The 99,797-nt window shown below is 72.7% G+C and carries 93 protein-coding genes, 3 tRNA genes and 1 pseudogene (1 of these 97 only partly in view); 37 read left to right on the top strand and 60 right to left on the bottom strand.

From position 1 onward, the window contains the following. Positions 1-125 precede the first annotated feature (125 nt). From ACFWP2_RS20635 to ACFWP2_RS20525, 23 genes are all read right to left on the bottom strand, one after another. A complete protein-coding gene (locus ACFWP2_RS20635; protein ID WP_380453301.1) occupies positions 126-1,358 on the bottom strand; it encodes a phage major capsid protein in 1,233 nt (410 codons plus the stop codon). 87 nt (positions 1,359-1,445) lie between these two features. Next, positions 1,446-2,132, bottom strand: coding sequence for an HK97 family phage prohead protease (locus ACFWP2_RS20630; RefSeq protein ID WP_380453299.1), 687 nt, complete (start codon positions 2,130-2,132; stop codon positions 1,446-1,448). After that, positions 2,132-3,325: a phage portal protein gene (locus ACFWP2_RS20625; RefSeq protein ID WP_380453297.1), complete on the bottom strand. Its 1,194-nt coding sequence runs from the start codon at positions 3,323-3,325 to the stop codon at positions 2,132-2,134. The genes ACFWP2_RS20630 and ACFWP2_RS20625 overlap by 1 nt, the downstream gene beginning before the upstream one ends. 14 nt (positions 3,326-3,339) lie before the next feature. After that, positions 3,340-4,797, bottom strand: a complete 1,458-nt coding sequence (locus ACFWP2_RS20620; RefSeq protein ID WP_380453295.1) for a terminase — start codon at positions 4,795-4,797, stop codon at positions 3,340-3,342. Continuing rightward, positions 4,757-5,032 (bottom strand): hypothetical protein, encoded by a 276-nt coding sequence (locus ACFWP2_RS20615; protein ID WP_380453293.1) that lies wholly within the window; start codon positions 5,030-5,032, stop codon positions 4,757-4,759. The genes ACFWP2_RS20620 and ACFWP2_RS20615 overlap by 41 nt, the downstream gene beginning before the upstream one ends. A gap of 107 nt (positions 5,033-5,139) precedes the next feature. Continuing rightward, complete coding sequence (locus ACFWP2_RS20610; RefSeq protein ID WP_380453291.1) at positions 5,140-5,421, bottom strand: HNH endonuclease; 282 nt, start codon at positions 5,419-5,421, stop codon at positions 5,140-5,142. Positions 5,422-5,504: 83 nt separating this feature from the next. Then, positions 5,505-5,747, bottom strand: a complete 243-nt coding sequence (locus ACFWP2_RS20605; RefSeq protein ID WP_380453289.1) for a hypothetical protein — start codon at positions 5,745-5,747, stop codon at positions 5,505-5,507. Between the two features lie 29 nt (positions 5,748-5,776). Continuing rightward, on the bottom strand, positions 5,777-6,070 hold the full coding sequence (locus ACFWP2_RS20600) for a hypothetical protein (protein ID WP_380453287.1): 294 nt from the start codon (positions 6,068-6,070) through the stop codon (positions 5,777-5,779). A 125-nt stretch (positions 6,071-6,195) separates the two neighbouring features. Further along, a complete protein-coding gene (locus tag ACFWP2_RS20595; RefSeq protein ID WP_380453285.1) occupies positions 6,196-6,408 on the bottom strand; it encodes a type IV toxin-antitoxin system AbiEi family antitoxin domain-containing protein in 213 nt (70 codons plus the stop codon). Further along, on the bottom strand, positions 6,405-6,878 hold the full coding sequence (locus ACFWP2_RS20590) for a DUF6221 family protein (protein ID WP_380453283.1): 474 nt from the start codon (positions 6,876-6,878) through the stop codon (positions 6,405-6,407). Before ACFWP2_RS20590 ends, ACFWP2_RS20595 begins: the two co-directional genes overlap by 4 nt. Then, positions 6,875-7,477, bottom strand: coding sequence for a hypothetical protein (locus ACFWP2_RS20585; RefSeq protein ID WP_380453281.1), 603 nt, complete (start codon positions 7,475-7,477; stop codon positions 6,875-6,877). Before ACFWP2_RS20585 ends, ACFWP2_RS20590 begins: the two co-directional genes overlap by 4 nt. 62 nt (positions 7,478-7,539) lie before the next feature. Beyond that, positions 7,540-8,262, bottom strand: a complete 723-nt coding sequence (locus tag ACFWP2_RS20580) for a hypothetical protein (RefSeq protein WP_380453279.1) — start codon at positions 8,260-8,262, stop codon at positions 7,540-7,542. Positions 8,263-8,285: 23 nt separating this feature from the next. Continuing rightward, positions 8,286-8,933 carry a hypothetical protein gene (locus tag ACFWP2_RS20575; RefSeq protein ID WP_380453277.1) on the bottom strand — a complete coding sequence of 216 codons (648 nt, stop codon included), beginning with the start codon at positions 8,931-8,933 and terminating at the stop codon, positions 8,286-8,288. Positions 8,934-8,992: 59 nt separating this feature from the next. Then, complete coding sequence (locus ACFWP2_RS20570) at positions 8,993-9,406, bottom strand: hypothetical protein (protein ID WP_380453275.1); 414 nt, start codon at positions 9,404-9,406, stop codon at positions 8,993-8,995. After that, on the bottom strand, positions 9,406-9,711 hold the full coding sequence (locus tag ACFWP2_RS20565; RefSeq protein ID WP_380453273.1) for a hypothetical protein: 306 nt from the start codon (positions 9,709-9,711) through the stop codon (positions 9,406-9,408). Before ACFWP2_RS20565 ends, ACFWP2_RS20570 begins: the two co-directional genes overlap by 1 nt. A gap of 10 nt (positions 9,712-9,721) precedes the next feature. Then, a complete protein-coding gene (locus tag ACFWP2_RS20560; RefSeq protein WP_380453271.1) occupies positions 9,722-9,955 on the bottom strand; it encodes a hypothetical protein in 234 nt (77 codons plus the stop codon). Positions 9,956-9,984: 29 nt separating this feature from the next. After that, positions 9,985-11,553, bottom strand: a complete 1,569-nt coding sequence (locus ACFWP2_RS20555) for a hypothetical protein (protein WP_380453269.1) — start codon at positions 11,551-11,553, stop codon at positions 9,985-9,987. An 85-nt stretch (positions 11,554-11,638) separates the two neighbouring features. Then, positions 11,639-12,121: a hypothetical protein gene (locus tag ACFWP2_RS20550; protein WP_380453267.1), complete on the bottom strand. Its 483-nt coding sequence runs from the start codon at positions 12,119-12,121 to the stop codon at positions 11,639-11,641. Positions 12,122-12,323: 202 nt separating this feature from the next. After that, complete coding sequence (locus ACFWP2_RS20545) at positions 12,324-12,479, bottom strand: hypothetical protein (protein WP_380453265.1); 156 nt, start codon at positions 12,477-12,479, stop codon at positions 12,324-12,326. After that, the gene (locus ACFWP2_RS20540) at positions 12,476-12,898 is read right to left on the bottom strand and encodes a hypothetical protein (RefSeq protein ID WP_380453263.1); all 423 of its coding nucleotides are present in this window, start codon (positions 12,896-12,898) and stop codon (positions 12,476-12,478) included. The genes ACFWP2_RS20545 and ACFWP2_RS20540 overlap by 4 nt, the downstream gene beginning before the upstream one ends. Further along, a complete protein-coding gene (locus ACFWP2_RS20535) occupies positions 12,895-13,254 on the bottom strand; it encodes a hypothetical protein (RefSeq protein ID WP_380453261.1) in 360 nt (119 codons plus the stop codon). The genes ACFWP2_RS20540 and ACFWP2_RS20535 overlap by 4 nt, the downstream gene beginning before the upstream one ends. Next, positions 13,251-13,889 carry a hypothetical protein gene (locus ACFWP2_RS20530; protein WP_380453259.1) on the bottom strand — a complete coding sequence of 213 codons (639 nt, stop codon included), beginning with the start codon at positions 13,887-13,889 and terminating at the stop codon, positions 13,251-13,253. Before ACFWP2_RS20530 ends, ACFWP2_RS20535 begins: the two co-directional genes overlap by 4 nt. A gap of 314 nt (positions 13,890-14,203) precedes the next feature. After that, positions 14,204-14,446 (bottom strand): DNA-binding protein, encoded by a 243-nt coding sequence (locus ACFWP2_RS20525; protein WP_380453257.1) that lies wholly within the window; start codon positions 14,444-14,446, stop codon positions 14,204-14,206. 284 nt (positions 14,447-14,730) lie between these two features. On the opposite strand from ACFWP2_RS20525, the gene ACFWP2_RS20520 reads away from it, so the two are divergent. Together ACFWP2_RS20520 and ACFWP2_RS20515 are read left to right on the top strand one after the other, a co-directional pair. After that, positions 14,731-15,162 (top strand): hypothetical protein, encoded by a 432-nt coding sequence (locus tag ACFWP2_RS20520; RefSeq protein WP_380453255.1) that lies wholly within the window; start codon positions 14,731-14,733, stop codon positions 15,160-15,162. Between the two features lie 123 nt (positions 15,163-15,285). Continuing rightward, positions 15,286-15,558: a hypothetical protein gene (locus ACFWP2_RS20515; protein ID WP_380453253.1), complete on the top strand. Its 273-nt coding sequence runs from the start codon at positions 15,286-15,288 to the stop codon at positions 15,556-15,558. A 55-nt stretch (positions 15,559-15,613) separates the two neighbouring features. Here the strand turns inward: ACFWP2_RS20515 and ACFWP2_RS20510 are convergent, their stop codons facing one another. From ACFWP2_RS20510 to dnaA, 15 genes are all read right to left on the bottom strand, one after another. Continuing rightward, positions 15,614-16,903 carry a tyrosine-type recombinase/integrase gene (locus tag ACFWP2_RS20510; RefSeq protein WP_380453251.1) on the bottom strand — a complete coding sequence of 430 codons (1,290 nt, stop codon included), beginning with the start codon at positions 16,901-16,903 and terminating at the stop codon, positions 15,614-15,616. Positions 16,904-17,007: 104 nt separating this feature from the next. Continuing rightward, positions 17,008-17,080, bottom strand: a tRNA-Ala gene (locus tag ACFWP2_RS20505). A gap of 186 nt (positions 17,081-17,266) precedes the next feature. After that, positions 17,267-17,395 (bottom strand): DLW-39 family protein, encoded by a 129-nt coding sequence (locus tag ACFWP2_RS20500; RefSeq protein ID WP_014137031.1) that lies wholly within the window; start codon positions 17,393-17,395, stop codon positions 17,267-17,269. A 259-nt stretch (positions 17,396-17,654) separates the two neighbouring features. Beyond that, positions 17,655-18,017 carry a DUF6191 domain-containing protein gene (locus ACFWP2_RS20495; RefSeq protein ID WP_380453249.1) on the bottom strand — a complete coding sequence of 121 codons (363 nt, stop codon included), beginning with the start codon at positions 18,015-18,017 and terminating at the stop codon, positions 17,655-17,657. A gap of 149 nt (positions 18,018-18,166) precedes the next feature. After that, positions 18,167-18,240, bottom strand: a tRNA-Ile gene (locus ACFWP2_RS20490). A gap of 104 nt (positions 18,241-18,344) precedes the next feature. After that, a tRNA-Ile gene (locus ACFWP2_RS20485) sits at positions 18,345-18,418 on the bottom strand. A gap of 16 nt (positions 18,419-18,434) precedes the next feature. Continuing rightward, positions 18,435-19,829 (bottom strand): class I SAM-dependent methyltransferase, encoded by a 1,395-nt coding sequence (locus ACFWP2_RS20480; RefSeq protein ID WP_380453247.1) that lies wholly within the window; start codon positions 19,827-19,829, stop codon positions 18,435-18,437. Between the two features lie 260 nt (positions 19,830-20,089). Continuing rightward, entirely contained in the window at positions 20,090-20,833 is a 744-nt protein-coding gene (locus ACFWP2_RS20475; RefSeq protein ID WP_380453245.1) for a DUF3566 domain-containing protein, read from the bottom strand. 150 nt (positions 20,834-20,983) lie between these two features. Next, complete coding sequence (gene gyrA / locus ACFWP2_RS20470; RefSeq protein WP_380453315.1) at positions 20,984-23,530, bottom strand: DNA gyrase subunit A; 2,547 nt, start codon at positions 23,528-23,530, stop codon at positions 20,984-20,986. 131 nt (positions 23,531-23,661) lie between these two features. Then, positions 23,662-25,677: a DNA topoisomerase (ATP-hydrolyzing) subunit B gene (gene gyrB, locus ACFWP2_RS20465; protein ID WP_380453243.1), complete on the bottom strand. Its 2,016-nt coding sequence runs from the start codon at positions 25,675-25,677 to the stop codon at positions 23,662-23,664. A gap of 268 nt (positions 25,678-25,945) precedes the next feature. Next, positions 25,946-26,515 (bottom strand): DUF721 domain-containing protein, encoded by a 570-nt coding sequence (locus tag ACFWP2_RS20460; RefSeq protein WP_380453241.1) that lies wholly within the window; start codon positions 26,513-26,515, stop codon positions 25,946-25,948. 217 nt (positions 26,516-26,732) lie between these two features. Further along, entirely contained in the window at positions 26,733-27,866 is a 1,134-nt protein-coding gene (recF, locus tag ACFWP2_RS20455) for a DNA replication/repair protein RecF (protein WP_380453239.1), read from the bottom strand. A gap of 41 nt (positions 27,867-27,907) precedes the next feature. Then, positions 27,908-28,783: a phosphogluconate dehydrogenase (NAD(+)-dependent, decarboxylating) gene (gene gnd / locus ACFWP2_RS20450; RefSeq protein WP_360356603.1), complete on the bottom strand. Its 876-nt coding sequence runs from the start codon at positions 28,781-28,783 to the stop codon at positions 27,908-27,910. Between the two features lie 205 nt (positions 28,784-28,988). After that, complete coding sequence (dnaN, locus tag ACFWP2_RS20445) at positions 28,989-30,119, bottom strand: DNA polymerase III subunit beta (protein WP_074001900.1); 1,131 nt, start codon at positions 30,117-30,119, stop codon at positions 28,989-28,991. Between the two features lie 998 nt (positions 30,120-31,117). After that, the gene (gene dnaA, locus ACFWP2_RS20440) at positions 31,118-32,971 is read right to left on the bottom strand and encodes a chromosomal replication initiator protein DnaA (RefSeq protein WP_380453236.1); all 1,854 of its coding nucleotides are present in this window, start codon (positions 32,969-32,971) and stop codon (positions 31,118-31,120) included. A gap of 354 nt (positions 32,972-33,325) precedes the next feature. Between dnaA and rpmH the strand changes: the two genes are divergently transcribed. From rpmH to ACFWP2_RS20395, 9 genes are all read left to right on the top strand, one after another. Continuing rightward, positions 33,326-33,463, top strand: coding sequence for a 50S ribosomal protein L34 (rpmH, locus tag ACFWP2_RS20435; RefSeq protein WP_030059672.1), 138 nt, complete (start codon positions 33,326-33,328; stop codon positions 33,461-33,463). 18 nt (positions 33,464-33,481) lie between these two features. Then, the gene (gene rnpA / locus ACFWP2_RS20430; protein ID WP_363388677.1) at positions 33,482-33,910 is read left to right on the top strand and encodes a ribonuclease P protein component; all 429 of its coding nucleotides are present in this window, start codon (positions 33,482-33,484) and stop codon (positions 33,908-33,910) included. Continuing rightward, the gene (gene yidD, locus ACFWP2_RS20425) at positions 33,907-34,278 is read left to right on the top strand and encodes a membrane protein insertion efficiency factor YidD (protein WP_380453233.1); all 372 of its coding nucleotides are present in this window, start codon (positions 33,907-33,909) and stop codon (positions 34,276-34,278) included. The genes rnpA and yidD overlap by 4 nt, the downstream gene beginning before the upstream one ends. Further along, complete coding sequence (gene yidC / locus ACFWP2_RS20420; RefSeq protein WP_380453231.1) at positions 34,275-35,450, top strand: membrane protein insertase YidC; 1,176 nt, start codon at positions 34,275-34,277, stop codon at positions 35,448-35,450. Before yidD ends, yidC begins: the two co-directional genes overlap by 4 nt. A gap of 82 nt (positions 35,451-35,532) precedes the next feature. Further along, positions 35,533-36,063 carry a protein jag gene (locus ACFWP2_RS20415; RefSeq protein ID WP_380453229.1) on the top strand — a complete coding sequence of 177 codons (531 nt, stop codon included), beginning with the start codon at positions 35,533-35,535 and terminating at the stop codon, positions 36,061-36,063. A 160-nt stretch (positions 36,064-36,223) separates the two neighbouring features. Further along, entirely contained in the window at positions 36,224-37,042 is an 819-nt protein-coding gene (rsmG, locus tag ACFWP2_RS20410; RefSeq protein WP_380453227.1) for a 16S rRNA (guanine(527)-N(7))-methyltransferase RsmG, read from the top strand. 274 nt (positions 37,043-37,316) lie between these two features. After that, complete coding sequence (locus tag ACFWP2_RS20405) at positions 37,317-38,264, top strand: ParA family protein (protein WP_380453313.1); 948 nt, start codon at positions 37,317-37,319, stop codon at positions 38,262-38,264. Beyond that, positions 38,261-39,301, top strand: coding sequence for a ParB/RepB/Spo0J family partition protein (locus ACFWP2_RS20400; protein WP_380453225.1), 1,041 nt, complete (start codon positions 38,261-38,263; stop codon positions 39,299-39,301). Before ACFWP2_RS20405 ends, ACFWP2_RS20400 begins: the two co-directional genes overlap by 4 nt. Positions 39,302-39,433: 132 nt before the next feature. Further along, positions 39,434-40,051 (top strand): GNAT family N-acetyltransferase, encoded by a 618-nt coding sequence (locus ACFWP2_RS20395; RefSeq protein WP_380453223.1) that lies wholly within the window; start codon positions 39,434-39,436, stop codon positions 40,049-40,051. Between the two features lie 139 nt (positions 40,052-40,190). Here the strand turns inward: ACFWP2_RS20395 and trxA are convergent, their stop codons facing one another. From trxA to ACFWP2_RS20360, 7 genes are all read right to left on the bottom strand, one after another. Further along, a complete protein-coding gene (gene trxA, locus ACFWP2_RS20390; protein ID WP_360357405.1) occupies positions 40,191-40,517 on the bottom strand; it encodes a thioredoxin in 327 nt (108 codons plus the stop codon). A 125-nt stretch (positions 40,518-40,642) separates the two neighbouring features. After that, positions 40,643-41,608 carry a thioredoxin-disulfide reductase gene (gene trxB, locus ACFWP2_RS20385; RefSeq protein ID WP_380453220.1) on the bottom strand — a complete coding sequence of 322 codons (966 nt, stop codon included), beginning with the start codon at positions 41,606-41,608 and terminating at the stop codon, positions 40,643-40,645. 173 nt (positions 41,609-41,781) lie between these two features. Then, positions 41,782-42,789, bottom strand: coding sequence for a hypothetical protein (locus ACFWP2_RS20380; protein ID WP_380453218.1), 1,008 nt, complete (start codon positions 42,787-42,789; stop codon positions 41,782-41,784). After that, positions 42,786-43,508 (bottom strand): RNA polymerase sigma factor SigM, encoded by a 723-nt coding sequence (gene sigM / locus ACFWP2_RS20375; protein ID WP_380453311.1) that lies wholly within the window; start codon positions 43,506-43,508, stop codon positions 42,786-42,788. The genes ACFWP2_RS20380 and sigM overlap by 4 nt, the downstream gene beginning before the upstream one ends. 54 nt (positions 43,509-43,562) lie before the next feature. Continuing rightward, a complete protein-coding gene (locus ACFWP2_RS20370; RefSeq protein ID WP_380453216.1) occupies positions 43,563-45,557 on the bottom strand; it encodes a serine/threonine protein kinase in 1,995 nt (664 codons plus the stop codon). Between the two features lie 336 nt (positions 45,558-45,893). Further along, on the bottom strand, positions 45,894-48,374 hold the full coding sequence (gene murJ / locus ACFWP2_RS20365; protein WP_380453214.1) for a murein biosynthesis integral membrane protein MurJ: 2,481 nt from the start codon (positions 48,372-48,374) through the stop codon (positions 45,894-45,896). A gap of 58 nt (positions 48,375-48,432) precedes the next feature. Beyond that, positions 48,433-50,994: a DUF6049 family protein gene (locus ACFWP2_RS20360; RefSeq protein ID WP_380453212.1), complete on the bottom strand. Its 2,562-nt coding sequence runs from the start codon at positions 50,992-50,994 to the stop codon at positions 48,433-48,435. A gap of 365 nt (positions 50,995-51,359) precedes the next feature. Between ACFWP2_RS20360 and ACFWP2_RS20355 the strand changes: the two genes are divergently transcribed. Further along, complete coding sequence (locus tag ACFWP2_RS20355; RefSeq protein ID WP_380453309.1) at positions 51,360-52,784, top strand: CCA tRNA nucleotidyltransferase; 1,425 nt, start codon at positions 51,360-51,362, stop codon at positions 52,782-52,784. Positions 52,785-52,859: 75 nt separating this feature from the next. Here ACFWP2_RS20355 and ACFWP2_RS20350 read toward each other — a convergent pair whose 3' ends face one another. The 5 genes from ACFWP2_RS20350 to ACFWP2_RS20330 form a co-directional block, all read right to left on the bottom strand. Beyond that, positions 52,860-53,915 carry a hypothetical protein gene (locus tag ACFWP2_RS20350; protein ID WP_380453210.1) on the bottom strand — a complete coding sequence of 352 codons (1,056 nt, stop codon included), beginning with the start codon at positions 53,913-53,915 and terminating at the stop codon, positions 52,860-52,862. 32 nt (positions 53,916-53,947) lie between these two features. Beyond that, positions 53,948-54,658 (bottom strand): hypothetical protein, encoded by a 711-nt coding sequence (locus ACFWP2_RS20345; protein ID WP_380453208.1) that lies wholly within the window; start codon positions 54,656-54,658, stop codon positions 53,948-53,950. A gap of 109 nt (positions 54,659-54,767) precedes the next feature. Then, a complete protein-coding gene (locus ACFWP2_RS20340) occupies positions 54,768-56,090 on the bottom strand; it encodes an MFS transporter (protein WP_380453206.1) in 1,323 nt (440 codons plus the stop codon). 206 nt (positions 56,091-56,296) lie between these two features. Next, positions 56,297-57,379, bottom strand: a complete 1,083-nt coding sequence (locus ACFWP2_RS20335) for an inositol-3-phosphate synthase (protein ID WP_380453203.1) — start codon at positions 57,377-57,379, stop codon at positions 56,297-56,299. Between the two features lie 127 nt (positions 57,380-57,506). Then, positions 57,507-58,205 (bottom strand): PadR family transcriptional regulator, encoded by a 699-nt coding sequence (locus tag ACFWP2_RS20330; protein WP_380453201.1) that lies wholly within the window; start codon positions 58,203-58,205, stop codon positions 57,507-57,509. A 518-nt stretch (positions 58,206-58,723) separates the two neighbouring features. Here ACFWP2_RS20330 and ACFWP2_RS20325 point away from each other — a divergent pair. Both ACFWP2_RS20325 and ACFWP2_RS20320 read left to right on the top strand, forming a co-directional pair. Next, positions 58,724-61,192: a transglycosylase domain-containing protein gene (locus ACFWP2_RS20325; protein ID WP_380453199.1), complete on the top strand. Its 2,469-nt coding sequence runs from the start codon at positions 58,724-58,726 to the stop codon at positions 61,190-61,192. A gap of 278 nt (positions 61,193-61,470) precedes the next feature. Continuing rightward, a complete protein-coding gene (locus tag ACFWP2_RS20320; RefSeq protein WP_380453197.1) occupies positions 61,471-63,048 on the top strand; it encodes a glycosyltransferase family 87 protein in 1,578 nt (525 codons plus the stop codon). 1 nt (position 63,049) lies between these two features. On the opposite strand, the gene ACFWP2_RS20315 is transcribed toward ACFWP2_RS20320, so the two are convergent. From ACFWP2_RS20315 to ACFWP2_RS20305, 3 genes are all read right to left on the bottom strand, one after another. Further along, the gene (locus ACFWP2_RS20315) at positions 63,050-64,084 is read right to left on the bottom strand and encodes an alanine racemase (RefSeq protein WP_380453195.1); all 1,035 of its coding nucleotides are present in this window, start codon (positions 64,082-64,084) and stop codon (positions 63,050-63,052) included. 13 nt (positions 64,085-64,097) lie between these two features. Beyond that, entirely contained in the window at positions 64,098-65,216 is a 1,119-nt protein-coding gene (locus tag ACFWP2_RS20310; RefSeq protein WP_380453193.1) for a lipid II:glycine glycyltransferase FemX, read from the bottom strand. Positions 65,217-65,436: 220 nt separating this feature from the next. Beyond that, positions 65,437-65,736 (bottom strand): hypothetical protein, encoded by a 300-nt coding sequence (locus ACFWP2_RS20305; protein WP_360349265.1) that lies wholly within the window; start codon positions 65,734-65,736, stop codon positions 65,437-65,439. A gap of 321 nt (positions 65,737-66,057) precedes the next feature. Between ACFWP2_RS20305 and rpsF the strand changes: the two genes are divergently transcribed. The 4 genes from rpsF to rplI all read left to right on the top strand — a co-directional run bounded on the left by rpsF (position 66,058) and on the right by rplI (position 67,836). Continuing rightward, entirely contained in the window at positions 66,058-66,348 is a 291-nt protein-coding gene (gene rpsF, locus ACFWP2_RS20300; protein ID WP_188298654.1) for a 30S ribosomal protein S6, read from the top strand. A gap of 96 nt (positions 66,349-66,444) precedes the next feature. Further along, positions 66,445-67,056 (top strand): single-stranded DNA-binding protein, encoded by a 612-nt coding sequence (locus ACFWP2_RS20295; RefSeq protein WP_380453190.1) that lies wholly within the window; start codon positions 66,445-66,447, stop codon positions 67,054-67,056. A 79-nt stretch (positions 67,057-67,135) separates the two neighbouring features. Next, complete coding sequence (gene rpsR, locus ACFWP2_RS20290) at positions 67,136-67,372, top strand: 30S ribosomal protein S18 (RefSeq protein WP_030059640.1); 237 nt, start codon at positions 67,136-67,138, stop codon at positions 67,370-67,372. Between the two features lie 17 nt (positions 67,373-67,389). Next, the gene (gene rplI, locus ACFWP2_RS20285; RefSeq protein ID WP_359822975.1) at positions 67,390-67,836 is read left to right on the top strand and encodes a 50S ribosomal protein L9; all 447 of its coding nucleotides are present in this window, start codon (positions 67,390-67,392) and stop codon (positions 67,834-67,836) included. Between the two features lie 112 nt (positions 67,837-67,948). On the opposite strand, the gene ACFWP2_RS20280 is transcribed toward rplI, so the two are convergent. After that, positions 67,949-69,289, bottom strand: a complete 1,341-nt coding sequence (locus ACFWP2_RS20280) for an MATE family efflux transporter (RefSeq protein ID WP_380453187.1) — start codon at positions 69,287-69,289, stop codon at positions 67,949-67,951. Positions 69,290-69,866: 577 nt separating this feature from the next. Here ACFWP2_RS20280 and dnaB point away from each other — a divergent pair. After that, positions 69,867-71,372, top strand: coding sequence for a replicative DNA helicase (gene dnaB, locus ACFWP2_RS20275; RefSeq protein ID WP_380453307.1), 1,506 nt, complete (start codon positions 69,867-69,869; stop codon positions 71,370-71,372). Positions 71,373-71,401: 29 nt separating this feature from the next. On the opposite strand, the gene manA is transcribed toward dnaB, so the two are convergent. After that, positions 71,402-72,640 carry a mannose-6-phosphate isomerase, class I gene (manA, locus tag ACFWP2_RS20270; RefSeq protein WP_380453185.1) on the bottom strand — a complete coding sequence of 413 codons (1,239 nt, stop codon included), beginning with the start codon at positions 72,638-72,640 and terminating at the stop codon, positions 71,402-71,404. A gap of 322 nt (positions 72,641-72,962) precedes the next feature. On the opposite strand from manA, the gene ACFWP2_RS20265 reads away from it, so the two are divergent. The 10 genes and pseudogenes from ACFWP2_RS20265 to ACFWP2_RS20220 all read left to right on the top strand — a co-directional run bounded on the left by ACFWP2_RS20265 (position 72,963) and on the right by ACFWP2_RS20220 (position 84,997). Further along, complete coding sequence (locus ACFWP2_RS20265) at positions 72,963-73,730, top strand: polyprenol monophosphomannose synthase (protein WP_380453183.1); 768 nt, start codon at positions 72,963-72,965, stop codon at positions 73,728-73,730. A 281-nt stretch (positions 73,731-74,011) separates the two neighbouring features. Next, a complete protein-coding gene (locus ACFWP2_RS20260) occupies positions 74,012-75,022 on the top strand; it encodes an MBL fold metallo-hydrolase (protein WP_380453181.1) in 1,011 nt (336 codons plus the stop codon). Positions 75,023-75,038: 16 nt separating this feature from the next. Beyond that, positions 75,039-75,980 (top strand): annotated as a pseudogene (locus ACFWP2_RS20255) (NTP transferase domain-containing protein). Then, positions 75,977-77,185, top strand: coding sequence for a molybdopterin molybdotransferase MoeA (locus ACFWP2_RS20250; RefSeq protein ID WP_380453178.1), 1,209 nt, complete (start codon positions 75,977-75,979; stop codon positions 77,183-77,185). Before ACFWP2_RS20255 ends, ACFWP2_RS20250 begins: the two are co-directional and overlap by 4 nt. Positions 77,186-77,237: 52 nt before the next feature. Continuing rightward, positions 77,238-78,299: a potassium channel family protein gene (locus ACFWP2_RS20245; protein ID WP_380453176.1), complete on the top strand. Its 1,062-nt coding sequence runs from the start codon at positions 77,238-77,240 to the stop codon at positions 78,297-78,299. 42 nt (positions 78,300-78,341) lie between these two features. Further along, the gene (locus ACFWP2_RS20240; protein ID WP_380453174.1) at positions 78,342-79,319 is read left to right on the top strand and encodes an NAD(P)H-quinone oxidoreductase; all 978 of its coding nucleotides are present in this window, start codon (positions 78,342-78,344) and stop codon (positions 79,317-79,319) included. A gap of 183 nt (positions 79,320-79,502) precedes the next feature. Next, complete coding sequence (locus ACFWP2_RS20235; RefSeq protein ID WP_380453169.1) at positions 79,503-80,258, top strand: hypothetical protein; 756 nt, start codon at positions 79,503-79,505, stop codon at positions 80,256-80,258. 448 nt (positions 80,259-80,706) lie between these two features. Further along, a complete protein-coding gene (locus ACFWP2_RS20230; RefSeq protein ID WP_380453305.1) occupies positions 80,707-81,309 on the top strand; it encodes a bacterial proteasome activator family protein in 603 nt (200 codons plus the stop codon). 324 nt (positions 81,310-81,633) lie between these two features. Next, positions 81,634-83,172 carry a protein kinase gene (locus tag ACFWP2_RS20225; RefSeq protein ID WP_380453167.1) on the top strand — a complete coding sequence of 513 codons (1,539 nt, stop codon included), beginning with the start codon at positions 81,634-81,636 and terminating at the stop codon, positions 83,170-83,172. Positions 83,173-83,284: 112 nt separating this feature from the next. Continuing rightward, a complete protein-coding gene (locus ACFWP2_RS20220; RefSeq protein WP_380453165.1) occupies positions 83,285-84,997 on the top strand; it encodes a protein kinase in 1,713 nt (570 codons plus the stop codon). 72 nt (positions 84,998-85,069) lie between these two features. Here ACFWP2_RS20220 and ACFWP2_RS20215 read toward each other — a convergent pair whose 3' ends face one another. Together ACFWP2_RS20215 and ACFWP2_RS20210 are read right to left on the bottom strand one after the other, a co-directional pair. Next, the gene (locus ACFWP2_RS20215; protein ID WP_380453163.1) at positions 85,070-86,170 is read right to left on the bottom strand and encodes a phosphotransferase; all 1,101 of its coding nucleotides are present in this window, start codon (positions 86,168-86,170) and stop codon (positions 85,070-85,072) included. A 65-nt stretch (positions 86,171-86,235) separates the two neighbouring features. Continuing rightward, positions 86,236-86,895, bottom strand: a complete 660-nt coding sequence (locus tag ACFWP2_RS20210; RefSeq protein WP_380453161.1) for a response regulator — start codon at positions 86,893-86,895, stop codon at positions 86,236-86,238. A 426-nt stretch (positions 86,896-87,321) separates the two neighbouring features. On the opposite strand from ACFWP2_RS20210, the gene pdhA reads away from it, so the two are divergent. Genes pdhA through ACFWP2_RS20195 form a run of 3 tightly spaced genes read left to right on the top strand, consistent with a single transcriptional unit; the run spans position 87,322 to position 90,962 of the window. Continuing rightward, a complete protein-coding gene (gene pdhA / locus ACFWP2_RS20205) occupies positions 87,322-88,488 on the top strand; it encodes a pyruvate dehydrogenase (acetyl-transferring) E1 component subunit alpha (RefSeq protein ID WP_380453159.1) in 1,167 nt (388 codons plus the stop codon). After that, on the top strand, positions 88,488-89,462 hold the full coding sequence (locus ACFWP2_RS20200; RefSeq protein WP_380453157.1) for an alpha-ketoacid dehydrogenase subunit beta: 975 nt from the start codon (positions 88,488-88,490) through the stop codon (positions 89,460-89,462). The genes pdhA and ACFWP2_RS20200 overlap by 1 nt, the downstream gene beginning before the upstream one ends. Positions 89,463-89,477: 15 nt before the next feature. Next, positions 89,478-90,962 (top strand): dihydrolipoamide acetyltransferase family protein, encoded by a 1,485-nt coding sequence (locus tag ACFWP2_RS20195; RefSeq protein WP_380453156.1) that lies wholly within the window; start codon positions 89,478-89,480, stop codon positions 90,960-90,962. A gap of 80 nt (positions 90,963-91,042) precedes the next feature. Here ACFWP2_RS20195 and ACFWP2_RS20190 read toward each other — a convergent pair whose 3' ends face one another. After that, complete coding sequence (locus ACFWP2_RS20190) at positions 91,043-91,990, bottom strand: LAETG motif-containing sortase-dependent surface protein (protein ID WP_380453154.1); 948 nt, start codon at positions 91,988-91,990, stop codon at positions 91,043-91,045. A gap of 363 nt (positions 91,991-92,353) precedes the next feature. Here ACFWP2_RS20190 and ACFWP2_RS20185 point away from each other — a divergent pair, with 363 nt between their 5' ends. After that, positions 92,354-93,586 (top strand): M64 family metallopeptidase, encoded by a 1,233-nt coding sequence (locus ACFWP2_RS20185; RefSeq protein WP_380453152.1) that lies wholly within the window; start codon positions 92,354-92,356, stop codon positions 93,584-93,586. Between the two features lie 160 nt (positions 93,587-93,746). Further along, positions 93,747-95,027: a nitrate/nitrite transporter gene (locus tag ACFWP2_RS20180; protein ID WP_380453150.1), complete on the top strand. Its 1,281-nt coding sequence runs from the start codon at positions 93,747-93,749 to the stop codon at positions 95,025-95,027. Between the two features lie 89 nt (positions 95,028-95,116). On the opposite strand, the gene ACFWP2_RS20175 is transcribed toward ACFWP2_RS20180, so the two are convergent. Together ACFWP2_RS20175 and ACFWP2_RS20170 are read right to left on the bottom strand one after the other, a co-directional pair. Continuing rightward, complete coding sequence (locus ACFWP2_RS20175) at positions 95,117-95,950, bottom strand: Bro-N domain-containing protein (RefSeq protein ID WP_380453148.1); 834 nt, start codon at positions 95,948-95,950, stop codon at positions 95,117-95,119. A 172-nt stretch (positions 95,951-96,122) separates the two neighbouring features. Next, entirely contained in the window at positions 96,123-96,944 is an 822-nt protein-coding gene (locus ACFWP2_RS20170; protein WP_380453146.1) for a maleylpyruvate isomerase family mycothiol-dependent enzyme, read from the bottom strand. Positions 96,945-97,117: 173 nt separating this feature from the next. Here ACFWP2_RS20170 and ACFWP2_RS20165 point away from each other — a divergent pair, with 173 nt between their 5' ends. The 3 genes from ACFWP2_RS20165 to ACFWP2_RS20155 form a co-directional block, all read left to right on the top strand. Beyond that, positions 97,118-97,915, top strand: coding sequence for a carbon-nitrogen family hydrolase (locus tag ACFWP2_RS20165; RefSeq protein ID WP_380453144.1), 798 nt, complete (start codon positions 97,118-97,120; stop codon positions 97,913-97,915). Positions 97,916-98,060: 145 nt separating this feature from the next. Further along, positions 98,061-99,101: a GntR family transcriptional regulator gene (locus ACFWP2_RS20160; RefSeq protein WP_380453142.1), complete on the top strand. Its 1,041-nt coding sequence runs from the start codon at positions 98,061-98,063 to the stop codon at positions 99,099-99,101. Positions 99,102-99,216: 115 nt separating this feature from the next. After that, on the top strand, positions 99,217-99,797 hold the 5' portion of the coding sequence (locus ACFWP2_RS20155; RefSeq protein ID WP_380453140.1) for a hypothetical protein. It continues 67 nt past the right edge of the window; the window shows 581 of its 648 coding nt (coding positions 1-581); it begins with the start codon at positions 99,217-99,219; its stop codon lies off the right edge, out of view.

Below are 99,797 nucleotides of genomic sequence, written 5' to 3'. Positions count from 1 at the left end.
CGGGCGGTGGGGGGTGCGGTTTTTCTGGCCGCGCTTGCGCCGGCCCCGGGGGGTCCCCTCGCGGTGGGGGGGGGGGTGGGGGGGCGCGGGCGCGCGGGGGCGCGCCGGCGCGGGCCGGACAGGGATCAGGTCGCGGCGCCGGCGTAGTACTTGATCGCGCCGGTGGTGTCGATCTGGTCGCCGTCGCCGCGCAGGATCGCGCGGTAGGTGATGAGGTCGCTGTTGAACGCGTAGTCGTCGCTCCGCTCGAAGCGGACCGCCTCGACCTGCCGCACGAAGTACGTCGAGAAGTCGCCGAACAGGATGGACTTCGCGGTGACGGCAGTGGCCGGCATGTTTGGGTCGGTGAACAGCGGCTTGCCGAGGATGCTGTCCGGCGAGCCGGACAGGCCCGGGGTCCACAGGTAGGCGCCGGTGGTGTCCTTGAGCTTGCGGACGGCGGCGACGGTGGAGTCGCGCATCATCCACCCGCACGACCCCGAGCCCCGGTACGGCGCGATGACGGAGTAGAACAGGTCGATCAGGTCGTCGGCGCTCGGAACGCCGGCGACGCCGGTCGCACCGGTCTTGCCGAGCGAGGCCGCGGTGAGCGCGCCGTTGGGCTGCGAGCTGCCGGTGCCGGTGATGAGGTGCGCGCCGAAGCCGTTGCCGAGCGCCCGGCCGGCCTGCTTGGCGAGGTAGCCGACGAGGTCGACGGCGGTGTCGTTGGCCAGCTCGTGCGAGACCTGGAGCAGGAACCCGTACTTGTAGGCGTCGAGCGGGACCTGGCCGAACGTGGGGTCGTTGGCGGCCAGCGTTCCGGCCTCGGCGACGATCGACGCGTTCGTGCTGTGCGCGGTCGTCTTCGGGACCTGCATCTGCTCGCCGGTCGTGGTGGTCAGGACCGTGGGCCCGGCGGCGAGGATGCCGGACACCTCGATCATGTGCTCGACGAGCCGGTTGTAGAAGCTGATCGGCACCGTGTTGGCGCCGGCGGCCGCGGTGAGCTTGGACAAGGTCCGCAGGTCCATCGGCATCGGGCCGTCGGGCCGGATCTCGAAGGCACGGGAACCGGACTGGCCGGTCAGCCAGGACCGGACCTCCTCGGCCTCGCCCTTGGCCTGCGGGGTGCCGCGCTCGGCGGGCCGCTTGAGGAGGTCGGCGAACGCGGCCTCCGCGTCGCGGGTGCGCTGCTCGGCCGCCTGCATGTCCTTGACGCGCTCGTCGATCCGGTCGAGGTCGGCGTTCAGGCGCTGGTAGGTCTGCTCCTCCTCGCCGGTCAGCTCCCGCTTGTCCGCCTCGGCGGTGTCCAGCAGGACCTTGGCCTGCTCCCAGATGTTCGCGCGGCGTTCCTGGAGCCGCTGGATGAAGTCGCTCAACGTGCCCTCCCTGGGCATGACGGTGTCGCCCGTCGGCCGGGCCGGGGGCGTGGTGGACGGGGATGTCGAGGTGGGGTTGGCCCTGCCTCAGGGGGTGCGGCGCCTCAGCAGTTCGGCGCGCCGCTGCCGCAGGCTCACGAGCGGGTGGGGGTCGCCCTGCCCGGTCGGAGCCATGTCGATGACGGTGGCCGCGGGGGCGCGGCCGAGGAAGCGGGCCAGGCCGTCGCCCGCGGCGGCGGCCCGGACCTCCTCGACGGTGGCGCCGGCGCGCTCGGCGAGCGAGCGCAGCCCGGTGTCGGTGTCGAGGTAGGCGGGGGAGTTGACGGGGGCGACGTCGACCAGCTGGCCGGACAGCAGGGTCCGCAGCGGGAAGCCCTGGTCCGTCATGGACCAGTCGTCTTCGAAGCAGAAGAACGCGAACGAGGACCGGGTGACGTCGCCGCGCTGGACGAGCTCGTAGACGTCCGCGCGGGTGGACGGGAGGTCGGCGGTGTAGTCCAGGCCGGTGCCGTCCACGACCAGGCGCAGCGTGCCGCCCGCGGTCGTGCCCAACAGGAAGTCGTCGTCGTGGTTGTAGCGGGCCATCGCCTCGGGCCAGCCGTCGCCCTCGGACTTGGCGAAGAACCCGGGGTCGATGCGCTCGACGAAGCCCCCCAGGTTCCGGCTGAGCGTGTTGAACTTGGCGGCGTACCCGCCGATGGTCATCTTGCCCGGGCCGGTGTCCGCGCGGACCTCGACCAGGCCGCGCGCCGTGCGGCGCTCTGCCGTGCTCATCAGGCCTCCAGGGCCGGGGGTTGGATGGTGGCGGCCGCGCGCTGCGGCCCGTACAGGTCGCCGCCCGCGCCCGGGGGCAGCGGGGAGAGGTTCTCCAGCGCGCGGATCTCGTCGAGGTTGCGCCAGCCCTGCTCCAGGGCCAGGCCGTGGGCCCGGTACCGCTCGATGATCGTGGTGCGCACCATGGCGTCGACGTTGAAGCGCACCGCCTCGCGGCCGGGCATCAGGGTGGACAGCTTGTTCTCCAGGCGGACCAGCCACGGGCGCAGCGTGAGGACGACCAACTCGTTGGCGGCGGCCTCGACGTTGGTGTAGGTCATGGAGCCGCCGGAGTCGCCGCCGACCATGGTCGGCGGGACGCCGTAGATCGCGGCGATCTGGCTCGCGTTGAGCCGCATCGTCTCGATGAACTGCGACTCCTCGGGCGAGACCTGGAGCGCGGTGAAGTCCCAGTCGGAGCCGAGGACCAACGGCTTGCGGGAGCGGATCCGGGCGGAGATCCGGTCGCTGATCTCCTCGGACTCGTCCCGGGTGATCGTCCGGGATCCGTTCTTCAGCACACCCGGCGGCGTGCCGCCGTTGGTGAACCACGACAGCCCGTAGTCGGTGGTCTCCAGGCCAACGCCGATGGTGCGGGCGAAGACCTGGACGGGCGACAAGCCCTTGACGTGCCCGGGGAGCACCATCCATGGGATGTGGACGATGTCGGCGTCGGGCACCTGGCGGCCCTGCCAGTAGAAGACGGGCCGGGTCGGGAACTCCTCGTCGACGAAGACGTCGTCGGGGTTGAGCCACTCGACCATCGTCGGGAAGCCGAGGTCGTCCCGGGCGGTCACCAACCCGTAGGCGTTGCCGCGCAGGCACATCGACAGCACGCACTTCTGGAGCCACGTGAAGAGGTCGTCCTGGGCAGCCGGCGCCCACAGCAACTGGGGTATGTAGCTGAGGGGTTCGCGGTTGGAGCCGTCGCGCCGGTACAGCTGGAGCGGCAGCGAGGCGACCTGTTCGGAGATCAGGCGCACGCACGCCCACAGCGGGATCAGGGCCAGTGCGCGCTCGGTGGACACCTGGGAGCGAGCGGGGCCGCCCGAGGCCCAGGGCAGCGAGGTGATTGCCCGCGACGTCGCACCGGCGATCCACCGGAACGGCGCCGCGAGCGCGCGGCCGAAGCGGCCCATGCGGGTGTCGGCCATCGGCGTCACCTCCTTCACAGGACGGAGTCGAGGACGTCGTAATCGGCGCCTTCGACGAGGTGGGCCCTGGTCTCCCAGGCCCAGCGGGCGAGGGTGAGGGCGACCAGGGGGGAGATGTCGACGGTGGAGATGCGCCGGCCCCAGGCCCAGGCGTCGCCGAGCGGGCGGGTCTTGGCGCCGCGGATCGCCTCGGCGACCTCGGGTTGGGCGGTGTGCCGCACGGTCCGCTGGGTGATCGCGTCGACCAGCTGGCCGCAGGCGGCAGCGACGTCCGGCGCGGCCGGGACGGCCAGGTCGCCGTGCGCGGGCCGCTCTGGGTCGTCGGGGCGGCCGATGCCGGCCTTGTCGAGGTCGACCAGCAGCGAGCCGGCCGGGCCCTTGGCGTCGAGGGCGATCGCCACCGGATCCCAGCGGTCGGCGAGTTGGACCAGGCGGTCGACGATCCACTCCGTCCCGGGACGGCGGTCGATCACCTCCAGGTGGCCGGTGCCGTCGGCCCGCAGCCCGTACGCGGCGATGCTCGCCCAGTCCCGCGAGGGGGTGACGTCGAGTGCAAACGCGACGTCGCCGACCAGCTGGGACTCCTCGTCGGCGAGGACGTCCCACACGGCCGGATCGATCACGCCGCCGCCCTCGGTGAGCCGGGGTAGCCACGCGCCGAGGCGCTCGATCATGAAGCGCTCGCCGAGGCCCGATGGCAGGGCCTCGCCCCTCACGAACTCCTCGGTCATGCGCCTGCCCATCGCCGGGTTGCAGGCGAGCCACAGGTCGACGTCCTGGGCGGCGCGGCGGCGGTGCTCGGGGTCGGTGGGGTCGAGGTCGGTGCCCCAGTCCATGTGCATCATGCGCGGGTCCGCACCGGACTCGCCATCCTCGCGCAGGCCGTAGCACCACGCGTCAGGGGTGAGCGGCGGCGTGCCGAAGAACCACAACTGCGGATCGGGCCTCGCGGACATGGTGGGCAGCTGGGCGGCCATCTGTTCCGGGACGATCTCCTGTGCCTCGTCCATCACGTTCTTGTCGCCGGAGAAGCCGCGGCCGGAGCCGCGCGAGCGGGCGATGAAGCGCAGCCGGCCGCCACCCGCCGAGCGGGTCAGCTCGATGCCCTGCTCGCCGTTGGCCTGCCAGTACCGGTTGACCCGCCGGTCCAGGTCCGGCGTGGACTGGACCAGCTCCTTGATCCGCAGGAACGCTTCCTGCGCGGTCTTGTACTCGTGCGCGCTGTGCAGGATCAACCGTTCACGGGTGAGGAACAGCCACCCCAGCTCCAGGGCCTCGATGATGCCACCCTTGCCGTTCTGCCGCGGCACCCACACGGAGTTCTTGAACGTCGCCCAAGACCCGTCGGCGCGCTCGCCCAGGCCGTGTGTCAGAACGAACTGCTGCCACGGGTCCAGGTGCAGGCCGGCCGAGGCGGCGAGGTCGATGAACTCAGGTGCCGCGCTCGACACCGCCGGCGGGAACGTTGCCACCCTGGGCGTCTGCGCGCCGCGCCGCACGGCGGGCGGAGAGGTCGTCAACGGGGCTCACCTCCCGGCCGCCCGGGAGCGACTCCAGCTCGGCGAGCGTCGCCCGCAACTCCTTGGACAGCACAGCGACGGCCGGGCCCTCGATGGACTCCAGCTCGGTGGCGAGCTTGTCCCGGACCGCTTCCAACGCGGCCCGCCGGTCACCCGATCCAGCCGCCGAGGACACCGGTCCGACCATGATCAACACCACCTCGAATGCGCGGGGAGAGACGCGGGCGACTGGGCGCGGGGCCGTCCGGCCAGCCCACCCAAAAACGGACATCACCCCAGGTCACGAATTTGTGGTCACCAGTCACGGGACGTGCGCACCGCCTTCGTGATGGGGCGGGCACCCCGCTCGGTGTTGCACAGCCGGAGGCAGGTTGGGCACGGCGCGTTGGCCCCGTGTGCCGGCCGCATGCCGTGCGGGTCGAGGGGCTGGCCGGGGTCGACGCTCACCGGGGTGAGGTGGTCCGCCTCGCCCGCGCCCTCGTGTCCGCAGATGTGGCAGACCGTTCCGTAGATCGCGAACATGGCGCGGCGTGCGCGCTGGTACGGGCGGCCGGACCGGTGTCGGGCACGGGACATGCTGCTCCTCTCCGGAAGGGGGGTGCCTGTTCGGAGGGAGGGGGGTGACTTTTCCCGGAGGGGGGCGGACTTCCGCCGGGGGCTCAGCTGTCCGCCGGGGCGCAGCCGGGCAGGTCCTCGGGGAACGGGATGTGCAGGCGGGCCGTGACGGCCTGGCCGTCGCCGTCGACGACGATGTTGCCCGAGGGGGAGCGGACGAAGACGGTGAGGAACGTGCCGGCCCGGACGTCGAAGCGTACCGAGGTGACCAGGGCGGGATCGAGGCCGAGGGCCTGGAGCGCGGCGACGTGCTGGTCGTGGGTGATGGCGGTGGGCAACGGTGTCATGCGGGCATGGGGCGCAGCGGGCTCGGTGGTCACGAGCGCGGGGGCCAGGTCCATGTGCCGGGCACGGTCCCCTCGACTCGGCTGGTGGCCCAGTGGGCGTCGACCCCGTCGAGGTGAACCTGGAGGTTGCAGGCGCCGGGGGTGCCGGGCCAGGTGCGGACGACGGTGGCCGGGTAGGTGTGGCCGGCCTCGGCGCGGTTGCCGAGGGTCTCGACGTCGATGCGGTCGCGGGTGGCGCGGCCGGCGCGGCGCCGGTTGATGGTGTTGGCGTCGTCCTGGGTGAGGGTGTAGTGGACGGTACGGCCGAGAGTGGGCTTCGGCATGGATCCTCCTGAACATGCCGAAGGCCCCGCAGCTGCTGTTCTGCTGCGGGGCCTTCTGGGTCTTTGTCACCCGGAAGCGGACACACGGGTGGTGCGAAGATCGTTGCACTGCATTGCGCCGCTGGTCAAGCGGGATCGCTGCCGCGTGGCTTCCACTGCGAGACCAGGGCCAGAGCGGCCTCGGCGTCGTACTCGGGGTAGTGGTCGGAACCGCCGACCCGGACGAGACGGCCGCGGTGGACCCAGCCGCGGACGGTTGCGGCCGGGACGCCGAGGCGCCCGAGGTCGGCCCTGGTCACCCGGCCGGTGGGTGGTACGCGGTCGCGGGGTCCGGTCATGCGTCGGCCGGTGCCCACTCGGGCTGGTAGTCGGGGTGGTCGCGGTAGGGCAGCGCCAGCAGGCGGAGGACCGGGCGCAGGTGTCGGGCGTCCTCGGCGCGGTTCTCGTCAAAGTAGCCGTCCGCGTCTTCGGCGGCGTCGGCGACGGCGGAGGTGTACCGGTCGATGATGCGCCGCTTGGCGGCGACATCGGCGAGTGCGCGGGCCGGGTCGTGGTGGGCGATGTGCACGGCGTCGGTGTGGGGCGTCATGGTGACACCGCACAGGGTGGCGCCGCCGTGACGGTTTCCGCCGATACCGAGGTACTCACCGCCGCCCGCGAGGTAGGCGCCGGGCTCGGGGTGCCAGAGTTCGCCGGTGCCTCGGTGTCGCCACTCCCAGGAACGGCCGCCGGCGTCGCGGGCGATCGTCTCGTCGTCGGCGATCCGGGCGCTGAGGAATTCGGCCAAGGCGTCCAAGTCGGTGTTCATGCAGTCACCTTGGCACGCTCGGCGTTCTCGGTGGGCTCGATGGCGCGGCACAGCTGTGTGACCCGGGTGGGGTCGACGCCGGCCGCGTCGGCGACGAGTTGGCGCGGGACGCCACCGGCGCGCAGCCGGCGGATGAGGTCGTCGCGGGTGTTCGCCGCGGCGGCGGCGCGCCTGAGCTGGGTGAGCGCGCTCACCCCCAACGCCGAGCCGTCGTCCGGGACCGGTATCCAGTCGCTCAGCGCTTTGTCGGCCTGCTCCAGGTGGAAGGGTGCGTCGTCGGCCGCGCGCCGGTCGAGGGCCGACCAGCCGATGGTGACCAGGGTCGGTCCCGGTTGCGGGGTGAGGGGGCTCACCATCTGGCGCCGGCCGTTGGTGAGGGTGCTCACCTCGCCTCGGGCGTAGGCGGTGTGGGTGGGCACGCGGCGGTAACTTGGCTGGTCAGCGAGTTGCACGGTCAGGATGGTGGCGCCGTCCGGGGTGGTCTCGACCCCCCAGACGGTCGCGGTGCCGGTGAGGACCCAGGCGCCGGCCAGGCCGTGCAGCTGCGCGGTGTGGACGGCGCCGATGGTCCATTCGGTGTCGGTGGTGAGCGGGCTCACGGGTGTCTCCGGTCAGGGTGAGTGGGCTCACCGGGGTGGGGTGAGCGCGGTGTGGTCGGGGTTCAGATGCCAAGGGCTGCGATGGCGCGGGCGTGTTGGGCGCGGGAGCGGCGGTCGTCCAGGTGCGCGCCGGTGAGGCAGCCGGGGTGGTCGCACGCGACGGTGACGTGGCCCTCGGGCGGGCGGCCGTAGTGCTGCACGAACACGACGCGGGCGGGGACGAGGTGGCGGCCGCGGTGGTTGAGCAGCGGCCGGCCGTCGGAGTCGTGCGGGCCGGTCCACTCCAGGTGGCCGCCGGGCGCGGAGCGGGTGAGGGCGGCCAGCTTCGCCTCGGCGCTGTCGTAGACCGTGCGCGGGGCGTGGACGACGCGGCGCTCGGCGGTGTCGATCTGGTGCTCGGGGGCGACGCAGCCGGGCCGCCCGCAGCCGGCCTTGGCGTAGCCCTCGGGGTCGGTGCCGTGGTGGATGCGGTAGGCGACGCGGTGGGCGCTGTAGGCGGTGCCGGAGTGCCGCATCACCCGGCCGCCGCCGCTGGTGTGCTCGCCGGTCCACGTCATGTGGCCGCCGCCGGTGCGGCGAGTGTGGCTGCGCCACTTCTCCTCGACGGTGCGCGTCTGCGGGGTACCGCCGGGTCGGGCGGGGATCCCGGCGTCGATGCGCAGCTGGCGGACGGAGCGGCGGTCCATGTGGAGGGCGGTGGCGACGGCGGCGGTCGAGTGGCCGGCGCGCAGCAGGCGGCGGGCCCGAGCGTGCTTGGCGGCCAGCTCGGCGCGGGACGGGGGCATGGGGGGTCTCCTTCGGGGTGTGGTCAGGCGGCCGGGCGAGCGGCGGCGGTACGGCCGTGCTCGATGCGGCGGCGCAGCTGGAGCCACTGGAGCGGGCCCCACTCGGCGCGGCACCGGGTGCAGCGAACGGTGTCCCCGCCGTGCGGCATCTCCAGGCGGCCGCCGCAGGCCTCGGCGGGGCCCTGTCCGGGGTCGGCGGGGTGGTGGCCGACGAGCGTGGGGCGGTCAGTCGGGGCGACGTGGCGGGCGGCGGCCTGGTGAAGCCGACCGATCTCGCGCGCGCAGTCCCCGGCGGCCGACCAGTCCAGCCGGATGTAGGTGAGGTGCCGGTGGAGACCGCGGGCGGCACGGCGGACGCGTCCGGCGAGGTCGCCCCACGGTGCGGGCCACGGGATGTCGGCGTCCTGGTGGAGGGCCTCGCGCCACGTCTCCAGGACGCTGACGATGCCGCCGGGGCCGATCAGGTCCAGAACGTCCTCGGCCACCGGCAGCGGGGCGTCCGGTCCGGCCGGCGTGGTGCCGAGGCGGTCTCGGGTCTGGGACGAGGGGCGCAGGTAGGCGCCGAGCGCGGTGTAGAGGTGCGGCAGGTCGACGAGGTGGCGGCCGAGGCGTTGGGCGCACGGGGTGCAGAGCCGGCCGGGGGCGGGGCGGGTGCAGAGCTGGCAGTCCATGTGGTGGTCCTGGTGGTACGGGCCGCCCGGCCGGGGCCGGGCGGCGGTGAGCGGCGGGGTCAGGTCTCGTGGCGCAGCGCGGGGCCGATCCGGTCCAGCTCGGTGGCGAGGTCGATGCCGGCGTCGGTGAGGGCTGCGCGCAGACGGGCCATGGCGGCGCCCTCGCCGGTGCCTACGGCGATCTGGTCGTTGGTCAGCTGTTCGGCCGGGCTCGCCTGGGTGTGGTCGGCGACGATCCGCAGGACCGTGGTCGCCGTCTTCGTCCGGTCGGCGGTACGACGGGCGGCGGCCCGGGCGCCGCCGGCGGTGCGCCGTTCCTGGGTGCGGTCGGAGCGGTCGTGCTCCCAGAGCCGCAGCAGGACACCGGCCTCGTCCGGGCCCAGGCGGCCGGCGGCCCGGCGGACCAGGTGATCGAGCCGGGTGCGCTCGGTGTCGGTGAGCGGGACGGGCGTAGGACGCTGGTGGCGAGTCATCAGCGAGTCCTCGGGGTGATCGGGCGGGGCGGGCCGTCGTGGCCGGCGCGGCGGTCGCGGCCGTACCGGTCCGTGTCCTCGCCGGCCGCGCACAGGTCGACGTCCACGACGCCCACGACGGCCAGGCGGCGCGGCACGCGGCCGGCGGACAGCTCGGCCCGTTCCTCGGGGGTGATGTGCGTGCAGGCCCGACGGCGAACGCTGTCCGCGAAGAACTCGCTGCGGCTGCTGTGGGAGGCGTACACGGGGGCGGGGCGGCCGTCGTGCGGCTCGGGGCACTGCCAGGTGATGGACGGGATGCTCATGGTGGTCTCCTCAGGCGGCCGCGGGCGCGGTCTGGACAGTGGTCTCGGAGGCGACCAGCCGAATGGTCCAGCCGCCCTCGATGGGCTCGACGGTGGCGACGTCGAGCAGCGGCGCGCACGGCCACAGCACCGGCTCGCCAAGGCTGGCCCAACAGCCGGCGCAGAGCACGTGGTCGTGGGAGTTGGTGGGGGTGAGCAGGGCGTGGTCGATGACGATCTGGTGGGCGGTGGTCGTGGTGCTCATCGGCGGTCCTCGAGTGTGGTGCGGGCGGGTCAGGCGGCGGAGGTCTCGGCTTCGCGGGCAAGGCGGCGGGCGGCGCGGGCCTCGCGGTACGCACGGCCGACGCTGCTGTCCGGTACAGGCGCCCAGGTGCGGGCGGTGTCGGCCGCACACATGCCGCACGGCAGTGCGACAGCGGGGTGGGCGGCGCAGACCCAGGTCCGGGGCCGGTCGGCGACCGGGGTGGGCTCGGGGTGCGGCTCGGGGGCGGGCGCGGGGTGGTGCTGCGCTCGGCGGGCGGCCGCGACGGCGCGGGCGTCCTCGATGCGGGTGGTGCAGGAGCGGCAGTTGTCCTCGCGGACCAGGTCCCAGCCGGACTCGCACTGCGGGAGCGAGCAGCCGCGGCGGGTCAGGCCCCGCTCGGCCAACCAGCCGTACGGACGCCGGACGTCGGCCGGGTTGGCGGTGGCGTAGCGGCTGCGCAGCCGGGTGGCGACCCGGCCGACGTCGCCGGCCTCCTCGATGGCGGCGCCGACGGCGCGGGCGGCGGCCCGCTGCTCCCAGCGGCTCATCCGGGCCACCAGGTCCGGGACCTCGGCGAGGACGCGGTAGGCGGCGGGGGTGATGAGCAGCGGGGGCAGGGCAGTTCGCTGTTCCGGCGCAGCCGAAGCGGGGGCGGGCCGGACGGCGCCGTCGCGGGTGCTCGTGTGCGCGCCCGTGTCGCGCGGTACGGGCGTATCGCCTACGGCGGCACCGCAACCACCCACAGGGCGGCGCCTGTTGGAGAGATCTTGTTCAAGGGATCTTGTTCGTCCGGTTGATCCGTTAGGGGTACTCGCGGCCGATCCGTGAGGGGTGGTGACGGCCGATCCGCGAGGGGCCTCGGCCAGGTCGGCGAGGTCGAACAGCTCCAGCTGGCCGTCGATCTCGCCGCGGTGGGCGGGTTCCGACGGGGCCGGCCGGGCGGCCTTGACACGGCGCGGCTGCGGGATGTCGAGGGTGAGCTGGGTGGCGCGGCCGGGCACCGGCGCGGGGTGGACGGTGTAGCGGGCAGCGCGGCCGCTGGCCTGCTGCCGGGTGATCCACCCGGCGGCGAGCAGCTCGGAGACGGCCGTCCGGGCGCGGGCCGGGCTGATGCCGGCCGCCCGGGCGATCTGGTCCATGCTGGTCGGCTCGTCCAAGTGCTGCCGCACACTGAGCGCGCAGTAGGCCAGGAACTCGTAGCCGGGCAGGACGTTGCGGGCGTAGGCGCTGACGCACACCCACAGGACGGTGTCGTCGTCGGCTTCGGGCAGGGCGAGGATGCGCGCCGAGGTGCCGCCGGGGCGGCGGACGGCGCGGACGATTCCGGCGGCCTCGGCGGCGCGCAGGCCTGCGCCGACGGTGTCGGGGTGCAGCTCCAGGCCGGCGGCGAGCGTACGGTCGGCGGCCCAGCAGTAGCCGTCGGCGCCCCGCGCGTAGTCGCCGACCAGGGTGGCGGCGCGCAGGTGGTCACCGGTGAGCGCCGGCATCCAGCTCGACGGGAAGCGGGTCCAGAACGGCGCCGCCGCAGCGGCACGCCGGGGCGGCCGCTGCCCGGCGTCGGTGTCGGGCACGGCGGCGGCGACGGCGGGCCGCTGCATCAGGGGTTCTCCAGTCTGGTCGGTGCTGGTGCCCGAGGGTGCGGGTCGGTGCGCGCCGCGCCCTCGGGCCGTACGGGGGCGCGGGCTACGGGCGGCGGTAGCCTGCGGAGTCGAGCGCGGCGGCCAGGCCGTCGACCTCGTCCGGGTCGACGCCGGCGCGGGCGAGCGTCGCGCGCAGACCGGCCTGCCGCGCCTCGACCGGAGCGTCGCCGAACAGCGGGTCCTGGCGCGGGTCGCGGCGGGACGGGTGGCCGTCCCGGTCGAGGTAGTACGTCGTCGCCGGGACCTGGCCCTTGGGCGCCCTGAGCACCGTGCTCATGGCGACGCTGAGCGGCCCGCCCTCGACGTGGCCCTGGGGCGGCTCGACGGTGATGAGCAGTTGGAGCGTGCCCTTCTTGCCGTGCCGGGCGACCGCGCCGAACAACTCGTGCAGCTCGGAGGACGCGGCGTCGTGGACGCGCCCGCCCATGAACTCGCGGACGATCTCGGAGAACGGCATGGGCTCGGGGTCGGTGTGCACGACACCGGTGGTGAGGTCGATGTGCGCGGTGGTGGGCGTGGTGCTCATGGGCGGTCCTTGGTGCGAAGAGGGCAGGTGGTGAGGTGGGCGGGCCCCGTGATCCGGACGAGCCGAATCACGGCGGCCTCGCCGAGGGCGGCGTCCCGGTGACCGCACGGACAGACGTAGTCGGCATACGGGGCGCGGGTCCGGGTCCCGAACACGACGTGCAGCCCGACGAGCGGCACGCACGGCGTGACCGGGCGGGGAGTCACCGCAGCGGATCCGGGATGGGCTGCGGCCGGCGGGTCGTGCCCGTGGGGATGGCGCGGGCCTCGCGCCGGTCGTGGTGAAGCTGCTCGGCCCAGGCGACGAGCCAGCACAGGGCCGCGATGATGCACAGCGCGAGGACGAGTCGAGTGCTCACAGGTCACCGCCCGTCGAAGCGGTGGCCGGGCGCAGCTCGGCCAGCGCGATGCCGACCGTGGCGCAGGGGCCCGAGCAGTACCACCGGCCGCACATGGCGGATCCGACCACCCGGATGAACACCCAGCCGTCCCCGCCGACACGCGGGTCGGTGCCGTCCTCGCCACAGCCCTCGGTGGGGCAGCGGGCGGACAGCGGCCGCGTGGCGATCACCGGGCGTTCGCCGGTGAGGCCGCGGTTCCACTCGTGTGCGGACCGGGGTGCCTGAGCCGCGGCCCGCTCCCGCTTGGACGCGTTGTAGGCCGCGCGGCACCCGCAGCCGTCGTTGGTGGGGATGCCAACCTTGCGGTAGCGGTGCTGGCGATAGCCCTTGATGGTGCCGTGCTCGATCGGGTCGAGCGTCTTCGTCTGGAGGCTCATGCGATCTCACCTGCCGTCAGTCGCACGGGCAGCGCGGTGACGTAGTACTCGGTGTTCTCGCCGTCCGCGGCCAGGTACTCCTCGGCGGGGTCCTCGTCGCGGACCGGGAGCCAGGCCAGCTGGGACTCGGGTCGCGCGACGGCGGCGTCCAGCAGGCAGCGCCCCTGGGCGGCGTCCCGGCTGGCGTACAGCCCGAGGGAGTCGGCGTCCCACGACGCCCGGTAGATCTCCAGTGGGGCGGTGCGCAGCAGGCCGGCGGCGGCGAGGGCCTGGACGATCGCGGCCGGAGTCGGGTCCGTGCCGAGCTTCGCCTGGACCACCAGCTCGGCGGCGCGGGTGATGTGCTGCTGCGTCACGACGCCACCGCCGTACGTCCCAGGTACACGGCGGCCGTGAGCGAGACCGGCACGCCGTCGACGCTGCACTCGCCGCGGCCCATCCGAGAGTTGCCGGTCGCGTAGTCCCGCCACTGGATCTCGGCGCCGAGCTCGACACCCCACGCCTCGATGGCGCCGGCGGCGTCCGCGTGGACCGTCACCCGCGGGGTGTCGTCGTAGGGGTAGCGGTCCACACTCACCGAGACGGGCGACGGGCTCAGCTGCTGCGACAGGCGCAGCGCCAGACCATGCGCCACGACCAGCGGGGACTCGTCCGGTACCGCGACCGCGCGCGTCTGCTCCAGCTCGGCGCGCAGCTGCTCCGCCTCGGCGCGGGCTGCGGACAGCTTGTCGTCAGTCGCGTAGGCCAGGCGGTCCATCGTGACGACCTCCGCCACCAGGTGACGCAGCATCGGCGCGGCCTGCCGGAGCAGACGTGCCGCATGGGCGCGGGTCGCGGAACGCCAGCGGCGGGCGGCCGGGACCAGGGTGTCGAGGTCCAGGTGGTGTACGGCGAGGAGCGCCTCGGCCGGCAGCGCGGGTACGTCGTCGGGGACCGCGGCGTCAAGCGCGGTCTCGGCCGCGGTCGGGCCGGTGTTGCTACGCTGATGCATGTGTTCCTGCTTCCGTCGTAGTAGCGGGGTGGGCAGGGTCGGGGCCGTCCAGGTGTGAGAGCCGGGGGACGGCCCGTCCCATGTCTGGGGTCAGACGGTGGTCTGCCGGACGGGCACTGGGCGGACCCGGATGTACTGGCGGATCTCGCCTGCGCGGTCGCCGTCGAGAGGGCGGGACACCCTGGTCACGTCCAGTCGGGGGTCGGAGCGAAGCGCCGCGAGTGCAGCGGCAGCGACCTCGGGGGATCCGGTGATGCGGATCTGGCCGGTGGCGGGAGCGCTACCCGGGGGAGTCGGGTTGGCCATTGGGGAGATCAGGCCGCGTGGCGGGCGCCGAGCGGGACCAGGGCCGCCGGCCCGGCCTTGGCGGACGTCGGAAGCGCGTCCGGCTGGACGGCGTGAAGCTGGCGAATCTCCGCCACGTGTTCCGACGAGAACCTCACCGCGCGGCCGTACTTCTCGTGCGGGAGCCGCTTGATGTGCCGGCGCAGCCAGCTCTCGTTGATGTCCAGCAGCTTGGCCAGGCCTGCGTAGTCGAGGAAGGGGGACGAGGACATCGGTGCTCCTTGGTGCCGGTCGATGCGACTCGATGCCAGTCGCTCGCGTTCGCGAACACGAAAATACACGTTCGCGTTCGCGAACGCGAGACCTTAAGGGATGATCAAGTTTTCGTCTTGGCTGCTCTTTGGCCGGTTCTTGACGTCAGGAGGTAACGACGGCGACACGGCCCCGCTGTTAGCCTCGTTCGCGAACGCGGGCACGCCAGTGCACCTGGGGCGCCCGCCCGCGAGTACCTCCCGGACCACCGCCGGGGAGGGAAGCATGCGAATGGAGGCGAGTCATGTCTGACTCGAACGGGCCCGCTGGGGGCACTGGGGGCGCGCTTACCGCGTTGGTGCGCGCGGTTCTCGACCAGCCCGGGATGTCGTTCCGACGCCTGGCCGAAGCCGCGGTCGACCCGGAGACGGGATACAGGATCGGCCAGACCTGGCTCCACAAGCTGACACGGGGCGAAGTGTCCCGTGCCCCCGAGCCTCAGGTTCTACGCGCGCTGGCCGCCGGCACGAGCCTCCCCCTGACTCGCGTGCAGCAGGCGGCCGCCGAGGAGTTCCTGGGCTACACGGCCAGCGAGCTTGCCGGCATGCCCGAGGACGCACTAGTGATTGTCGGACATCTGGCTGACATGGACCCTACAGACCTGCCGCAGGTCAGGGCCGTGATCGAGGCCCTCCTGTCCAAGGGTGACGAAAGTTCTGGCAAGCGGGAGGTTTAGTTCCGGATTGAACCAAACGGAGCCACTAACTCCTGGTCGCTGCCCGTGTTCGGGTGTACGTTCGATCCGGCCTCGCGAGGAGGACGGCCGGGCGCAACGCCGGCCGGGACTAGGGGGTTATGTGTGAACACCGTCACCCACGCTGCGGAACTGGATGCGGGCGCACCGCTCATCATCGCGGCCCGTACCGAGACGCTGATCATCGTGGGCGACCCCAGAGTCGTCCCGGCCTCCCGGCTGGCGCACATCGCGAGTACGGCGCAGCGCGTGATGGCTGACCGCGGCCTCGGACCGCGTGACACCGCCCAACTGCTCGCCCCCTACGTCGGTCAGCTGATCACCGGCACCGAGACCGAGACCGGCCTTCTCGCTGCGCCCGGTCGTTCCACCGTCTGACTCCGCCGCAACCGCGCCCCTGCTCGACGAGCAGGGGCGCGGCGTGGTTTCCGGGCTACGCCGCGACGAGCACGGCCGCCCGACTCAGCTCGACGGCCTGGCGGACGTCGTCCGGAATGACCGGGGAGAGTGCGGCCTCCATGGCGAAGGCGACGGCGGCGACCAGGTCGTCATCGAGGATCGCGAGAAGGTGGCCGTACTCGTCCACGGTGGTCTGGATCGACTCGTGCCCCAGGCGGGCCGAGATGGCCGGCAGAGGGATGTTGCGGGCGATCAGCCAGGCCGCGTGGGTGTGGCGGGTGTCGTGGAGCCTTGGGCGCTTCGTGAGGCCCTCGGCGGCCGCGGCCTCGATGGCGGGATTCCACCGGAGACGCCAGAAGCTCCCGGGCCACCAGGCGCCGCCCTCGGGCGCGGTGAAGAGCAAATCCCCGGGCTTCTTCCCCTTGGCCGCCCGGGCCAGGATCGACGCCAGAAGCGGCGTCAGGACGAGCACGCGGCGGCTCTTCTTGCTCTTCGGAGCGCCAGTGACCCTGGTCCCCTCCTCGTCGTACTTCCAGGTCCGGGAGACCCGCAGGATCGGCCGGCCGTTGAGGTGGTCGAGGTCACGCACCTGGAGGGCGGTGGCCTCGCCCCAACGCAGCCCAGTCCCGAACATCACCTGGATGAGGTCGAGGGCGTCGGCGGCGAGGCACCGCAAAACCAACCCTGCCTCCCAGTGCTCCAGGAACGTCTTCACCTCGCTGTCACCGTCGTCGGCTCGGGGCAGGGCCGTCTGGAGGCAGGGGTTGGAGCGACGTAGCGGGTCGTCCCCGGAGGCGGCGGCCTGGAGGATCGCCGAGAGCAGTCCGTGGTTGTCCCGGATGGTCTTGGCCTTGTACTTCCGGCGCTTGTGGCCGGGCGGGTCGTGCGGGGCCCGGTTACCGGCCGCGAGGTCGTTGACCCAGGCCTTAACCGCCTCGGTGGGGAGAACGAGCGGGCCGTCCGCGACGGCGTACTCCCGGAACCACGGGACCATGTTGCGGGCGATCAGCTTCCGGTACTTCGCCTTGGTGTCGCCCTGCACGCCTGTGAGGTGATTCACATAGTTCATGGCGTAGGCCTCGAACATGTGCGCCGGGTCGACCTCGGGCGCTTCGGGCTCCTCCTCGACGAATCCGCGGCCGCGGACCCACCCCGGGGGCCAGTGCTCGCCATGCCCCTCGACGAGCTTCCTGAACTGCTCGGCGCTGGTCTCGTCGCCGAACCGCTCGGACTCTTGCTTTGCGCCGCGGGCACCGCCGTCACGCCACGTGACCGTGTACGTAACCCCGCCCTGTTTGCGTTCGCGAACGCGAATGGATGCCATGAGAGGACCATACGCCCGGATGTGCTGACACGGTGCTGACGCGCACCGGAAATGCCAAAGGGCGGCCGACCTGTTTCACCAGGTCAGCCGCCCTTTGGCTGCTGTGGAGCATAGGAGACTCGAACTCCTGACATCTGCCTTGCAAAGGCAGCGCTCTACCAACTGAGCTAATGCCCCTCGACGGCACCGCGCGTGCCAACGGGCACTAGCGTACCGGTTTCCGGCGCGATTCCCAGCGCCGTCCCCTTGGAACGGTGCTGTTCCGTGGGGTCGGCCGGTCCGGTTCGTCGACCGGGCCGGCCGGCCCGGGAGGCGCCGAAGGGCGCCTCCGGAATTCGTCGATCGTCAGATCGCCGGGGGGGTTCAGCGACCGGCCGGAACCGGGTCGGTGGCCTCGGTCCACAGGTCCTGCTCGGCGCGGTCCGCCTGGACCTGACGGTAGACAAAGAAGCCGCCGAGGGCGACCAGGGCGACCAGGAGAAGCTTCTTCACCGCGGGACCTCGTCCTTCTTGCGTTGGTGGACTCAAGAGCCGGATCCGGCCGGACTGACCGGGCCGACGAGTCCAGTTGTGTTTCGAGCGCGAACGGGCGGCCGGGTGCCAGACTGCCCTTGCGGCCGATGATACACACCGGTGTCCCAATCGTGACCAGCCACCGGCACGGCCAACCCGGCGGTCCGGTCCCAGGATTGACGCCGCACCTCCTCGCGGGCGGTCCGGCGCCCCGGGACCCGTCCGGCGCGCCCGTGGATCAGGCCCGGTCCTCCGGGCCGTTCACCGGCCCCTCCGCGGGCTCCTTCGCGGGACGGTCCGGCACCACCACCACGGCCGTGCCGCCCGCCAGGTCCACCCTGGTCCGGGGCGGCGCCCCCTCGCCCTCCTCGTCGCGCAGCATCAGGGTGCTGCCGCGTTCGTCCAGCTCATGCTGCTTGCCCGCGGCGAACTGCGCGTGCAGCTGCTCGAACCCGGTGGCCGAGATCTGGCCCTCCCGGCCGGTCCCCCGCCAGGGCACCCAGCGGGCCCGGCCCGCCCGCAGCGCCAGCTGGTCGAGCGCCGCCAGCACCACCAGGGCGCAGACCAGTCCGGGGATGCTCATCGCCCACAACAACGCCATGCCGCCACCAACCCTCCACCGTCCCTCCCCGGGGAACCGCCGGGACGGGCGGGGAGTTCCGCGGGCGGACGGCGGGAGAGCGGCGAGAAGAGCAACGGGGAAGAACGCCGAAGGGCCCGGAGTGGATCACTCCGGGCCCTTCGTGGAGGTGGGCCTAACAGGACTTGAACCTGTGGCCTCTTCCTTATCAGGGAAGCGCTCTAACCGTCTGAGCTATAGGCCCTCACCGAACAGAGATCGTACCGGATTCCGGCCGCGGCACGGCCCCGCCCGATCTCGGAACTGTCGAAGGGCCCGGAGTGGATCACTCCGGGCCCTTCGCGGTTGTGGGCCTAACAGGACTTGAACCTGTGGCCTCTTCCTTATCAGGGAAGCGCTCTAACCGTCTGAGCTATAGGCCCTTGCCGCACTGAAAGATTAGCGGACCGACGGCCGATCTCCCAAATCCGGCTCGGCCGGGGCTGCGGCGGCACCCCCCGCGACCAGCTCCGGCGCACCGGCGGCCGGGCGCAGCAGCCACTCCTCGCGGGTCGGCGGCAGGCCCGCCGAGCCCTCCGCGGTGCTGCGGACGGCGAGGACCTGGTTGATCCCGATCCGGTTCTGCTCGAAGGCGAGCGCGGAGGCCGCCATGTACAGCCGCCAGACCCGGGCCCGGCCGCGGCCGACCAGCCGGACCGCCTCCGTCCAGTGCGCCTCCAGGTTGGCCACCCACTCGCGCAGGGTCAGCGCGTAGTGCTCGCGCAGCGACTCGACGTCCCGGACCTCGAAGCCGGCCTCCTCCAGCCGTGCCACGGTGGAACCGACGGGGGAGAGCTCGCCGTCCGGGAAGACGTAGCGGTCGATGAAGGGGCTGGTGCGGTGCTGCTCACCGGGGAGGTCGGGGCGGCGGGCGATCTGGTGGTTGAGCAGCCGGCCGCCGGGCACCAGCAGCCGGTACAGGCCCTCGGCGTAGACCCGGTACTGCTCGGAGCCGACGTGCTCGGCCATCCCGACGCTGGAGATCGCGTCGAAGGGCCCGTCGGTGATCTCCCGGTAGTCCTGGAGCCGGATCTCGACCCGGTCGGACAGTCCGGCCTCCTCGACCCGGGCGCGGGCCAGCGCGACCTGCTCCCGGGAGATGGAGACGCCGACCGCGGTGACCCCGTAGTGCTCCGCCGCGTGCAGCAGCAGCGAGCCCCAGCCGCAGCCGACGTCCAGCAGGCGCATCCCGGGGCGCAGGCCGAGCTTGCGGCAGATCAGGTCGAGCTTGGCCTCCTGGGCGGCCTCCAGGCTCTTCGCCTCCGGCGTCCAGTAGGCGCACGAGTAGACCATCGAGGAGCCCAGCACGAGCCGGTAGAAGTCGTTCCCGACGTCGTAGTGGTGGCTGATGGCCGCGCGGTCCCGGCTGCGGCTGTGCAGCCGTCCCGAGGCCCTGCGGACCTCCTCGCGGGGCGGCTCGGGTTCGGGGCCGACCGCGCCGGCCCGCAGCGCGGTGGCGAGCACCCGGCGGCCCTTGGCGCCGAGCACGTCCCGCGGCCCGAAAGCCAGGGTGCGGATCTCCGGCCGCTCGGCGAAGCGGGCGACGGCGGAGAGCGTCTCGTACAGGTCGGTGCCGGGGGCCAGTTCGAGGTCCCCCGCGACGTAGGCCCGGGCCAGGCCCAGCTCGTCCGGCTGCCAGATCAGCCGGCGCAGCGCCCGGCGGTTGCGCAGGACCACGGTGGGCGCGCCCGGCGGCCCGGCGACGCTGCCGTCCCAGGCCTGCACCCGCAGCGGTACCGGGACCCCCAACAGCCCTTCCAGGGCCTCCACCAACTGACCTGCGAGCTTCCCCACCGCGCGCCTCCGTCCGGTCGTCCTGCGGAACCTCAGCTGACCCGGTCGGGCTGACCGGGGGCGGCCTGCGACACTCCCAGGCACGGGACGGGCGGCACCCAGCTAATCCCACCGCGGCCGCCCGGTTTCCGGGTGGCACGCCGCGGGCAGCCGGCTGTCACCCGAAATGCCGACGGACCCCACCGGCTGGAACAGCCGATGGGGTCCGCACATTCCGTGCCAGGACGGAGAACTGACCGAGGGTCAGGATCTGACCGGAATCAGTCCTCCTCGGCCAGGGTGAGCTCGACGCCGCCGGTGAAGCCGGCCGCCGCGTTGTAGATGAACGCGGAGAGCGTGGACAGGGCGGTCAGCAGGACGACGTCGACCACGGCGATCAGCGTGGTGAAGGTCATCACCTTGCCGAACCCGACGTAGTCCATCAGGTTCAGGCCACCGCTGCTGTCCGAGCCGGTGACGTCCTTGAGGGTCTTGGTCAGCGAGTCGAAGACGCCGAGCGAGTCCAGCGTCATCCACAGCACGGCCGCGGCCACGATGATGATGATGCCGACGGCCAGCGACAGCAGGAAGCTGACCTTCATCACCGACCACGGGTCGACCTTGGTCACCCGCAGCCGGGCCTTGCGCGTCCGGCCGAGACCGGCGCCGCCGACCGCGGGGGCCGGGGCCGCGGCGGGGCGACGCGCCGCCCCGCCGGTGGGGGTGCCACCGGGCGGGGTGTGCCCCGCGGTCCGGGTGCCCCGGGCCGGGGTCGGCTGCCCCTTGGCGTACGTGGTCGGCTGCGAGAAGCCGCCCGGGCCGGCGGCCTGGCCGCCGCTCGCCGGGGCGGGCTGCTGGCCGCCGTAGGTCGCACCGCTCTGGCCCGCTCCGCCGGCCGGTGGCATCAGCGAGGTGGACGCGGCCGAGTGCTCGGTCGGCGGCTGCGGAACGCCGTACGACCCCCCGCCCTGCGCGCCCGGACGGCCGCCGGAGGTTCCTCCCGCAGCACCCGTGGCTCCACTCACCTGGTCCTCCCGCACTTCCCACCAGGACGGCGGTGCCGCCCTGCTTCGTCACTCGTCATCCAGCGCCCGGCGGGATTGCCCGGAACTGGTCGGCGCCCGGTGCCGCCGCGTCCGTTCAGTGGACGCGGCGGCACCGGTCTGCGGTTCGGTTCAGGCCTCGACGTCTCCGTCGACTGCCGTCCCCGCGCCCTCGGCCGTCTCGGTGGACTCGGTGGACTCGGTACCCGCCACCTCGTCCTCCGCCGTCTCCTCGTCCTCGGCCTCCGCGTTGCGAGCCATGCCCACGACCGCATCGCGCTTTCCGAGGTTGATCAGTTGGACGCCCATGGTGTCACGTCCGGTTTCACGAACCTCGGAAACCCTCGTGCGGATCACCCCACCCGAGAGGGTGATCGCCATGATCTCGTCGGATTCGTCGACCACCAGCGCGCCGACCAGCGAACCCCGGCCCTCGACGATCTTCGCCGCCTTGGTGCCGTAGCCGCCGCGTCCCTGGACACGGTACTCGTCCACACCGGTGCGCTTGGCGTACCCGCCGTCAGTGGCGGTGAAGACGTAGGTACCCGGACGGACGACGTTCATCGACAGCAGCTCGTCGTCCTCGCGGAACGCCATGCCCTTGACGCCGGAGGTGGCGCGGCCGGTGGGACGCAGGGCGTCGTCGGTCGCGGTGAACCGGATCGACTGGGCCTTCCTGGAGACCAGCAGCAGGTCGTCCTCGGCGGAGACCAGCTCGGCACCGATCAGCTCGTCGTCCCGGCCCTGCTCGTCCTGGCGCAGGTTGATCGCGATCAGGCCGCCGGAGCGCGGCGAGTCGTAGTCCTTGAGCGCGGACTTCTTCACCAGGCCGGCCCGGGTGGCGAGGACCAGGTACGGCTTGTCCTCGTAGGTGCGGACGGCCATCACCTGGGTGATGTGCTCCTCCGGCTGGAAGGCCAGCAGGTTGGCGACGTGCTGGCCGCGGGCGTCGCGCCCGGCGTCCGGCAGCTCGTAGCCCTTGGCCCGGTAGACCCGGCCCTTGTTGGTGAAGAACAGGATCCAGTTGTGGGTCGTCGTCACGAAGAAGTGGTCGACGATGTCGTCCTGCTTCAGCTGGGCGCCGCGCACGCCCTTGCCGCCGCGCTTCTGCGAGCGGTAGAGGTCGGAGCGGGTCCGCTTGACGTAGCCGCCACGGGTGATGGTGACGACGATGTCCTCCTCGGCGATGAGGTCCTCGATGGAGAGGTCGCCGTCGGAGGGGATGAGGGTGGAGCGCCGCTCGTCGCCGTACTTCTCGACGAGCGCGGTGAGCTCCTCGGAGATGATCTCCCGCTGGCGGGTCGGCGAGGCCAGGATCGCGTTGTACTCGTCGATCTTGCGCTGGAGCTCGTCGTGCTCGTCCATGATCCGCTGGCGCTCCAGGGCGGCCAGGCGGCGCAGCTGCATCTCCAGGATGGCGTTGGCCTGGAGCTCGTCGATGTCGAGCAGGCCCATCAGGCCGGTGCGGGCGGCATCGGCGCTGGCCGAGGCCCGGATCAGCGCGATGACGTCGTCGATCAGGTCCAGGGCCTTCAGCAGCGCGCGCAGGATGTGGGCGCGCTCCTCGGCCTTGCGCAGCCGGAAGGTGGTGCGCCGGACGATGACCTCGACCTGGTGGTTGACCCAGTGCCGGATGAAGGCGTCCAGCGACAGGGTGCGCGGCACTCCGTCGACCAGGGCCAGCATGTTGGCGCCGAAGTTGGTCTGCAGCTCGGTGTGCTTGTAGAGGTTGTTCAGCACGACCTTGGCGACCGCGTCGCGCTTGAGCACGACGACCAGGCGGGTGCCGGTGCGGGACGAGGACTCGTCGCGGACGTCGGCGATGCCGGCGATCTTGCCGTCCTTGACCAGGTCGGCGATCTTCAGCGCGAGGTTGTCCGGGTTGACCTGGAACGGCAGCTCGGTGATCACCAGGCACTGGCGGCCCTGGATCTCCTCGACCTCGACCACGGCCCGCATGGTGACCGAGCCGCGGCCGGTGCGGTAGTAGTCGTCGATCCCGCGGCGGCCGACGATCAGCGCGCCGGTGGGGAAGTCGGGGCCCTTGATCCGCTCGATCAGGGCCTCCAGCAGCTCCTCGGCGGAGGCCTCGGGGTTCTCCAGGTACCAGAGCGCGCCGGAGGCGACCTCGCGGAGGTTGTGCGGCGGGATGTTGGTGGCCATGCCGACCGCGATGCCGGTGGCGCCGTTGACCAGCAGGTTGGGGAAGCGGGCCGGGAGGACGGTCGGCTCCTGCGAGCGGCCGTCGTAGTTGGGCGCGAAGTCGACGGTCTCCTCGTCGATGTCGCGCATCATCTCCATGGCCAGCGGCATCATCTTGCACTCGGTGTAGCGCATGGCCGCGGCCGGGTCGTTGCCCGGGGAGCCGAAGTTGCCGTTGCCGTCCACCAGCGGCATCCGCATCGACCACGGCTGGGCCAGGCGGACCACGGTGTCGTAGATCGAGGTGTCACCGTGCGGGTGGTAGTTGCCCATGACGTCGCCGACGACGCGGGCGCACTTGTAGTAGCCCTTCTCGGGGCGGTACCCGCCGTCGTACATCGCGTAGAGCACGCGGCGGTGCACCGGCTTGAGGCCGTCGCGGACCTCGGGCAGCGCACGGCTGACGATCACGCTCATCGCGTAGTCGAGGTACGAGCGCTGCATCTCGGTCTCGAGCTCGACCGGCTCGATCCGCATCGTCGCCTGGGCGGTGGCCTCGGCGGCCTCGGGCGTCTCGGGCTGTTCGCCTTCGGGACGGTTGTCGTCGACCACTGGTGGTCAGTTTCCTTTCACGCGGACTGGAACGTGCGGGGCCTGGGGTGCAGGCGTCACACGTCCAGGAAGCGGACGTCCTTGGCGTTGCGCTGGATGAAGGAGCGGCGGGCCTCGACGTCCTCGCCCATCAGCACGGAGAACAGCTCGTCGGCACGGGCGGCGTCCTCCAGGGTGACCTGGAGCAGCAGGCGGTGCTCGGCGTCCATGGTGGTGACCCGGAGCTCCTCGGCGTTCATCTCGCCGAGACCCTTGAAGCGCTGGATCGCGTCGTCCTTGGGGAGCCGGCGCCCGGCCTCCACCCCGGCGGCGATCACCGCGTCGCGCTCGCGGTCGGAGTAGGCGTACTCGAAGTCGTCCTTGCCCCACTTGATCTTGTACAGCGGGGGCATGGCGAGGTAGACGTACCCGGACTCGACCAGCGGCCGCATGAAGCGGAACAGCAGGGTCAGCAGCAGGGTGCGGATGTGCTGTCCGTCGACGTCGGCGTCGGCCATCAGCACGATCTTGTGGTACCGCAGCTTGGACTCGTCGTAGTCCTCCTGGATGCCGCAGCCGAAGGCCGAGATGAGCGCCTGGACCTCGGTGTTCTGGAGGACCTTGTCGATCCGGGCCTTCTCGACGTTCAGGATCTTGCCGCGGATCGGCAGGATGGCCTGGGTGCGCGGGTCGCGGCCCTGCTTGGCCGAGCCGCCGGCGGAGTCACCCTCGACGATGAAGATCTCGCACTCGGACGGGTCCTTGGACTGGCAGTCCGAGAGCTTGCCCGGCAGCGAGGCGGACTCCAGCAGACCCTTGCGGCGCGTCAGGTCGCGGGCCTTGCGGGCGGCGACGCGCGCGGTGGCGGCCTGGATGGACTTGCGGATGATGTCCGAGGCCTCGTTGGGGTTGCGGTCCAGCCAGTCGTTGAGCTGCTCGTGGACGACCTTCTGGACGAAGGTCTTGGCCTCGGTGTTGCCGAGCTTGTCCTTGGTCTGGCCCTCGAACTGCGGCTCGCCGAGCTTGACCGAGATGATCGCGGTCAGACCCTCGCGGATGTCCTCGCCGGAGAGGTTGTCGTCCTTCTCGCGGAGCAGCTTCTTGTCCCGCGCGTAGCGGTTGACCAGGCCGGTCAGCGCCGCGCGGAAGCCCTCCTCGTGGGTGCCGCCGCCGTGGGTGTGGATGGTGTTGGCGAAGCTGTAGACCCCCTCGGTGTAGGAGGAGTTCCACTGCATCGCGATCTCCACCGAGATCGCCTTGTCCTTGTCCTCCGCCTCGAAGTCGATCACCGAGGGGTGGATGACCTCGCCCTTGCGGGAGTTCAGGTGGGCGACGAAGTCGGCGATGCCGCCGTCGTACTTGTACGTGACGGTGAGCGGCTTGCCCTCCTCGTCCACGTGCTCGGGGCGCTCGTCGGTCAGCGAGATCGACAGGCCCTTGTTGAGGAAGGCCATCTCCTGGAAGCGCCGGGAGAGCGTCTCGAAGGAGTAGACGGTGGTCTCGAAGATGTCCGCGTCGGCCCAGAAGGTCACCGTGGTACCGGTGCGGTCGGTCTCCGCGCCCTTGACCAGGGGAGCCGTGGGGGCGCCCATCTTGTAGTCCTGGGTCCAGACGTGGCCGTCCTTGTGGATCTCCACGGAGAGCCTGGTGGAGAGGGCGTTCACCACGGAGACGCCGACGCCGTGCAGACCGCCGGACACGGCGTAGCCGCCGCCGCCGAACTTGCCGCCCGCGTGCAGGACCGTCAGCACGACCTCGACGGCGGGCTTGTCCTGGCCGGGGACGATGTCCACCGGGATGCCGCGGCCGTTGTCGACGCAGCGGATCGCGCCGTCCGCCATGATCGTGACGTCGATGTGGGTGGCGTACCCGGCCATCGCCTCGTCGACGGAGTTGTCCACGACCTCCTGCACCAGGTGGTGCAGGCCGCGCTCGCCCGTCGAACCGATGTACATGCCAGGGCGCTTGCGGACGGCGTCGAGGCCTTCCAGCACCTGGATGTTGCTACCGGTGTAGGAAGCCTGGTCGGACTGGTCTGGGGTCTGGCTGGGGTTGCCGGAATCGGCCACGAAGCGCCCTCTCTGGCACAGCACGGGCCGCATGCCCACCCTGTGCGGGCGGGCGTGCGACCACAGCGTTTCGACTCGGTTGCCACTAGCAACAGTGTTTGGCTCTCAGTCTACCGGTACGACTGACATAGATGGGCGTTTGGCAGCCCTTGAGGGCAGATATGCCGCCCTGAATCCCCTCTGCACATGTCCCGATACTCGCCCGGGGGGCCCAGGGCGCCTGGAAGGGCTGTCAGGGGTTCCGGAAGATCGCCGTCCGATCCGGGCCCCCGCCGGCCGCCCGACTTCCCGGTCAGCCCCAGGTGTCGCCCGGCCCCTTGCTCCCCGGCGCGCGCAGCCGGCCGTAGCCGCGAGCGGGCGCCGCCGGTCCGAGCACCTTGATGGTCTTGACCGTCCCGTGCCCCAGCTCGTGGTTCAGACGGGCCACCAACTGCCGTGCGAGCCAGCGAAGTTGGGTGGCCCAGGCGGTGGAGTCGCACTGCACCGTGAGCACCGCGGCGGCCTCGTCGTAGGAGGAGGGGTGGCAGTGCGCGGCGATGTCCGGGCCGACGATCTGCGGCCAGCGGCCCATCACCCCGCCGACGGCGGCCGAGGACTCCCAGCCGCGCTCGGTCAGCAGCCGGTTGAGCGCCGCGCCCAGCGGAACGGGGTCGCGGCCGTCCGAGCGGGCCCCGCTGCGCAGGCCGTGGCGCTTCGCCTCGCGCTTCTCGCGAACCTGCTCGCCGCGCTGGCGGGCCTGGGCGCGGGCCGCCCGCAGCGCGGAGCGGGCGAGGTCGGCGCCGGTCGGCTCGGGGGCGCCGGGCTCGGCGGACCCGGGCTTGGGGGCGCCGGGCTTGGGGGAGTGCTCCGCCGGCTCGCTCACGGCGATCTCCTTTCCCCAGCCTGTGGACAACGGTCGCGGTCGCGCGGCCGCCGAGCCCTCCAGCCTACGGGAGCGGCCGGGCCCGGCGAGCCGGGGCGGGGGCGGGCGCCGCTCGGGAAGGCGCTGCTCGGGAAGGCGCTGCTCGGGAAGGCGCTGCTCGGGAAGGCACCGGTGAAGGCCGGTGGACGGGTGCCGGGGGAAGGGGGAAGGGCCGCGGTCAGAGGTCGATCCGGCGCACCGCGCCGTCGGAGACCGCGAACCGGGCGCCGGCCAGCGCCTTCGGAACGTCCTCGGCCACCGCCGCCGTCACCAGCACCTGCTCCCCGTCGGCCACCAGTTCGGCCAGCCGGTCCCGGCGGGCGGCGTCCAGCTCGGCGAACACGTCGTCCAGGATCAGCACCGGCTCGCCGCCGTCGGCGCGCAGCAGCTCGTACGAGGCCAGCCGCAGCGCCAGGGCGAACGACCAGGACTCGCCGTGGCTGGCGTAGCCCTTGGCGGGCAGCGGGCCGAGCTTGAGCACCAGCTCGTCGCGGTGCGGGCCGACCAGGGTGACGCCGCGCTCGACCTCCTGCTTGCGGACCGCCCGCAGCGCGTCCAGCAGCTGCTCCTCGGCCTGCTCGCGGCTGGTCGGCAGCTCGCCCTCGAAGGAGCTGCGGTACTCCAGGGCGGTCTCGCCGCCGCCGGGGGCCAGCTGCCCGTACGCGGCCGTCACCAGCGGCTGCAGGGCGGCCACCAGCTGGATCCGGAAGGCCGTCAACTCGGCTCCGGAGCGGGCCAGATGGCCGTCCCAGACCTCCAGGGTGGAGAGGTCGGCGCCCTTGCCTCCGCCGGCCCGGCGGGCCATCGCGGCGGTCTTCAGCAGGGCGTTGCGCTGCTTGAGCACCCGCTCGTAGTCCTGCCGCACCCCGGCCAGCCGGGGTGCCCGGGCGGTCAGCAGCTCGTCCAGGAAGCGCCGCCGCTCACCCGGGTCGCCCTTGACCAGGCTGAGGTCCTCGGGGGCGAACAGGACGGTGCGCAGCAGGCCCAGCACGTCGCGCGGGCGGACGTTGTCGGACCGGTTGATCCGGGCCCGGTTGGCCTTGCCCGGGGTGAGCTCCAGCTCGATCAGGGTGGAACGGCCGCGGTCCACCACCGAGGTGCGGACCACCGCCCGCTCGGCGCCCAGCCGGATCAGCGGGGCGTCGGTGGCGACCCGGTGGCTGCCCAGGGTGGCCACGTAGCCGATCGCCTCGACCAGGTTGGTCTTGCCCTGGCCGTTCGGACCGACGAAGGCGGTCACGCCCGGGTCGAGGGGAACCTCGGCCCGGGCGTACGACCGGAAGTCGGCGAGCGACAGATGCGCGACGTGCATGGCTGTGGACTGCGCCCGCCTTCTTGTGGAGAACCTGCTAGTTACTTGGACTCGACCGCGTGGCCGCCGAACTGGTTGCGCAGCGCGGCGATCATCTTCATCTGCGGCGAGTCCTCCTGACGGGAGGCGAAGCGGGCGAACAGCGAGGCGGTGATCGCCGGCAGCGGCACGGCGTGGTCGATCGCGGCCTCGACGGTCCAGCGGCCCTCGCCGGAGTCGGCGGCCCAGCCGCGCAGCTTGTCCAGGTGCTCGTCCTCGTCCAGGGCGTTGACGGCCAGGTCCAGCAGCCAGGAGCGGATGACGGTGCCCTCCTGCCAGCTGCGGAAGACCTCGCGCACGTCGGTGACCTCGGGGGCGGCCTCCAGCAGCTCCCAGCCCTCGGCGAAGGCCTGCATCATCGCGTACTCGATGCCGTTGTGGACCATCTTGGCGAAGTGGCCGGCGCCCACCGCGCCCGCGTGCACGTTGCCGAAGTCGCCCTCGGGCTTGAGCGCCTGGAAGATCGGCTGGACCTTGGCGACGTGCTCGGCGTCGCCGCCGTACATCAGCGCGTAGCCGTTCTCCAGGCCCCAGACACCGCCGGAGACACCGCAGTCCACGAAGCCGATGCCCTTGGCGGCCAGCGCCTCGGCGTGCTTGATGTCGTCGGTCCAGCGGGAGTTGCCGCCGTCGACCACCACGTCGCCGGGGGAGAGCAGCTCGGCGAGCTCGTCGACGGTCGCCTGGGTGGCGGCGCCCGCCGGGACCATGACCCAGACCACGCGCGGGCCCTGGAGCTTGGTGACGAGCTCCTGGAGGCTGTCGACGTCGGAGATGTCCGGGTTGCGGTCGTAACCGATGACGGTGTGGCCGGCGCGGCGGATCCGCTCGCGCATGTTGCCGCCCATCTTGCCGAGACCGATGAGGCCGAGCTCCATGACCAAGTCCTTACCTGTGGTGACGTGCCTGCCGGCGGCGCCGTTGCCGCACTCCTTGAGCCTACGCGCTGGAGCGGCCCCGGCCGGTCTGCGGTCAGGTCGGTCCGCAGTGGTCCGCGGTCGGTCCGCGGTCGGTCCGGGTGAGACGTCCACAGGCTGTGCACAGCGGGTGTGCACAGCCTGTGGACGGTCGGACGTGGCGGGATCAGCCGGAGAGGCGGACCGGCATGATCAGGTACTGGTAGGCCTTGTCCTCCTCGGCGTCCACCGAGACCTTGCCGCTGAGCAGCGCGGGCTTGGTCGGGGTGGTGAAGCTGAGCTGGGCGAAGGGGGAGTCGATGGCCTTGAGGCCCTCCTCCAGGTAGCCCGGGTTGAAGGCGATCGAGATGGCGTCGCCCTCCAGGGAGGCCTCGATCCGCTCGGTGGCCTGGGCGTCGTCGCCCGAGCCGGCCTCCAGCGTCAGCACGCCCTCCTCGAAGTTGAGGCGGACCGGGGTGTTGCGCTCGGCGACCAGCGAGACGCGCTTGAGCGCCTCCAGGAAGGGCTGGGTCTGGATCGCGGCGATCGCGTTGAACTCGGTCGGGAACAGGCTGCGGAACTTGGGGAACTCACCCTCCAGCAGCCGGGTGGTGGTCCGGCGGCCGGCGCCCTCGAAACCGATCAGACCCTCGCCCGCGCCGCCCGACGAGAGCGCGATGGAGACGTTGTCGCCGCTGCCCAGGGACTTGGCGATGTCCTGGAGGGTCTTGGCGGGGACCAGCGCGACGGCGGAGATGTCCGACTGCTCGGGCTTCCACAGCAGCTCGCGGACGGCGAAGCGGTAGCGGTCGGTGGCGGCCAGGGTGATCCGGTCGCCCTCGATCTCGACCCGGACACCGGTGAGCACCGGGAGGGTGTCGTCCCGGCCGGCGGCGACCGCGGCCTGGCTGACGGCCGAGGCGAAGACGTCGCCGGAGACGGTGCCGGTGGCGGTGGGCATCTGGGGGAGCGCGGGGTACTCGTCCACCGGGAGGGTGGGGAGGGTGAAGCGGGAGCTGCCGCAGACCACGCTGACCCGCTGGCCGTCGGTGGAGATCTCCACCGGCCGGTTGGGGAGGTTGCGGGAGATGTCGTTCAGCAGCCGGCCGGAGACCAGGACGGTGCCGGCCTCCTCGACGTCGGCCTCCAGCTCGACCCGGGCCGAGACCTCGTAGTCGAAACCGGACAGCGCCAGACTGCCCTCCTGCGCGGTCAGCAGCAGGCCGGCCAGCACCGGCACCGGCGGCCGTGCCGGGAGGCTGCGGGCAGCCCAGGCCACCGCCTCCGCGAGGACGTCACGCTCCACCCGGAACTTCACCGGTAACCGCCTCCTGGATCGAGCGCTCCCGCTCGCACTCTGGTTCGTCTGATCTTGATCGTCGGTTCGGCTGTCCACCGAGCTCGGTCACTCCGCTTCCAGTCGCAAGGACAGTCTGACGTACTCCGCCGACAGACGGGGCAGACGGGCGGAAGCAACCCGAACAGTTGTCGGAGACCGGTTGTCCACAGATTCGGGGCCCACCCACTTTGAAAGCAAGTCCGGGGTCTAAATGTGTAGTGGTAGTAGTAGGGCCTGTGGAAACCGTGGATAACCCCGTTTCCGCAGGTCAGAGCCCGAATTTTGTCCACAGCGGGTGTGGACGGCGGCTGTGGACGGACAGGCCGCGCTGTGGACAGCCGAGCGTTACCCACAGGCCACGCTCGGTATCCACAGGTTATCCCCAGGGCTGTCCCCAGATCCGGGCCCGGTTATCCACGGGCGCCGGTCAACTTTTCGTGACGCCTTTCACACCAGGGTATGAACGCCAGCCCACGGTTGTCGAACTGTGGACGCCGCTGTGGACAACCTGGGGATAACCGCCCCTCCCCTGGGGACAACCGGTGGATAACCCGGACGGCCCAGTGGTGGGGCGTCAATTGTCCACACCCTGTGGATAACCGTTGTGCACAAGTCCACAGGCACCTGACCTGCGCGGAAGAGCGTAGCGGCGACGGGCCTGTGGACGAATTCTGGATAACTCCGCACGCCCCACCCTGTGGACGGTGGAGAAGGGGCCGGTCCTGTGGACAACGGCCTTGCGCGCCCTCGGTTTTCGAATCACCGGTCAGTTGTTCGGCGCGGGCTGCGGACTGGCGGAACGTCCGTCGACGGGATCCCTGCCCAGCAGGCGCGCACCGCACACCTGTGGACGCGCGAAAGGGCGTCAGGATTCGCTCCTGACGCCCTGGGGACGTGCGTGCGGCGTCGCCCTGCGGCGTGCCGTGCCGTGCCGTGTTGTACCGCGTCACGTCACGTCGTGAAGTGCGGTGCGGCGGCTAGCTCTTGATGCGGTTGGTGAGTTCGGTGACCTGGTTGTAGATCGAGCGCCGCTCGGCCATCAGCGAGCGGATCTTGCGGTCCGCGTGCATCACCGTGGTGTGGTCGCGGCCGCCGAACTGCGCGCCGATCTTCGGCAGCGAGAGGTCGGTGAGCTCGCGGCAGAGGTACATCGCGATCTGCCGGGCCGTCACCAGCACCCGGCTGCGCGAGGAACCGCAGAGGTCGTCCACCCCCAGCCCGAAGTACGCGGCGGTCTGCTGCATGATGACCTGCGCGGTGATCTCCGGGCCGGCGTCCTCGTCCCCGCCGGGGATCAGGTCCTTGAGGACGATCCCGGCCAACTCCAGGTCCACCGGGGCCCGGTTGAGGTTGGCGAAGGCGGTGACCCGGATCAGGGCGCCCTCCAGCTCCCGGATGTTCCGGGTGATCCGGGACGCGATGAACTCCAACACGTCGGCGGGAGCGTTGAGTTGTTCCTGGATCGCCTTCTTGCGCAGGATCGCGATCCGGGTCTCCAGCTCCGGCGGGGTGACGTCGGTGATCAGACCCCACTCGAAGCGGTTGCGCAGCCGGTCCTCCAGCGTGGTCAGCAGCTTGGGCGGCCGGTCCGAGGAGAGGACGATCTGCTTGTTCGCGTTGTGCAGGGTGTTGAAGGTGTGGAAGAACTCCTCCTGCGTGGACTCCTTGCTCGCGAGGAACTGGACGTCGTCCACGAGCAGGATGTCCATGTCCCGGTAGCGGCGGCGGAAGGTGTCCGCCTTGCCGTCCCGGATCGAGTTGATGAACTCGTTGGTGAACTCCTCCGAGGACACGTAGCGCACCCGGGTGCCCGGGAAGAGGCTGCGCGAGTAGTGCCCGATGGCATGCAGCAGGTGGGTCTTGCCCAGCCCGGACTCGCCGTAGATGAAGAGCGGGTTGTACGCCTTGGCCGGGGCCTCGGCGACCGCCACCGCCGCCGCGTGCGCGAAGCGGTTGCTGGCGCCGATGACGAAGGTGTCGAACAGGTACTTGGGGTTCAGCCGGGCGGCCGGCTCGTCCTTGCGGGAACCGCCGGCCGGGGGAGCGCCGGGCGGGGCGGGGACGCCGGGGACGCCGGGACGTTCGGCGCGCTCCGGGGAGGCCTTCTCCGCCGGGCGGCCGCCGGTGGGGCGGGAACCGCCGGCCCGGCGGCCGGCGCCGGCGCGCGGCTGCTCGTTCGGACCGGGGCCGTAGGCGCCGCCGAAGAGGTCGCCCTGGGTGGTCGCGGGCGGTCCGGGGACGGGCCGCGGCGCCTGGCGGGGCGCGGGCTCCTCCGGATCGCGGTAGGCGGGCGGCTGCTCCTGGTAGCCCTGCCAGCCCTGGCCGCCGCCGGGGCCGCCGTACGGGGCCTGGCGCGGGTCGTAGCCGCCGGTGTCGTAGCGGGGGCGCTCGTAGTCCTGCTCGTACGGCTGGCCCTGCTCGTACGGCTGCCCCTGCTCGTAGGGCTGGCCGTGCTCGTACGACTGCTGGTAGCCCTGGCCGCCGTAGTCGGGGGCGTCCTCCTCGGCCGGGCCCGGGTAGGGCTCGGCGGGGGCCTGGGGGGCTGCCGCGGGGGTGGTCGGCACCGCGTTGGCGTCGACCATCACGGCGATCCGCACCGGGCGGCTGAGCTCACGGCTGAGGGCCTCGGTCAGCTGCGGCAGCAGCCGGCCCTCCAGCACCTGCTTGGCCCGCTCGTTCGGGGCCGCCAGCAGGGCGGTGTCGTGCATCATCCACATCGGTTGGGTGCGCTGCACCCACTGCTTGTCCATCTCCGCGACATCGGGGTCGCTGACCAGCCGCTCGACGACCCTGGCCCAGACCGGGACGAGGTCGCTGTTGACATCAGCCACTGGTGCACGCTTTCCAAGAACAAACCAGACAAGTTCTGCAACGGTAGTCAGCGAACAGGGCCGGATCAAGTCGTTGTCCACAGGCTGTGGGTAAGACGGGCTCCGGCGGGCTGGTTTGACCCTCGTGCCCCGTCCCGCGTACCGTAACCAGGTCGAGTTGTCGATGGCCGCTGCCGCATGTCCGCGGGTCCACCCGCTCCAAAAGGCGCGCAGCACGGGCGCCGTGGATTGCCTCAGACCCCAGCCGAACTGGGGCGATGGGCCGGATTTCCGAATTCAGGGGAGATCACGCGGACGCACGGTGACGGCCAAGCGACCTCCCGTCATCCTACGATTCACCTCAGGAGCCCCCGAGTGAGCAAGCGCACCTTCCAGCCGAACAACCGTCGTCGCGCGAAGACCCACGGCTTCCGGCTGCGTATGCGTACCCGCGCCGGCCGCGCCATCCTGGCCGCCCGCCGTGGCAAGGGCCGCGCCAGCCTGTCCGCCTGATCCGCGCCAGAGTCTGTTGTGCTGCCCTCCGAGAATCGGCTGCGGCGGCGCCAGGACTTCGCGACCGCGGTGAAACGCGGTCGCCGGGCCGGCCGGCCCCTTCTGGTCGTCCATCTCAGCAGAGAGGGTGACCCGCAGGGGCAGACCGACCGGACCAGCGACTCCCGCCCGCACGTCGCCGAGGGGACTCCTTCGGCGCGTGCGGGTTTCGTCGTGAGCAAGGCCGTCGGCCCGGCGGTCGTCCGCAACCTGGTCAAGCGCCGGTTGCGCCACCTCGTTCGTGATCGTCTGTCCAGGCTGCCCGCCGGTAGCCTGATAGTGGTGCGTGCGCTGCCCCAGGCCGCGACCGCCTCGTACCAGGACCTCGAACGTGACCTGGACGCGGCACTCAAGCGGTTGCTGAGGACGGAGCCCGCCGCCACGGCGCCGACGGGAGCAGGGCGATGAAGTACCTGCTGATGGGTCTGATCAGGGTCTACCAGTGGACCATCAGCCCACTGCTCGGTCCGGTCTGCCGCTATTACCCCTCCTGCTCGCACTACGGCTACGAGGCCGTGAAGGTGCACGGAGCGGTCAAGGGCGGCGGGCTGACCGCCTGGCGCATCCTGCGCTGCAATCCGTGGACGCCCGGCGGGGTCGATCACGTCCCGCCGCGCAAGCATCCGGTGTGGCACCGGCGGTTGCGAGACTGGCTGAAGAGCCGGTCCGCCACCGGAGACCCGGTGACCGCCACCCCCGCCGGTCCGGACCCCGAGGGCCCGGCGACCATTGGTCCCGTGGGGCCAATCCACCTGTCCAAGGAGCCTGACCGGTGACCTTCTCCTTCCTGAATCCCCTGTACACAGCGGTGTCCTGGATCATCGTCCAGTTCCACTCGCTGTACAGCCACGTCTTCGACCCGGACGGTGGCTGGGCCTGGGGTCTCGCCATCGCCTCGATGGTGGTCGTCATCCGGATCTGCCTGATCCCGCTCTTCGTGAAGCAGATCAAGGCGACCCGGGCCATGCAGGCGATCCAGCCGAAGATGAAGGCCATCCAGGAGCGCTACAAGAACGACCGGCAGCGCCAGTCCGAAGAGATGATGAAGCTGTACAAGGAGGCGGGTACCAACCCGTTCTCCAGCTGCCTTCCCATCATCGTTCAGGCGCCGTTCTTCACCGCTCTCTACGGTGTGCTCGCCAAGGTCGCCAAGGGCCAGGACATCGGCGTCATCCACGGTGACCTGCTGGTGAGCGCCGGCAAGGCGCACATCTTCGGCGCTCCGCTCTCCGCGACCTTCGTCGGCAGCACCGAGACCAGCGTCAAGATCGTCACCGCCGTGATGATCATCCTGATGTCGCTGTCGCAGTTCATCACCCAGCGCCAGCTGATGACCAAGAACGTCGACCTCACGGTGAAGACGCCGTTCATGCAGCAGCAGAAGATGCTGATGTACGTCTTCCCGATCATGTTCGCCGTGATGGGCATCAACTTCCCGGTCGGTGTCCTGGTCTACTGGCTGACCACCAACGTCTGGTCGATGGGCCAGCAGCTGATCGTCATCCACAACAACCCGACCCCGGGCAGCAAGGCCTTCCAGGAGCGCCAGGAGCGCCTGAAGAAGGCCGGTCGGCTGCGTCCGGACGGTACGGAGATCAAGGGCGCGCTCTGGGGCATGCTGCCCCCGTCCAAGGCGGCCGTCAGCGAGGCGGCCAGCGCCGCCGCCGCGGTGGTGGAGGAGTCGGCGCAGGCACGCCGCCAGCAGCCCCGTCGGCAGAGCAAGGCCCAGCGCCAGCACGGCGGTGCCGGACAGCCGAGCGCGGAGCTGAGCAAGGAGACCCCGGCCGAGGAGCCCGCCGACGCCGCTCCGGCCGACGCCTCCCCGGCCGAATCCGCTGAGAAGCCGGCGGCCGCCAAGCAGAGCGCGGCCAAGCCGGCCGGTACCAAGCAGGGCACCAGGCAGCAGCCGAAGCGCGGTGGCGGCCAGCGGCCGAAGAAGAAGTCCTGACCGGCCCCCAGCCTGTTGTGACAGCCGCGAAGAGCTTCGTTCCCGGCCCGGCAGACGGGCCCATCTCCGAAGGAGTCCATCAGTGACGGAAGGCACCACCTCCGCCGTCGAGGCCGAGGCCGCCGCCAGTTCCGACGAGAGCCTCGTCTCCCGCCTGGAGCAGGAGGGCGACATCGCGGCGGACTACCTGGAGGGTCTGCTCGACATCGCCGACCTCGACGGTGACATCGACATGGACGTCGAGGGCGACCGTGCCCTGGTCTCCATCGTCAGCGACGGCAACGACCGCGCGCTGCAGCGCCTGGTCGGCCAGGACGGCGAGGTGCTGGAGGCCCTCCAGGAGCTGACCCGGTTGGCTGTCCACCGGGAGACCGGCGAGCGCAGCCGCCTCATGCTGGACATTGCCGGCTTCCGGGCCCGCAAGCGCGAGGAGCTGGCGGTGCTCGGTGCCAAGGCCGCCGAGCAGGCCAAGAGTAGCGGCGAGCAGGTCAAGCTGCGGCCGATGACTCCCTTCGAGCGCAAGGTCGTCCACGACGCGGTCGCCGCGGCCGGCCTGCGCAGCGAGTCCGAGGGCGAAGAGCCCCAGCGGTGCGTGGTCGTGCTGCCGGTCTGAGGCCGACAGGTCGACGACCGGCCGCCACAGCGGCCGGAGAAGCTTCACCGGACGTGACCCCGTCCGCCTCGTGCGGGCGGGGTCGTCGTCCCTTCTGGGATGTTTCACGTGAAACAGTGCGTTGAGCGGGTCGGTGGATCCGGGGATCGGAGAGGTCGAGATGGACACGGAGAACGCGGCTGCCGGCCGGCCGGGGGCGGACGTGGACCCGGCCGCTGAGGGGCGGGCCACCGAGCTGGAGCAGCTGTCCGAGGCGCCGGCCGTGGCCAGGGAGGTCTTCGGGGAACGCTATGACGCCGCGGTCCGCTACACGGAGCTGCTGGCCACCGCGGGCGTGCAGCGCGGGCTGATCGGGCCCCGCGAGGTGCCCCGGCTCTGGGACCGCCACGTCCTGAACTGCGCGGTGCTGGCCGAGCTGCTGCCCGCCGGCACCACCCTGTGCGACGTCGGCTCCGGGGCCGGTCTGCCGGGCATCCCGGTGGCGCTGGCCCGTCCGGACGTCTCGGTGACGCTGCTGGAGCCGCTGCTGCGCCGCACCACCTTCCTGGAGGAGGTCGTCCGGGAGCTGGGCCTGGACAACGTCACGGTGCTGCGCGGCCGCGCGGAGGAGATGGTCGGCAAGCTCGCGGTGGACGTGGTGACCGCCCGGGCGGTGGCACCGCTGGACCGGCTGGCCGGCTGGGGCATGCCGCTGCTGCGCCCGCACGGGCAGATGCTGGCGCTCAAGGGCGACAGCGCGGAGCAGGAGCTGGCCGACTCGCGGGCCGGTCTGGCGAAGCTGGGCGCGGTCGAGTGGAGCGTCATCGCGGTCGGCGAGGGCACCCTGGAGACCTCGACCCGGGTGGTCCAGGTGAAGGCGGGGGAGAGCCCCGGCGGGGTGAAGGCGGCCACCCGGCGCGCCAAGGCGGCCCGGGCGGGTCGCACCGCGAGCGTCCGGAACGGCGAGCGCGGCCGGGGCGGGCGGCGCCGCGGCCGCTGATCCGGCGTGACGCCGGACACGTACCGACCACGGGCGGACGGGCCTCCTGCGAGGGAGGAGCGTCCGCCCGTGGTCGTTCAGGTGACGGACCGGTCGACGGTGGGACACCGGAGTGTCGCAACGTCAGATTTCCGGCATAGCGGGCATGGTGTTTCACGTGAAACGTCGCTCCTTGCTCTCGGGCATCCTCCGCCGTGACCGGGCGGCGACTGTTGCCGCTCCGGTTTCACGTGAAACACTGACCCCCATGCAGGACTCGGAGACCGTCGACCAGATCGATGACACGCCCATCGCACGGGCTGCCCAGGCTGCGGTTCAGGCGATCGGCCGAGCGGGCGAGGGACTGCCCCGGCCCGCCGCCACCCGGGTGATCGTGGTCGCCAACCAGAAGGGTGGGGTGGGCAAGACCACCACCACCGTGAACATGGCCGCCTCGCTCGCCATGCACGGCCTGCGCGTGCTGGTCGTCGACCTCGACCCGCAGGGCAACGCCTCCACGGCGCTCGGCATCGACCACCACGCCGAGGTGCCGTCCATCTACGACGTCCTGGTGGAGGGCAAGCCGCTGGCCGACGTGGTGCAGCCGGTGCGTGACGTCGAGGGGCTGTTCTGCGTCCCCGCCACCATCGACCTGGCCGGCGCCGAGATCGAGCTGGTCTCCCTGGTGGCCCGGGAGAGCCGGCTCCAGCGGGCCATCGCCGCCTACGAGCAGCCGCTCGACTACATCCTGATCGACTGTCCGCCCTCGCTGGGTCTGCTGACGGTCAACGCCCTGGTCGCCGGCCAGGAGGTGATGATCCCGATCCAGTGCGAGTACTACGCGTTGGAGGGCCTCGGCCAGCTGCTGCGCAACGTCGAGCTGGTGCGCGCGCACCTCAACCCCGCACTGCACGTGTCGACCATCCTCCTCACCATGTACGACGCCCGGACCAGGCTGGCCGCCCAGGTCGCCGAGGAGGTCCGGACCCACTTCCACCAAGAGGTGCTGAGCACGGCGATCCCGCGCTCGGTGCGCATCTCGGAGGCGCCCAGCTACGGGCAGACGGTGCTCACCTACGACCCGGGCTCGACCGGGGCGCTCTCCTACCTGGAGGCCGCCCGCGAGCTCGCGCTGCGTGCGGTGGTGGGCCAGGGCGGCTCGCTGGTGGGTCAGCAGCGGGACGGCCAGCAGGGGCACGGCGCCCCGGTGGCACAGTACGGCACGACGGAGGGTCATCAGTGAGTGCTCGCAGGGTTGGTCTGGGTCGAGGGCTGGAGGCGTTGATCCGCCCCGCCGCGCCGGTGGACGGCGGGGCGGAGGCGAAGCCTGCGGCAGCCACGCCCGGGCCGGCCCCGGTGACGCCGCTGCCGAGCGGACGCGGCACGGTGGCGGCCCGGGCGGCCGCGGAGAAGCGGGCCGAGCAGGCGCAGCCGGCCGGTGCCTACTTCGCCGAGCTGCCGCTGGACGCGATCACCCCCAACCCGCGCCAGCCGCGCGACGTCTTCGACGAGGACAAGCTGGCCGAGCTGGTCACCTCCATCAAGGAGGTCGGGCTGCTCCAGCCGATCGTGGTGCGCCAGGCCGGTGCCGACGGCTTCGAGCTGATCATGGGCGAGCGCCGCTGGCGCGCCTCCCGGGAGGCCGGGCTGGAGCGGATCCCGGCGATCGTCCGGGCCACCGAGGACGACAAGCTGCTGCTGGACGCCCTCCTGGAGAACCTGCACCGCGCCGAGCTGAACCCGGTGGAGGAGGCGGCCGCCTACGACCAGCTGCTGCGGGACTTCTCCTGCACCCATGAGCAGCTGGCCGACCGGATCGGCCGCTCCCGCACCCACGTCTCCAACACCCTGCGGCTGATGAAGCTCCCGGCCTCGGTCCAGACCCGGCTGATGGCGGGGACGCTGACGGCCGGGCACGCCCGGGCGCTGCTCGGTCTGTCGGACCCCGAGCAGCAGGAGCGGCTGGCCGCTCGGGTCATCGCCGAGGGCCTCACGGTGCGCAACGTCGAGGAGATCGTCGTGCTGATGCGCTCGGAGGAGCCGGAGAAGCCCAGGCGCCAGGCGCCGAAGGCGGGCAAGCTGAACTCCCCGGCCTTCAACGACCTGGCGAGCCGGCTGTCCGACCGGTTCGACACCCGGGTCAAGGTCGAGGTGTCGCAGCGCGGCGGCAAGCTGGGCAAGGGCAAGGTGGTGCTGGAGTTCGGCTCGGTGGAGGACCTGAACCGGATCCTGGACAGCATGGCCCCGGGTGAGGACGGTCTGCGGCTGTCGCAGGGCTGAGCCGGACCGGCCGGCCGAGGGCAACGACCCGATGGGTGCGTGTTCCACGTGAGCGCTGTTTCACGTGAAACATGCACCCATCGGCGTTCGCGGGGGAATGCTCGACCGTGAGAGGGAGGAGGAGGTGCGGCCATGGGACGGCGGATCGCTCCGCTGACGTTGGACAACCTCGGGGACCTGCCGACCGGCTGTCGCTCCTGTGTGTTCTGGGAGCTGGACCCGGTCAGGGCGAAGGAGGCGGTGGAGTCGGGCAAGCCGGAACTGGAGAAGGAGGGGTGGATCTCCACGGTGCTGCTGGAGTGGGGCTCCTGCGGCCGGATCGTCTACGTGGACGACCGGCCCGCCGGGTTCGTGCTCTACGCACCCCCCGCCTACGTCCCCCGCTCGCAGTCCTTCCCGACCAGTCCGGTCTCGCCGGACGCCGTTCAGCTGATGGTCAGTCGGGTGCTGCCGGGCTACCAGCGTCAGGGGCTCGGCCGGGTGCTGGTGCAGACCGCGGCCAAGGACCTGATCGGGCGGGGAGTGCGGGCGATCGAGGCCTTCGGCTCGTCCGGGCGGGTGCCGACCAGTTGCGTGCTGCCGGCCGACCACCTGCTCGCGGTCGGCTTCAAGACCGTCCGCCCGCACCCGCGCTACCCGCGGCTGCGGCTGGAGGCGCGGACGACGCTCTCCTGGCGGGGCGACGTGGAGGGGGCGCTGGAGCGGCTGCTGGGCGGCGGGCGCAAGGAGCCCGCGCTGCGGCCGTTCTAGCGGGCGGCCCCTGATGGCGTTCCCGGGAAGGCGTCCCGGGCGGGCACCCCGGGCGGGCTTCCCGGGGAGCCCGGAAACGACGGTGGCGGGGCTCCCCCCGAGGGGAGCCCCGCCACCGTGCGGTCGACGACCGGAAGGCCTAGATGAACTCGGCCAGCTCGCGCAGCAGCGCGGCCTTCGGACGGGCACCGGTGATGGACTTCACCGGCTCGCCGTCCTTGTAGACGATCAGGGTCGGGATCGAGATGACGCCGTACTTGGCGGCCGTCGCCTGGTTGGCGTCGACGTCCAGCTTGGCGATGGTCAGCTTGTCGCCGTGCTCGGACGCGATGTCGTCCAGGACCGGGGCGACCTGGCGGCACGGGCCGCACCAGGTGGCCCAGAAGTCGACCAGTACGGGCTTCTCGCTCTTCAGGACGTCCTGCTCGAACGTCGCGTCGGTGACGGTGGTGGTGGCGCCGGCCACGGGAACTCCTCGGGTTCGGACGGAGGGGGCTGCTGCCAGGAGAACAACGGGTGGGCCCGTTCTGTTTCTGCCCGGCCGGGGCGGGGGTGTGTCACGTGGAACACCCCCGCGGGGCGGAGAGGGGCTCAGACCGCGACGGCGGCGGCCTTGGCCTCCAGGTCGTCCAGCGCGGCCAGGTAGCGCTCGGCGTCCAGGGCGGAGGAGCAGCCGGTGCCCGCGGCGGTGATGGCCTGGCGGTAGGTGTGGTCCACGACGTCGCCGGCGCCGAACACACCGGGGATGTTGGTCCGGGTCGAGGGGGCGTCGACCTTGAGGTAGCCCTCGGCGTCCAGGTCCAGCTGGCCCTTGAAGAGCTCGGTGCGGGGGTCGTGGCCGATCGCGATGAACAGGCCGGTGACGGCCAGCTCGCGGGTCTCGCCGGTGGTGGTGTCGCGCAGGGTGACGCCGCTCAGCTTCGGGTCGCCGTGGATGGCCTCGACCGCGCTGTCCCACTCGAAGCGGATCTTCGGGTCGGCGAAGGCGCGCTCCTGCATCGCCTTGGAGGCGCGCAGGGTGTCCCGGCGGTGGATGATCGTGACGCTCTTGGCGAAGCGGGAGAGGAAGGTCGCCTCCTCCAGGGCGGTGTCACCGCCGCCGACCACCGCGATGTCCTGGTCGCGGAAGAAGAAGCCGTCGCAGGTGGCGCACCAGGAGACGCCACGGCCGGAGAGCTTGTCCTCGTTCGGCAGGTCGAGCTTGCGGTGCTGGGAGCCGGTGGTGACGATCACGGCGCGCGCCTTGTGCACGTTGCCCTCGGAGTCGGTGACGGTCTTGACGTCACCGGTGAGGTCGACCGCGACGATGTCGTCGGGGACCAGCTCGGCACCGAACTTCTCGGCCTGGGCGCGCATGTTGTCCATCAGCTCGGGGCCCATGACGCCGTCCCGGAAGCCCGGGAAGTTCTCGACCTCGGTGGTGTTCATGAGCGCACCACCGGCGGTGACGGCCCCCTCGAAGACCAGCGGCTTGAGGGAGGCACGGGCCGTGTAGAGCGCAGCCGTGTACCCGGCCGGGCCGGAACCGATGATGATCACGTTACGGACGTCGCTCACTGCTTCTCCTGGTTCGCATCGCGACCCGCGTTTGCTGCGGGGAGGGCGGTCCTGCTCCGCCGCCCGGGACAACGACTGACCAGTGTCTCGCATTCCCAGGCGGATCAGTACCAGGCGCCCGGAGTACGGAAGCGGCGTGCCGCCGTCGGCGTGGATCGCATGGGAACCGCCGGTCAGCGGCTGGGAACGGCCTGGTGCAGGACGACCGGGCCGCAGTCGGGGGAGCGCAGGTAGACGTCGACGAGACCGGGGCGGCCGGGGAGCGGGTAGACCAGGACGTCGACCGGGGCGCCGCGGTAGCTGCCCCGGTCGGTGGCCAGCGGGGTGCCTGAGGCGGGAGCCGGGCAGCCCGAGCCGGTGGGGGAGGGCGAGTCGGGCTCCGGGCGGGCGCCGTCGGCGGGCGGGGCGCCCTCGGACTTGGCGGGCTCGGTGGGGCGCAGCCCCGGGACGTTCTCCGAGCGGGCCAGCAGCTGCTGGACCTGGGCGGCGAGTTCGTCCTCGCGGTAGTCGGTGCCGGCGCCCGCCGTGTGCGGGGCACGGGCACCGTGGCCGTCGGCGGTGGCGCTCGGGGCGATGCCCGCGGTGGCCGCCACGGAGCCCGACCCGTCGTCGGGGTGCAGCAGCAGCGCCCCGCCGAGCCCGAGGGCGGCCAGGGCGGCGGCCGTGCCGAGCAGCAGGGCGAACCGGCGCCGGCGGGGTCGGGCGCGGCCGGGCCCGGTGGCCGTGCCGGACCGGCCGGCGGGTCGGTCGCCGACGGCGCCCGCGGGCCGGGAGGGAGCGGCGGAGGAGGGCGTGGCGGGTGCTGTAGCGGCACGCGCGGACCGGGCCGGGGTCTGGGCCCGGCGGTCCGCTGCGTCGTCCTCCTGGGGCCGCTCGAAGGCCTCGCGGTCGCTCCCGGCGGCTTCGGCCGCTTCGGCCGCTTCGGCGGCGGCCGCGGCCAGCGCCGCGTCCAGCCGGGCGGCGACGTCGGCCGGCATCGGCGGGGTTTCGACGTCGCCGAGCAGCGCCTGGACCTCGGCGAGGGCGTCGACGGTCTCCCGGCACTCCGGGCAGCCGTCCAGGTGCCGGCGCAGCGCCCCGACGGTGTCCGGGGAGTCGATCAGGCCCTCGGCGAGGTCGGCCAGCCGCTCGACCGGGGGGTGGTCGTCGGCGGGGTCGGGGAAGGAGGGGTGGGCGTTCATCGGGTGCTCGCGTCTCCTTCCAGAACCGTCCGGCCGGTGCTCGGGCCCGTCCCTGTGACGGTGCCGGGGAGCTTCGGGTTCCCCGGGGTGCCGCGGCGCGGCGGGGCCGAGCCGCGGGCGGGCGGTGTTTCACGTGAAACATCCGGCTCGCGCAGGTGCCGGACCAGGGGGAGGAGCCGGGCCCGGCCGCGCGCGCAGCGGCTCTTCACCGTGCCCACCGGAACGCCCAGCAGTTCGGCCGCCTCGGCCACCGGGTAGCCCTGCATGTCGACCAGCACCAGCGCGGCCCGCTGCTCGGCGGGCAGCTCGGCGAGCGCCGCGGTCAGCTCGCGGTGCAGCTCGGCCCGGACCACCGGGAAGTCGGCCGGCTCGGCGGCGCCGACCAGGGTGTCCAGCCGCTGGGGGTCGTCGTCGAGCGGGGTGGTGCGGCGGGTGGCGCCGCGCCGGGCGCGGTCCAGGCAGGCGTTGACCACGATCCGGTGCAGCCAGGTGGTGACCGCCGAGCGGCCCTGGAAGCCGGCGGCGGCGCGGAAGGCGGAGACCAGGGCGTCCTGGAGGGCGTCGGCGGCCTCCTCGCGGTCGCCCAGGGTGCGCAGGGCGACCGCCCAGAGCCGGTCGCGGTGGCGGTCCACCAGCAGGCCGAAGGCCGCCGGGTCGCCGGCGACGTGCCGGGCGAGCAGCGCCGCGTCGTCGTCCGTCCGGTCCGCGCCGTCCGTCACTGTCACCCCTCCCTCCCGGCCGCCGGTCCGTCCCGCGCCACCGCGGCCGTCGGATCAGCCGGAGACCTTCACCTCGGCGACGTGGCCGCGGTACTTGCCGTCGGGATCCTTCGTCAGACCGGTCAGCCAGATCAAGACGTAGCGGGTGGTGACCGGGTTGTCCAGGGTGAAGTCCGCCGCGTTGCCGCTCTTCTTGCCGACCACGGTGTAGTCGGTGAGGGGGGCGTGGGTCGGATTGGCCGCGGCCGAGGCGTTCGGCACCCGGAGCTCCGCCGCGTGGCCGCCCCCGGCGAACTGGACGTTCACCGAGCTGACGGGCTGCGGCGAGCCGAGGTCGAGGAGCAGACCGGTGCCCGCCTTGTAGAGGCTGGGGGAGAACTGGTCCTCGTACCACTGGGTGGTCCACTGGGTCTCGGTCTTGCCGTCGATGGCGTTGGCCAGGCTGTCCTTGCCTTCGAGGCCCTCGCCCAGCGGGTTGTACGACAGCGCTTCCTTGACGGTGAGCTGCACCGGGTTGTGGGTGCTGGCCTGCGGGCTCGGCGCGGTGCTGCTGGCCGAGGGGACCGGGGAGGCGGTGGCCGACCCGGTGTGGCGCAGGCTGTCGACGAACTGCCAGGAGGCGACGCCGATCGCCCCCAGCGCGACCGTCCAGGCCGTGGCCTTGACCACCCGGCGCAGCCGCCGCCTGGCGCGCCGGGAGGACGTCGGGCGGGAGGAGGCCGGCAGCGGGGCGACGGTGGTGTCGGCGACCCGGGTCGGGTTGGGCGCGGTGGGCAGCGCGTGGGTGTTGTGCCGGGGCGGGGCCGGGAAGGCGGGCAGCTCCGGCTCGGGCTGGCGGATCCGGGGCATCTGCGCGATCGCCCGGACCAGCTCCTCCGGGGTGGTGATCGGCTGGGCGTGGTGCGGCGGCTGGTCGAACAGGGCCCGCGCGGCGAGCTCGGACAGGCCCTTGTGGACCCCGGCGCGGACCTGGTCCGGTGCGGCGTTCTGGAGGCCCTTGGGCAGGCCCTGGAGGTCGTAGCGGTCCTCCGGGTACGGCCAGCGGTGGGTGAGCGCGGCGAACAGCAGTGCGCCGATCGCGCGGGTGTCCGCCCGCTGGGCGTCCTCGGCGCCCTCGGCGGGCAGCCCGCGCAGGGCGGCGTCCACCGCGATGCCGTTGATCCGGTACTGGCCGCTGTCGGTGCGCAGCACGCAGCGCGGGGTGAGCCGCAGGTGGGCCTGGCCGCGCCGGTGGGCGGCCGCGACGGCGTCGGCGACCTGGCGGACCATCTGGTACGCCTCGTGCGGCTCCATCGGGCCGTTCGCGAGCAGCTTGGCCAGGTCGGAGGAGTGCGGCAGCCACTCCCGGACGACGTAGACCAGCTCGCCCTCGTGGACGGCGTCCAGCACCTGGACGAAGCGCGGGTCGCCGAGCAGGGCGGCGGACTTGGCGGCCGCCACCACCTTGCGGGCCCGCTGGTGGCCGGAGGCCATCAGGTGGACGCCGACGGCCCGGCGCAGCTTCTCGTCGACGGCGCGCCAGCTGCTGAAGGTCTCGGTCTGGGAGATGCACTCCTCCAGCCGGTACCGGTGGCCGATCATGTCGCCGCTGCGGCGCTGCGGGGCGGGCAGGGTGCGCGGGAGGGTGGCGGTGTCGCGCGGGTCGACGGTGGGCTGCGGGTCGGTGGGGCGGCGCGCGGGCCGGGCGGGTTCGTCGGCGGGCTTCTTCCGGGGGGAGCCGGCGGCCAGTTCGGCGCGGAGCTCCTGCACGGAGAGCGGGGCGGTGATCTCCGAGGTCTCCTCGCTGACGGCGGAGCCCGACTCGGCGGCCGGTGCGTCGTCCGGGTCCGTGTCCGTGTCCGCGTCCTTGTTCTCGTCCCTGTCCTCGTCCGCGTCGGTGCGCCCGGGGGCGGCGGCAGCGGTGGTGGCGCCCTCGCGGGTGTCCGCGGAGGTGCTCTCGCCGGCGTCCTCCGAGCCCGCGAGCCCGTCGATCGCCGCGGCCAGCGCGGCCTCGTCCGTCGCCGCGTCAGCTGCTGACGTGTCGACGACCGCCTTGGTGCCATCAGCCACCGTGGTCCTGCCTCCCCTTGTGTCGCCCCGGCCTGAGAGAGTCGCTGGAGCCCGAGGGTCGGCGGCCCTGTGCTCCAGGACAATTGTGCCCACTCTTCTCCACCGGGTACGACCGCTGAGACGTCCGCTCGGTTGCACGGGGGTGGAGAGATGTGGTGCAGATCCGACACCTGGTCGCCATCCGGCGGTCGGGCGGACCCGAACCAACCGGTGCCCAAGCACTCGGCCGGACGAGCGGAGGAGCCTCTCGCTCCGGTTGACGCCCGGTCAGGGCGCCCGCTCGTCCGGCCGGTGATCGGACGGTGATCAGACCGTTCTGGGACCGTGGTCGGACGGTCAGCGGCCCAGCCGGCCGCGGACCATGCCCAGCATGGCGTTCAGCTCCTCGATCCGCAGGCGCTTCGCGATGAGCACGAAGACCGCCAGCTGGAGGCCGCCGGCCACGACCAGGGACGCCACGCTGCCCGGCCAGCCGCCGAGCACCTGCTGCACCCCCAGGCTCGCGCCGAGGCCGACCAGGGCGGCCGGGACGCCGGCGGCGGCCAGTCGGCTGTACGTCCGGCCGATCCGCTTGGTGTCCAGTCCGCCGATCCGCTTCTTCAACTTCGGCAGCGCGACCATCACCCCGACGGCGTAGGCGAGGCCGTAGCCGAAGGCGAGGCCGACCACCGTCCACTCGGCGGGCAGCACCAGCCAGCACAGCAGGGCGAAGCCGGCCTGGCAGGCCGCCACCCAGACGGTGTTGGAGAACGGGGTGCGGGTGTCCTCGTAGGCGTAGAAGCCGCGCAGCATCACGTACTGGGCGGAGTACGGGATCAGGCCCAGGGCGAAGGCGGAGAGCATCAGACCGACGTTGGTGGCGTCGTTCAGGACGGTGTCGTTGCCGCCGACCGCGTAGATCGACCGGCCGATCACCGGGCCGAGCGACAGGAACAGGAAGGCCGCCGGGACGACCGCCACCGCGGTGGTCCGCAGACCGTAGGAGATGTCGTCGCGCACGGCGCCGGCGTCCTCGTCGGCCGCCGCCCGGGAGAGCCGGGGAAGCACCGCGCTCATGATCGACACGGTGATCACGGCCTGCGGGAGCTGCCAGATCAGCAGCGCGTTGGAGAACGCGGCCAGGCCGACGCCGTTGTGGCCGGCCGCCGCCGCGGCGGCGCCCGCCTTGGTGGACAGCTGGGTGATCACCAGGTAGCCGGCCTGGTTGGCGAGCACGAAGAAGAACGTCCACTTGGCCAGCCGGGCGGCCTTGCCCAGGCCGTGGCCGCGCCAGTCGAAGCGGGGCCGGAAGCGGAACTCGGCGGCCCGCAGGTACGGGATCATCGCCAGCGACTGGACGCCCAGACCGATCAGGGTGCCGAGGCCCAGCAGCCGCACGCCCTCCGGGGAGATGCCCTCCGGGGTGACGTGGGTGGTGCCGAATCCGCCGTAGACCCAGATGTAGGCGGAGAAGGTGAAGATCACCACGATGTTGTTCAGGACCGGGGTCCACATCATCGCGCCGAAGCGGCCGCGGGCGTTGAGGATCTGCCCCATCACCACGTGGATGCCCATGAAGAAGATGGTCGGCAGGCAGTAGCGGGCCATCGCCACCGTGGTGTCGGCGAGCTCCGGGGTGGCCATCATCGGGTGGGCGATCAGCTGCACCAGCACGGGCGCCCCGAGCACGGCCAGGAAGACCACGCCGCCGAGCCCGACCATCACCAGGGTGAGCAGCCGGCTGGCGTACGCGGTGCCGCCGTCCTCGTCGTTCTTCATGCTGCGCACCAGCTGCGGCACGAAGACCGCGTTCAGCGCGCCGCCGCCGATCAGGATGTACAGCAGGGTCGGCAGGGTGTTCGCCGCGTTGTACGAGTCACCCATCACGCCGACGCCGATGGCCGCGGTGATCACCATGGTCCGGACGAAGCCGGTGCCGCGGGAGACCAGCGTGCCGGCCGCCATGATCGCGCTGGAGTTCAGCAGGCCGGCGACCTTGCCGCCACCGGGCGCCTTGTCGGGCGCGGCGGCGGGCGCCTGCCGGGCGGTCTGCTGGGCCGCCTGCTCCTCGGCGCGGACGTCGGCCAGCGGTTCGACCGCCGGGGGCACCGCGACGGCGGCCACCTGCATGGTGGCCTCCTCCTCGGAGAGCGGCGGGTCGAACTCGATCGGCGGCACGAAGTGGTGCTGACCGCCCGGAGCGCCGCCGTGCTGCGGCTGCCCCGGGTAGCCGCCCATCGGCGGGTACGGCGCGGGGCCGGCCGGCGGGGCGGTCGGCTGGACCGGCTGCGGGGCCGGGGAGGGCTGCGGGACCGGCGGCTGGGCCGCGGCCTGCGCCGGGCGGCCGCCGAACAGGGCGTCCACCCCGACGTACTCGGTGGTCTCGGTGTCCCAGGCGGAGTGCGCCGGGCCCGGCTCCCACTGCTGCCGGGGCTGCTCGACGCCGCCCCAGTGACCGCCCGCGGCCTGCGCCGGGGCGGGCTCCTGCGGCCAGGCGGCCTGCGACGGGGCGTCCCAGCCGGGCTGCACCGGCGGCACCGGGGCCGAGAACTGCTCGGTGGCCTGGTACGGGGTCGGCGGCACCGGCGTCGGGTAGCCGCCGACCTGCGGCGGCAGCTGCGGCGGCACGTCGTACGCGGCGGCCGGCGGCTGGGCGGCGGCGGGCCGACCGGCCCGCAGACCGTACGGGTCCTGGCCGTCCTGCGGGTGCCCGTACGCGTCCGCCGCGTACGGGTCCTGGGCGTAGGTGTCGGCCACGTACCAGTCGCCGGACGGCGACTCGGCGCCCGGCCGGCTCTCACCGCGGCCCGGCGGCCGCTCCTCGCTGCGCCCGGTCATGTCACCTCTTCGCTGTCGTGGGGGGAGGCCGGCCCGGCGGTGCGGGGGATCGGCGGTATCAAGGACCAACCTTCTCATCACTGGCGGCCCGATCCCGGCCATCCGGGCTGCTGCCGCGCGGTGTCTGCGCGGGACCGTCACCCGGGGTGCCGTCCGTCCCGCCCGCCCCGTCCGGTGCCGGGGCCCCGTCGGGATCCGCGGCCGGGGCCGGGGCGGCGTCCTCGGCCGGGTCCTGCGCGGTGTCCTGCGCGGTGTCCTCGGCCGGGTCCTGCGCACCGCCGGTGCCGCCCGCCGCCGGGGCGTCCCCGACCGGCTGGTCGCCGTCCTCGTGCGGCTGCCCGCCGCGCCGCTTGCGCTGGCGCACGAAGCGCAGCGCCGCCAGCAGCAGCAGGACGCCGGCGCCCGCGAAGATGTACAGCACCCCGTTGGTCACCGAGGTGACCTCGACCCTGAACTGCTGCGGCTCGCCGTACGGCCGGGAGTCGGGGCCGGTGGTCCACAGCTGGGCGGTCATCGCGACCGACCCGTTGTTGTGCGCCTCGGCGTTGAACCGCAGGGTCACGCTCTGCGAGGGCGGGAGGACCAGCTCCTCCTCCTTGCTCACCCGCAGCCTGTTCGGCTGGGCCGAGGTGAGCACCAGCTTCAGGTTGGTGACCGTCTGGGTCAGGTCGTTGCGGACGCTGACCTGGAGCAGGCCGGTGTCGCCGGCCAGGGTGACGACGTTCTTCTTCGGCACCTGGACGGCGCCGGTCAGCTCCTTCAGGTACTTCGTGACGCCGGTGCGGTAGGTGCTCCCGGCCGGCGGCTGGCCGCGCCACTCGGTGGACAGCGAGCGGACCATCGCGGCGCTGAACGGGCCGCGCACCCGCTGCGGCAGGGTGAGCACCCGCATCAGGGTGTCCAGGTCGTGCTGGATGTCGTCGGTACGGCTCAGGTCGGCCGCCGGCAGCTCCGAGGCGCGGGCCTGGGTGGGGTAGTCGGTGGGCGCGGGGACGGCGGTGTTGGCCTTCGGGTCGGCCGGGGCCTGGGCCACCGCGTCCAGCTTGACCGAGGAGATCCACTTGCCGTCCGCCGTCTGCAGGGCACTGGCCAGGGCCTTGGCTCCGCCCACGCTCAGCTCGCGCGGGGGCAGGACCAGCAGTCCGCGCTGGTTCTGCGGCTGCTCGTGGGTGATCGCGAAGGTCTCGGCGAGGAAGCGCTGGGTGGTGTCGGTCTGCACCTGCGGGCTGCTGAGGTCCCGGTCGAACAGCGCGGAGACGGTCTCGTCCGCCACCACGGCGCTCTGCCCGCCGCCGATCGGGCGGACCGCGGTCGGGGTGTAGTTGAGCGCGTCCGCCTCCGGCATGCTCGCGCCGTTGACCAGCACCAGCCCGCTGCCCGACTGCTGGGCGAGGGAGGCGATCTGCTGGTCGAGGTAGCCCTGGTACGGCCAGGCGACGTCCGAGCGGGTGTCCACCGCGAGCCGTCCCTCGACGGTCAGCCGGCCGGCGGTGGCCGCCTTGTTCAGCGCGGTGGTCATCCCGGTCAGGTCGGAGCCGTTGTGGGCGATCGAGGCGAGGTCCGGGTCGGCGTACGGCAGCGAGACCACCTGGGAGCCCGGCTTGGCGACGGCGGCCCGCAGCTTGTCCAGCCAGGCGACGGCCGCGGCCGAGGCGGGGACCTGGACGGTGTTCTCGTCCTTGGCCGACTTGCCCGACTCCTCGGTGCCCGGCTTCTGCACCCGGTAGGGCTTGGTCATCGCGAGCGCGGCGTCCAGCAGGTCCGGGTCGATCACCCAGGTCAGCCCGTTCAGCTTGGCGCCGGTGTCGACCAGCTCGTACAGCCGGCCGCCCGGGGCGAACTCGGCGGCCAGGCTGTCGTCGCGCAGCACCGAGACGGGCTGGTCGTTGCTGTCGGTGGTGGTCTGGGCGGCCAGCACCGGCGCGTGCACCAGCGGCCAGATCGTGGCGACCTTCGTCGGCTGGGCCTCGGCGCCGCCCGGGTTGTACGGCAGGAAGGTCCGGGCGATGCCCAGGGCGCGGTCGCGCGGGTTGTCGGCGGTCCCGCCCCAGGCGTCCACCGCGAGCTCGTACGCGCCGCTCGCGGAGAGTCCGAGATCGCTCACGGCGACGCTCAGGGTGTACGGCTGGCTCTGCCCCGGGTTCAGCTCCGGCAGGGCGTACTGCGGGCTGTCCAGCTCCACGCCGTCCTTGCCGTCCGGCGTGGAGCGGGCGGCCACGTTGGCCAGGTCGCTGCGCCGGTCCAGCGGCTTGCCGTAGTTCGGCTTGCGGACGGCCGCGTGGGCGCCCTTGACCGCCGAGGCGCCGGCGTTGGTGACGCGTCCGGTGATCGTCACGATGCCGCCCGGGGTGGCCACCTGCGGGCTCAGCGTGTCGATGGTCATCACCACCGGGTACTCGGCCGTGGCGGAGGAGTCCCCGGCCGGCCGGACGTTGCCGCCCGCGGGCAGCGCACCGGCCGGAGTGGCCGTGAAGAAGGTCAGGGCTGCCGCGCAGGCGGCGGCCAGGCGCGCACCCGCACGGCGCGCCCGGCGGGCCGGGTGACGCCCCTCGGCGGGGCGCTCGGCCCGTCCAGGCTGTCGGTGCGCCCCCAGGCCCGAGTGCCGTGCCGGCTCACTCACTCGCTTCGCCCTCGCCGTTCTCGATCGTTCGCTGCTGATGCTGTCCGTCCGGCGGTCCGCCCGACGCTCTTCGCTTGACTCGTGGAACTCTTCGCCCGCCTCCGTCGCCGCACCGCTGCCGCGGGGATCCCGCGGGTGGCGGCGGCGCGCGCGACACCGCATCCCCTGTCCGGTGTCCGAGACTCGTCCACCGGCATGGTAACGATGCTGGCTGCGGTGCAGTGTTGCGGGCTGTGGGGTGAGACGCCCAGAACGCGCGGGCGGTTGACCCGTCGGGGCACGTACCCTTGTGAGCCGTGTCCACTGCCAATGAGCCCACCGCGCACACCGACCGTTCCAGCACCGCCGTCCAGGTCGTACCAGGCCTGAGCGAGGCCCAGACCCTCGGCCTCCAAGAGCTGCTGCGGGTGTCGCCGGTCGCCGACGAGATCGCCCGCCGGTTCGAGGCGGCCGGTCACCGGCTGGCGCTGGTCGGCGGGTCCGTCCGGGACGCGCTGCTCGGCCGGCTCGGCAACGACCTGGACTTCACCACCGACGCCCGCCCGCAGCAGGTGCTCAAGCTGGTCAAGGGCTGGGCGGACGCGGTCTGGGACGTCGGCATCGCCTTCGGCACGGTCGGCGCCCGCAAGGACACCCCCGAGGGCTCCTTCCTGATCGAGATCACCACCTACCGCTCCGAGGCGTACGACCGCACCTCGCGCAAGCCCGAGGTCAGCTACGGCGACACCATCGAGGAGGACCTGGTCCGCCGGGACTTCACGGTCAACGCGATGGCCGTCGACCTGCCCGGCCGCGGCTTCGTCGACCCGCACCAGGGCCTGGAGGACCTGGAGGCCCGGGTGCTGCGCACCCCCGCCACCCCCGAGGAGTCCTTCTCCGACGACCCGCTGCGGATGATGCGGGCCGCCCGCTTCGCCGCCCAGCTGGACTTCGACCCGGCGCCCGAGGTGGTCGCCGCGATGACCGCGATGGCCGAGCGGCTCACCATCGTCTCCGCCGAGCGGATCCAGGCCGAGCTGAACAAGCTGCTGCTGGCCAAGCACCCGGTGAAGGGCCTGCGGCTGCTGGTCGACACCGGCCTGGCCGGGTACGTGCTGCCCGAGCTGCCCGCGCTGCGGCTGGAGCGGGACGAGCACCACCGGCACAAGGACGTCTACGAGCACTCGCTGACCGTCCTGGAGCAGGCCATCGACCTGGAGCAGGACGGCCCGGACCTCACCCTGCGGCTCGCCGCGCTGTTGCACGACATCGGCAAGCCGCGCACCCGCCGCTTCGAGTCGGACGGCCGGGTCTCCTTCCACCACCACGAGGTGGTCGGCGCCAAGATGACCCGCAAGCGGATGCGGGAGCTCAAGTACTCCAAGGAGCTCACCGAGGACGTCTCGCAGCTGGTCGAGCTGCACCTGCGCTTCCACGGCTACGGCGGCGGCGAGTGGACCGACTCGGCGGTGCGCCGCTACGTCACCGACGCCGGGCCGCTGCTGGAGCGCCTGCACAAGCTGACCCGCTCGGACTGCACCACCCGCAACAAGAAGAAGGCGGCCGCGCTCTCCCGCACCTACGACGGTCTGGAGACCAGGATCGGTGAGCTGAAGGCGCAGGAGGAGCTGGACTCCATCCGCCCGGCGCTGGACGGCAACCAGATCATGGAGCTGCTCGGCCTCAAGCCCGGCCCGCAGGTCGGCAAGGCGTACAAGCACATGCTCGAACTCCGGCTGGAGCACGGCCCGATGGAGCACGACGAGGCGGTCGGGGCACTGCGGGCCTGGTGGGCCGAGCAGCAGGGCTGAGCAGCAGGGCTGAGCAAGGCGAAGGGGGGTGGCCCGAGACCGGGCCACCCCCCTTTTTCTCCTCCGTACGGCGCCTCAGCCGACCGCCCGCAGGCACAGGACGTAGTCCAGGGACGGGAGCAGGGGGTGCTTGACCCAGTACGTGCTGGTCGTCTTCGGCTGCTTGCTGCAGGACTCCTTGTCGGACGTGCCGGTGTACTTGTAGATCACCTTGTACTGGGCCTTGGCGTCCGTGCAGGGCACCACCGCCATCTTCGGGTCGGTGTCGCTCCCGTCGTTGCGCAGGCAGTCCCCGGCCTTGGCGGCGTCGGCCGGGTCGGCCGGCGGGGTGTAGGACGGCAGGGTGAAGGTCGGGGTGGGAACGGGCGGCGGGGTGTAGGGCGGCAGGGTGAAGGTGGGGCTGGGCAGCGGCGCGATGGTGTACCGGGTCGGGCTCGGCGTCGGGTCGGCGACCGGGTCGTCCTTCTTCGGGCCGAGCACCCCGGTCGCGGCCAGGGTCACGGTGACCGCCAGCGAGACCGGCACCAGCAGCATCGCGAGGTGCGGCCGGCTGGTCAGCGGGACGCCCGGGTTCAGCTGGGGGCCGTGGCTGCCCGGGACGGGCGGCGGCAGCTGCTTGAACTTGTTGTGCGGGCCGAGGTTCAGCAGCAGCGTGATCGGGGTCAGCAGCCAGGACACCAGGCTCCACCAGCCCTGGACCAGCGTCCGGGCCGACATGTCGCGCACCGTCGCCGTTCCGCAGGTGCGGCAGAACGGGCCGGTCATCCGCAGCATCCGGTAGGCGATGATCAGGCCCTGGTGGCCGCGGACGGTGGCGTCCACCGCCGGGTAGCCGCCGCAGAACCGGCAGGTGGTCCCGTCCGTCGGCGCCGGCGGGTACCCGTAGCCGTAGCCGCCCGCCGGGGGCTGGGCGCCGTACGGGTGCTCGGGCGGCGGGGCGCTCGGGTAGCCGTAGCCGGGTGCCGGCGGGGTGCTCGGGTAGCCGTACCCGGGCGGCGGCGGGGTGCTCGGGTGGCCGTAGCCGGGCGGCGGCGGTGGGGGCGGTGCGCCGTAGGAGCCGCCGGAGGCGTACGGGTTGCCGTCGCCCGGTGGCGGGCCGTACGGCATCTGGGGCGGAGGCGGAGCGGACAAGGAGGTCCCCCGGGAAGGTCAGGCGGAAGAGTTCAGGACTTCTTCACCGGCGGGATGCCGGTGGTGGCGGGCGCCAGCGGGCCGAGGCAGAGCACGTACCGCTTCTTGTTCCAGCGGCGGCCGCTCTTGCCCGAGACCACGCTCGTGGTCTGCGGCGTCTGCTTGCAGCGGGTCATGTCCGTGGTGCCCTCGAACTTCGCGAGCACGCGGTAATTCGCCTTGCTGTCAGTGCACTTGACGATCTCGACGTCGCGGGATCCGCTCGCCTTCACGCAGTCGCCCGGCTTGGCGCTGCTGACGCTCGGCCCGGCCACGAAGTAGCCCACGGCCAGCGCCAGGCAGCCGCCGACCACTCCGACGATCCGCAGCTTGGAGCGGATGCCGCGCTTGGCGGCCGGCGCGGGCGGCGCCGCCGGGGCGGGCTGGGGCGGGCCGTAGGGGCCGGCGGGCGGCTGCTGCCCGTACGGCCCGGGGGCCGGCTGTCCGTACGGTTGCTGTCCGTAGGGCTGCTGTCCGTACGGCTGTTGGCCGGGCGGCTGCTGACCGTACGGCTGCTGTCCGTAGGGGGGCTGCTGGCCGTACCCGGGCGGCGGGCCGTAGCCGGGCGGGGCCGGCGGCGCGGGCTGCCCGTAGGCCGGCGGCGGTCCGTAGGGCGCGGCCGGCGGGGGCACGGGGGCCCCGTACGGCGGCGCGACGGGCGGCCCTACCGGGGCCTGGCCGTACGGATTCGGCGGTGTGCTCATCAGTTCGTCCCCCGAGACAGAGTTCTGTCGATCCGACAGGTCCGAGTACCTTAGCGAGTCCGTCGGACGCCTTCGGCCGCGAGCCCCGGAGGCGGCCCAGGAGGCCTGGTCACCGGGGGAGCGGGCTCCGGCGGGCGGCACGCAGGTAGAGGACCGCCGTCAGTGCGTATACCCCGGCGACCCCCAGAACCACCGCGACCGAGCGGCCGGACAGCGGCAGCACCAGCGCCGTGACCAGGGCGGCGGCCACGAAGGCGACGTTGAACAGCACGTCGTAGATGGCGAAGACCCGGCCGCGGTACTCGTCCTCGACCGACTCCTGCACCACCGTGTCGGCACAGATCTTGGTGCCCTGGGTGACCACCCCGAGCAGCAGGGCGGCGAGCAGGCAGGGCACCAGCGTGAAGCTCAGGCCCAGGGCGGGGACGAAGACCACCGGGGCGACCAGACAGGCCGTCATCCACCCGGCCAGGCCCAGCCGGCGGGTGCACCAGGGGCTGACCAGCGCGGCGACGAAGAACCCGGCGGCGGACAGGCCCACCGCCTGGCCGAGGGTGACCAGCCCGGCCGCGCTGTCGGTCGGGTCGTTGAAGGTGTACCGGGCGAGCATCACCACCACCACGATCAGCACGCCGTAGCAGAACCGGGCGGCGGTGACGGCGGCCAGCGCGTGCACGGCGGGCCGGCAGTCCCGCACCAGGTGGCGCACCGCGGCGCCGAGTTCGACGGCGGCCCGGACCAGCGCCTGGCCGATCCCCGGGCGGTCCTCGTGCTGCTCCGGGCCGAGCAGGTCGCGGTCCATCCGCCGGGCGGCCAGCGCGGCCGACAGGTAGAGCAGCGCGGCCACCGTGACCAGGGCGGCGTCGGCCGCCGGGCCGGGAGCCATCAGCTGGTGCAGCGCGAAGCCGATGCCCCCGCCCGAGGCGGCGGCGACCGTCCCGAGGGTGGGGGAGAGGGCGTTGGCGGTGACCAGCTGGTCCTGCTCCACCACCCGGGGCAGGGCGGCGGACAGCCCGGCCAGGATGAACCGGTTGAGCGCGGTGACCAGCAGGGCCGAGGCGAAGAACAGCCAGGTCGGCGCCTGCGCCAGCAGCAGCGCGCCGGTGCCCAGGCCCAGCACGAAGCGGGCCAGGTTGCCGAAGTAGAGCACCTGGCGGCGGCGCCAGCGGTCCAGCAGCACGCCGGCGAACGGGCCGATCACCGAGAACGGCAGCAGCATCACGGCCAGCACCGAGGCGATGTCGGCGGGGGAGGACTGCTTCTCGGGGGAGAACACCACGTACGCGGCGAGCGAGACCTGGAAGACGCCGTCCGAGAGCTGGGAGAGCACCCGGGCGGTCAGCAGCCGCCGGAAGTCGCGGCCCTTCAGCAGGTCCAGGAGCGTGGCGCGGTGCGCGGACTGGTGGGTGCTGCCGTTATCGGTGATCGCCACCCGCCCAGAGTGCCATGGAACCGGGCACCGTTTCACGTGAAACATTGGCCGCGAGAAAGTGAAGGGCCCACGATCCGTAGACCGTGGGCCCTTCCTACCGGCCGTGCGAGCCCCGGGCGGTCAGGCGCTCAGCGCCCGGTACTCGACAGTCGCGAACCTCGCTGCGCTCAGCGCTCGGTACTCGACAGTCGCGAACCTCGCTGCGCTCAGCGCTCGACCTCGCCGCGGATGAACTTCTCGACGTTCTCGCGGGCCTCGTCGTCGAAGTACTGCACCGGCGGGGACTTCATGAAGTACGAGGAGGCCGACAGGATCGGGCCACCGATGCCGCGGTCCTTGGCGATCTTCGCGGCGCGCACGGCGTCGATGATGACACCGGCGGAGTTCGGGGAGTCCCAGACCTCCAGCTTGTACTCCAGGTTCAGCGGGACGTCGCCGAAGGCCTTGCCCTCCAGGCGGACGTAGGCCCACTTGCGGTCGTCCAGCCAGGCCACGTAGTCCGAGGGGCCGATGTGGACGTTCTTGGCGCCCAGCTCGCGGTCGCGGATCTGCGAGGTGACGGCCTGGGTCTTGGAGATCTTCTTGGACTCCAGGCGCTCGCGCTCGAGCATGTTCTTGAAGTCCATGTTGCCGCCGACGTTCAGCTGCATGGTGCGCTCGAGGATGACACCGCGGTCCTCGAACAGCTTGGCCATCACACGGTGCGTGATGGTCGCGCCGACCTGGGACTTGATGTCGTCACCGACGATCGGCACGCCGGCCTCGGTGAACTTGTCCGCCCACTCCTTGGTGCCCGCGATGAACACCGGCAGGGCGTTCACGAAGGCGACCTTGGCGTCGATGGCGCACTGGGCGTAGAACTTGGCCGCGTCCTCGGAACCGACGGGCAGGTAGCAGACCAGGACGTCGACCTGCTGGTCCTTGAGGACCTGGACGACGTCGACCGGCGCCTCGTCGGACTCCTCGATGGTCTCCAGGTAGTACTTGCCCAGGCCGTCGAGGGTGTGGCCGCGCTGGACGGTCACGCCGGTCGGCGGCACGTCGCAGATCTTGATGGTGTTGTTCTCGCTGTTGCCGATGGCGTCGGCCAGGTCGAAGCCGACCTTCTTGGCGTCGACGTCGAAGGCGGCGACGAACTCCACGTCACGGACGTGGTAGTCACCGAACTGGACGTGCATCAGCCCGGGGACCTTGCCGGCCGGGTCGGCGTCCTTGTAGTACTCGACACCCTGCACCAGCGACGCGGCGCAGTTGCCCACGCCGACGATGGCTACGCGAACCGAACCCATTCCGGTTGCTCCCTGTGATCTCATGAGGACCGCCGGGGTCGGCGGAACTCGTCCTGCTTCTTTCGATGACTGCATGTACGGGCGCGAGGCGCCCGATCCTGCCGCGCGGCACAGGGCTGGCGCGGTGTCAGCGCTCCTGGGCGGAGCGCCCCGGGCGGTCGTACGGTGGCCCGGAGGGGTCCTGGGACCCGGTCTCCTGGCCACGGCCGTCCGAAGTCTTGGGGGGGCCGGCGGTGTCGCCGCCGGTGTCGGGGCCGGATCGGCCGGTGCGGTTGGACCGCTCGGTCTCGATCAGCTCGTTGAGCCAGCGGACCTCGCGCTCCACGGACTCCAGTCCGTGCCGCTGGAGTTCGACGGTGTAGTCGTCGAACCGCTCGCGGGCGCGGGCCAGCGAGTTGCGCATCTTCTCCAGCCGCTCCTCCAGCCGGCTGCGGCGCCCCTCCAGGACGCGCATCCGCACGGCCCGGTCGGTCTGGCCGAAGAAGGCGAAGTGCACGCCGAAGTGCTCGTCCTCCCAGGCGTCCGGGCCGGAGTCGGCGAGCAGCTCCTCGAAGCGCTGCTTCCCCTCGGCGGAGAGCCGGTAGACGATCTTGGACCGCTTGCCGTTGAGCGCGGTGGCCGGGACGTACTCGACGTCGGGGTTGTCCTCGACCAGGAAGCCCTGGGCGACCAGGCTCTTCAGGCAGGGGTAGAGCGTTCCGTAGGAGAGCGCCCGGAACGTGCCGAGCAGGATGTTCAGCCGCTTGCGCAGCTCGTAACCGTGCATCGGGGCGTCGTGGAGCAGCCCGAGGACGGCGAACTCCAGCACTCCTGAGCGTCTGCCCATGGCTGTCGTCCTCCTCCCTCTCGGTGTCCGGCCGGCCGCTGCATCCGGCGGTATTCCGCTTCGATGTATCGGCTCGATATATCGAGAACAGTAAACCCGGCCCTCGGAAGGGGCAAGGGGGGCACGCGTGAATGTGATCACAAGCCGACGCGCGGGTGAGCTTGGCAACGGGCGTGTAATGATCTGTTGCCGTTTTGCGGGCATTGGCAACTGATGTCCGATTAGTTGTATTTCCGTGCTGCGTACGCTGTCGCGTGTGCACGAGGACCACCTCCGGGATCAGGGCGGTTGGCGGGCATCGGACGTGAACCCTGCCTTCAGGCTGGAAACGCCTGGCGAGGAGTGGCTGGAAGATGAGCGAACGACGGCGAAGGACGCCCGACCCGGGCGGTGACGGGCAGCAGCCCCCGGGAGGCGGCGGCCGTCGGGGCGGTGGGCCGGGGCCCGATGAGCTGCGCTCGGACGGCGTCGGCCGACGCCGTCCCCCGGGTGTCAGGGAGACCGCACAGCAGCCCCGGATGACCCGTGCGGAGATGCGCAAGGCCGCCCAGAAGAAGGGCAAGGGGGGCGGTCGGCGCGGTGACGCCGCGGCCGCTGCGGCGGCGGCCGGCCCGGGCAAGAAGCGGTTCATCGACTACCCGCGGTTCGGCAAGACCGGCGTCCGGCGCTGGCTGCCGTCCTGGAAGCAGTGGCTGAGCGGCTTCCTGCTGGTCTTCGGCTGCTTCGTGGGCCTGGTGTTCTACCTGTACCAGACCACCAAGGTCCCGGAGCTGAACGACCTGGTGAAGGACCAGAACACGATCTACTACTGGGCCGACAGCACGGAGATGACCCGCAAGGGCCAGACCAACCGTCAGATCGTCGAGCTCAAGGACATCAGCCCGAACCTCCAGAACGCCGTCATCGCCGCGGAGAACAAGACGTTCAAGACCGACAGCGGCATCGACCCCAAGGGCATGCTCCGCGCGGTCTACAACATGGCCAAGGGGGGTGAGACCCAGGGCGCCTCGACGATCACCCAGCAGTACGTGAAGAACGCCTACCTGAGCCAGGAACAGACCCTCAGCCGCAAGGTGAAGGAGTTCTTCATCACGCTGAAGATCAACCAGGACAAGGAGAAGGGCGAGATCCTCACCGGCTACCTGAACACCAGCTGGTTCGGCCGCGGTGCGAACGGTGCCCAGGCCGCCGCCCAGGCGTACTACGGGGTGGACGCCAAGGACCTGAACGTCTGCCAGAGCGCCATGCTGGCCGGTCTGCTCAAGGGCGCGACGTACTACGACCCCACCAACCCGGCCAACAAGGAACGGGCGCAGGGCCGGTGGAACTGGATCCTGGACCAGATGGTGGACACCAAGGCCATCACCCCGGACGAGCGCGCCAAGTGCAACGTGTTCCCGGACCCGGTCCCGCAGAAGCCCAGCTCCAACATGAACGGTGAGATCAGCTACCTGGTCGACACCGCCAACAAGTACGTGATGGCCACCGACAAGACGATCACCCAGCAGATGATCGACCGGGGCGGCCTGAAGATCTACACCACCTTCGAGAAGGACAAGGTCGACGCCCTGAAGAAGGCCGTCGACGACGTCAAGTCGGAGAACCTCAACCCGCAGAAGCGGCCGGACAACGACACCAACATCCAGTTCGGCTCCGCCAGCATCCGCCCCGGCGACGGCGCGATCGTCGCCCTCTACGGCGGCGACGGCGTGGAGAACGGCCACTTCGACAACAACGCCGACGCCACCGGCGTCCAGGTCGGCTCGACCTTCAAGCCCTTCGTGCTGGCCACCGCGATGCAGGTCGGCGTGCAGACCGCGAAGGACGACAAGGGCAAGCCGAAGCGGATCAACGCCGACAGCCGCTACCTGGCCGACGACATGTCCGAGATCCGCAAGCCGGACGGCTCGCTGGTGATCGGCGACGACGGCAAGCCGTACCGGCAGAAGAACGAGGACTCCGGCAAGCGCGGCTACGTCTCGCTGCGGCAGTCGATGCAGTTCTCGTACAACGTGCCCTTCGTCCAGCTCAACCAGGACGTCGGCGGGCAGAACGTGGCCGACATCGCGGTGCAGATGGGCGTCAAGAAGGAGAGCCTCGCCGACCCGAAGACGGCGACCTTCCCGCTCGGCACCTCCACCATCAGCCCGATCCGGATGGCCACCGCCTACGGCACCCTGGCGGCCAGCGGCAAGGAGGCCGAGCCGTACTCGGTCACCAAGGTCGAGGTGAGCGGCGTGGAGCGCCCGGGCTTCGGCAAGAAGGAGCCCAAGGTCGCCCTGGAGCCGGCCGTCGCCGACAACGTCACCGACGTGCTGGTGAACGTGGCCGTGAACGGTACCGGCAAGAAGACGAAGGACCTGGGCCGTCCGGTGGCCGGCAAGACCGGTACCACCGACCAGAACAAGTCGGCCTGGTGGGTCGGCTACACCCCGCAGCTGGTGACCAGCGTCGCGATGTGGCGCGAGGACCCGTCCAAGCACGAGCGGCAGTCGCTGAACGGCACCGGCGGCAAGGAGTCCATCCACGGTGGTGACATCCCGACCGACGTCTTCACCCGGTACATGAGGGCCGCGCTGGCCAACGAGAAGAAGATGGACTTCCCGACCCCGCAGCCGGTCGGCACCGAGGTGGACTCCTCCGGTGCGCCGTCCACGGCCACCGCGACGGCCACCCCGACCATGACCGACACCCCGACGGCCCCGGCGCAGCCCCAGTCGCAGGCGCCGCAGCCGCCGGTGCAGCCGCAGCCCACCCAGACCTGCGTGCCCGGTGTGGACTGCCCCGGTGACCAGCCCACCCCGTCGAACACCAAGAACCCGCACCCGGGCAACACCTGTCTGCCGTTGATCAACTGCCCGACGCAGCCGGGACCGACGGACAGCTCGACGCCGGGTGGCGGCGGCAGGCCGGGCGGGGGCGGCGGCAAGCCGACGCCGAGCAGCACCGGCGGTGGCGGCCAGCAGGGCGTCACGGCCGGGCAGTAGCCCGGACCGGGCTCGACCGGGCTCGACCCGGCTCGACCCGGCTCGGCCCGGCGGAAAACGGAACGGCGGTGGCGGTCCTCCTCGGAGGGCCGCCACCGCCGTTTCCGTGATCCGCCACCGCCGTTTCCGTCGGCCGCCACCGCCGCTTTCGTCCGGATCACCGCCGTTTCCGGCAGGGCCGTCCCACCGCGGCCGGACCTCCGACCGGCGCGCGGGGGCGGGGACCCGTTGCGGGGTCCTCCTCGTCCCGGCGGGACCGGTGCGGCAGGATGTCCGGCATGACGTCGAGCGATCGTGACGAAACCGCCGGCCCGGTCGGGTCCGGCGCCGCCGCAGGGCCCCTCCCGGCAGCCGTCGCCACGGCCGCGCCAGCGGTCAACACCGTGGTCGTCCCGGCCGACGAGGACCCGGTGGCGGCGGCCGGCAGCGAGGTGTTCGGCGGGCCCCCGGGCCGCCGGGCGCTGCTCGGCGTCTCCTGGTGGATCCCGGCGCGCTTCCTGGCGCTCGCGGTGATCGTGGTGTCGGTGCTCGGCATGGTGCAGAAGCTGCCCTGCTACGAGCAGGCCTGGTTCCAGCCGGGCTCGCCGCAGTACATCCACGCCTGCTACAGCGACATCCCGCACCTGTTCTCCGGGCGCGGCTTCGCGGCCGGGCTGCACCCGTACGTGGACCGCGTCCCCGGTTCCTCGGGCGACCTCCAGTACCTGGAGTACCCGGTGCTGACCGGCCTGTTCATGCAGGTCGCGGCCTGGCTGACGCCCGGCGGCGGGGACCAGCAGAGCCAGGAGCAGTGGTTCTGGGCGATCAACGCCGGGATGCTGATGGCCTGCGCGGTGGTCGCCGCGGTGGCGCTCTCGCGCACCCACCGGCGCCGTCCCTGGGACGCGCTGCTGTTCGCGCTCGCCCCGGTCCTGCTGCTCAACGGCACCGTCAACTGGGACCTGCTCGCGGTCGCCCTGGCCGCCGTGGCGATGGCCTGGTGGGCCGGTGCCCGGCCGGGCTGGGCCGGCGTCTTCATCGGCCTGGCCACCGCGGCCAAGCTCTATCCGCTGCTGCTGATCGGCCCGCTGCTGGTGCTCTGCTGGCGGGCCGGCCGGTGGCGCGAGTTCCGGGTGATGCTGGGCGGCGCGGTCGGTGCCTGGCTGGTGGTCAACCTGCCGATCATGCTGGCCAACTGGCGGGGCTGGTCGACCTTCTACGTGTTCAGCAAGCACCGCGGCGAGGACTACGGCTCGTTCTGGCTGATCCTGATGCAGCGCCGCGGCGCCGGACTGGCCGCCCTCGACGTCTACATCGGCGTGCTGATGGTGCTGGGCTGCCTGGCCATAGCGTGGCTCGGCTTCTCCGCGCCGCGCCGGCCGCGCTTCGCCCAGCTGGCCTTCCTGGTGGTCGCGCTGTTCGTGCTGGTCAACAAGGTGTACTCGCCGCAGTACGCGCTCTGGCTGCTGCCGCTCGCGGTGCTGGCCAGGCCGCGCTGGCGGGACTTCCTGATCTGGCAGGCCTGCGAGGTGCTCTACGCCCTGGGCATCTGGTCCCACCTGGCCCTGGTCACCGGCTCCAAGCAGCATGGGATCGGCGAGGGCTGGTACCACTTCGCGATCGGGCTGCACCTGCTGGGCACGCTCTACCTGGTCGTCCTGGTGGTCCGCGACGTCCTCCACCCGGACCACGACCCGGTCCGCTGGGACGGCAGCGACGACCCCTCCGGCGGGGTGCTGGACCACGCCCCGGACGTGTCCGTGCTGGGCACCGCCCGCCGGCTGCGCGAGGAGGAGAGCTACGCCGCGTACGCGCCGGCCGGCCCCGGGCAGTGGCTCGACGAGCGCGAACTGCCGGAGCCGGCCGAGAGGCCGTAGCTCAGCGGTCCACCACGCGGTCGAAGTGCGTGGTGGTGTGCCGGACCTGGAGACCGAGCTCCTCGCCGATCGCCGGGGGCTTGGTCTCCCCGTCCAGGAACAGCAGCGAGACCTGCATGTGCGGCGGCTCGGCGAACCACAGCTGCTTGCCGGCCCAGTGGAACGGCGACTTGGTCTTGTTGACGGTCGCCAGGCCGGCCCGGGCGATGCCCTTGGCCCGCGCGCCCATGCTCTGGAGGTACTTGGGCGCCTCCAGGCCGATGCCGTGCGCGGTGCCGCCGGCGACCACCAGGATGTGGCCGTCGGCGGGCGCCGGGTGCTGGCGGTAGCCGTAGCGCTCGCCCTTCTGCAGCGGGGTCACGTCCAGGACGGTGGCCCGGACCTCCAGCGCGGCGTGGTCGCCCAGCCAGAGCCGGGTGCCGATCCGGGCCCGGAAGACCGTCTGCGGGTAGCGCTGGGCCAGCTGGTCCATGCCGGCCGCGCCGAGGTGGCTGACGAACACGGTGTGCACCGGGATGCCGGCGGCCCGGGCGGTGTCCACCCAGTACGCGACCTCCTCGACCGGGCTGGAGCCGTCCGGCCGGTCCATCGGCAGGTGCAGTGCCAGGCCCTCGAAGGAGACGCCCTCCAGCTCGGCGGCGACGGTGCTCAGGTCGGCCGCGCTCACGCCGTGCCGGCGCATGGTGGTCATGCACTCCAGCACCACCCGGGCGCCGTGCAGCGTCCGCAGCGCCTCCACGCTGGCCACCGTCCGGATCACCCGGGCGTGCGGCAGCGGCAGCACCTCCTCGCCGACCCGGTACGGGGTGAGCACCAGCAGCTCGCCGCCGTACCACTCGGCGGCGTCGGCCGCCTCGTACGCGGTACCGACGGCGAGCACCCCGGTGCCCAGCAGCGTCGCCTCCTCGGCCAGCCGGTGGTTGCCCAGGCCGTAGCCGTTCCCCTTGGCGACCGGCACCAGGCCGGGGAACTCGGCGAGGACGGAGCGCTGGTGGGTGCGCCAGCGTTCGGTGTCGAGGTAGAGCGACAGCGTCATCGGGTCAGCCTCCTCAGCGGCGGGACATGTAGAGGTCGAGGGCCTTGTGCAGCAGCTTGTTGAGCGGGAAGTCCCACTCGCCGAGGTACTCGGCCGCCTGGCCGCCGGTGCCGACCTTGAACTGGATCAGACCGAACAGGTGGTCATCCTCGTCCAGGGTGTCACTGATGCCGCGCAGGTCGTACACCCCGCCGCCGAGGGCGTAGGAGTCGCGCATCATCCGCCACTGGATGGCGTTGGACGGCTTGACCTCGCGCTTGTGGTTGGCCGAGGCGCCGTAGGAGTACCAGACGTGCTCGCCGACCACCAGCATCGTGGTGGCGGCCAGCGGCTCGCCCTCGTGGTAGGCGATGTAGAGCCGCATGCGGTTCGGGTCCTCGGCCACGAGGGCCTTCCACATCCGCTGGAAGTAGGCCAGCGGGCGCGGGGTGAACTTGTCGCGCTCGGCGGTGACCAGGTAGAGCTGGTGGAAGATCGGCAGGTCGTCGTAGCCGCCCTGGACGACCTCGACGCCGCTCTTCTCGGCCTTCTTGATGTTGCGGCGCCAGAGCTGGTTGAAGCCCTTCTGGATGTCGTCCAGCGAGCGGTTGGCCAGCGGCACCTGGAAGACGTAGCGGGGCTGGACGTCGCCGAAGCCCGCGCCGCCGTCCTCGCCCTGGAGCCAGCCGGCCTTGCGCAGCCGGTCGGCCACCTCGAAGGCGCGCGCCTCGTACCAGTCGGCCTCGACGTCGCGCAGCCGCTTGGCCTGCTTGGCGGCGATGGCCTCCTTGATGGTGGGGGCGTTCCAGCGGCGGATGACCACCGGCGGGCCCATCTTCACCGAGAACGCGCCCTGCGACTTGAGGTGCGCCAGCATCGGGGAGAGCCAGCGGTCGAGGTCGCGGTCGAACCAGTCGATGACCGGGCCCTCGGGCAGGTAGGCGAGGTAGCGCTTGAGCTTGGGCAGCTGGCGGTAGAGGACCAGGCCGGCGCCGACGAGCTGGTTGGCCTCGTCGAACCAGCCGATCGACTCGGACCGCCACTCGGCCTTCACGTCGCCCCACGACGGCACCTGCATGTGGCTGGCCGAGGCGCGGCTCCTGATGAAGGCGAGGTGCTCCTCGCGGGTGATCGTCCTCAGGCGCAGGCTCATTGCTCGGTGCTCCTCGTCGGTCGGGCTGCGGTGGCCCCAGGTTCTCGGGCTGACCTTATCGTCCGGGGCTCGGGCGGCCGTCGTGGTGGGCACGACGGCGCCCCCGCCGGGTACCTGTCTCCTCTGCAGATACGCGACGGGGGCGGCGAGGGTTCCGGGCGGGCCCTGTGGGCTCGGTCCCAGCGGGGGCGGGCGCGGGGGAGGCGGCGGGTGCGGGGGTTCAGCCCCAGAGGCCGCCGCGGGCGATGCCGAGGTAGAAGCCGAGCGCGGCGGCGCCCAGCGAGACCATCAGGACGAAGCGCTCGGCCGTGGTGACCGAGACGAACATGCCCCACAGGCCGGTGACGATGCCGAACAGGCCGGTCCACGAGGTCAGCAGGTGCAGGTTGTGGAAGAACGAGGTGGTGAACGCGATCACGCCCAGCAGGGCGGTGATGCCCACCAGGGTGTTCTCGCGGGGGTGCGGGTGGCCGTCGGTGTTCAGCGTGAGGGCGGGCATGCGGTGGACGGACTGGGCCATGGGTCCCACCTCCTGGCGTGGAGACGAACGGGCAGGGATCCCGTTCCGTCCAGATTGCGGTGCTTGGGGCGCTCTCACAACCCCTATGCGTTTTGTTCGGCCGTCCGGGTGCAGGTAGGCTGTGCCGTCTGCACTGGTGTAGTTGTGCCCCCTTTGCGCCCTCTTCCGGGCGACACCCGCTTCCGGGCGGAGCGGGGGCCGACTGTCCGACCCGGCCGCTACGGTGGGCCGGAGTCGTCACTGCTCCGGTGCCGACGCTACGCACAACCCTCCTGCCACGGAGAGACCGTGGCCGCTGAGTCCAAAGGAGGTGGGTTACTCATGCGTCACTACGAGCTGATGGTCATCCTCGACCCCTCGGTCGAGGAGCGCGCTGTCTCCCCCCTGATCGAGAGCTTCCTCGCTGTCGTCCGCAACGCGGGTGGCAAGGTGGAGAAGGTCGACACCTGGGGTCGCCGCCGTCTGGCTTACGAGATCAACAAGCAGTCCGAGGGCATCTACTCGGTCATCGACCTCAAGGCCACGCCTGAGGTCGTCAAGGAGCTCGACCGCCAGCTGGGCCTGAGCGAGTCGGTTCTGCGGACCAAGGTCCTGCGCCCGGACACCCACTGAGCCACCTCTGAGGCCTTCGGGTCTCGGGTAGCTCGCGACCGTTGTTTCACGTGAAACAGCGGTGAACGGACATCTTCCCGAGAGGTCATCACCACCATGGCAGGCGAGACCGTCATCACCCTCGTCGGCAATCTCGTCGACGACCCCGAGCTGCGCTTCACCCCGTCGGGTGCGGCGGTCGCGAAGTTCCGCATCGCGTCCACCCCCCGCACCTTCGACCGTCAGACGAACGAGTGGAAGGACGGCGAGAGCCTCTTCCTCACGTGCAACGTCTGGCGTCAGCCGGCGGAGAACGTGGCCGAGTCGCTGCAGCGCGGCATGCGCGTCATCGTGCAGGGCCGACTGCGCCAGCGGTCTTACGAGACCAAGGAAGGCGAGAAGCGGACGGTCTTCGAGGTCGAGGTCGACGAGGTCGGTCCGAGCCTGCGCTCGGCGACCGCCAAGGTCACCCGGGCCAACCGGTCCGGCGGCCCCGGTGGCGGCTTCGGCGGCCAGCAGGGCGGCGGCCAGGGCGGTGGCGGCTGGGGCGGCGGCGGTGGCGGCCAGCAGGGTGGCGGCAGCTGGGGTGGAAACTCCGGCGGCGGCCAGTCCGGCCCCTCCGACGACCCCTGGGCCTCCAGCGCCCCGTCCGGTGGAAACCAGGGCGGCGGCTGGGGTGCCCCGTCCGGTGGTGGTGGCGGCGGTTTCTCGGAAGAGCCCCCGTTCTAAGAGCTGACAGATTTCGTGCGGCCCGGCCGCCGGCGTCCCCGGACGCCCGCCGGGCCGTGAACCCCAAATGGAGCACACAATGGCGAAGCCGCCTGCTCGCAAGCCGAAGAAGAAGGTTTGCGTCTTCTGCAAGGACAAGGTCAACTACGTTGACTACAAGGACACGAACCTGCTGCGGAAGTACATCTCCGACCGCGGCAAGATCCGTGCCCGCCGGGTGACCGGCAACTGCACCCAGCACCAGCGTGACGTCGCCACGGCCGTGAAGAACAGCCGTGAGATGGCGCTGCTGCCCTACACCAGCACCGCGCGCTAAGAGAGGGTGACCAAGTAATGAAGATCATCCTCACGCACGAGGTGCCGGGTCTCGGCTCCGCCGGCGAGGTCGTCGAGGTCAAGGACGGCTACGCCCGCAACTACCTGGTCCCGCGTGGCTACGCCATCCGCTGGACCAAGGGCGGTCAGAAGGACGTCGACGCCATCCGTCGCGCCCGGAAGATCCACGCGATCCAGACCCTTGAGGCCGCCAACGAGGTCAAGGGTCAGCTCGAGGGCGTCCAGGTCAAGCTGGCCGTCCGCTCGGGCGACGCCGGCCGTCTGTTCGGCTCGGTGACCCAGGCCGACGTCGTCGAGGCCATCAAGGCCGCCGGCGGCCCGGCGGTGGACAAGCGCGCCGTCGCGATCGCCTCGCCGATCAAGACCGTGGGCTCCCACAAGGTCTCGGTCAAGCTGCACTCGGACGTCGTGGCCAACCTCGACGTCGCCGTCGTGGCTGCCTGAGCTCCGTAGCGAAGGCCCGAGGGCCGGACTCCTCCGGGAGTCCGGCCCTCGGTCTTTTCCGGGGCGGGTGCCGGGCGGAGCTCCCGGCGGCGGCGCCACGCCACGAAACGTTTCAGCCGCGCACCGCTCCGGTGACCAGCCACTTGCCGCCGCGGGCGCGCCAGGCCAGGAAGCCGGCCCGCAGCAGCATGAACAGGTTCATCGCCCACCAGAGCCCGGCCAGTCCGGTACCGGTGGCCGGGACGGCCAGGGCCACCGGGACGAACACCGCCAGGGTGGCGAGTCCGGCCCAGGCCAGGTAGGGGCCGTCACCGGCGCCCATCAGCACGCCGTCCAGCACGAAGACCAGGCCGGCCACCGGCTGGGTGAGCGCGAGCAGCAGCAGGGCGGTGTCCAGCTGGGCCCGGACGGCCGGATCGGGCGTGAACAGCGGGACGTACAGCGGGCGGGCGATCACCACCAGCAGGCCGAGCACCAGGCCGGAGACGATGCCCCACTCGACCATCCGCCGGGTGGCGGCCCGGGCGCCGGGGGCGTCCGAGGCGCCCAGGTAGCGGCCGATGATGGCCTGGCCGGCGATCGCGATGGCGTCCAGCGCGAAGGCCAGGAAGTTGAACAGCGCCATGGTGATCTGGTGGGCGGCCACCTGGTCGTCGCCGAGCCGGGCGGCCACCGCGGTGGCGGTCATCAGCACCGCGCGCAGGCTGACCGTCCGGACCAGCAGCGGGCCGCCGGCCCTGGCACTGGCCCGGATGCCCGCCGTGTCCGGCCGCAGCGAGGCCCCCTCCCGGCGGGCACCGCGGACCACCACGACCAGGTAGGCGGCGGCCATCCCGGTCTGGGCGAGCACGGTGCCCCAGGCCGAACCGGCCACCCCGAGCCCGGCGCCGTACACCAGGCCGGCGTTCAGGCCGATGTTGGCGGCGAAGCCCGCGACGGCCACCACCAGCGGCGTGCGGGTGTCCTGGAGGCCGCGCAGCACCCCGGTGGCGGCCAGCACCATGAGCATCGCCGGGATGCCCAGGGAGCTGATCCGCAGGTAGGTCACGGCGTGCGGTGCGGCGGTCGCCGAGGCGCCCAGCGCGTCGGCCGCCCAGGGGGCCAGCAGCAGGGTGAGGAGGACCACCGGGACGGCCAGGCCCAGGGCGAGCCAGATGCCGTCGATGCCCTGCTGCACGGCGCCCCGGCGGTCCCCGGCGCCGATCCGGCGGGCGACGGCCGCGGTGGTGGCGTAGGCGAGGAAGACGAACACGCCGGTCGCGGTGGACAGCGCGGCGGAGGCGACGCCCACCCCGGCCAGCTGGGGGGTGCCGAGGTGCCCGACGATCGCCGAGTCGGCCATCAGGAAGAGCGGTTCGGCGACGAGCGCGCCGAAGGCCGGGACGGCCAGGGCGAGGATCTCCCGGTCGTGCCGGCGTCGCGAGGGGGCCGGGGTCGGGGGCGAAGCGGTCATGGGCTCCAGGCTACTCATCCACAGGTAATGGATGTAAGTGCCTGGTGACCATTACTCGAAATCTTGAGCGGCGCGGTTCGCCCGCTCTGTGCCCACAGCCGTTCGGAGGTGTGTGAAGAATTTCTCATGCACAGGCCCGGGATGAGGTAATCCCAGGTCAGCAGGTTGACGGTGGATAGATCGTCCGGTTATCCACAGGGACGTCCACAGGGGTGTCCACAGCTTTGCGGTAGTTCTCCACAGGAGAGGGCCCGTCATCCACACCCCCTGTGGATAACCGCCTTGGCGCAAGGGCGTCCGGCGCTTTAGCGTGGGCCCTCCGCCCGACACTCCCGCCGCCCAGGCGTCCGATTTGTCGGAGCCGTGGCGTACAAAGAGGAGCGGATCCCGCTCCACCCAGCCACCGGCAAGCCCGCTCCACTTCGCACCACTCGCTGATCGGGGAACACGCGTGACCGGCCCCCAGTACGACGACCACGACGCCCCGCCGCCGGAGGAGGACTGGCCGACCGCCGAGGACCCCTTCCCGGTCGGCGCCTACGACGACGCGCCCTTCCCGGACGGCCCGGGGGACCGGCTGCCGGTCTCGCGCGGCCGCGGCGAGGGGCGTCAGGGCGGTGGCCGCGACGGCTTTCAGAAGGGTGGCTTCCAGAAGGGCGGCTTCCAGAAGGACGGCTTCCAGAAGGACGGCAAGGGCGGGCGGCCGGAGGGCGGCTGGCAGCGCCGGGACGAGGGCGACGGCGGCGGCGGGGCGGAGGGCTTCGAGCGCGTCCCCCCGCAGGACCTGGACGCCGAGAAGTCCGTCCTGGGCGGCATGCTGCTCTCCAAGGACGCCATCGCCGACGTGGTCGAGGTGCTCAAGCCGGCCGACTACTACCGGCCCGCGCACGAGATGATCCACGGCGCGATCCTCGACCTCTACGCCCGCGGCGAGCCGGCCGACCCGATCACCGTGGCCGGCGAGCTGACCAAGCGCGGCGAGCTCCAGCGCGTCGGCGGCGCCTCCTACCTGCACACCCTGGTCAACTCCGTCCCGACCGCCGCCAACGCCGAGTACTACGCCCAGATCGTCAACGAGCGCGCCGTCCTGCGCCGGCTGGTCGAGGCGGGCACCAGGATCGCCGGCATGGGCTACGCGGCCGAGGGCGACGTGGACGAGATCGTCAACGCCGCCCAGGCGCAGATCTACGCCGTCACCGAGCAGCGCACCAACGAGGACTACGCCCCGCTCGCCGACATCATGGAGGGCGCCCTCGACGAGATCGAGGCGATCGGCTCCCGCCAGGGCCAGATGTCCGGCGTGCCGACCGGCTTCGCCGACTTCGACCAGCTCACCAACGGGCTGCACCCGGGCCAGATGATCGTCATCGCGGCCCGCCCCGCGATGGGCAAGTCCACCCTCGCGCTGGACTTCGCGCGGGCCTGCTCGATCCACCACAAGCTGCCGAGCGTGATCTTCTCGCTCGAAATGGGCCGCAACGAGATCGCCATGCGCCTGCTCTCCGCCGAGGCCCGGGTGGCGCTGCACCACATGCGCTCCGGGAACATGACGGACGACGACTGGACGCGCGTCGCCCGCCGGATGCCCGACGTCAGCGAGGCGCCGCTGTTCATCGACGACTCGCCGAACCTGTCGATGATGGAGATCCGCGCCAAGTGCCGCCGGCTGAAGCAGCGCAACGACATCAAGCTGATCGTCATCGACTACCTCCAGCTGATGCAGTCCGGCGGCTCCCGGCGGGCCGAGAACCGTCAGCAGGAGGTCTCGGACATGTCCCGTAACCTCAAGCTGCTGGCCAAGGAGCTGGAAGTCCCGGTCATCGCGCTGTCCCAGCTGAACCGTGGCCCCGAGCAGCGCACCGACAAGCGGCCGATGGTCTCGGACCTCCGTGAGTCCGGCTCGATCGAGCAGGACGCCGACATGGTCATCCTGCTGCACCGCGAGGACGCCTACGAGAAGGAGTCCCCGCGCGCGGGCGAGGCCGACCTGATCGTCGCCAAGCACCGTAACGGTCCGACCGCGACCATCACCGTGGCCTTCCAGGGCCACTACTCGCGCTTCGTCGACATGACCCGGGACTGAGCCCCGGGCGGGGTGGTCGGACGGCGGCGTCAGACGGTGACGGTGGCGCGGAAGAGTGTGCTGCCGGTGCCGGTGCCGATGCCGGAGAGGCGGGTCGGGGCGCCGGTGGCGGGGAGGAAGGCGGACTGGCCGCGGGCCAGGTCCAGGACGGTGCCGTCGGCGGCGGTCAGGCGGGCGCCGCCCTCGGTGCAGAGCAGGATCTGCGGGGTGCGGCCGTCGATCTCGTGCCCGTCGCCGTCGGCACCCACGCCGTCGCCGTTCAGGACGAAGCGGGAGAGCCGGAACTCGTCGATCGGGACGGGGTAGAGCTCCTCGCCCGGGGTGCCCGGGACGGGGGCCGGTTCCAGCAGCTCGGGGGCGCCGGCCTCGAAGACGACGACCTCCAGCAGCTCCGGCACGTCGATGTGCTTGGGGGTGAGGCCGGCCCGCAGCACGTTGTCGGAGTTGGCCTGGAGCTCGACGCAGACGCCGGACAGGTAGGCGTGCGGCACCCCGGCGCCCAGGTAGAGCGCCTGGCCGGCCCGCAGCCGGACGTGGTTGAGCAGCATGCCGGCGATCACGCCGCGGTCGTCCGGGAAGTCCTTCGCGATCCGCGCGTACGGGGCGTACTCCCCGTCCGGGTCGGTCGTCGCCAGCACCTCGACGGTCCGCCGGACGGTCTCCCCGTCCAGGGCGAGGGCGGCGGTCAGGGCGCCGCGCAGCGCCTCGGACTCTCCCCCGGACTTCGGCCGGGAGGTGCCCCCACCGGCGGTCAGCCGCTCGATCACGGGGGCGAGCCCGGGCACCGCGAGCCCGGTCAGCAGCCGGGCCGCCCCGGCGGGCCGGCGGAAGCCGCACAGGCCCTCGAAATCGCCCAGCGCGCAGACCATTTCGGGCTTGTGGTTGGCGTCCCGGTAGTTGCGCTCGGGGGCGTCCAGGGGGATCCCGAGGGCGTTCTCGGCGGCGAAGCCGGCCCGGGCCTGGTCGAGGGTGGGGTGGGCCTGGATGGACAGCGGGATGCCCGCGGCCAGGATCTTGAAGAGGAACGGCAGGGTCGGGCCGAACCTGGCGACGCTCGCGGCGCCCAGTTCGCCCTCGGGGTCGGCCGCGATCAGCTCGTCCAGCCGGCGCGGGCCCTCGCCGCGGTCGGCGCGCGACGGGGCGCCGGGGTGGGCGCCCATCCACAGCTCGGCCTGCGGTTCGCCGGTCGGCCGCTGCCCGAGGAGCTCGGGCAGGGCGGTGTGCGACCCCCAGGCGTACGGGCGGACGGTGTTGACGAGCCTGTCCATGCGCGCGGTCCTACTCCTTCGCTGTCTGGCGGCTGTGCCGGATCGCCGGGGCGGGCCCGGCGGAGCGGGCGGTCCGGGCACGGGCAAGGGAAACGACCCTAGCCGACCGGTGTCACCCACGGGGAAACGGCGGGCACCGGGTGGGAGTGCCACGGTCGGACCGGCGGTTCCCGCGCGGTAGTAGGATGCCAGGACGCAGTAGCCTCCGCCCTGCGCGCAGTTCGCCACCGGGGTCCTCCCCGGCGGGTTGCCGGCGGAGCCGCGTTCCAGAGTGCGGGCGCCGGTGTTCCGAGACCCCCGCCATCGGCCGAGAGGTTTGTACGTGACCGTGAACCAGCAGAGTTTTGCTGATCTCGGCAAGGTCCTGGTGATCATCCCGACCTACAACGAGGCGGAGAACGTCGAGCGGATCGTCGGCCGGGTCCGTGCCGCCGTGCCCGAGGCGCACGTGCTGGTCGCCGACGACAACAGCCCCGACGGCACCGGCGAGCTGGCCGACAAGCTGGCCGTCGAGGACGAGCACGTGCACGTCATGCACCGCAAGGGCAAGGAGGGCCTCGGCGCCGCCTACCTCGCGGGCTTCCGCTGGGGCATCGACAACGGCTACGACGTCCTGGTCGAGATGGACGCGGACGGCTCGCACCAGCCCGAGGAGCTGGACCGGCTGCTGGGCGCGCTGCGCGGCGCCGACCTGGTGCTGGGCTCGCGCTGGGTGCCGGGCGGCCGGGTCGTGAACTGGCCGAAGTCGCGGCTGCTGCTCTCGCGCGGCGGCTCGACCTACTCGCGGCTGATGCTGGGCGTGCCGATCCGGGACGTCACCGGCGGCTACCGGGCGTTCCGCAAGGAGACCCTGCTGGGCCTGGGCATGGACGAGGTCGCCTCGGCCGGGTACTGCTTCCAGGTCGACCTGGCCTGGCGCACGGTGAAGGCCGGGTTCAAGGTCGCCGAGGTGCCGATCACCTTCGTCGAGCGCGAGCTCGGGGCGTCCAAGATGAGCCGCAACATCGTGGTCGAGGCGCTGTGGCGGGTGACCACCTGGGGCCTCACCGACCGGCTGGCCCGGCTGAGCGGCGGCGCCTCGAAGCGCTGACCGACCTCCCCCCCTCCTGCCGAAGGGCCCGTCCGCCGCAGCCGGTGGGCGGGCCCTTCCGCATGTCCGGGGGACAGGTCCCTCCGCACGGCCGGGGGACGTCGGGTCGATCAGGGCGCCGGCGCGGGCCGCCCGAGGGGCCCGGGAACAGGCCTCCCGGAGCGCGGTGTGACGTGGAGCCGAGGCGCGCCCCGCCGGGCGCGCCTTCCGCGCATTCGGCCGCCGGTGCTCCCATGCTGTAGGGCGCAGGACATCCGACCGCCGACCAGAGGGAGCAGCCCGTGACGACGTCCCCGCCCGAGGAGAGCCCCGGCGCGGAGCGTGCCCAGGCCGGGCCGGCCCCCTCCGGTGGGCCCGCCGGGGCCCCCGGGCCGGCCGCGGGTGCCGAGCCGCCGGAGCCCGGGCAGCCGGCCCGGCCGCTGGAGGTCGCCGTCTTCACCGGCCCCGAGTCGGCCTTCTTCGCCACCTCCACGCTGATCCTCGGCGAGCGGACCGCGATCCTGGTGGACGCCCAGCTGACCCGCAGTGCCGGGCGGGAGCTGGCCGAGTGGGTCGCCGGCAAGGGCAGACGGCTGCTCGCCGTCGTGGTCACCCACCGGCACCCGGACCACTACTTCGGCGCCGAGGAGGTGCTGCGGCTCTTCCCCGACGCCCAGCTGCTGGCCGCCCCGGCCGTGGTCGAGGGCATCCGGCGCACCGTCGCCGCCAAGGTCGCGCAGTGGAAGCCGGTGTACGGCGACGACATCCCGGACCACCCGCTGATCCCCGCCCCGTTGCTGCCGCAGCCGCTGATGCTGGACCGCCAGGTGATCCCCGTGCTGCTGCTCGGCCAGGCCGACTGCGGGGACTCCACGGTCGTCCACGTGCCGAGCATCCGCACCGTGATCGCCGGGGACTTCGTCCACAACGGCACCCACGTCTGGACCGCCGACACCACCCCGGCCCAGCGCACCACCTGGGGGCACAACCTGGGCCGGATCGCCGACCTCGGCGCGGACCGGGTGATCGCCGGCCACCGGGCCCCGGACCAGGGCGACGACGCCGCCCGGGTGCTGGCCTTCACCGGCGAGTACCTCCAGGACTTCGACCGGCTGCTGGCCGAGCACCCGGACGACCCGGAGGCGCTGGTCACGGCGATGAACGAGCGGTACGGGGAGCTGACCCTGCCGTCCTTCCTGGAGCTGGGCGCGGCGGCCAACACCGCCCGCGCGGAGCCGGAGGAGGAGCCGGAGCGGCTGGAGGGGCCGGAGCGGTCGGAGCAGTCGGAGGGCGGCGCGCCCGCGGCGGAGTAGGGCGGATACTGGCCGCATGACGCCGTACGACGTGATCGTTCCGGCGGGCGGAGCCGCCCGGCGCCTCGGCGGGGCCGACAAACCCGGGCTGACGGTGGGCGAGACCACCCTGCTGGACCGGGTGCTCGCCGCCTGCGCGGGCGCCCGTACCGCCGTCGTGGTCGGCCCGGCCCGGCCGACCGCCCTCGGCGGCGTCCACTGGACCAGGGAGCGGCCGCCCGGCGGCGGGCCGGTGGCCGCCGTCGCGGCCGGGCTGGACCTGGTCACCGCGGACGTCGTGCTGCTGCTCGCCGCCGACCTGCCCTTCCTGGACCGGCGGACGGTGGAACGGCTGGCCGCCGCCCTCGACGAGGCCGGCCCGTCCGCGGAGGCCGCCGTGCTGGTCGACGCGGGCGGCCGCGACCAGCCGCTCGCCGCCGCCTACCGCACCGGCCCGCTGCGCGCCGCGCTGGCCGCCCTCGGCGATCCGGCCGGCCGGCCGCTGCGCCGCCTGGTCGGCGGGCTGGCCCGGCTGCGGGTCGCCGACACCGACAACGTCGCCTACGACTGCGACACCTGGGAGGACCTGGAGCAGGCCCGGGAGCGCGACCGGGGCTGACCCGCACCGGATCCGTCACCGGCGTGTGAGCGAAACGACGCGCCCCGCACACGGGGCGAACACGTCGGCGAACCACGGATCGGGCAGCATGGGCGCATGGAGCGCACGCTGGATGACTGGATCGCCGAGGTCAAGGCCGACCTGGGCATCGACCTGGACGTCGACGTCCGTGGTCTGCTCGACACGGCCCGGGTGGTCGCGCACGGAGTGGCCCGGCCGGCCGCGCCGCTGACCGCCTTCCTGATCGGCTACGCGGCCGCCCAGCGGGGCGGCGGGGCGGAGGCCGTCACGGAGGCGTCCCGGCGGACCGAGGCGCTCGCCGAGGGCTGGGGCACCGCCGACCGTCCGGGCGAGCCGTGAACGCGGTCGGACGCACCACCGTGGCCGCACCGTCCACCGGCCCCGGCGTGCTGAGCTGGCCCCGGGCCCGCGAGACCGCGCGCCGGGCCGGACGGGCACCGCTGCCCGGGGTCCCGGTTCCGCTGGCCGAGGCGCTCGGCCGCACCCTCGCCGAGCCGCTCGGCGCGCTGACCGACCTGCCCGCCTTCGACACCTCCGCGATGGACGGCTGGGCGGTCGCCGGTCCCGGCCCGTGGCGGGTCGCCGGCCGGGTGCTGGCCGGACGGACCGAACCGGCCCCGCTGGCCGACGGCACCGCCGTGGAGATCGCCACCGGCGCCCAACTCCCGCCCGGCGCCACCGCCGTACTGCGCCGTGAGCACGGGCGGACAGACGGCGCGCTGCTGCACGACCGCGGCCCGCAGCCGCTGACCACCGGACAGGACGTCCGCCCGCGCGGCCAGGAGTGCCGCCGCGGCGAGGAGTTGCTGCCGTCCGGCGTCCCGGCCGGGCCGGCCGTGCTCGGCCTGGCCGCCGCCTGCGGCCACGACCGGCTGCTGGTCCACCGCCGCCCTGAAGTCCAACTGCTCGTCCTGGGTGATGAGTTGCTCACCACCGGGGTGCCCGGGCCGGGCCTGGTCCGGGACGCGCTCGGGCCGCTGCTGCCGCCCTGGCTGCGGGCCTCCGGCGCGGATCCGGCCGAAGTCGGCTACGTCCGCGACGACTTCGGGCTGCTCCGGGACGCGCTGCGGCACTCCACCGCCGACCTCGTGGTCACCACCGGCGGAACGGCCGCCGGGCCGGTCGACTTCCTGCACCGGGCGCTCGCCGACGTCGGCGCCCGGCTGCTGGTGGACGGCGTCGCCGTCCGGCCGGGCCACCCCATGCTGCTGGCCGAACTCCCCGGCGGCCGCCACCTGGTGGGCCTGCCGGGCAACCCGCTGGCCGCCATCGCCGGGATGGTCACGCTCGCCCTGCCGCTGCTGCACGCCCGCGGCGGCCGGACCGCCGGCGCCCCCGCCCTCGCCCCGGCCGCGGCCGCCCTGCCCGGGCACCGGACGGACACCCGGCTCCAGCCGGTCCGGCGGACCGCCGAGGGTGTCCTGCCGCTGGCCTTCGACGGGCCGGCGATGCTGCGCGGGCTGGCCCGGGCCGAGGCGCTGGCCGTGGTGCCGCCCGGCGGGCTGGCGGCGGGGGAGACGGCCGAACTCCTGGAGGTGCCGTGAGCGGGCGGAGCGCAGGAACGACCGAGAACCGCACATTCGGCGAGGCGGGCGCATGAGCAGGATTCGACGCAACCTGGCCCCGGGGACGGAACCGTGGGCGGACGCCGGGATCGTGCTGCCCGCCCGCCGGGCCGCGCCCGCCGTCCGGCAGGTCGGCTCCCGGCTACTGCTGGCGCTCGCCGTCCTGGTCGCCACCTCGTTCATCGTCTACCTCGACCGGGCCGGCTACCACGACAACGCCGGCGGCGAGCTCAGCTTCCTGGACGCGGCGTACTACGCCACGGTGACGCTCTCCACCACCGGGTACGGCGACATCACCCCGTTCAGCGACAGCGCCCGGCTCACCAACATCTTCGTGATCACCCCGCTGCGCGTGGTGTTCCTGATCATCCTGGTCGGCACCACCCTGGAGGTGCTCACCGAACGGACCCGCCTGCAATGGCGGTTGAACCGCTGGAGGTCCACCGTGCGCGAGCACACCGTCGTCATCGGCTACGGGACGAAGGGCCGCAGCGCCGTCGACACCCTGCTCGGACAGGGGGTGAAGAAGGAGGAGATCGTCGTCGTCGACCCGCAGCGCAAGGTGATCGACCACGCCGCCCAGCACGGCCTGGTCGGGGTGGTCGGCGACGCCACCCGCACCGACACCCTGGTGCGCGCCGGGCTGCCCACCGCCGCCCGGGTGGTGGTCGCACCGGAGCGGGACGACACCGCCGTGCTGATCACGCTGACGGCCCGGCAGCTGAACAAGGCCGCCACCGTGGTCGCCGCCGTCCGGGAGGACGAGAACGCGCCGCTGCTGCGGCAGAGCGGCGCCGACGTCGTGGTGACCAGCTCCAGTTCGGCCGGCCGGCTGCTCGGGCTGTCGATGCTCAGTCCGCACGCCGGGGCGGTGATGGAGGACCTGCTGACGTACGGCAACGGGCTGGACGTGGTGGAGCGGCCGGTCACCCGGGCCGAGGCCGGGCACAGTCCGCGCGAGTGCGCGGACCTGGTGGTCGCGGTGGTCCGGGGCCGACGGGTGCTCAACTACACCGAGCCGGAGGCCGCCGTGCTCCAGCTCACCGACCGGGTGATCGTCATCAAGTCCAGCGAAGTCGCGCCGACCGGCTGAGTTACGGCGTGGAACCGCCGGGGGCCGCAGTAGGTTCGGGACATGCATGCGATGACGATTCCCGAACCCGGTGGTCCCGAGGCGCTGGTCTGGGCCGAGGTGCCCGATCCGGTGCCCGCCGAGGGCGAGGTCCTGGTCGAGGTGGCGGCCACCGCCGTCAACCGTGCCGACCTGCTCCAGCGGCAGGGCTTCTACAACCCGCCGCCCGGCGCCTCGCCCTACCCGGGGCTGGAGTGCGCCGGGCGGATCGTCGCGCTCGGGCCCGGGGTGGCCGGCTGGGCGGTCGGCGACGGGGTGTGCGCGCTGCTGGCCGGCGGCGGCTACGCCCAGCGGGTCGCGGTGCCCACCGGGCAGCTGCTGCCGCTGCCCGCGGGGCTGTCCGTCGAGCAGGCCGCGGCGTTGCCGGAGGTCGCCTGCACGGTGTGGTCCAACGTCTTCCTCACCGCGCACCTGCGGCCCGGCGAGACGGTGCTGCTGCACGGCGGCGCGAGCGGGATCGGGACCATGGCGATCCAGCTGGCCAAGGCGATCGGCGCGCGGGTCGCGGTCACCGCGGGCAGCCCGGAGAAGCTGGCGCGCTGCGCCGAGCTGGGCGCGGACATCCTGATCGACTACCGCGAGCAGGACTTCGTCGAGGCGCTCCGGGAGGCCACCGACGGGGCCGGGGCGGACGTGATCCTGGACATCATGGGCGCCAAGTACCTCCAGCGGAACGTGGACGCGCTGGCGGTCAACGGGCGGCTGGTGATCATCGGACTCCAGGGCGGGGTGAAGGGCGAGCTCGACCTCAACGCGCTGCTGCGCAAGCGCGGCGCGGTGATCGCCACCAACCTGCGCGGGCGGCCGCTGGCGGAGAAGGCGGCGATCGTGGCGGCGGTGCGGGAGCACGTGTGGCCGCTGGTCGAGTCCGGGGTGGTGAAGCCGGTGGTGGACCGGGTGCTGCCGCTGGCCGACGTGGCCGAGGCGCACCGGGTGCTGGAGCGCGGGGAGCAGGTCGGGAAGGTCGTGCTGCGGGCCTGAGACGGGGCGGCGACCCGGCGGCGGGGAGGCGGTCGGGGACGGTGGGGAGGCGGTCGGGGGCGGCGGGGAGGGTGAGGAATTGCCCGAAATGCCGTAGCGGTCGGCGCGTGCGAATCTGGTCCGGAGCAGTCCCGCCGCCGATCCCGCCCCCGGGCGCCGTCGGCCGTCGGAAGGACTCCGACCGTGGCCGCATCACCGCACGCATCCCTCGGGCCGCTGCCCGTGGCGCCGCACCACCGTCGTACTTCCCGCCGCTTCCGCCGTTCCCCGGGCCGTGCCCAGCGGCTGCTGGCGGGGGTCGTGCTGGGGCTCACGCTCCCACTGGCCGCCGCCTCGGCGGCGGTGGCGCTGCCCTCGTCGGCGGCGCTGCCCTCGCTGGAGGCGCTGCCCTCGCTGGAGGCCGCGCCCGCACCGGAGGTGATGGCGAGCGCCGGGCAGGGCGACGAACCGGGCACCTCCGGGCCGGCGGCCGGGCTTCGGCGGCGTCCGGTGCCGCGCCCGCATCCGGACGGTGACGTTCCGTGGGCCCACCGGCACCACCCGGCCTCGCTGCCCGAGCGTTCCGACGCCGGCGTGGAGCAGGCCCCCGAGCAGAAGCCCGAGCAGGCGCCGGAGCGGACCACCGACCAGGCCGTCGAGCAGGCTCCGGAGGAGGCCCCCGACCAGGCCGTCGAGCGGGCCCCGGAGCAGGGCGCGGAGGCCGAGCTGTCGCAGGCCGACGGGGAGGCCGCGGACGGCGGGGCCCCCGGTGATGCGGCCGCCACGGACCCGGCCGCCACGGCGGCCGCCGCCCGGCCGGTCGCGGCCGTCGCCGCCGTGCCCGCGATCTTCCCCGCCCACTGGCAGGACGCCTCCACCACCCAGCTGCCGCTGGGCGTCGGCCTGGGACTGATCGGCTGCGGCCTGGGGCTGGTCGGCCTGCGGCTGCGCAAGGGCTGAGGCGCGCATCCCGCGAGGCGGGCGCCGCGGTTCGGGTGCCGCGGTTCGGGGGCCGGGGCGCGGGGGGCCGCCGCCGGGCGTGCGGGTTCCGGGCCGCTTCCGGGCGCGGCGCGCTCTGCCGCGCGAGGGCGGAGGCGGCGGTTCCGCGGCTCGGGCGCTGAGGCCGGGCGGGCGGATCCGGGACGGCTTCCGGGCGCGGCGCGCCCGGTGCGGGGCCCGGATTCCGGCGGGTGCGGGGCGCCGTCCCGGTGCGGGCGGCGCCGGGGCGAGGTCGGCGGGCGGGCGGTGGGCGGTCGGCGGCCGGGGCGCGGGAACTGAGTATCCGTACGGATTCCCGTGTGGCGACCGGGGGCGTACCGTCGTCACGGGTGGCGCAGGACGGCGGGACGACCGGGGGCTTCCGCCCGACCAACCCCAGTGAGAGAGAATGTTGTTCATGACGAATCCGATGAACGAGCGCCCGTCGCAGGAGCCCTTCCGGGCCGCCGGCGGGCAGTCGCAGGACGGCCAGAAGGTGCTGATCGTCGGACCGGACGGGCTGCCCGTGGGCCAGGGGTTCGCCGGCACGGCCGGGGGCGGGGACGACGAGGGCGACGTGCCGCGTGAGCTCCCGGTGACCGAGATGGTCGAGCAGCCCGCCAAGGTCATGCGCATCGGCAGCATGATCAAGCAGCTGCTGGAGGAGGTCCGGGCGGCGCCCCTCGACGAGGCGAGCCGGGTTCGGCTGAAGGACATCCACGCGAGCTCGATCAAGGAGCTCGAACTGGGGCTGGCCCCGGAGCTGGTTGCCGAGCTGGAGCGGCTGTCGCTCCCGTTCACCGAGGACACCATCCCGACCGAGGCCGAGCTGCGGATCGCCCAGGCCCAGCTGGTCGGCTGGCTGGAGGGCCTGTTCCACGGCATCCAGACCGCCCTGTTCGCGCAGCAGATGGCGGCGCGGGCCCAGCTGGAGCAGATGCGCCGGGCCCTGCCGCCCGGTCTGCACAGCGGTGAGTCGGACGAGGACGAGCCGGGCCCGGGCCGCGGCATCCGCTCCGGCCCCTACCTGTAGCCGCACCCGGCGGGTACCCACCGGTGCCCGCCGGCAGGTGCGTCCGGTCCGCCCGGACCGCCACCGGACCGCCGCCGGACCGGACGTACCGCGACGATCCTCCCAGGCCCGGGCCACCGGGACCCGGGGCCGGCGGCGTGGGGCCCGTCCCCGGCCCTGAACCGATCACCGTCGTCGCGAGCCGATACCCTGGCCCCTGTCGCCGGCCGGTGGAACCGCCGCGGCAGGGGCCCGCCAGGCCAGCGGGCCGGGCCCACCACGCACGGACGAGACCGAACGTCAGGCTGCGGCGAGCACGGCCGCGCCGAGGGGGAGCAGAGGACCATGAGCGAGCACGGCAACGCGGCGGTCGAGGGCTTCTCCCTGGGCAACGGCCGCTATGTGCTGCAGCGGCTGCTGGGCGAGGGCGGCATGGCCTCCGTGCACCTCGCCCACGACCGGGTGCTGGACCGGCAGGTCGCGCTGAAGAGCATGCACAGCGAGCTGGGTCGGGACGACTCGTTCAAGGAGCGGTTCCGCCGCGAGGCCCAGGCCGTGGCCCGGCTGGAGCACCCCAACATCGTCACGGTGTACGACAGCGGCGAGGACGTCGCCGCGGACGGCTCCAGCACGCCGTACATCGTCATGCAGCTGATCGACGGCCAGGGCCTGCGCGAGGCGATCAACGAGGCGATCGGCCGGTACGGCGCGATGCCGGCCGAGGAGGCCCTGAGGGTCACCGTCGGCGTGCTGAACGCGCTGGAGGCCTCGCACGACATGGGCCTGGTGCACCGCGACATCAAGCCCGGCAACGTCATGTTCGACCGCAAGGGCAACGTCAAGGTCATGGACTTCGGCATCGCCCGTGCGCTGGAATCCGGCGTCACGTCGATGACGCAGACCGGCATGGTGGTCGGCACCCCGCAGTACCTCTCGCCCGAGCAGGCGCTCGGCAAGCCGGTGGACGCCCGCTCCGACCTGTACTCGGTCGGCGTGATGCTCTTCGAGATGATCACCGGGCAGCTGGTCTTCGACGGCGACTCGGCGTTCTCGATCGCCTACAAGCACGTCCAGGAGGAGCCGCCGGCTCCTTCCACCCTCAACCGCTCGGTCACCCCCGAGGTGGACGCCTTCGTCGCCCAGGCGCTGCGCAAGGATCCGGCGCACCGGTTCCAGAGCGCGGCGGCGATGCGGGACGAGGCGGAGCGGCTGATCGAGGCCGCCAAGGGCGGCGGCAGCGGGCAGCGGCTCCAGGCCAGCACCCCGCTGGTGATCAACGAGGGTCCGCGCTCGGTGCACGCCGCCCCGCAGGCACCGCACAACCCGCAGGCACCGCACAACCCGCAGGCCCCGCACAACCCGCAGGCCCCGCACAACCCGCAGGCCCCGCACAACCCGCAGGCCCCGCACAACCCGCAGACGCCCCCGCCGCAGTACCTCCAGCAGGGCGCGCCGCAGCAGTACCGGACGCCGCCGCCGGCGTACCCGACGCCGCAGCCGCAGACCCCGCACCCCTTCCCGCAGCAGTACCAGACCCCGCCGCCCGCCTTCCAGCAGCCGCGGCCGCCGGCCCCGCACACCCCGCACCCGCAGTACCTCCAGCCGGGGGTGCCGCAGGCGCACACCCCGCCGCCGCAGCCGATGCCGGTTCCGCAGCCGATGCCGCCGTACCAGCAGCCGAAGGCGCCCACCAGTGGCGGCGGCTGCTCGACGGCCGTGGTCGTGATCGGGATCATCGTCGGCGTGCTGGTGCTCGCGGGCATCATCATCGCCATCGTGGTCAACAAGGCCGACGAGAAGACGGGCGGCAAGTACAGCCACGGGGCGCGTCCCGCCGACGTGCTGGTCGTCGACCTCCCCGCCGACCGGAATGGCCTGCTCTGACGGGTTCCGGCCGGTTCGGGGGTGCCGCGTCCGTCCGCCGGAAGCGGTAGCGTTCGGGGATACGTAAGCGACAGGGCACCGCGATCCGAGCGAACGCCCGGGGCGAGGAGCGATGGCACAGACGCAGCAGCCGGACGACGACGCGGGTGTCCGAGCGGTCGGCCGGACCGGCGGAACCCCGAGGATTCCCGAGCCCGGCGGCGAGGCCCCGACCTCGGCGCTGCCGCCGTTCGGCGGCCCGCAGACGCCGGGCCGCGGCACCGCCGTGCCGCTGAGCACCGTCGGCGACGGCCGCTACCGGCTGACCCACCGGCTCGGCCGGGGCGGCATGGCCGAGGTGTTCGCCGCCGAGGACGTGCGGCTCGGCCGCACCGTCGCGGTCAAGCTGCTGCGCGGCGAGCTGGCCCAGGACGACGTCGCCCGGCTGCGCTTCACCCGCGAGGCACACGCCGTCGCGGCGCTCAACCACCACTCGATCGTCTCGGTCTACGACACCGGCGAGGAGTACGTCGGGGACGAGTCCACGCCGTACATCGTGATGGAGCTGGTCGAGGGCCGCACCGTCCGCGAGCTGCTGGCGGACGAGGAGGCGCCGCCGGTCGACCAGGCGCTGATCATCATCGCCGGGGTGCTGGAGGCGCTCGCCTACAGCCACCGCAGCGGCATCGTCCACCGCGACATCAAGCCCGCCAACGTGATCATCACCAACGCCGGCGCGGTCAAGGTGATGGACTTCGGCATCGCCCGGGCGCTGACCGGCGGGGCGACCACGATGACCCAGACCGGCATGGTCATGGGCACCCCGCAGTACCTCTCGCCCGAGCAGGCGCTCGGCAAGCCGGTCGACCACCGCTCGGACCTGTACGCGGCCGGCTGCATGCTCTACGAACTGCTCACGCTGCGCCCGCCGTTCACCGGTGACACCCCGCTGTCGGTGGTCTACCAGCACGTCCAGGACCCGCCGGTGCCGCCCTCGCAGGCCAACGGCCGGGTGCCGGTCGGGCTCGACCCGCTGGTGCTGCGCTCGCTCGCCAAGAACCCGGACGACCGCTTCCAGGACGCCGACGAGTTCCGCGCCCACGTGCAGCACGCGTTGCGCGAGATGCACGGGGCGGGCGGGGCGGGCTGGGCCGGTGCGGCCGCCGGCGACACCGGCGCGACCCAGGTGCTCCGGCCGGACCAGGCCGCGGCCACCGCGGCCTTCGGCGCGGTGCGCCCCGGTGACCAGACCTCCGTGCTGCCGTACCCGACGGGCGGCCCGCACACCCCCTCCACGTCCTACCCGGCGGTCGGCGGTCCGTACGGCGGCGAGGTCGCGGGCGAGGACGGCGACGGCGGCAGGCGGCGCGGGCCGTGGGCCTGGGTGGCCGGGGCGATCGCCGTGCTGGTCGCGGCCAGTGCGGGCATCGCCTTCGCACTCAGCGGCCACGACAGGGTCGACCCGGCGGTGTCCCCGTCGCAGCCCCCGGCGGTCACCAGCAGCGACACGCCCGCGCCGTCCCAGAGCGGTCTGACGCCGCCGCCCACCTCGACCACCGGCAGCAAGAAGCCGCAGCAGCCGACCGACCCCAACAGCGGCGGGTACAACACCGGGAACACCGGCAACAACATGTCGCCGTCGCCGAGTTCGGGCAGGCACTCGTCGGCCCCGACGGCGACCGGGTCCCCGAGCCACACGCAGACGTCCAGCGCCTCGGCGCCCTCGACCGGCGGTGCGACGGCCGGTGGCGGGGGCGGCAACACCCAGGCGCCGAACCCGCTGCCGACCAAGACGATGCCGCCGGTCACGCCGCCGCCCTCGCTGCCCGCGGGGGGCGGGAACTGACCGGAGGGGAACCGGCGGAGGGGCCGACCGGCTTCGGTCGGCCCCTCCGCCGTGGTCGGCCGGTCGGCCCGGTCAGTTGACGAAGGCGTCCAGGACCTGCTCGTACTCCTGGCACCACCACGCCAACTGCCCCGCGGAGGCGGGGTAGAGCGGGTCGGCCCGGTGGTCGGCGCGCTGGTAGCGCCACTGGAGCATCCAGAAGTCGTTCAGCCGCTCCCACCAGACCCGGTGGACGGCGGCGGCCAGGTGCTCGGCGGTGGCGGCGCCGGACGCCCGGTAGGCCTGTGAGTAGCGGCGGACCCGGACCAGGTCGAGGACGCCGGACGAGCGGTCGTTGAAGAGCAGCGTGGCGGCCCGGACGGCCTCCTCGGCGCGTGGTTGCGGGCCGAGCTTGTCCCAGTCCAGGACGGCCGCCACCCGGCCGCCCCGCGGGCCGTCGCCGTACAGCAGGTTGAGGCCGTGGAAGTCGCCGTGGGTCCAGCCGGTGGGCGGCGCGGCCGCCGGGGCGGGGCGGCGGTGGGCGTGCTCGGCGAGCAGTTCCAGCCGTTCCGTGAGCCGTTCCACCACCAGGGCGTCCAGCTCCCCGGCCGGGTGGTGTTCGCGGGCGCGGCGCCGCAGGTCGCGGGCGAGGGCGGCGCTGTCGACGGCGTCGGCGCTCTGGTAGCCGGAGGGTTGGTCGAGGGGGGCGCAGACGTCGTCGAGCGCGCCGTGCAGCCGGCCGAGCAGCGCGCCGAGCGCGTCGCACTGCGACGGTTCGAGCTCGTCGCCGTGCCGGTGCCGGCCGTCGACCCAGGGGAACAGCGCGAACAGCCGGCCGCCCCACGAGGCCACCGTGCCGGACCGTTCGGCGCAGGCCAGCGGGGGTGTGACGGGCAGTCCGAGGGTGTTCAGGGCGGCCATCGCGCGGTGGTGGGCGACGATCTTCGGGCGGCCGGCGGTGGCGGAGTCGACGTAGCACTTCAGGAAGTACGGACCGGCCTCGGTGGTGACCAGGTACCCGCGGTTGAGCAGGCCCTCGGCGACCGGTTCGGCGGACAGCAGCCGTCCTGTCCGGTAGCGGGCCAGTACCTCGGCGAGCGCGCCCAGCGGGACGGGTGGGCTGAGGGTCCCCATCGGCGGTGCGGAGAGGTCGGGGCGGGCCGGGGCGCAGGCGAGGGTCTGGCTGAAAGTCACGTGGAGAGGTTATGGCCCCCTTGCGGGGGCCCTTGACAGCCCGTCAGTTCTGTGCACTCGCCCGGTCAGTACTGGTGGTCGGCCTGGTGCCGCGCCACGAAGGCGGCCGCCTGGGTGCGCCGCTCCATGCCCATCTTGGCGAGCAGACTCGAGACGTAGTTCTTCACCGTCTTCTCGGCCAGGTGCAACTCGTTGCCGATCTGACGATTTGTCATACCTTCGCCGATCAAATCCAGGATCCGCCGCTCCTGCTTGGTGAGCTGGGAGAGCCGCTCGTCCTCCTTCTCCCCGCCGTCGCGCAGCCGGGCGAGCACCCTGCTGGTGGCGACCGGGTCGAGCAGCGAGCGGCCGGCCGCGACGTCCCGGACGGCGGTGATCAGGTCGGTGCCGCGGATCGCCTTCAGCACGTAGCCGGAGGCGCCGGCCATGATCGAGTCGAACAGTGCCTCGTCGTCCGAGAACGAGGTCAGCATCAGGCACTTGATCTCCGGCAGCTTGGACCGGATCTCGCGGCAGACCTCGACCCCGTTGCCGTCCGGCAGCCGGACGTCGAGCACCGCCACGTCCGGGTGGACCGCGGGGATCCGGGTGAGCGCCTCGGCGGCCGTGCCGGCCTCGCCGACCACCTCGATGTCGTCCTCGACCGAGAGCAGATCGTGCACGCCCCGCCGGACGACCTCGTGATCGTCGAGCAGGAATACCCTGATTCGTCCGTTATCAGTCACGTCCAAAGCCTCCCATATCACCGTATAAAAGACCTATCACCCGGACCCCACCACCGACGGGATCCGGCCAGGGCCGTCCGAAACCGATACCGAGAACCCCCTTACGCACGGGCTTCCGCCCGGATAACGTGCGCTGGTGTCCTGAAGGCGCTCGAATTGAGAGCTGCGTCACGCCGACCGTCACCCCCACCCTTCCGACGGCGAGCCGAGCGCGGCACCCTCGGGGTTGTAGGCCCTGAACAAGTAGGACGTCCTAGCGCAAGCGCGTCGAGGGCGGACGCTGGGTAACGTTCTCGTGAGGGACGCCGTCGGAACAGGATCACCACCTGCCCCGCAGTGGGAGCGCACACCCACGCGCGCCCCGCGAGGCGGTGACCGGACCGGTCACCGGCGACCCCGGGCGGCCGGACAGACCGAGGAGTGAACGTGACCGTCAAAAGCACGGCGAGGGCTCGCAAGAAGGCGGCCCCCGGCGTCCCTGACACCCTCCGCGCCAAGGGCAAGGCGAGCAAGGACGCCGCCCAGCCGGAGCTCGTCCAGCTGCTCACGCCGGAAGGCGAGCGGGTCGAGCACCCGGACTACCCCCTCACCACCACTCCCGAGGAGCTGCGCGCCCTCTACCGCGACCTGGTGCTGGTGCGCCGGTTCGACGGCGAGGCCACCGCGCTCCAGCGCCAGGGCGAGCTGGGCCTGTGGGCCTCGCTGCTCGGCCAGGAGGCCGCCCAGGTCGGCTCCGGCCGCGCCATGCGCCCCGGCGACTACGCCTTCCCCACGTACCGCGAGCACGGCGTCGCCTGGTGCCGCGACGTCGACCCGCTGAACCTGCTCGGCATGTTCCGCGGCGTGAACCACGGCGGGTGGGACCCGAACGAGAAGAACTTCCACCTGTACACCATCGTGATCGGCGCGCAGGCCCTGCACGCCACCGGTTACGCGATGGGCATCAGCAAGGACGGCGCCGACGACGCGGTGATCGCGTACTTCGGCGACGGCGCCTCCAGCCAGGGCGACGTCAACGAGGCCTTCACCTTCGCCTCGGTCTACAACGCGCCGGTGGTCTTCTTCTGCCAGAACAACCAGTGGGCGATCTCCGAGCCCACCACCACCCAGACCAGGATCCCGCTGTACCGCCGCGCCTCCGGCTTCGGCTTCCCGGGCGTCCGGGTCGACGGCAACGACGTGCTGGCCTGCCTGGCGGTCACCCGCTGGGCGCTCGACCACGCCCGCAGCGGCAACGGCCCGGTGCTGATCGAGGCCTTCACCTACCGGATGGGTGCCCACACCACGTCCGACGACCCCACCCGCTACCGGCACGCCGAGGAGACCGAGGCCTGGAAGGCCAAGGACCCGATCACCCGGCTCCGCGCCCACCTGGAGAAGGAGGGCCTGGCCGACGAGGAGTTCTTCGCCGCCGTCGACGCCGAGAGCGAGCAGCTGGGGCTGCGGGTGCGCGAGGGCGTGCGCGGCATGCCGGACCCGGACCCGACCCTGATCTTCGACCACGTGTACAGCGAACCGCACGCGCTGGTCGATGAGGAACGGGCCGAGTACGTCGAGTACGCGGCCTCCTTCGAGGCGGGGGAGAACCACTGATGGCCGGTCAGCTGAGCATCGCCAAGGCGCTGAACGGAGCGCTGCGCAAGTCGCTGGAGAACGACCCGAAGACCGTCCTGATGGGCGAGGACATCGGCAAGCTCGGCGGCGTCTTCCGGATCACCGACGGCCTCCAGAAGGACTTCGGCGAGGACCGGGTGATCGACACCCCGCTCGCCGAGTCCGGCATCATGGGCACCGCGATCGGTCTGGCGCTGCGCGGCTACCGCCCCGTCGTGGAGATCCAGTTCGACGGCTTCGTCTACCCGGCCTTCGACCAGATCGTCTCCCAGCTGGCCAAGATGCACGCCCGTGCGCTGGGCCACGTCAAGCTGCCGGTCACCGTGCGCATCCCCTACGCGGGCGGCATCGGCGCGGTCGAGCACCACAGCGAGTCGCACGAGGCCTACTTCGCGCACACCGCCGGCCTGCGCGTGGTCACCCCGGCCAGCGCGCACGACGCGCACTGGATGCTGCGGCAGTCGATCGAGTCCGACGACCCGGTCATCTTCCTGGAGCCCAAGCGCCGTTACTGGGACAAGGGCGAGGTCGGCGACGCCGCGGACCTGGGCCTGCACGACGCCCGGATCGTCCGGCCCGGCACCGACGCGACGCTGATCGCGTACGGCCCGATGGTCAAGGTCTGCCTGGAGGCCGCCGCGGCCGCCGAGGAGGACGGCCGCCGGCTGGAGGTCGTCGACCTGCGTTCGCTCTCCCCGGTGGACTTCGCCGCCCTGGAGGAGTCGGTCAAGCGCACCGGCCGGGCCGTCGTGGTGCACGAGGCGCCGGTCTTCATGGGCATGGGCGCCGAGCTGGCCGCCCGGCTGACCGAGAAGTGCTTCTACCACCTGGAGGCACCGGTCCTGCGGGTCGGCGGCTACCACGCGCCGTACCCGCCGTCCCGGGTCGAGGAGGCATTCCTGCCCGACCTGGACCGCGTGCTCGACGCCGTCGACCGCGCGTTCGCGTACTGATCCGGGGGAGCGAAGATGACCACCGAAGTTCGCTCGCTCCGCGAGTTCAAGATGCCCGACGTGGGCGAGGGCCTCACCGAGGCCGAGATCCTCAGCTGGTACGTCAAGCCCGGTGACACCGTCACCGACGGGCAGGTCGTCTGCGAGGTGGAGACCGCCAAGGCGGCCGTGGAGCTGCCCATCCCGTTCAACGGGGTGGTCGAGAAGCTGCACTTCCCCGAGGGTTCGACGGTCGACGTCGGCACCGTGATCATCTCGGTCGCGGTCGCCGGGGAGGCGGGGGCCGCGGCTCCGGCCGCCCCCGCCGAGGCGCCGGCCGCCCAGGCCCAGGCCCAGGCTCCGGCCCCGGCGGCGGCTCCGGCTCCGGCCGAGGAGGCCGAGCCCGAGCGGCGCGAGGTGCTGGTCGGGTACGGCCCGCGCACCGGCACCGCCCAGCGCCGGGCACGGCGGACGACCACCACCAGGGTCGTCGCGACCGCTCCGGCGGCCGCAGCGGCCCCGGTCGTCGCTCCGGCGCCCGCAGCGCCCGCGGCTCCCGCGCCGGTGACCGAAGTGCCGGGCGGGGAGCGGCCGTTGGCCAAGCCGCCGGTGCGCAAGCTGGCCAAGGACCTCGGCGTCGACCTGCGGGCCGTCACCCCGACCGGCCGGGACGGCGTGATCACCCGCGAGGACGTGCACGCCCACGCCGCCGCCCAGGCCGCTCCGGCGGCCGCGCCCGCCCAGGCGGCTCCGGCGGCAGAGGCGGCAGTGGCGGCCGTGGCCGAGCCGGCCGCGCCGCAGGTGCCCGCGCCCGCCACGGGCGACGTCCGGGTGCCGATCAAGGGCGTCCGCAAGGCGACCGCGCAGGCGATGGTGGCCTCGGCCTTCACCGCCCCGCACGTCACCGAGTTCGTGCAGGTCGACGTGACCCGCACGATGAAGTTCGTCCGCCGCCTCAAGGAGAGCGGGGAGCTGGGCCGGGACGTCCGGGTCAGCCCGCTGCTGATCGTCGCGAAGGCGCTGCTCACCGCGATCAAGCGGCACCCCGAGATCAACGCGCAGTGGGACGAGGCGGCCCAGGAGATCGTCCTCAAGGGCCAGGTGAACCTCGGCATCGCCGCGGCCACCCCGCGCGGCCTGATCGTCCCGAACATCAAGGACGCCGGGTCCAAGACCCTCGCCGGGCTGGCCACTTCGCTCGGCGAGCTGGTCGAGACCGCCCGTCAGGGCAAGACCTCGCCGGCCGACATGCAGGGCGGGACGGTCACCATCACCAACGTCGGCGTCTTCGGCGTCGACACCGGCACCCCGATCCTCAACCCGGGCGAGGCCGCCATCCTGGCCTTCGGCGCGGTCCGGGAACTGCCGTGGGTGCACAAGGGCAAGGTGGTCCCGCGCCAGGTGACCACGCTGGCGCTCTCCTTCGACCACCGCCTGGTGGACGGGGAGCTGGGCTCCAAGGTGCTGGCCGACGTGGCCGCGCTGCTGGAGCAGCCCAAGCGCCTGATCACCTGGGGCTGACGGGCAGACAGGACCGAAGAAGGGGCCCTCCTCCGCACCGCCGTGCGGAGGAGGGCCCCTTCGGTGTGACCGCCCGTCGACTACCGCTGGGGACGGAGTCGACGGACGGCGATCAGGACGCCCGCTCCGAGGGCGAGGAAGAGGGCGGAGCCGGCGGCGAGGAAGGTGTCGGCGGAGGAGGAGCCGGTCTGGGCCAGCTCGGGGGTGCCGGCGGGCGCCGTGGTGGCCGGGGCGGCGGCCGGCGCCTTCGGGGCCTCGGCGGCCGGCGCGGCGCCCTTGGTCTGCTCGGTCTTCCCGGTCTGCTCGGTCTTCTCGGTGGCGGGCTCGGCGGCCTTGGCGGGCGCGGCCTTGGTGGGGGTGGGCTTGGGCTTGGCCGGGGTGGTCGGCTTGGCGGCGGCGGTGTCCTGGGGGTGGGTCACCTTGACCGGCTTGAAGGCCGAGCTGCCGGCGCCCTGGGAGCCGGCCATCTCCGTCGAGGCGAACAGGTTGATCGCCGTCACCCCGGCGGGGGTGCCGGAGGCCAGCGAGTAGCGGAACTTGAAGGTCAGCGAGCTGTTGGCGGCCATGCGCTGGCGCTGGGAGCCGGTGACCTCGACGGCGCGGGTGCAGCCGTCCTGAAGCCGGAGGTTCTTCCAGGCGCCGGTGTAGTCCAGGTACTGGATCCGGACGTCCTGGAGGCGGACGGCGGTACCGGGGGCGGGGGCGACGAGGCCGAGGAAGGGCTCCATGCCGTGGGCGTCCTCGGCGGCCTTGTTGGTGATCTTGAGGGAGACCTCGTTCCAGCTGCCGTCCGCGACCACCGAGGACCTGGCCGAGGTGATGGCGGTGTCGGGGGAGAGCCCGGGCACGTCGGCGGGGGCCTCGTACGCGCCGCCGAGCCGGTGGTCGCCGCAGGCCCAGGCGGTGTCGGTGGCGAGGAACTGGACGCCGCCGGCGAGGACGGTGGTGGCGGCGAGGACGGCGACGCGGCGGCGGCCGGAGAGCGCGCGGTCGTTCTTCGCAAAACGGGAGATAACGGACGTACGCATGATGTGAGTCCCCAGGGTGGTGGTGCTGATGGTGTGAATGGGTGAAGACGACCGGCCCCGCTCCTCGTGAGCGGAAGCGCCCCCCGGCTCCGCCGGTCTCGCTCTCCGTGCCTTCATCCGTATAGACGCGCATCCCCGCGGGGGGTTGCAGACGGGTTCGGAAAATTTCTCGGGACTCTTCGGCGGGCCTCGGAGGCCGCCCGGCCAATGGTTGGTATGACCTGAATGATCCGGAATATGAGGATCGTTCGGCCAGGTCGGTGACTTTTTCGCGGCCGGATAGGGGAGCCCCGGCCGCCCGGGTACGTCTCCGCTCCACCACCCGGGCGACGCCGGGTGACCGGACCCGGAGGACGCACCCGTATGCCGCCTGGCAACCCTGGCCGCCTCGTCCGGAGTCTGGCCGCACTCGTCCTGGTGTCCGCCGCCGCCCTCCCGTCCGCCCTGGAGCTGGCCGGCCCCTCGCCGTTCGGCGCGATCGGGCCGGGGGCGCCGGCCGACCGCGCGGTGCCGCCGCACGCGGCCCTCCAGGCCGACCAGCGGATACCCGCGGCCGCCCCGACGGTCGACATACGCCGCACCGGGGACCCGGCCAACCGCATCACCCTGGTGCTGCTCGGCGACGGCTACACGGCCGCCGAGCAGGAGCTCTTCCGGCAGCAGGCCGACCGGGCCTGGCACGCGCTGATGGACATCGAGCCGTTCCGCACCTACCAGGGCTACTTCAACATCAGACGGGTCGAGGTGGTCTCCCCGGTCTCCGGGATCGCCGAGTCCGAGGGCCGCGGCCGCAGGCCCGCCACCCCGCTCGGCATGCACTTCTGGTGCGAGGGCACCGCCCGGCTGCTCTGCGCCGACGAGTCCGCCACCGCCCGGTACGCGGGGGACGGCGCCGGGCCGCAGTACCTGATCGCGCTGGCCAACTCCACCGAGTACGGCGGCGCCGGCGGCACCGGGGTGACCACGCTGGCGGGCGGCAGCGCGGACGCCGGGCGGATCATCCAGCACGAGATCGGGCACACCGTGGGGGACCTCGGCGACGAGTACGACAGCGCCCCCGACGACGCCGACTACCCGAACCTCGCCACCGTCAACGCCGACGACATGCGCCGGAAGCAGACCAAGTGGTGGCGCTGGCTGGGCGCCGAGTCCCCGGACGGGGCCGGCGTGATCGGGGCGTACCGCAGCGCCAACGGCCTCTACCGGCCCACCCCGGACTCGGTGATGCGCACCCTGGGCAGCGCGTACAACCTCCCCTCGCGCGAGGCGATCATCGAGGAGCTGTACCGGAAGGTCCGGCCGACCGACGCCCCGGTGCCGGCCCCCGGCGAGGTGTCCGGACGGCCCCGGCTCGAGGTCCGGCCGCTGCCGCTGACCGGCCCGCGGCAGCTGAAGGTGGAGTGGAAGGTGGACGGCGTCCCGGTGGTGCCGCAGTCCGGCGACGGCTCCTGGCTGGACACCGCGTGGCTGGGGCTGGCTCCGGGCCGCACGGCCACCGTGACGGCGACCGTGCGGGACACCACCGACTGGGTGCGGGACGAGGCCTTCCGGGAGCGCTACATGACCCGCTCGGTGTCCTGGACGCTGACCGGCTGAGGTCCTGGTCGCTGCCCCTGCGTCGCACCCCCCGGGTCCGGGTGTCCAATCATGGGATGACTAGTCTGGTCGGACTATGACCGTGGAGCCCGCTCGCCCAGCCCCGTCCCCGTCCGTCCCCGCTCCCCGGCCCACCGTCGATCCCCCCGCACCGGCGCCCGTGTCAGCGCCCGCGCCGGCTCCCGCGCCGCCCGGCGGCAGGGCGGCCTGGCTCGCGTGGTCCATCGGCGTCAGCGTCTACGTCCTGGCCGTCATCCACCGCACCAGCCTCGGCGTGGCCGGGCTGGACGCCGCCGACCGCTTCGGCATCGGCGCCTCGGCGCTCTCCACCTTCTCGATCCTCCAGGTGCTGGTCTACGCGGCCATGCAGATCCCGGTCGGCCTGCTGGTCGACCGGTTCGGGCCGCGCCGGGTGCTGCTGACCGGCGTCGTGCTGCTGAGTGCCGGCCAGCTGGCCTTCGCGTTCAGCTCCGACTTCGGCCCCGCGCTGGCCTCCCGCGCGGTGCTCGGCTGCGGCGACGCGATGACCTTCATCAGCGTGCTGCGGATCGCCGCCCGGTGGTTCCCGGCGGCCCGGAACCCCTTCGTCGCCCAGCTGACCGGCCTGGCCGGGATGGGCGGCAACCTGGTCACCACCGTGGTGCTCGCCCGGGCGCTGCACAGCGAGGGCTGGACGCCCACCTTCACCGCGATCGCGCTGCTGGGCGTGGCGGTGTTCGCGCTGGTCGCGCTCTTCCTCCGGGACGCCCCCGCACCGGCGGAACCGACCCGCCCAGTGGAGCACCGGGAACGGCCCAGGGTCGGCCGACAGGTCCTCGCCTGCTGGCGGGAGCCCGGCACCCGGCTCGGACTCTGGATCCACTTCACCACCCAGTTCCCCGGCAACGCCTTCGGCCTGCTCTGGGGCCTGCCCTACCTGGTGCAGGCCCAGGGCATGTCCCGGGCCGGGGCCGGCGGGCTGCTGACCCTGCTGGTGCTCAGCAACATGAGCTTCGGGTTCCTCTTCGGCCGACTGCTCTCCCGCACCGCGCGGGCCAGGATGCCGATCGTGCTCACCGTCATCGCCGCCACCGCGCTCGGCTGGGCGCTGGTGCTCGCCTGGCCCGGCGGCCACCCGCCGATGTGGCTGCTGGTCGGGATCATCCTGGTGATGGGCAGCAACGGCCCGGCCTCGCTCGTCGGCCTGGACTACGCGCGCTCACGGAACCCGGCGGAGCGGCTCGGCACCGCCTCCGGGATCGTCAACATGGGCGGCTTCATCGGCACGATGATCACCCTCTTCGGCATCGGCGTCCTGCTCGACGCCCTCTCCCCGGACGGCGCCGGATCGTACTCGGCCACCGCCTTCCGCTGGGCGTTCTGCTGGCAGTACGTGCCGCTGGCGGTGGGGACGGTCATGATCCTCCGGCTGCGCCGGAGGCTCGTGACCTCGAAATCGTAGGGTTTCTGACCTGCGGAAACGTCGTACGCCTGAGTTGAACTCAGGCATAGCGGGGTAACCCTTGTCCAGAACGAGGGTCACCGGCCGGATCAGCGCCCGTACTCCCGCATGAACGCGGCCATCTGCGGCGGCGTCCCGAAGAGCCGGGCGCCATGCAGCTCCGCGTACATCGGGCCGTGATCGGGTGCGGGCGGGTGGTTCGGCTCCGGCCGTGCTTCGCGCCGCAGGCGGATCAGGTCCACCAGCTTCAGCCTGGGGCAGCCCGGGACGATCCGGCTGCCCCGGATGCCGACCCGCTCCCCGCCCGGGCAGGCGAAGTACGCGCCGAACGGCGGTCCGCTGTCCTCCTCCCGGCTCGGCAGGTGGAGGACCATCTCCCCGTGCCGGCAGCGGACCGTGCCGTCCGAGTGGACGGTCAGGCCAGGCCAGTCCTCGAGGTCGATCTCGGCGACGATCCGCACCTGCTGCCCGATCGCCTCGGCCAGGGTCTCGGCCATCCGCCGCTGCTGCCTCGGGACGTCGGTGTCCCCGCGACGGACGGAGGGGAGGAGGTCGCGGGTGACCCACTCCTGGAACGGCTTGGCGTTGGGTTTGTTCGACCGCATGATCAGCGTGTACAGACCGGTCTCGCTGATCACGTTGAGCGTTGGGTTGCCGCGTGTGTAGGGTTTCTGACCTGCGGGATCGTGATTAACCTTCCCGGAAGTTAGGTTAATCGACCGCGAGTTGACGACCCGCGTGTGGGCCGGATCGACGACCTGGCGCACACGGCTGGGGTTCAGCCTGCCGAGCACCGCGCACACGTCCGCCGTGACGAACCACGGCTCCCCGTCGATCATCACCACGCGGATCGGCTGCCCCGTGACCGGGAAGCTCGACCGCACCAGCACCATCTGTTCCTGCCGCACCTGTTCGTCGTCCATCGGGACGCTCCTCCTTCTTCCGGGTGGTGGGTGGACTGCCCGGAACAACGAGGCCGATCGGGTGAGGTGGCTGGTGCTGGATTGACGTGCGGAGGCACGGGTGGCACCGACCCGGCGTGCGGCGGTGCGTGTACGCCGGGTCGTGTGCGCCGTGGGGGTCAGGCCGCGGGTGTCAGATGGTGACCGAGAAGTTGGCCAGCACCCGTTCGGCCAGCTCGCGGTCGCCCTCGACGGAGACCGGGCCGGGGCGGCCGCGGCCGCAGGCGAGCCGCAGGAAGGTCTCCCAGTCCATGGTGAGCTGGACGTCGGGGGCCAGGCTGATCGACTCGTCCACGGTGCAGCGGCCGGTGGCGTCGACCCGGACGGTGCGCAGGAACTCCACCGGGCCGGTGACGTCCAGCACCATCGTCGTCCCGGCCGGGGCCCCGGCCTTGTCGGCGACGGCCTTGGGCAGCAGTTCCAGCAGCAGGTCCCGGGTGATCAGGGCGGCCGGGGCGTCGAGGTTGCCCGGGGCCTCCAGGGCCCGGCGCAGGTCCTGCTCGTGCACCCAGACGTCGAAGGCCCGCATCCGCAGCAGCTCGTGGTACGGGACGTCCCTGGCCAGCGGCCCGGCGGGCCAGCGCACTGGTTCCCCGGGCGTCTGCTTGGCGTTCCGCAGTGCCCGGGAGCGGCGGATGATCGTGTACTCCAGCTCGCTGGTCATCTCCAGGGCGGTGTGGCAGCGGCGCTTGTCGACGGGCAGTTCGACGTAGCGGGCGAACTCGGTGGTGACGTGACGGAGGTCACGCGGCAGCGAGTGGATCGGTCGCGGGTCGCCGAGCAGGTCGGACTCGACCGCGATCACGTGCGAGACGACGTCACGGACGGACCAGCCGGGGCACTCGGTGGCCCGGTTCCAGGAGCCCTCGGGAAGGGGGGCGACCAGCTCCGATATGGACTCGATGGTCTGGGTCCACGCATCGGTGTAAGCCTGCACGGTCTGGTTGTCCGTCACGGGAATCTCCGGCCCTCCGTCAGCTTCCTTGCCGCCTGCGCCCCGCTGTCACGGCCGACCGGGATGGTCCGGCTTCCGGGCGCGCACGCTTACCGCACGTTACGCTGCCGGGAGACAGCTGGGCAGCGCTTTCGGGTGACGATCGTAGGTCTCTTGCCGTGGACGGTGGTACTGTGCGCGCTTCATTGATCCAACTCGCGGTCTCCGACGCGGAGCCGCCCGCCGAGCGGAGGGCTCGGGCGGCGGCCCTGGTGCGGGCGCAGCAGGGCGCCGATCTGGTGGTGCTCCCGGAGCTGTGGCCGCTCGGCGGCTTCGCCTACGACCTCTGGTCGGATGGTGCGGAGACGCTGGACGGGCCCACCTCGGACGCGATGTCGGCCGCCGCGCGGGCCGCCGGGGTCTGGCTGCACGCCGGTTCGGTCGTCGAACGCGATCCGGACGGGCCGATCTACAACACCTCGCTGCTGTTCTCCCCGGACGGCGAGTTGGTGCACACCTACCGCAAGATCCACCGCTTCGGCTTCGACAGCGGCGAGGCGGTGGTGATGGGCGCCGGGCAGGAGATCGTCACCGCGCCCACCGACTTCGCCACGCTGGGCCTGGCCACCTGCTACGACCTGCGCTTCCCGGAGCTGTTCCGGGCGCTGCTGGACGCCGGGGCGCAGCTGCTGGTGGTGCCGGCGGCCTGGCCGGCCCGGCGGCGCGAGCACTGGACGCTGCTGGCCCGGGCCCGGGCGGTGGAGGAGCAGGCGTTCGTGCTGGCCTGCAACACCGCCGGGACGCACGCCGGGGTCGAGCAGGCCGGGCACAGCATCGTGGTGGACCCGTGGGGCCGGGTGCTGGCCGAGGCGGGGGCGGACGAGGAGGTGCTGACGGTCGAGTTCGATCCGGCCGAGGTGGGCAAGGCGCGCGCGGAGTTCCCGGTGCTGCGGGACCGCCTGCTGGGGATTCCGGCGCCGGTTCAGCGCTGAGCGGGGCGGGCGGGGCGCCGTGGGCGGCGTTCCGGCGGGTTGGTTCGTACCTGGGCCGGTCGGGTTTGAGAAGATGAGCACTCGTCGTGTTCCCCGCCGGCCCGGACGAGGGCCCGCACAGTAGGCCGCCCAGGAGGTCGCGCCCATGCCTGACAACGGCGCAGGCGACACCCCCCGTCCCGTCATCCACCGCAACAGCCTGCGCGAGCAGATCGCCGGTGCGCTGCGCGAGGAGATGATGGCCGGCCGGCTCGCGGCCGGCCGCAACTTCACCGTCAAGGAGATCGCCGAGCTGTACGGCGTCTCCGCGACCCCGGCCCGCGAGGCGCTGGTCGACCTCGGCGCGCAGGGCCTGCTGCGGGCCGAGCACCACCGCGGCTTCACCGTGCCCGAGCTGGGGTGGGACGACTTCCTGGAGATCTTCGAGTCCCGGGTGCTGATCACCGACAGCTTCCACCGCCAGTACGCCACCCGCCGGGCACTGCCCGACCTCAGCCGGCTGCCCTCGCTGCACCGCCGGGCCGACGCGGCGGTGCGGGCCGCCCGGGCCGGGAACCTGGACGTGATGGTGGGCTGCGACCGGCGCTTCTGGCAGGAGGTCGCCGCACTGCTCGGCAACCGCCGGATGGCCGAGTACCTGGACTGGCTGCGGGTGCAGTCCTGGATGTTCGCCGCGCGCTACCTGCGGGAGCTGCCGACGCTGGGCGGGGTCTGCTGGGAGCGCCACCAGGACCTGGTCGGGGCGATCGAGGCCCGCGACACGTTGGGCGCGCACCGGATCGTCTGCGAGTACAACCTGTACACCGTCCGGCTGCTGGCCGGGCTGGCCGGGCAGCCGCTGGAGTCGGTGGCCGTCCTGGAGCTGCTCACCGAGTACGTGGGGGAGGAGCGGCCACCGGTGCCGGTCGAGCCGCCGCCCGCGCCGCCGGGCCCGCCGGAGCCGGCCGACGATCCCGGCGGCGAGTCCGGTGCCGAGCCCGGTGCCGAGTCCGGCGCGGCCCGCGCCGAGCGGAGTCCGCGCAGCGCCGAGGTGGGCCGGGAACTCGGCCGTGAGCTGGGACTGGGCCTCGGCCTGGTGCCGCAGCCGCGCGCGACACCGTACGGCCGGTTCGGCCGACGGCTGCCCGAACCGCCCTCCGAGTCCCCGCGGGGACGGCCCGACCCGCACGCCGCGCCGGGCCGGTAGGGTGGGCGGTCATCGGACCGGGCGCCTGGTGAAAGGGCCGTCCGGGTACCGACCCCACCCCGTCGTCGCCCCGTCTCCGCGGGCGATCCCCGCCTCCGGAGAGGAACGGCCGGCCATGGCCTGCGACCTCTGGCTCGTCCCGCTGGTGGACGTGCTGAGCCACAGCCCCGACAACCCCTTCCGGGACGACATCGCGCGCTACAACGCGGTGCTGGCCTCGCGCGGGCTGCCCGAGGTGCCGGTCTACCGGTTCGTCCCGGGCGTCAGCGGCGCGGTCGAGCCGATAGCCGCCTTCGACTACGACTCGCTGCACTTCCTGCGCCGCGCCTACCTGTTGGGCCTCACCGGCCTGGACATCACCCCGGTCGACGCGCTCGGCGGCGACTACGAGCAGCTGCTGGAGATGTTCGAGAGCAGCGCCGAACAGTCGCACCTGGTCTGGCACTTCGACCACGCCGGCGCGTACGTGCCGGTGGAGTTCGCGGTGCCGCTGGTGGACGACGAGCTGCTCGCCTCCGGCGGCCCGCTCGGCTCCAGCCACGGGCTGCTGCGCGAACTCCAGGCCGTCGCACCGGCGCTGGGCATCGACCCGCTCAACCCGCCGGGCCCGACCAGACCGCTCGGCCCGACCGGTCTGGAGCAGCCGTTCGGGCCGCCGATCGACGACGTCCACCCCTTCGCCCGGGAGCGGCACGC

The organism is Kitasatospora sp. NPDC058444 (assembly GCF_042721415.1).
GTDB lineage: Bacteria > Actinomycetota > Actinomycetes > Streptomycetales > Streptomycetaceae > Kitasatospora.
The sequence above is the reverse complement of the archived record's forward strand: the minus strand, read 5'-3'. Positions and strand labels throughout refer to the sequence as shown.

What these genes read in the sequence shown, in the direction of transcription:
- ACFWP2_RS20550 (WP_380453267.1), bottom strand. Translation starts at nt 12,121, where the DNA reads ATGAGCACCACGCCCACCACCGCGCACATCGACCTCACCACCGGTGTC.
- ACFWP2_RS20190 (WP_380453154.1), bottom strand. Translation starts at nt 91,990, where the DNA reads ATGCGTACGTCCGTTATCTCCCGTTTTGCGAAGAACGACCGCGCGCTC.
- ACFWP2_RS20630 (WP_380453299.1), bottom strand. Translation starts at nt 2,132, where the DNA reads ATGAGCACGGCAGAGCGCCGCACGGCGCGCGGCCTGGTCGAGGTCCGC.
- ACFWP2_RS20540 (WP_380453263.1), bottom strand. Translation starts at nt 12,898, where the DNA reads ATGAGCCTCCAGACGAAGACGCTCGACCCGATCGAGCACGGCACCATC.
- ACFWP2_RS20185 (WP_380453152.1), top strand. Translation starts at nt 92,354, where the DNA reads ATGCCGCCTGGCAACCCTGGCCGCCTCGTCCGGAGTCTGGCCGCACTC.
- ACFWP2_RS20520 (WP_380453255.1), top strand. Translation starts at nt 14,731, where the DNA reads ATGTCTGACTCGAACGGGCCCGCTGGGGGCACTGGGGGCGCGCTTACC.
- rpsF (WP_188298654.1), top strand. Translation starts at nt 66,058, where the DNA reads ATGCGTCACTACGAGCTGATGGTCATCCTCGACCCCTCGGTCGAGGAG.
- ACFWP2_RS20325 (WP_380453199.1), top strand. Translation starts at nt 58,724, where the DNA reads ATGACCCGTGCGGAGATGCGCAAGGCCGCCCAGAAGAAGGGCAAGGGG.
- ACFWP2_RS20510 (WP_380453251.1), bottom strand. Translation starts at nt 16,903, where the DNA reads ATGGCATCCATTCGCGTTCGCGAACGCAAACAGGGCGGGGTTACGTAC.
- ACFWP2_RS20570 (WP_380453275.1), bottom strand. Translation starts at nt 9,406, where the DNA reads ATGACTCGCCACCAGCGTCCTACGCCCGTCCCGCTCACCGACACCGAG.
- ACFWP2_RS20315 (WP_380453195.1), bottom strand. Translation starts at nt 64,084, where the DNA reads ATGACGCTGTCGCTCTACCTCGACACCGAACGCTGGCGCACCCACCAG.
- ACFWP2_RS20615 (WP_380453293.1), bottom strand. Translation starts at nt 5,032, where the DNA reads ATGGTCGGACCGGTGTCCTCGGCGGCTGGATCGGGTGACCGGCGGGCC.
- ACFWP2_RS20245 (WP_380453176.1), top strand. Translation starts at nt 77,238, where the DNA reads ATGAGCAGGATTCGACGCAACCTGGCCCCGGGGACGGAACCGTGGGCG.
- ACFWP2_RS20610 (WP_380453291.1), bottom strand. Translation starts at nt 5,421, where the DNA reads ATGTCCCGTGCCCGACACCGGTCCGGCCGCCCGTACCAGCGCGCACGC.
- ACFWP2_RS20310 (WP_380453193.1), bottom strand. Translation starts at nt 65,216, where the DNA reads ATGAGCCTGCGCCTGAGGACGATCACCCGCGAGGAGCACCTCGCCTTC.
- ACFWP2_RS20280 (WP_380453187.1), bottom strand. Translation starts at nt 69,289, where the DNA reads ATGACCGCTTCGCCCCCGACCCCGGCCCCCTCGCGACGCCGGCACGAC.
- ACFWP2_RS20575 (WP_380453277.1), bottom strand. Translation starts at nt 8,933, where the DNA reads ATGGACTGCCAGCTCTGCACCCGCCCCGCCCCCGGCCGGCTCTGCACC.
- ACFWP2_RS20195 (WP_380453156.1), top strand. Translation starts at nt 89,478, where the DNA reads ATGACCACCGAAGTTCGCTCGCTCCGCGAGTTCAAGATGCCCGACGTG.
- ACFWP2_RS20305 (WP_360349265.1), bottom strand. Translation starts at nt 65,736, where the DNA reads ATGGCCCAGTCCGTCCACCGCATGCCCGCCCTCACGCTGAACACCGAC.
- gnd (WP_360356603.1), bottom strand. Translation starts at nt 28,783, where the DNA reads ATGGAGCTCGGCCTCATCGGTCTCGGCAAGATGGGCGGCAACATGCGC.
- ACFWP2_RS20225 (WP_380453167.1), top strand. Translation starts at nt 81,634, where the DNA reads ATGAGCGAGCACGGCAACGCGGCGGTCGAGGGCTTCTCCCTGGGCAAC.
- ACFWP2_RS20395 (WP_380453223.1), top strand. Translation starts at nt 39,434, where the DNA reads ATGGGACGGCGGATCGCTCCGCTGACGTTGGACAACCTCGGGGACCTG.
- ACFWP2_RS20495 (WP_380453249.1), bottom strand. Translation starts at nt 18,017, where the DNA reads ATGGCGTTGTTGTGGGCGATGAGCATCCCCGGACTGGTCTGCGCCCTG.
- ACFWP2_RS20200 (WP_380453157.1), top strand. Translation starts at nt 88,488, where the DNA reads ATGGCCGGTCAGCTGAGCATCGCCAAGGCGCTGAACGGAGCGCTGCGC.
- rsmG (WP_380453227.1), top strand. Translation starts at nt 36,224, where the DNA reads ATGGACACGGAGAACGCGGCTGCCGGCCGGCCGGGGGCGGACGTGGAC.
- gyrA (WP_380453315.1), bottom strand. Translation starts at nt 23,530, where the DNA reads ATGCGGATCGAGCCGGTCGAGCTCGAGACCGAGATGCAGCGCTCGTAC.
- murJ (WP_380453214.1), bottom strand. Translation starts at nt 48,374, where the DNA reads ATGACCGGGCGCAGCGAGGAGCGGCCGCCGGGCCGCGGTGAGAGCCGG.
- ACFWP2_RS20160 (WP_380453142.1), top strand. Translation starts at nt 98,061, where the DNA reads ATGCCTGACAACGGCGCAGGCGACACCCCCCGTCCCGTCATCCACCGC.
- ACFWP2_RS20320 (WP_380453197.1), top strand. Translation starts at nt 61,471, where the DNA reads ATGACGTCGAGCGATCGTGACGAAACCGCCGGCCCGGTCGGGTCCGGC.
- ACFWP2_RS20565 (WP_380453273.1), bottom strand. Translation starts at nt 9,711, where the DNA reads ATGAGCATCCCGTCCATCACCTGGCAGTGCCCCGAGCCGCACGACGGC.
- ACFWP2_RS20530 (WP_380453259.1), bottom strand. Translation starts at nt 13,889, where the DNA reads ATGCATCAGCGTAGCAACACCGGCCCGACCGCGGCCGAGACCGCGCTT.
- ACFWP2_RS20230 (WP_380453305.1), top strand. Translation starts at nt 80,707, where the DNA reads ATGAACGAGCGCCCGTCGCAGGAGCCCTTCCGGGCCGCCGGCGGGCAG.
- ACFWP2_RS20220 (WP_380453165.1), top strand. Translation starts at nt 83,285, where the DNA reads ATGGCACAGACGCAGCAGCCGGACGACGACGCGGGTGTCCGAGCGGTC.
- ACFWP2_RS20625 (WP_380453297.1), bottom strand. Translation starts at nt 3,325, where the DNA reads ATGGCCGACACCCGCATGGGCCGCTTCGGCCGCGCGCTCGCGGCGCCG.
- ACFWP2_RS20555 (WP_380453269.1), bottom strand. Translation starts at nt 11,553, where the DNA reads ATGCAGCGGCCCGCCGTCGCCGCCGCCGTGCCCGACACCGACGCCGGG.
- ACFWP2_RS20335 (WP_380453203.1), bottom strand. Translation starts at nt 57,379, where the DNA reads ATGGGTTCGGTTCGCGTAGCCATCGTCGGCGTGGGCAACTGCGCCGCG.
- ACFWP2_RS20600 (WP_380453287.1), bottom strand. Translation starts at nt 6,070, where the DNA reads ATGCCGAAGCCCACTCTCGGCCGTACCGTCCACTACACCCTCACCCAG.
- ACFWP2_RS20525 (WP_380453257.1), bottom strand. Translation starts at nt 14,446, where the DNA reads ATGTCCTCGTCCCCCTTCCTCGACTACGCAGGCCTGGCCAAGCTGCTG.
- rpsR (WP_030059640.1), top strand. Translation starts at nt 67,136, where the DNA reads ATGGCGAAGCCGCCTGCTCGCAAGCCGAAGAAGAAGGTTTGCGTCTTC.
- ACFWP2_RS20175 (WP_380453148.1), bottom strand. Translation starts at nt 95,950, where the DNA reads ATGGACGACGAACAGGTGCGGCAGGAACAGATGGTGCTGGTGCGGTCG.
- ACFWP2_RS20595 (WP_380453285.1), bottom strand. Translation starts at nt 6,408, where the DNA reads ATGACCGGACCCCGCGACCGCGTACCACCCACCGGCCGGGTGACCAGG.
- ACFWP2_RS20295 (WP_380453190.1), top strand. Translation starts at nt 66,445, where the DNA reads ATGGCAGGCGAGACCGTCATCACCCTCGTCGGCAATCTCGTCGACGAC.
- ACFWP2_RS20330 (WP_380453201.1), bottom strand. Translation starts at nt 58,205, where the DNA reads ATGGGCAGACGCTCAGGAGTGCTGGAGTTCGCCGTCCTCGGGCTGCTC.
- ACFWP2_RS20345 (WP_380453208.1), bottom strand. Translation starts at nt 54,658, where the DNA reads ATGAGCACACCGCCGAATCCGTACGGCCAGGCCCCGGTAGGGCCGCCC.
- manA (WP_380453185.1), bottom strand. Translation starts at nt 72,640, where the DNA reads ATGGACAGGCTCGTCAACACCGTCCGCCCGTACGCCTGGGGGTCGCAC.
- ACFWP2_RS20605 (WP_380453289.1), bottom strand. Translation starts at nt 5,747, where the DNA reads ATGACACCGTTGCCCACCGCCATCACCCACGACCAGCACGTCGCCGCG.
- ACFWP2_RS20380 (WP_380453218.1), bottom strand. Translation starts at nt 42,789, where the DNA reads ATGAACGCCCACCCCTCCTTCCCCGACCCCGCCGACGACCACCCCCCG.
- rplI (WP_359822975.1), top strand. Translation starts at nt 67,390, where the DNA reads ATGAAGATCATCCTCACGCACGAGGTGCCGGGTCTCGGCTCCGCCGGC.
- yidD (WP_380453233.1), top strand. Translation starts at nt 33,907, where the DNA reads ATGAAGTACCTGCTGATGGGTCTGATCAGGGTCTACCAGTGGACCATC.
- ACFWP2_RS20580 (WP_380453279.1), bottom strand. Translation starts at nt 8,262, where the DNA reads ATGCCCCCGTCCCGCGCCGAGCTGGCCGCCAAGCACGCTCGGGCCCGC.
- ACFWP2_RS20560 (WP_380453271.1), bottom strand. Translation starts at nt 9,955, where the DNA reads ATGAGCACCACGACCACCGCCCACCAGATCGTCATCGACCACGCCCTG.
- ACFWP2_RS20240 (WP_380453174.1), top strand. Translation starts at nt 78,342, where the DNA reads ATGCATGCGATGACGATTCCCGAACCCGGTGGTCCCGAGGCGCTGGTC.
- ACFWP2_RS20590 (WP_380453283.1), bottom strand. Translation starts at nt 6,878, where the DNA reads ATGAACACCGACTTGGACGCCTTGGCCGAATTCCTCAGCGCCCGGATC.
- recF (WP_380453239.1), bottom strand. Translation starts at nt 27,866, where the DNA reads ATGCACGTCGCGCATCTGTCGCTCGCCGACTTCCGGTCGTACGCCCGG.